The organism is Serratia sp. DD3 (assembly GCF_000496755.2).
Window position 1 is genome coordinate 115,343 of sequence record NZ_AYKS02000033.1, and the last position, 94,820, is coordinate 210,162.

Consider the following 94,820-nt stretch of genomic DNA (forward strand, 5'->3'; position numbering starts at 1 on the left):
GCTGGTCAGCAATCGCCACTGCCGTCATCACCTGATGTTGCCTACCTGATAATGCCGCCAGCATTTGCGCCGCATGTTGCTCATCCTGAGGTTTTTCCAGTATCTCGCCATCCAGCACCACAATGGTATCCGCCCCCAACACAGGCCGATCTGGTGGTGCCAGAAGCACACCGGCACGGGCCTTATCTTGCGCCAGACGGCAAACATAATTTTCCGCTGTTTCACTCTCCTGACGTTGCTCTTGCGTATGCGTCAAAATAACGTCAAACGAAATGCCAAGCAGAGTCAGTAACTCACGCCGACGCGGTGAAGCAGAAGCAAGATAAAGCGACGACATCAATATCACCTCATTGTACGGCAAACTGACGGCGAATCTTGCGCATCAGCAAGAATAGCCATGGCCACAGCACACCATTGACGACACTGCTCCAGAATATCTCCGGGCGGAAAGAAACGTTGATCACCATAAACTCAGCCCAGAAGACAATCACATCCATGGCCAATGATAACAGCACCACCACCAGCGCTTGTTGCCACAGGGCCATATTGCGGAACAATTGACATTTGAATGCTACCAGGTAGGCAATGACCCCGAGCGCCAACGCACGCACTCCGAGCGTTGACCCCAGGATCAGGTCCATGATAAACCCGAGAATAAACCCCGTCCCCACATTAACCCGATGTGGTAAAGCCATCACCCAATAAGTCAGGATCAGCAATAACCAAGAGGGGCGGAACATATAAATCTGCTCCGGCCATGGCATGATTTGCAGCACTAATGCGATTAAAAACGACAGCCAGATTATCCAGCGCCCATGGCTGCGATAACTGTTCATCTAGGCGCTCCAGCGCCCGTGGGCGTGCTGGAAGGAACACTTTGGGGCTGCGTGGTTTCGGCCGCTGGCGGCGGTGCCGGCGGCCCCATGGCATCCGCTGGGGGTAATACATGCGGCATCATTTGCATTAAACGGTCATTGGCAACACGATGTACTTCGTCGGGCGCTAATGGCATCACACCATTACGATCTGCCCCCCACAGCAACAATAAATAACGCAAACGTTGTAAGCCTGCCGTAGGTCGAGCCTGAATCACGGTATAAGCACGTTCATTATCCACCTTCACCGAAGAAACCACCGCGACCGGATACCCCTCGGGGAAACGACCACCTAAACCGGAAGTCACCAAAACATCGCCGACACGGATATCGGTATTACTCGGTAAATGTTCCAGTTGCAAGTCATCCGTACAACCGCTACCCGCAGCAATGACGCGGATATCGTTACGCAACACCTGGATAGGTAGAGCATGGGAAGCATCACAAATCAGCAGGACACGACTGGTCATTTTCGCCACGGCCACCACCTGCCCAACCACGCCTTTATCGCTGATAACCGGCTGACCGACATACACCCCGTTGTCGGAACCTTTGTCGATCACCACTTGGTCGGTATAAGGATCAGTGTCAGTAGATATCACCTGCGCGACCATTTTTTGTTCATCCTGACGTAAAGGAGAACCTAATAGTTCACGCAAACGGGCATTTTCCTGTGTGAATTGACCAAGAAGAAGGGTATCGCTGTTTTTCAGTAACAGTTCCTGCCGTAGAGCACGATTTTCCAGTTCCAACTGTTGGCGAGTAGCCAACGTTTCAGACATGCTGTCCAAAAGCTTACGCGGCCCATTGGCCAAAAAATAAAAAGGGCTGACAGCGGTATCCATGTAATTACGTATTTTACCGAAGGTACCGAGTCGGCGGTCAGCAACGATCAGGACCAGAGCCACGATCACTGCCAGAAAAAGGCGTAACTGCAGGGAAGGTCCCCTGCTAAAAATTGGCTTCATAAATTATGCGCGTTCCTCGACAACAGATAGAGGAGAGCACCAGATGCCGTTAACGCCATCTGTTACACTCCCTCCACTCTGGGCTGCAAGCTATTCTTCGCTGAACAAATCGCCGCCATGCATGTCGATCATTTCCAACGCCTTGCCACCACCGCGAGCCACGCAAGTCAATGGATCTTCTGCCACCACAACCGGAATGCCGGTCTCTTCCATCAGCAAACGATCCAGATTACGCAACAATGCACCACCACCGGTCAGCACCATACCACGCTCAGAAATGTCAGACGCCAATTCTGGCGGACACTGCTCCAGTGCAACCATGACCGCACTGACGATCCCCGTCAGCGGCTCTTGCAGTGCTTCAAGAATTTCATTGGAATTCATCGTAAAGCCACGCGGCACACCTTCTGCCAAGTTACGGCCACGCACCTCAATCTCACGCACTTCATCATCAGGGTAAGCCGAACCGATGCTGTGCTTGATGCGTTCTGCCGTTGCTTCACCGATCAATGAGCCGTAGTTGCGGCGCACATAATTAATGATGGCCTCATCAAAACGGTCACCGCCGATACGCACGGAAGAGGAATACACCACGCCATTGAGCGAGATCACCGCCACTTCGGTAGTACCACCACCAATATCCACCACCATGGAGCCAGTCGCTTCAGAGACAGGCAAGCCAGCACCGATAGCAGCAGCCATGGGTTCTTCAATCAGGAATACTTCCCGTGCACCGGCGCCTTGAGCAGACTCACGGATTGCCCGACGTTCAACCTGAGTGGCACCAACCGGTACACAAACCAGCACACGTGGGCTTGGGCGCATAAAACTGTTGCTATGAACCTGTTTAATAAAATGCTGCAACATTTTTTCCGTCACGAAGAAGTCGGCAATAACACCGTCTTTCATCGGGCGGATAGCCGCGATATTACCAGGGGTACGCCCCAGCATCTGCTTGGCTTCATGACCTACGGCTGCAACGCTCTTGGGTGAACCTGCACGATCCTGGCGTATCGCCACGACAGAGGGTTCATTCAATACAATGCCTTGTCCTTTAACATAAATCAGGGTATTGGCGGTACCCAAGTCGATGGACAAGTCATTAGAAAACATGCCACGAAATTTCTTAAACATAACGAAAGGATAATCCTGCAATCTGAGGGCGGAAAATAAGATCCGCCTACTTTACCAACCACTCGAAGCAGCGACAAGGCGCAAAAATGTTCTACTTCGGTGAAAAATAGTCTGCATTACTGACCTATGACTGCATGTACGAAAAGCAAACGAGTACTGAAACCCAACAACACAGGCCCAGCTCCCCACCCGATAAACGTACCCAACGGGGTAACACAGCGCATAAAATCTCACATTTCTCCTGATAACCAACGGTAAAAAAAGCAACCACTGACACTCACGGAAAAAGAGTCTCTATTCTACGTTAATTTTTACCCGATCATCAGGTTAAACACGATAATGACGTGAATATTTTTTACAACTCACGTCGATAGGTTCCGCCAGAGCAAAAAAATCACCCTGTCCACCGTGAACTCCACAGGCTTTCAACGTCTGCCACTCATTGCGCGAACGAACCCCCACAGCAAAAACCTTAGTCTGAGTACCTTCACAAGCCCCAGCCAAACTCTGCACAAAGAGTTGGTTCTCATCACGCCGATCAATACTCCTCACCAACCCCGGGTGAAGTTTAACAATCTCCACCGGTAACGACTTGATATAAGAGATACTGACCAGCGTTAATCCAGCCTGAGAAATAATCAAGCGACAACCCAAGCCCGTAATCAATCGTAACACCTGACGCAAACGGTCGATATGTTGACACACATCTGCCTCAGCAAGTTCAATCAGAATTCTCCTACGGTAACTTTTTTCACACTGTAACAGCATATCGCGCAAACAACGTTGAAAACTACGCTGCAATAATGAGCTAACACACAGGGGAAATGCCAGATCCTCTTCCGGCCATAACGCCAATAACGGAATGATGCGACTAACATGCTGGCGGTCATAACTCTCTGCCAAGCCAAACTGCTCGATCAGCGGTAGATACTCCGCAGGCAGTAACTCCTGTGTACCATCATAGATACGGCTCATCACCTTACGGTGATGCACATCTCCCTGGATGGTGATCGCCGGTTGCAAATAAAGACGCGGCCCACCACGGGCCAGTACCTGTTCGAGCAAAGTGCGCCATTTAACATTACCACGCCCTTTCTCAGGCACATCACTATCATAAACATACCAACCATTCTCTCCTTGCAGTACGGCATTTCGGCTGGCCTGTTCTGCCTGATCGATTATCTGCTCTGTGGTTTGCCCACTACGGTAAGCGACAATACCAATATGTAAGAAGGCTTCACGATCAACGATCTGCATCGTTGGTGGTAAACTATCGATAGCATTAATCAATTGGGCAGCGATCACATCCGCCTCTTTTAGCGTGCGATGCGGCAATAAAACAGCAAAGTCACTGTGAAAATAGCGGGCCAGCAGTGCGGCAGGGTAGCGCATGATAAAAGTAGAAAGCAGGTTCACCAACAAGTACATCAACTCCTGTACTGCGGCGCTGCCATGAGCTTCACGCAAGGTATCGAAATCAGGCAAGCGCACTATCATCACAATCCCGTGAGCCCCTTCCTCCTCCAACAGCGTCGTGAGCTGATTATCAAAAAACAAACGGTTATTCAGACCCGTCTTGGCATCTTGTGCGGCAAACGCGCGGATCAGGGTATCAACCCGGCTGCGTTCCTCGCGTGCTTCCGCCAAATCCGCTAGTAGGCGGTCTAGTGCACCACTCACACTGGCGGGCCATTCACGCACATCGCCCTTCAATACATCTTCCCGCTCACCGTTAAGAATACGTCGCGCTCGATGCTCAAGGCGCTCTTCACCCTCTGCCTGTTCACGTAACCAGCGCAAACTGAGCATCAGGATCATCAGCATGACAATAATAGACAGGGTTACCGCACCGGTGGATTGCAATGAGAATACGTTCACCGCGAATGGATCACGATAGGTGATCTTCAACTGGGTACCAGGATGATGCATCAACTCCAACGAAATTTGCCGATAGCCCATCAGTGTTCCCCATGGCGTTGTTGGCATAGGTACGTTGTAAGATAAAAGGGGGTGATTTTCGCTATCCGCTTCGATTGTTGCTAGGGGATGTTTTTCGCTATCCACTTCGATTGTTGCTATCCCTAGCGGCTTCATCACTTGCGGTACCCAGATGTTCAAGTCTGATATCTGGCCGAGCAACATAGCCTGATCAAAAGACGTTGCCAAGGCTTCAAAGCGACGTTCCATACGTTCTTGCGTGATAGAGAAGAAACTGTATGAACACCCAATCAACACTAAAAACATCGCCAATACCACCAGCAGAGTAATTAATGCAGAGAGTTTGGTGGTGAATCTCATCCTTGTACCTTGCCCGTGATGATTAAATAAAGAGTCAGCTTTTCTCGCCACCCTTCAAGATGAAGAGTTGCTGACTACCTGCGCCAATCGAACAAATAAAATTGTGCAAACTATTTTTTTTGCTCACCCGTGATTACCTACCGACCCTTTCAATCAACCTGAATGTAAAAAACCGGATCTTGCTCAAAGGCATTGCTGCCCCTTATCACCTGCAGTAACTTTAAGTATAGAGAATAAAAAACAAGGGGAATAATGACATGCGTGCATTGTTATTGGAACAACGAGACAATCAAGTCCTGGCGCAAGTGACAGAGATAGACAGCGCTCAATTACCAGAGGGTGAGGTGCTGGTCGATATCAACTGGTCAAGCCTTAACTATAAAGATGCGCTAGCCATTACCGGCAAAGGAAAGGTCATTCGTCATTTTCCCATGGTGCCGGGTATCGACTTTGCCGGAAAGGTTCACAGCAGTACAGACCCACGTTTTAAACCGGGTCAGCAGGTTATCCTCACTGGCTGGGGTGTCGGTGAAAATCACTGGGGGGGCTTGGCAGAACAGGCCCGTGTCTGCGCCGAATGGCTATCACTACTGCCATCAGGGCTGAGTGAACGCCAGGCGATGATCCTCGGCACTGCGGGTCTGACCGCCATGTTATGCGTGATGGCGCTGGAAGAGGGGGGAGTTACCCCCAACAATGGTGATGTTCTGGTCACCGGAGCCAGTGGTGGCGTAGGGAGTACCGCTGTCGCCCTGCTTGCTGCCCTGGGCTATAACGTCACCGCGATCAGTGGCCGCAGTAGCAATACCGACTATTTACACTCACTGGGAGCCAAAACCGTTTTGCCACGCAGCGACTATCTTGAATTACCACGTCCATTGGAGAAACAGCTCTGGGCGGGAGCCATTGATACGGTTGGCGACAAATTACTGGCTCGCGTATTGGCACAGATGAATTATAACGGCACCGTTGCTGCCTGTGGGCTAGCGGGGGGCTACCAACTGCCAACCACCGTGATGCCCTTTATTCTGCGCAATGTTCGTCTGCAAGGGGTGGATTCGGTACAAACCCCGTTACATCGCCGCCAAATGGCCTGGGAACGCCTGGCCACCCTCCTGCCGGAGAGTTTCTACCAACAGGCAACTCAGGAAATTCAACTGGAAGATGTCCCTGCTACCGCGGCCGCCCTGATCAATAACCAGGTGACAGGCCGTACCTTGGTAAAGGTCCGCTGACAGCTGCGAGTCGCTCTACACCCCCTTGTCATACAAGCTGCTGCAAAGTTTACTGCAGCTTGCATAACAAGGGGTATAAGCACCAAGTTCTTAGGCAAACAGCCAATCTTCACATTTTGTTTATATAATCATTATGCTTCTGACACGCCTGCTTTCCCCGCTTGATTTTATACTTAGCCATACATTGCGGGACAAGACAGGTGGGAAACCAAAAATGAAACCAAACATGAAACAACCACGAAAACTGACCGAAGCCGACGTCACGCCGGAAAGTGTATTTTATCAACGGCGAAAAATACTCCAGGCGTTAGGGCTCAGCGCCGCCTCACTGGCGTTACCCACCCCGAGTCGGGCCGACTTATTATCTTGGTTCAAAGGCAACGATCGACCTAAAGCGCCACCGGGAAAACCCCTGACGTTCAGCACCCCTGAAGTCTGGCAAGCCAAACTGGCCCTGACACCGGAAGACAAAGTGTCTGGTTACAATAACTTCTATGAATTCGGTCTGGATAAAGCCGATCCCGCGGCCAATGCCGGCTCGCTGAAAACTGACAACTGGCAGGTGAAGATCGATGGCGAAGTGGGTAAACCCATCACGCTAGATATTGATGACCTGATCAAGCGTTTTCCCTTGGAACAGCGTATTTACCGTATGCGCTGCGTCGAAGCCTGGTCGATGGTAATACCTTGGATCGGTTTTGAACTGGGTAAGCTACTCAAGCTGGCCGAACCCAACAGTCACGCCCGCTATGTCGCCTTTCAGACCCTGTATGACCCAGAGCAGATGCCCGGTCAGAAAGATCGTTTTATCGGTGGTGGCCTGCAGTATCCCTATGTTGAAGGTTTACGGCTTGATGAAGCGATGCATCCTCTTACCCTGTTAGCCGTCGGCGTTTATGGCAAGATGCTGCCACCACAAAATGGAGCCCCGCTGCGCCTGGTTACGCCCTGGAAGTATGGCTTTAAAGGCATCAAATCGATTGTGCAAATCAGCCTGACACGTGAACAGCCACCCACCACTTGGAATCTGTCTGCCCCCGATGAATATGGCTTTTACGCCAATGTGAATCCCCATGTCGACCACCCGCGCTGGTCACAAGCAACCGAACGTTTTATTGGTGCTGGAGGCGTTCTGGATGTACAGCGCCAACCCACGTTACTGTTTAATGGCTATGCAGACCAGGTAGCTTCGCTCTATCGCGGTCTCGATTTACGGGAGAATTTCTAAATGCGTTTAACCGCCAAACAGATTACCGGACTCAAGGTGCTGATCACGTTGGCGGCCTTACTGCCATTCCTTTGGCTGGTCCTGGCAGTGATGCACGGTGGGTTAAGCGCTGATCCAGCCAAAGACATTCAGCACTTTACTGGCAGGATGGCGTTAAAATTGCTGCTGGCCACGCTACTGGTGACCCCACTCGCACGCTACACCCGGCAACCGTTGTTAATGCGTACCCGCCGGCTGCTGGGTTTGTGGTGTTTTGCCTGGGCAACCCTGCATCTGGTGAGCTATTCGACACTGGAGTTGGGGCTAAGTAATATCAACCTGTTAGGGCATGAGTTAGTCACCCGCCCCTATCTGACCCTGGGGATGATCTGCTGGCTAATCCTGCTCGCGCTGGCCGCCACCTCAACATTATGGGCACAACGCCAATTAGCGGGGAAATGGCAAAAACTGCACAACCTGGTTTATCTGGTGGCGATTCTCGCTCCCATTCATTACTTATGGTCGGTGAAAACCGTCTCACCACCACCGGTGATCTATGCCACATTGGCACTACTGTTATTGGCGTTGCGCTATAAGAAATTTCGTTTATGGTGGCGCCCTAAGTCATAGAGAACGACAAGATTATTTGCCCCAATCCCCCGCTAAAATACGGAACTTTTCTGTGTTCTACCCCTCATAATCCAGTAGCAGTATGCATTGTTTGCTGATTTAGGGTTGAATATCTTCGCTGATAAGACCACTATTTAGCTGCGAATTGCTACGATATCATTATAATGCCTGACCTTGTCCCTGCCGTTGGCATAAAAACCCCCGGTAACAGGTGACAAATGGGTGACATCAGGTTATTTTTTACGATGATGGTTTTATTGCCGGAGATACCAGCACAATGGCGGATAAGTTTCACATTTTGCTTCTAAACGGCCCCAATCTGAATCTGCTGGGGACGCGTGAGCCGGAAAAGTACGGCAGCACGACACTGACAGAGATCGTTAATGGATTGGAAAACCAGGCACTCGCTTTAGATATCACCTTGGGTCATCTGCAATCCAATGCCGAGTTTGCATTAATTGATCGCATTCATCAGGCACAGGGTAATACTGATTTTATTTTGATTAACCCAGCGGCGTTCACGCATACCAGCGTAGCGCTGCGTGATGCACTGTTGGCGGTACAGATCCCGTTTATCGAGATCCATCTGTCCAATGTGCATGCCCGCGAGCCATTCCGTCATCACTCTTACCTGTCTGATATCGCGGTAGGGGTGATTTGCGGTCTCGGTGCCGAGGGCTATACGTTTGCGTTACAGGCAGCGGTTAACCGTTTGTTAAAAACCCATTAATTGTTATACCCAAGTCGATTCACTGGGTAGGTAGGCAGCAACAGAGCCCATTTTCTGTAACCGGGTCAATCCGGTAAGGGAGAGGCGTGAAGGACGTTGCCAGCTACCGCTTGAAGAAGCACGGGTAGACACCAAAAGAGTACGGAATCACACTCATGGATATTCGTAAAATCAAGAAACTGATCGAGCTGGTTGAAGAATCAGGCATTTCTGAACTGGAAATCTCTGAAGGCGAAGAGTCAGTTCGCATTAGCCGTGCTGCACCTGTGCAGGCTTTCCCGACAATGCAACAGTACGCCATGCCAGCCCCTCAACCTGCCCCGGCCACCATCAGTGCACCTGCTGCCGCAGAAACGCCTGCAGCACCAGCAGCCATGAGTGGTCACATCGTTCGTTCCCCGATGGTCGGCACGTTCTACCGTACACCTAGCCCTGATGCCAAAGCGTTTGTAGAAGTCGGTCAGACTGTCAACGCCGGGGATACACTGTGCATCGTTGAAGCCATGAAAATGATGAACCAGATCGAAGCGGATAAATCCGGTGTGGTCAAAGCTATCCTGGTAGAAAACGGCCAGCCGGTTGAATATGACGAGCCATTGGTCGTCATCGAATAACGAGGCGCACCATGCTTGATAAAATTGTTATCGCCAACCGTGGCGAGATTGCGCTTCGTATTCTGCGTGCTTGTAAAGAGCTTGGCATCAAAACCGTTGCCATTCACTCAAGTGCAGATCGCGATCTAAAACATGTCCTGCTGGCGGATGAAACCGTCTGTATTGGCCCGGCTCCATCGGTCAAAAGCTATCTGAATATTCCAGCAATCATCTCGGCTGCTGAAATTACCGGTGCTGTGGCTATCCACCCAGGCTATGGTTTTCTGTCTGAAAATGCCGACTTCGCTGAACAAGTTGAGCGCTCGGGCTTTATTTTCATCGGCCCTCGCGCTGAAACCATCCGTTTGATGGGGGATAAAGTTTCCGCCATCAATGCGATGAAAAAATCAGGTGTTCCATGCGTACCCGGCTCTGACGGCCCACTGACGGAGGACATGGATAAAAACCGCGCCTTCGCCAAGCGTATTGGTTACCCGGTGATCATCAAAGCCTCTGGTGGTGGTGGTGGTCGTGGTATGCGCGTTGTGCGCAGTGAAAAAGATCTTGAGCAGTCCATTTCCATGACGAAAGCGGAGGCCAAAGCGGCTTTCAATAACGACATGGTTTATATGGAAAAATACCTGGAAAACCCACGCCATATCGAAATTCAGATATTGGCTGACGGCCAGGGCAATGCTATCTATCTGGCTGAACGTGACTGCTCTATGCAACGCCGCCACCAGAAAGTGGTCGAAGAAGCACCAGCTCCCGGGATCACCCCGGAACTGCGCCGTTATATCGGTGAGCGCTGTGCAAAAGCCTGTATGGAGATCGGTTACCGTGGTGCAGGTACCTTTGAGTTCCTGTATGAAAACGGCGAGTTCTATTTTATTGAAATGAACACCCGTATTCAGGTGGAACACCCGGTGACTGAGATGATCACTGGCGTTGACCTGATCAAAGAGCAACTGCGTATCGCTGCCGGTCAGCCGCTTTCGATCAAGCAGAAAGAAGTGAAGGTTCATGGCCATGCGATAGAGTGTCGTATCAATGCCGAAGACCCGAATACCTTCCTGCCAAGTCCAGGTAAAATTACCCGTTTCCACGCCCCTGGTGGTTTTGGCGTTCGTTGGGAATCTCATATTTACGCCGGTTATACTGTACCGCCGTACTATGACTCAATGATCGGCAAACTGATCACCTACGGTGAGAGCCGAGATGTCGCTATTGCCCGGATGAAAAACGCCCTGGCTGAGTTGATCATTGATGGCATCAAGACCAATGTGGAACTGCAGCAAAAGATCATGAGTGACGAAAACTTCCAGCATGGTGGTACCAACATCCACTATCTGGAGAAGAAGCTCGGACTGCAATAAATCGACTAATCCGTTAGTCAGTCATTAAAAACACCGTCTCAAATTTGAGGCGGTGTTTTTTTATTTGTCGCTATGCCCCCGGTTTTCCCTTCAATCAGCCCGCCATTAACCGGTTTTTTTATCGCTCTTGATAAGATTACAGCTTGGCAAAAGCGCCCCTTGTCGTAAAATCCCCTCCTTTGCCAACCCATAACCGTAAACCCTTGGAGGCACGGATGGAACCCCGCTTTGTTCAAGCTCACCGTGAAGCACGCTGGGCCCTGGGCTTGACACTACTTTATCTGCTGGCCTGGTCGCTGGCGGCTTACCTGCCAGACAACGCCATTGGCATCACCGGTCTACCGCACTGGTTCGAGATGGCTTGTCTGTTATTGCCACTGCTGTTTATCGGCCTGTGTTGGCTGATGGTACGTGGCATCTTCCGCGATATCTCGCTGGAGGATAATCGTGCAGATTGAAGTCATTGTGCCGCTAATCGCCTATCTGTTACTGGTATTTGGCTTATCGTTTTATGCCTATCATCGCCGCCAGAAAGGTAACTTCCTCAGTGAGTATTTTCTCGGCAGCCGCTCGATGGGAGGCTTTGTTCTGGCAATGACATTGACCGCCACCTATATCAGCGCCAGTTCGTTTATCGGTGGACCCGGTGCTGCCTATAAATACGGTCTGGGCTGGGTGTTGCTGGCGATGATCCAACTCCCTGCGGTGTGGCTTTCACTCGGCGTACTCGGTAAAAAGTTTGCTATTCTGGCAAGGCGTTACCAGGCCATCACACTGAACGATATGCTGTTTGCCCGCTATCAAAGTCGCCTGCTGGTATGGCTAGCCAGCCTAAGCCTGCTAGTCGCCTTCCTGGGGGCCATGACTGTACAGTTTATTGGTGGTGCACGCCTGTTGGAAACTGCGGCGGGTATTCCTTACGATACCGGCTTGTTGATTTTTGGCGTCAGTATTGCGCTGTACACCTCGCTGGGCGGTTTCCGTGCCAGTGTGCTCAACGACGCCATGCAAGGGCTGGTGATGCTGTTAGGCACCATCTTGCTACTGGTTGCCGTGATCCATGCCGCTGGGGGTTTGCACAGTGCGGTAGATAAACTGCAACAGATCGATCCGGCGTTAGTCACCCCACAAGGGGCTGAGCAGATCCTCAGTCTGCCGTTTATGGCTTCATTCTGGATCCTGGTGTGCTTCGGGGTTATTGGCTTGCCACACACCGCCGTGCGTTGCATTTCTTATCGCGACAGTAAAGCCGTGCACCGTGGCATGATCCTCGGCACTATCGTGGTGGCGGTGCTGATGTTGGGTATGCATCTGGCGGGAGCGCTAGGGCGTGCCGTCCTTCCCGATCTGACCATCCCTGACCAGGTGATCCCCAAACTGATGATCACGGTGCTCCCTCCTTACGCCGCTGGCATCTTCCTGGCGGCACCGATGGCCGCCATCATGTCGACCATCAATGCGCAGTTATTGCAATCCTCCGCCACGATTGTCAAAGATCTCTATCTAGGGATCCGCCCACAGCAGATGCAAAATGAGACCAGGATCAAACGCTTCTCCAGTGTTACCACCTTAATCCTGGGATTGCTGGTGCTGCTGGCGGCCTGGCGACCACCTGAAATGATCATCTGGCTCAACCTGTTAGCCTTTGGTGGGCTAGAAGCGGTATTCCTGTGGCCACTGGTATTGGGATTGTACTGGGAACGGGCTAATGCACAGGGAGCACTTAGCTCAATGGTCGTTGGTGCGTTATGCTATACGCTATTAGCCAGCTTCAAGCTGCAACTGGCCGGGCTACACCCTATTGTGCCTTCGCTGCTGCTTAGCCTGTTAGCGTTTTATCTCGGTAACGCCTACGGTGAAAAGCGCCAGATGGCGTCATCCTTACCCTCTTAAAGAGAGATTGTTATGCCTTGGATCCAACTAAAACTAAACACCAGCGGCAGCCAGGCAGAAGACCTGAGCGATGCGCTGGTTGAAAGCGGTGCCGTATCCGTAACCTTTCAGGACACCCACGATAACCCGGTATTTGAGCCTTTACCCGGTGAAACCCTGCTGTGGGGAGATACAGATGTCATCGGTCTGTTTGATGCAGCAACCGATATGAGTGAAGTGGTAGCGATGCTCGAACAGCACCCGTTGTTGGGTAGCGGTTTCCTGCACAAAATCGAGCAATTGGAAGATAAAGATTGGGAGCGCGAATGGATGGATAACTTCCACCCGATGCGCTTCGGTGAACGCTTGTGGATTTGCCCCAGTTGGCGCGAAGTCCCTGACCCTAATGCGGTGAATGTGATGCTCGACCCTGGGCTGGCATTCGGTACCGGTACCCACCCCACGACAGCGCTGTGCCTGCAGTGGTTAGATGGCCTGGACCTGAACGGGAAAACCGTTATCGACTTCGGTTGCGGTTCTGGCATCCTGGCAATTGCGGCACTAAAACTGGGTGCCGCGCGCGCCATTGGCATTGATATCGACCCCCAAGCGATTCAAGCCAGTCGCGATAATGCCCAGCGTAATGGCGTCTCTGAACGTTTGGAGCTCTATTTACCCCAACAGCAGCCCAGCAATCTACAGGCTGATGTCGTCGTCGCCAACATTCTAGCAGGCCCACTGCGCGAATTGGCCCCCATTATCAGCGAACTGGTGAAACCGAACGGCCACCTTGGGCTCTCTGGTGTGCTGGCGACTCAAGCGGACAGTGTGGCACAAGCCTACCAACAGCAATTCAAGCTTGATCCGGTGAGTGAGCGTGAAGAGTGGTGCCGGATTACCGGCCAACGCAAATAGTTACACTTATTTCCATCAAAATAAACCATCGTAATTTCAATAAATTATGATGGTTTCACCTTATTTTAGGACAAACAGCCAATTTATTATTAAGCACGCTAAGCGTATTCTTCCTCACGAAATGATGATAGCGGCCCCACCGAGGCTATCTGACCAAAGTAATCGACATTTTCGTTAGAAAGGATAACGCAATGAAAGGAAAAGTATTGTTAGCTGCCCTATTGGCGGCCAGTTTCTCAATTTCTGCGGCAGAGCAGCATGCACATTGGAGTTATGAAGGGCAGGAAGACCCCGCTCATTGGGGTAAACTCTCGCCAGATTTTTCACTGTGTGAAACTGGTAAGAATCAATCTCCGGTCAATATTCAAGGTGCATTGAAAACTCATCACGGTAAGCTTGAACTGGCTTTTCAGCCGGGTAAACAGCAAATCGTCAATAATGGCCATACCATTCAAATCAATGTCAGTGAAGGGAACACGTTACGTTTAGATAACGACACCTTCACGCTACAGCAATTCCATTTCCACGCACCAAGCGAAAATGAAATCGATGGCAAGCAGTTCCCGCTGGAAGGTCACTTTGTTTACAAAAATAAAGCAGGCGCTCTGGCTGTATTGGCACTGATGTTCCAAGAAGGAAAAGCCAATCCGCAGTTGGCGCAAGCCTGGCAACAAATGCCAACGGCGGTTGACCAACCTGCTGTGTTAAACAAACCAGTCGATCTCAAGGCCCTATTGCCTAAAACCTTTAAATTCTATCGCTTCAGTGGTTCGCTGACCACGCCACCTTGTTCTGAAGGTGTTAGTTGGTTGGTGCTGGAACAGCCTGTAAGCGCTTCTGCCGAGCAAATCAGTCAGTTCCGTGGCGTTATCCACCATGCCAATAATCGCCCGGTACAACCACTGAATGGCCGTGTTATTGTCGATTGATAGTGGACTGAGATTAGCCCTGCCTTTACTCAGGCAGGGCCCAAGGATGGGCCACATGTACTCACGCTGCTAACATCCCTGCAACTTGTATAAACTTGGGCCCGCGTTACTGGATGCCAAGATAATATCTTGTTGAGTGGAGAATATTTTATTGTGCAAAAAACAAACAAAAATTCGTAATTCATTGTTAAATAAAAACAATATCCCTATCGTTCACTGTGTTGCGCATTTTTATTGATAAATTGCAGTAAATTGGTCAAAGTTTGGCCTTTCATCTCAGCGAAAAAATGCGTAATATACGCGCCCTTGCAGACACAGTATGGTTATTCTTTGTCAATGCGCATTGGACACCACCAGTTAACAAATTGCCTGATTGCGGCTCCGATGGCCGGTATCACAGATCGCCCATTCAGAACCTTGTGTCATGCAATGGGGGCTGGGATGACGGTATCTGAAATGCTCTCCTCCAATCCAGAGGTGTGGCGTACAGATAAGTCGCGTTTGCGTATGGTACATAGTGATGAACCCGGGATCCGCTCGGTACAGATAGCCGGATGTGATCCTGATGATATGGCGGCGGCGGCGCGCATTAATGTGGCCAGCGGTGCCCAAATCATCGACATCAATATGGGGTGCCCAGCCAAGAAAGTGAACCGTAAACTTGCCGGCTCTGCATTACTGCAGTACCCGGAACGGGTTAAACAGATCCTCCTCGCGGTAGTTAGCGCGGTGGATGTGCCGGTAACACTGAAGATTCGTACCGGCTGGGAGCCAGAACACCGTAACTGTGTAGAGATTGCCCAACTGGCCGAGGATTGTGGCATACAGGCCCTGACTATTCATGGCCGCACCCGTGCCTGTCTGTTTAACGGCAGCGCGGAGTATGACAGCATTCGAGCAGTTAAGCAGCGTGTCACCATTCCGATTATCGCGAATGGCGACATTACTGACCCGCATAAAGCCAGAGCAGTACTCGACTACACTGGGGCCGATGCCCTGATGATAGGCCGTGCTGCTCAGGGGAGACCTTGGATCTTCCGGGAAATCCAGCATTATCTGGACACAGGGGAGTTGCTACCACCGATGCCACTTGGCAACGTGAAGCACTTGTTGTTAGAGCATATTCGGGAATTGCACGGCTTTTATGGTCAAGGCAAGGGATTCCGGATTGCTCGAAAGCACGTCTCTTGGTACTTACAGGAGCATGCCCCGAATGACCAGTTTCGGCGCACATTCAACGCCATTGAGGATGCCAGCGAACAGCTGGAGGCGTTGGAGGCATATTTCGAAAATCTTAGCGTAACAAAGAGCTGACAGAACTATGTTCGAACAACGCGTAAATTCTGACGTACTGACCGTTTCAACTGTAAATTCACAGGATCAAGTGACTCAAAAGCCTCTGCGTGACTCGGTTAAGCAAGCACTGAAGAACTATTTTGCTCAATTAAATGGTCAAGATGTTAATGAGTTATATGAGCTGGTACTGGCTGAAGTGGAGCAGCCACTATTGGACATGGTGATGCAATACACCCGTGGCAACCAGACTCGTGCAGCTCTGATGATGGGTATCAACCGCGGTACACTGCGTAAGAAATTGAAAAAATATGGTATGAACTGATACTAGTCAGTTAACCTATTGATAAAAGGCGCTTTTCCTTATCGGGTTAAGCGCCTTTTTGTTTTTGCGTGAGACACAGCAATTTGCGTGCTCAAAATATCGCCCATTTCATAGGCTCTGGCGGTTCCGGCACCATAGAATATCCCCTACAACCATACCAAACACACCGGCAATCACCACAAACAGCGCCACCAAATCCGGTTGGCCACCCATCTGTTTTGCTGCTTTGCCCTCCCGCATTCTTCACGATCGAGTGATAGCTGGTGCATAGAAAATTATTGAAGAAGCTAAGGCGAGAAGGAAACGGGTTTGATGCTACCTGTCAAATAGACTGACGATCAAAAAACCTATGTCTGGTAGGATTTACAGTGCTCCGTAGAGCAGATAAGTGTTGTAGCCAAGATAACACAGTAAAAGCAAGACACCTTCGCCACGCTTGATGCTTTGTGATTTACCAGAACGCACTATTAACATCAAGAGCGCAGTGGCAAATAGCATTGATGTCCAATCACGCCAGAAAACTTCAGCACCAATATTGGTAATTGGTTCAATGGTGCCTGCGATCCCAATGACCGCTAATGAATTAAACATATTGGAGCCAACGATATTCCCGACTACGATGTCATGTTCACCTTTCCGAGCAGCCACAATTGATGTTGCCAACTCAGGAAGAGACGTCCCAAAAGCGACAATAGTTAATCCAATCAGCAGATCACTGACACCGAGTTGCTGGGCAATTTCAACCGCACCCCAAACCAGAATTCTGGAACTGACGATTAATAGTGCTAAACCCAAGATCAGCCAAAAAATAGCCGCCTTGAGCGTTGTCACATTTGTTGAGATCTCTTGCTCGACTTCTTGTTCTAAAGGGTCACCTTTTGAACGAAATGCGCACCAGATTGACCAACCTATCAGCAATACAAACCCGCCGATCAGTCCCCACGCTTCCGCAACGCCTATTTGTTGGTTCCATAACATAGCTCCCACCACTGCTGTGACTAGCAAGAGAATCGGCAACTCTTTACGAATGATGTTCGAATGAACCGCGATAGGGGCGATAATCGCTGTAATACCCAATATCAAGGTAATATTGGCAATATTTGAGCCAAGTGCATTACCAAGAGCAAGAGCAGGATTACCTTCCATTGCAGCCATGGCTGATACCACCATCTCGGGAGCCGATGTACCAAATCCCACAACGATCATACCAATCAATAACGGTGGCATTCCCGCATAGTTGGCACTGGCGGCTGCACCTTCGACAAATTTGTCAGCACTCCAAACCAGCACTGCAAAACCAACCATGATGGCAAACGTCGCTAGTAGCATATTTTTATCCACGAGTTTTAAGTACACCTAATTATAGAATGTTAAGCGAGAAATTTGATCGGATTGAAGATAGAGCACCGGTGTTGATCACCCGTCAGCATGGCGAATCTTGAGTGTTGATGTCACTGGAAGAAAAGGCTTATTTACTGAGTTCACCCAAGAATGCTCGCAGATTGATGGATTCCATCGAGAGTCTCAAAAGTGGTGAGGTGTAGAAAGTGAAATTATTGATATGGTGCCATGGCAACTATCTTTCCAACTGTGCTCAAGCCTGGGTTGCTTGCTACCGCGACTACTGGCCACCACCAAAGTAAAATATGGCCCCAACGCTGCCCTTTGTGCATGGCCCAATGCCGTAATGACACGACGAAACCTCTGCTATACTGGTGATAATTTTGATAAATATTCACCAGGACTTGATTAAAAATCGGCTGATTGCCCCTCAGGTATAGTCCGTCTGTGGAGTCAACAGCCTGAGAAAAACATTATTAACTATGTCAGATAGAGCATCTATGCGGTGGAAATCTCTGCAAAAAGTAGCCCCCGGGCTAGTGAACCTGTTCGCTTATGAGCGCACTTGGCTAAAACCTGATATCCAAGCAGGCCTCTCTGTTGCCGCCGTGGCGTTACCGGTAGCGATTGCCTACGCCGAATTAGCCGGTGTCGGCGCCATCGTTGGGCTTTACTCCTGTATTCTACCGATGATTGCCTACGCCATATTCGGTTCATCACGGCAATTGATCGTCGGGCCTGATGCGGCAACCTGTGCAGTCATTGCCGCCGTCGTCACCCCCCTGGCGGCAGGCAATAGCGAACTCCATTGGCAATTAACCATCATTATGACCTTGATGATGGGCACCTGGTGCCTTATCGCCAGCCGTTTCAAGCTGGGTGCTATTGCCGACCTTTTGTCACACCCGATATTGCATGGGCTACTCAATGGCGTAGCACTAACAATTATTGTAAATCAAATCAGTAAGATATTTGGGTTCCCCGCGCCATCCAGTGAACTGATTGAGCGCATTTACGCTCTACCAAACAATTTACTCAACAGTCACTGGCCCACCATTGGTGTCTCGCTACTGACACTGTTGATCCTGCTGGGGGTACACCGCGCCCGGCCTAATTGGCCAGCTCCGTTATTCGCCGTCATCCTGACCACCGGGCTGACCTGGCTGGTAAATTTGCCACGCTTTGGGGTGGAAACTGTATCAGCGGGCTTTAGCGGTGGGGGTTTGCCCATGGTAACCTGGCCTGACTTCAAACCAGGTTTACTGCGTGAACTGGTGCTACCGGCGTTAAACCTGGCGGTAGTCAGCTTTGTCAGTATGATGCTCACCGCACGCAGTTTCGCCGCCAAAAACGGGTACGAGGTTGATGCCGACAGTGAGTTCCGTGCGTTGGGGTTAGTTAATATCGTCTCCGGGCTATCACAAGGGTTCGCCATCAGCGGGGCAAACTCCCGTACCGCTGTGAATGATGCCAATGGTGGCAAAAGCCAATTGGTCTCCATTATTGCTGCACTGGCAATCGGCTTAGTGGTGATATTCTGTCGCCAACCTTTACAGTTTATCCCCACAGCAGTGCTGGGCGTGATACTGATTTACGCCTCCTGGTCGTTGCTGGATATGCGCAGCATTACTCGGCTACGTAAACGCAACCGTCCGGCGTTTTATCTGGCCCTGTTTACCTTCATCAGCGTACTGCTGATGGGGATTATCCCCGGTATTGGTCTTGCTGTTCTATTGGGGTTATTACAGTTTTTAAAAACCGTTTTCCGCCCTACCGAGCAGTTGCTCGGGGTTAATAATGACGGAATGATCCATTCGATTGGTAACAATAATGGTATTAAACCGGTGGATGGCGTCATCATGTACCGTTTTAACTCGCCACTGACCTATTTTAATGTGGCCTACTTTAAACGGCGAGTCACCAATCTGGTGGACGGCACGCCTTTCCAATCCCGTTGGGTGGTGATTGACGCCGTAGCCAGCTTCACCCATCCAGATATCAGCGTACTCGCCGCTATCGATGAGTTAAAACGGGAACTTAAATTGCGCGGTATAACTCTGGTGCTGGCTGGCCGACGTACCGAGCTGACACGTTGGTTCCGCATAAAACACTCTGACAATAAAGAGCAGGACCTGATTCTGGTGCCCGACCTGTATCTGGCATTGCGTTTGATTCAAAGTAAAGAGTACAAAGCGAAAGGGGATCATCACCCAACAACCAGCGCACCGATACCAGTGGCTAGCGAGTAATATCACGCCTTGGCAGAGGAAATATCAGTAGAGAAGAAAGAACAGCAGGGCCGAACAACGGCCCTGCAGCAAACCAGGTTTAAATCGCCCAACCACCCGCATAAAACGCCACCAATGCAATGGCAATCAATACAGTACCAATATTCAGTTTACGCCACTCGCCTGAGAATATGCGGCCAATCACCAGCGAGCTGAAGCCCAGCATAATGCCGGTAACGATATTACAGGTCAGCACAATAAATACTGCACACAACAGACCCGACATCGCATCAACAAAGTCGTTGAAATCCAGTTTGGTGACGTTACTCAGCATCAACAACCCCACATACATCAATGCGGGTGCTGTGGCATAGACCGGAACCAGGTAAGAGAGTGGCGACAAGAACAGGATCAACAAGAACAACAACCCAACCACGGTTGCCGTCAAACCAGTTTTACCGCCAGCGGCAGTACCTGCAGCAGATTCGATATAAACCGCTGCGGGTGAAGCACCCACCAACCCGGAAAAAATGCTGCTCAGGGAGTCAGTAGTTAATGCTTTACCCCCGTTGATAATCTGGCCATCTTTATCCAACAGATTAGCCTGCCCAGCTACCGCTCGGATAGTCCCAGTGGCATCAAACACCGCCGTCATCACCAACGCCAACACGCTTGGCAATACTATCGGTTGCAAAGCCCCTTTGATATCCAGGCTAAAAATCAGTGAATTGCCATCAGCATCTGCCAAACTTGGCATAGCGAACAGCCCCTGATATGTCACTGCCGGGTCGAAAATCAGGCCAACAACCGAGATAACCACGATCACCAGCAGGATCCCTCCTGGCACGCGCAATTTTTCCAAGCCAAAAATAACCGCCAAACCCACTAATGTCATCACCACCGGAAACGAGGTGAAAGCGCCTAATGTCACCGGCAAACCATCCAGTGGGTTCTTCACCACCAGACCGACACCGTTAGCGGCGATCAACAACAAGAACAGCCCGATACCAATCCCTGTACCGTGAGCCACCCCCATGGGTAAATTACGCAAAATCCAGGTGCGGATACCCGTTACCGAGATAAAGGTAAACAATACCCCCATCAAAAATACCGCCCCCAACGCGACAGGAATGGAGATCTGCTGACCCAACACTAAGCTAAAGGCGGTGAATGCGGTCAATGAAATCGCACAACCAATCGCCATTGGCAAATTAGCCCACAACCCCATCAGCAATGAGCCCAGCCCTGCAACCAGACAGGTCGCCACAAACACGGCCGTTGGTGGAAAACCCGCTTTACCGAGCATACTGGGGACCACGATCACTGAATAAACCATTGCCAAGAAGGTGGTCAGGCCTGCTACCACCTCTTGACGCACGTTGGTACCACGTGCTGAAAGCTGAAAATATCCGTCAAGCACGCCCTTTGGTTTCCCGGCGTTATTCGCTTGAGAATTCGACATGTTGTTATCCCCTGTGTTTTATTGTCCACCTCTCTACCCGTCGCCATTAAAACGGCGGCGGTTATCAAGAGGTACTTTTAAGGCAAACGATTATCCAACCTTAGATAGTGTCTAATCAACCCAAGATCGCGACAATTTATGCAGAAGGTATGAGATCAAGCATAGCCATAGGCAAGCAAAACTGGCCAGCGCGTTGTGAACACAGCAAAATTGTCGTTCTGACTCAAGAGAAGGGATGAGTCAGTCATTGTATTTAAGGGAGAGCAAATTTCGTTCACCACGGCAAACGGTATTAAATGCAATAAATTAGGGCTTAACATCGAATAATGGAAAAGACCTTACCATTTTGGTATATAGTTTTTCATTGTTATTAACCGCATACTGGATCTATATAAAACAGGAGGTTTATCGATGCGTAAAAATATTCCAAGCTTATGTCTTGTTAGTTCCGTTTTGTTTATTTGCAATAATGCAATTGCTAATAACGATTGTAATATTTCCAATTATCACGCTAACAATATAAGTGTTGCCATCAACTCAGCAATTAATAACTTCAACAATAAGAATGCTAATGATATTCATAAGTATATAAGTGAAAGTCGTTACATCCAACATGTTCCCAATGGTAAGGACGGGTCAAAGTCATTGGCTAACTTAATCGGTTATATGAAGAGTAATATGCCGACATTCGAAGTGAAGAATGTTCGCTCTATAGCTGAAAATGATCTTGTGTTGACCCAGTCAATCGATTACTTGAAAGGAAAACCTATTGAGATAAGTTATGACTGGTATCGTATAAATGATGGCAAGATCACCGAGCACTGGGATGTTGTAAACGAACTTCCCAAAGACGCTGACCCCTTAATTTATACATCGGGTCATAACTTGGATGTAACCAGTTGTCTTGATAAAGAAAAAATTCGCTCTATCGCTCTAGACTATTTCTATACAACTTGGTCTGACTTGGATTCCACTGCCATTAAAAAGCACCTATCCAGTGACTTTGTCCAGCATAATCCAGCGGCGATTGTTGGTGGAAAGTCAGATAAGGATGCATTAATAGACCTCGTTTCTGAGCTAAAGAAATCGGGGAGCAAGAACCATATCGACATATCAAAAGTTATTGTCATGGGGGATTTTGCAGCGATCCATGCCAAGTGGTCTGATGGCAAAGAGGTTTTATCCGTTACTGATGTACTCAGGTTTGATAATAACTATAAAATTGTTGAGCATTGGGATGGACTCAAGGCGATACCTAGAGATAATATAAACAACAGGGATGCTGTTTTTTGATACTGGTTGCTCTATGATCGACTTGAATGCAATAAAACTTTTTTGTGAGGTTGCCCGTATGGGCAACTTTAGTGCCACCTCACGAAAACTGTCTATACCTATCGTTACGATAATTCGCAAGATTAATGCCCTCGAAAAGGAATTGGGGGTTAATCTATTTTATCGAACCACAAGAAAAGTAACATTAACTAAAGATGGTGATCGTTTTTTAGAGCGCTTCGGTAGCCAGTTAGAAATTTTACAGCATGAATTTATCCAGCATAAAAAAGAACTGGGAAATTCACATCATGTCGTAAAAATAGCAACACTGCCTGAATTGGCTCAAGTTTATATATATCCAATATTACCAATGTTACTCGATAAACATCCATCGATCCAATTGGAGTTCGAGTTTTCAAGCGAACTTGTTGATGTTAATACTGAAAATATCGATTTCGCTTTGCGGGCTGGCATTCCTGATAATATTCAGCTACGTGTGTGTAAGGTAGGCACTGACAGGTTGTCAGCATATAGACATGCAAAAATTGATATCTCTGAGGCATTACCATTAGCTACCTATGATAAAACATTCATTTATGATGAAAGGGTTCCGCATTTGGTCGTTCCTTCCATGCAGTTATTAAAGTCATTAGCCGAAACATTACCCATTGAGGTCTACCTTTCGGAGCGATGGCTAGAAATAGAAAGGTCTGAAAATTTGCATGTAAATGCTAATCTGATTCCCTATGAGTATGATATATACCTTACTTATGGTCGAAACAGTAAATTAAGCAACGCAGCCCGAATAGTTTTGGATACTCTTAAAACCTATATTTTTGATAAAAATTAAGTTTTACACCTTAGCAAGGGGCACCCAGCGTATCACGACCTAAAGCTATTTACTCAGTAGCTGTCGGAATTGAGCCGTATTACTCCTAATAAATTGAAGAAATAGTTTTGACTTTTGCGGTAAATGAGCTCGGTTTGAATAGACTAATAATTGGCTGAGATCCTCGATTGGTTTGCTCAGGGGAATTACGATTATGTCACTCACGATGTAGAGAAAGTTTTGGGTAGACCAGCCAGAACCTTCAATCAATTTGCAGAAAAGTTTGCCACTCTTATATAACTGCGCCCAATAGCGAACCGCTTTATATTTCAGATGGGTGGCTATAATGCAGAAAACCGACATTACCTAATCTATACACAAAGTAATGCGAGCTGCTTGTATACACAACGGCTCCCTATGCAGGGAGCCGTTATATTGCCGCTAGCGCACTTAGAACGGAATATCGTCGTCAAAGTCCATCGGCGGTTCATTGCTGGTGGCTGGCGGGCTGCTTGGTGCAGGGCGCGCCGGAGCCGGAGCGGACTGACCACCGCTGAACTGGTTGCTGCCTTGTGGTTGCTGAGGCTGCCCCCAACTCCCTTGCTGCTGCCCACCCGCAGGTGCGGCACCACCACCACCTTGGCGGCCACCGAGCATTTGCATGGTGCCACCCACATTGACCACAATTTCAGTAGTGTACTTTTCTACACCGGCCTGATCGGTCCATTTACGGGTTTGCAGGGCACCTTCGATATAAACCTGAGAACCTTTACGCAGATATTCACCCGCTACTTCAGCCAGCTTGCCAAACAACACCACACGGTGCCATTCAGTTTTCTCTTTCTGCTCGCCAGTGGTTTTGTCACGCCAGCTTTCAGAGGTCGCCAAAGTGATGTTGGCCACTGCGCCACCATTAGGCATGTAACGAACCTCAGGGTCTTGGCCCAGATGCCCGACCAGAATTACTTTGTTTACGCCTCTGCTGGCCATGTTGAATCTCCTGATGAGTCATTAAGTGGCTCTAAACCACGTTTTGCTAAGTCTAAGCTACAAATTGTAGCATGCCATATGCTTAGATTATACCTGCGAAGTATGTTCCATTATTGTCTCTGTAACCAACTTTATTGCATTCACATACTGGATATTCATTCAGGCTTTTTTATGCCATAATTATGCGTTTCGTACTGGCCGTGCCGTTTTTTTGGCTCCCTGAACCACAAAATAGCGGGCAAAAAAACCTGATCGGGTGCGGTGTATTATCAAGCCGGGAAGTGTAAATGGACAATATCGAAGTTCGTGGTGCTCGTACTCATAATCTCAAAAATATCAATCTGATTATCCCGCGTGACAAGCTGATCGTCATTACCGGCCTGTCTGGTTCGGGCAAATCATCACTGGCCTTTGATACCCTGTATGCCGAAGGGCAACGGCGTTATGTCGAATCACTCTCTGCGTATGCACGCCAGTTCCTGTCGTTGATGGAAAAGCCGGATGTCGATCATATTGAAGGGCTTTCGCCCGCGATTTCGATCGAACAGAAGTCCACTTCACATAATCCGCGTTCTACCGTCGGCACCATCACCGAAATTCACGACTATCTGCGCCTGCTATTTGCCCGCGTTGGTGAGCCGCGCTGCCCACAGCATCAGGTTCCGCTGGCGGCACAAACCGTTAGCCAAATGGTGGATAACGTGCTCAGCCAGCCAGAAGGCAAACGCCTGATGTTGCTGGCACCGATAGTGAAAGATCGTAAAGGTGAGCATACCAAAACATTGGAAAACCTGGCGGCCCAAGGTTATATCCGGGCGCGTATTGACGGTGAGGTGTGCGACCTTTCTGATCCACCCAAGCTGGAATTGCAAAAAAAGCACACCATTGAAGTGGTGGTGGATCGTTTCAAGGTCCGTGACGATTTAGCGCAACGTCTGGCTGAATCCTTTGAGACGACCTTGGAGCTCTCTGGTGGTACGGCAGTGGTTGCCGATATGGACGATGAACAAGCCGAAGAGTTGCTGTTTTCCGCTAATTTTGCTTGCCCAATTTGCGGCTACAGTATGAGTGAGCTGGAACCCCGTCTGTTCTCATTTAACAACCCAGCAGGGGCTTGCCCCACTTGTGATGGGCTTGGGGTGCAACAGTTTTTCGACCCTGAACGTGTGGTGCAAAATCCAGAACTGTCACTGGCGGGTGGGGCGATTCGCGGATGGGATCGCCGCAATTTCTACTATTTCCAGATGCTACGCTCACTGGCGGATCATTATGATTTTGATGTGGAAGCACCATTCAACAGCCTGAGTCGCCAGGTTCAGCAAGCGGTACTGAATGGTTCTGGCAAAGAAACCATTGAATTCAAGTATATCAATGATCGCGGTGATACCACCGTGCGCCGCCATCCGTTTGAAGGTGTGCTGCACAATATGGAACGGCGCTACAAAGAAACCGAATCCAGTGCGGTGCGCGAAGAACTGTCCAAGTTTATCAGCAATCGCCCTTGTGTGACCTGCCACGGTACACGCCTACGTGAAGAAGCACGTAATGTGTTTGTGGAAGATACCACCTTGCCAGAGATCTCCGATCTCAGCATCGGCCATGCCATGACCTTCTTCCAGAATATGAAGCTGAGTGGTCAACGCGCCCAGATCGCCGAAAAAGTATTGAAAGAGATTGGTGACCGCCTGAAATTCCTGGTTAACGTCGGCTTGAATTATCTGTCCCTGTCCCGTTCTGCAGAAACCTTGTCCGGTGGCGAGGCGCAACGTATCCGTCTGGCCAGCCAAATTGGTGCGGGTCTGGTGGGCGTAATGTATGTGCTGGATGAGCCCTCCATTGGCCTGCACCAACGTGATAATGAACGCCTGTTGGAAACCTTAATCCATCTGCGTAATTTGGGTAACACGGTGATCGTGGTAGAACACGATGAAGATGCTATCCGTGCCGCAGACCATGTGATCGATATCGGCCCCGGTGCCGGTGTGCACGGCGGGCAGGTGGTCGCTCAGGGCAGCGTTGACGATATCATGGCACAAGCGGATTCATTAACTGGCCAGTTCCTGAGTGGCAAACGTGAAATCGCCATTCCAGCACAACGAGTACCTGCCGACCCTAGCAAAGTGTTGAAGCTGACCGGTGCTCGCGGCAATAACCTGAAAGATGTGACGCTAACCCTGCCGGTTGGGCTGTTTACCTGCATTACCGGGGTTTCCGGCTCAGGGAAATCCACGCTGATTAACGATACGCTGTTCCCTATTGCCCAACGCCAGCTCAATGGCGCGGTGATTGCCGAACCCGCCCCTTATCGTGAAGTCAGCGGGTTGGAACATTTCGATAAAGTGATTGATATCGACCAGAGCCCCATTGGCCGAACACCGCGTTCTAACCCAGCCACTTACACCGGTATCTTTACGCCAGTACGTGAACTGTTTGCCGGTGTGCCGGAATCACGCACCCGTGGCTATACGCCGGGCCGCTTCAGTTTTAACGTTAAAGGTGGCCGCTGTGAAGCTTGCCAGGGGGATGGGGTGATCAAGGTAGAAATGCATTTTCTGCCGGACATCTATGTTCCTTGTGACCAATGTAAAGGTAAGCGCTATAACCGCGAAACCTTGGAAGTGAAATACAAAGGCAAGAATATCCACGAAGTGCTGGAAATGACCATTGAAGAGGCACGCGATTTCTTCGATGCGGTGCCAGCACTGGCACGTAAGCTGCAAACACTGATGGAAGTGGGCCTGTCCTATATCCGCTTGGGTCAGTCGGCCACTACACTGTCTGGTGGTGAAGCCCAACGGGTGAAACTGGCGCGTGAATTGTCAAAACGCGGTACCGGGCAGACACTATACATCCTTGATGAACCGACCACTGGCCTACATTTTGCTGATATCCAGCAGTTACTGGCGGTGCTGCATCAGTTACGCGATCAAGGCAATACCATCGCGGTGATTGAGCATAATCTGGATGTGATTAAAACCGCAGACTGGATTGTCGATCTGGGCCCGGAAGGTGGCAGCGGCGGCGGTGAAATTCTGGTTGCTGGCACGCCAGAAACCGTGGCGAACTGCAAAGCATCCCATACGGCGCGCTTCCTGAAGCCGATACTGAATAAAAAGTGATGGTTACCGCTCCTGTATCAAGCAGGAGCGGTTTTCGTTATACCCGTAATACTTAAATACAACGCGAATTATTCAGGAGATACAGATTCCCAGTTCCTGGCGCTTCTTCTTCGATAACCCCGCCACCACCAGTTGATATGACATATCAATCAGTTGGTAAAACTGTAAGTCTGGCAAAGCGCCATCCAGGTAGATACTGTTCCAATGCGCTTTATTCAAATAGTAACCAGGGATAATTTCAGCATGTTGCTCACGCAGCTGTTCCGCCAGTTCTATGTCACACTTTAATGAGATCACGGGCCGCCCATAGGCTTCACCAATAAGTGCAAACATTTTCTCCGCGACTCTAACCCGATCGGCCTGCCAGTCGCTCTGATAATCCTGTTCACTGCCCGGTTTAGTCAGGCAGTAATCCAGCAATTGCTGTTTGTTCACAGTTATCTCCTTTGATAACGGCCCGGACCGCCTTTACTGCACCGCAGCAAAGGCCTCCGCCACCTGACGAACGTTATTATGATTCAGCCCTGCTACACACATGCGGCCACTGTGGATCAAGTAGACACCAAACTCTTCACGCAGGCGTTCAACCTGTGCCGCGCTAAAGCCGGTGTAACTGAACATGCCACGCTGCTCCAGCAGGTAATCAAAATTACGTTGTGGTAATGCGCTTTTGAGCGTAGTAACCAACACTTTACGCATTTCTAAAATACGCTGGCGCATAGACTCCACTTCTGCCAGCCACTCGCTGCTCAATTGCGGATCATTGAGCACTTTTGCCACCACTTGTGCACCAAAATTCGGCGGACTGGAGTAGTTACGGCGCACCGCCGCTTTCAGTTGCCCCAGCACGCGTTCAGCGGCCTCACTGCTTTCACACACCACAGAAAGCCCCCCTACCCGCTCACCGTAAAGCGAGAAGATTTTCGAGAACGAGTTACTCACCAGGCATGGCAAACCTGCAGCGGCAATCGCACGGATAGCATAAGCATCCTGCTCCATACCACCACCGAACCCTTGATAGGCGATATCGAGGAACGGTATTAATTCGCGTTCTTTAATCACATCAACCACTTGATCCCACTGCTGTGCCGTGAGGTCTGATCCCGTCGGGTTGTGGCAGCAAGGGTGTAGCAGTGTAATGCTCTTGGCAGGCAGTTGCTTCAGGGCATTCAGCATCGCCGTAAACTTCACAGTCAGGTTTTCGCTGTCGAAATAGGGGTAAGTATTCACCTCAAAACCCGCACCGGCAAAAATGGCTACGTGGTTTTCCCAAGTCGGGTCGCTTACCCAAACCTGCGAGTCCGGGAAATACTTTTTCAGGAAGTCGGCCCCCACCTTTAATGCACCTGAGCCGCCTACGGTTTGGATGGTAGCGATACGCCCTTGTTGCAGCATGGAATGCTCAGCACCGAATAGTAACTGCTGGATTGCGCTGCGGTAAGGTTGCAGACCTTCCATGGGTAAATAAACAGATGCCCCCTGCTCAACGCTGTTCAACTGGGCTTCCGCCTCAGCAACCGCCTTCATCTGCGGGATGATGCCCTGCTCGTTATAATAAAGACCGATACTCAGGTTCACCTTGTGCGCACGGGGATCTTTTTTAAATTTTTCCATCAGCGACAAGATCGGGTCACCGGCATAAGCATCAACATTCTGGAACACGGGTTGGTTCTCCTGATTTGGGTTAGTTGGCCGTTCAATAAAGTTCAGCCTGATTTCACTGGGGGGTATACTCGTCATCCTTCAAGTTGATTGGGTGTTGGCTTCCCTCAATCACCCCAGTCACTTACCAGTGTAAGCTCCTGGGGATTCTCTCCGTCGCCGCCTGCAAGCAACTCGAATTATTTAGAGTATAAATTTTCCGAGCTGTTTATCTCACGACTGGAAGTAAACCGCCTTCCTTGATCCGCTCAAGTACCACCGCTGTTTTTATATGGGCCACACTCTTGTGGCGGGAAAGCGTCTGGCTGATAAAGCCGCTCAATGCAGGCAAGTCAGCCACAGCTACTTTTAGCAAATAATCGGCATCACCGGCAATCTTGTAAGCATCAACAATCGCCTCCACTTCCCCCAACATTTGATGAAAACTGTCTATCTGTTCCTGGCTATGGGTGATCAGGCTGACCTCTATCATGCCGACTAATCCCAGGCCGACAGCTTCTGGTGCCAGCCGGGCATGGTAGCCCTTGATCAGTTCGGCCTGCTCCAGGCTGATACGCCGCCGCGAACACTGGGAGGCGGAAAGCCCGACTAAATCACTCAATTCCTGGTTTGTCAGACGGCCATTAGCCTGTAACAAAGTCAGGATTTTCATATCGAAATCGTCAATGTTGTACATAGCCACCTGTAAAGTGTGTTAATAAATATTGACGTTACAGCCTATCAGTTTTTTTGGCCTTGAAACCAGCTCCATTGCCATGTTGCGAGTCACTTAGCAGTAAAGTCAGTATCTCAACTCTGCTATGGCATAAAAAATGGGTAAATCACGCAAACCAACAACAATTGACGGCTAAGTAGCGCATAAAACCACGAATGTATTTGCCCTATGATTTTAAGCTGTCGGCTGTGTTTGCAGCGCCCCACTGCCATCAAGTACCGGAGTACCTAGGCAGATGGCAGTTTGAAAGAGGATGGGCTCCACAAGGATATGATATGAAGAAAAGACTCTGTTTACTCTTACTGCTTGCTGCTGGCGGAGCCAGTGCGCAATCCAATCTTGACAAGGTATTGCAGCAAAAAGTTCTGACGGTCTGCACCACTGGTGACTACAAACCTTATACCTTCCTGAAAGAGGATGGCAGCTATGAAGGTATTGATATCGCGATGGCGGAGTCGTTAGCCAACAGCTTGGGTGCCAAGGTGCAATGGGTAAAAACCACCTGGAAAACTCTGATGCCAGACTTTGTATCGGGGAAATGTGATATCGCCATGGGGGGCATTTCGGTGACGCTGAAACGCCAACAACAGGCGTTCTTCGCTGAACAGCTCGGTACAGATGGCAAGATCCCGCTGGTACGCTGTAGCGATGTAAAAAAATACCGCACTATCGCCCAAATTAATCAGCCAACCGTGCGATTGATCGAACCCGCTGGGGGCACCAACGAAGCCTTTGTCCACGCCTATCTGCCTGATGCCAAGCTGACACTTTCCCACGACAATATGGGCATATTCCAACAGTTGGTGGACCATAAAGCCGATGTGATGATCACCGACGCTTCCGAAGCGTTGTATCAGCAGAAACGCTATCCGCAACTCTGCGCTGTCGATCCAGACAAACCAATGCAATATGGAGAGAAGGCATACATGCTGCCACGTGATGATATGAGCTGGAAGTTGTATGTTGACCAGTGGCTACACCTGAGCAAAGCCACCGGGGAGTATCAGAAAATCCTCGACCACTGGCTGGCCGTTAATAAATAACCTGCGGTTATCCCCGCCGCTTTATTAGCGGCGGGCAATACTCACTCGCCAAGATATTCTATTGCCACACGCTGAGTCAGTTTGGTGATCAACTCATAGGCACTGACACCGCTGCAAGCCGCAACCCGCTCAACCGGCAGTTCGTTACCCCAAAACACCACTTCATCGCCTACTTTATCGCTGGCATCTGGCCCCAAATCGACCGAGATCATATCCATGGAGACCCGGCCAACGATCGGCACCTCGCGCCCATTAACCCATACTGGCGTACCTGAAGGCGCGCTACGCGGATAACCATCGCCATAGCCCATGGCCACCACCGCCAGGCGCGTATCGCGCGGACTTACCCAGGCGCCACCATAGCCTACCGGTTCACCGGCTTTATGTTCACGCACCGCAATCAAACTCGACTTCAGCGTCATCGCCGGTTGCAAGCCAAAACAGCTGGCATCCTGTGTCTCCAGTGGAGAAACGCCATACAGAATAATACCCGGACGCACCCAATCATGGTGAGCCTGCGGCCAGAGTAAGATCCCGCCGGAAGCAGCGATGGATTTTTGCCCCGGCTTAGCGTCAACAAACGCGTTAAAACTGGCGATTTGCTTTTCGGTCACCCCCGCCTGCGGTTCATCGGCGCGGCTGAAGTGACTCATGATATTCACCGGATGCACCACATTGTGGCAAGCACTCAACCGCTGATAAAACGCCTCGGCTTGCTCCGGACGCACCCCTAAGCGGTGCATGCCCGTATCCAGTTTCATCCATACCCGTACCGGCTGAGCCAGTTCACACTGCTCCAGTGCTTCCAGTTGTTCAATGCTGTGCACCGCCGTTTCGATATTGTTCACCACCAGCATCGGCAGGTCGCTGGCACAAAAAAAACCTTCCAGCAGCAGGATCGGCTTCACTATCCCCCCCGCTCGCAGCATCAGGGCTTCGTCAATGCGCGCCACACCATAACAATCAGCATCCTGCAACGTGTGGGCCGTTTCCAGCAGACCGTGCCCATAAGCGTTTGCTTTGACAACAGCAACCAAGCGACTTTGTGGTGCCAGACGACGCACCTGCTGCATATTATGTCGCAGAGCACGGCGGTCGATTACAGCGGTTGCCGCTTTCATTTCAGTTCCTTAGCTGATTACTCATCATCATATTGCGGCCCCGCATAGTTATCGAAGCGCGACCACTGTCCGTTAAAGGTAAGACGCACCGAACCGATAGGCCCATTACGCTGCTTACCCAAAATAATTTCTGCCACCCCTTTCAGGTCGCTGTTTTCGTGATAAACCTCATCACGGTAGATGAACATAATCAGGTCGGCATCCTGCTCGATAGAACCCGACTCACGCAGATCAGAGTTAACTGGGCGCTTATCCGCACGTTGTTCCAGGCTACGGTTCAACTGCGACAGCGCCACCACAGGCACCTGCAACTCTTTTGCCAACGCTTTCAGTGAGCGGGAAATTTCAGCAATTTCCAGCGTACGGTTGTCAGACAGTGAAGGTACACGCATCAACTGCAAATAGTCGATCATGATCAAGCTAAGCCCGTCATGTTCACGGAAAATACGCCGTGCACGAGAGCGCACTTCAGTGGGGGTCAGGCCAGAGGAGTCGTCAATATACATATTGCGCTTCTCCAGTAAGATCCCCATGGTGCTGGAGATACGTGCCCAATCCTCATCATCCAACTGACCGGTACGAATACGCGTCTGGTCCACCCGCGACAAAGAAGCCAGCATACGCATCATAATCTGGTTACCAGGCATCTCCAGGCTGAAGATCAGCACCGGTTTATCCTGCATCATGGCCGCATTTTCACACAGGTTCATGGCAAAAGTGGTTTTCCCCATCGAAGGACGGGCAGCCACAATAATCAGATCCGACTTCTGCAGGCCGGCGGTTTTCTTATCCAGGTCACCATAACCGGTGGACACCCCGGTAACGCCATCATGGGGGCGTTGGTAGAGCTGTTCGATGCGGGCAACTGTATCTTCCAAAATACGCTCGATACCTTTTGGCCCTTCATCTTTGCTGGCACGATTTTCAGCAATCTGGAAGACGCGGGATTCCGCCAGGTCGAGCAGATCTTCACTGCTACGCCCCTGGGGATCGTAACCAGCATCGGCAATTTCATTGGCGACAGAGATCATTTCACGCACTACCGCACGCTCACGCACAATATCCGCGTAAGCACCGATGTTCGCCGCACTAGGGGTGTTTTTCGACAACTCAGCCAGGTAGGCAAAGCCCCCTACTGAATCCAGATCGCCTTTCTGTTCTAATGATTCGGACAGCGTAATCAGATCGATGGGCCGCCCCATCTCCAGCAGACGCTGCATCTCGGTAAAGATCAACCGGTGTGGGCGGCTAAAGAAATCATTGGCAACGACCCGTTCGGCGACGTTATCCCAGCGCTCATTATCCAGCATCAACCCACCCAATACGGACTGCTCAGCCTCCAACGAATGTGGCGGCATCTTCAGCCCTTCCATCTGGCGATCTCTGGGTTCGTTGGTGTTGGTCTTAAAAGGGGGTTTTTTACCTGCCATGAAAGCTATTTTTTATCCCGTTGCCAATAATGGATCCTGATGCGAGAGTATACGTGATTTTTATCCACGATTCTTGCGCCATCACCTATGGCTATATCCTTAATGACATACTCACGGCACCACGGTGAATTAAACAATTAAGGCGCATCACCTGCAAGACGTGCCTAAAACAAAATCAGAGGATTAATCGAGGTAACAACATGGCAAAGCGCATTGAGTTCTCCACCATCGGTGGCCCGGAAGTGTTGCAGTTAGTTGATTTTACACCTGTCGATCCCGTTGCTGGCGAAGTTCAGATTGAGAACAAAGCCATTGGTATCAACTATATTGATACTTATATCCGTAGCGGTCTCTATCCTCCGGCACACTTACCCAGTGGGCTAGGTACCGAAGCTGCAGGTGTGGTGCTAAAAGTGGGACCGGGGGTGAGTGCCATCAAACCCGGCGATCGGGTGGTTTATGCCCAATCATCGCTGGGTGCCTACAGCGAAATTCACAACGTTCCACTGGAAAAGGTAGTGATCCTGCCCGATAACCTGAGTTTTGAGCAAGGTGCCGCTTGTTTTCTCAAAGGATTGACGGTGCATTATCTGTTACGTCAAACCTATGAAATTAAACCTGGGGAAATCTTTCTATTCCATGCCGCGGCGGGTGGCGTTGGGTTAATCGCCTGCCAATGGGCCAAGGCATTAGGCGCCAAACTGATCGGCAGTGTCGGTTCCGACGAAAAAGCCGAACTGGCAAAACATGCGGGAGCCTGGGCAACCATCAATTATCACCAGGAAGATATCGCTGAACGCGTTGCAGAGTTGACCCATGGCGAGAAGGTCAATGTCGTCTATGACTCTGTAGGCAAGAATACCTGGGAGGCTTCCCTCAACAGCCTGAAACGCCGTGGGTTGATGGTGAGTTTCGGCAATGCATCCGGGCCAGTGACTGGCGTCAATCTCGGTTTGCTTAATCAGAAAGGTTCACTGTATGTCACTCGGCCATCGCTCAATGGCTACATTACCAACCGCCAGGAATTACAGTTTGCCAGTAACGAGTTGTTCTCGTTGATTGGTAGCGGGGTGATCAAAGTTGACGTGAAACCAGAGCAGAAATTCGCGCTAGCTGATACCCAGCGGGCACACCAAGTGTTGGAAAGCCGCAAAACCAGTGGGTCCAGTCTGTTAATTCCCGGGCTTTAATGCGGCAAGGTTAGTCTGGTCAATTACCGGCAAATCGTCAGCAACCCATCATCACCAAGGGCAGATATCGAACTCTGCCCCGTGATGCACTGACGCATGACGAACCTTTACAGCAAAAGTGGTCAGGCGCTTGGCGCAATAGACGGTTTTGATGATATGGAAAGTATTAATAACCGCGCGGCTGAGGTTTCTTTATTGCACGATATATCCATACCACAATCACCGCCAGGATCAGCCAGGGCAACAGTTTAATCACCATGGCAACCATCCCCCCCAGCAGCATGAAAGCCATCGCCACAAACAGGGCAAGAATCACGCCTAACAATGAAACACCTGTCACCACCAGCATGACCACAAAGCCAATCAGAAAAAATAGTTCCAGCATAGGTTGCTCCTCAGGAAATCAGGTTGTGCTGTTTGTATGGTTATTAACAAATATATTGCTATTAGCATTGTTATTAATATTGTCATTAACTAAGCAAGAAACAGGCCAACTTGCCGAAAGTCACATGCTATGGCGGTAATACCCGCCATCTACAGGTTGCCAGATAAACACAGCCGGTCAAATTAAATGAATTAGGATTGGCTCATGGTCAAAAAAACCAACTTTTGGTTAAAAATATTGGCGAATTAGACGTTATTTGATACCGGCTCCCCACCCGCTAGCGACGCACCAAGGCTAATGCCTGTTCAACAGTGTTGACATCTGCACCCGGTTTATGGGCATTTTCACTCAGGTGACGACGCCACTGCCTGGCTCCGGGCACCCCTTGGAACAGGCCAAGAATATGGCGGGTAATATGGCCCAGATAAGTCCCGTTCGCCAGTTCACGCTCAATATAGGGGTAGAGTGCTTCAACAATCGCAATACTATCCTTCACTTCACTCTGGGAACCGAATATTTCACGGTCGACAGCGGCCAAAATCGAAGGGTTTTGATACGCCTCGCGCCCCATCATCACGCCATCCAGATGTTGCAGATGCTGTTTGGCTTCTTCCAGGGTTTTTACCCCACCATTAATCGCAATGCTCAGTGCCGGGAAATCACGCTTCAACTGATAAACGCGGGGATAATCCAGTGGTGGAACTTCACGGTTTTCTTTCGGGCTCAGGCCGGAAAGCCAGGCTTTACGGGCGTGAATGGTGAACGTCTCGCACTCGCCGCGCCCCGCCACCGTAGAAATAAAGTGGCACAAGAACTCATAACTATCCTGCTCGTCGATGCCAATACGGGTCTTTACCGTCACCGGGATCGAAACTGCATCGCGCATTGCCTTAACACAGTCAGCCACCAAGTCAGCCTGCCCCATCAAACAGGCACCAAACATCCCATTCTGCACCCGATCTGATGGGCAACCCACGTTAAGATTGATCTCATCATAGCCACGCTGTTGTGCCAGTTTGGCACAATGCGCCAGAGCGCTGGGATCACTCCCGCCTAGTTGCAACGCAACAGGATGCTCCTCCTGGTTGTAAGCCAGATAATCCCCTTTACCGTGGATAATCGCACCGGTGGTCACCATTTCGGTGTACAGCAAAGTTTGCTGAGTCAACAGACGGTGGAAGTAACGGCAATGGCGGTCAGTCCAATCGAGCATTGGCGCGATGGAGAAACGGTGAGAGGGAAATTGAGCTGATTTTTCAGCTATCACGCTAGATTGAAACGCGTTTGGTGCTTGTTTATCTTGATGCATGTTTAAGCTTTTTGCTGTGTTTGGCATTCTCGCCCCCTGACAGGCCACTTACCAATGACCAATGAGGACCGGCGGAAGAGAATGAAATAGGGCCTACTATAGCATAGTGAAATGCCAGCGCGCAGAGGGCGCATTGAAGTATCAGCCCTGCATTGTTGGTAACAAGGAACGCCGTTGATCATCACCAAAGCGGCTCAACAGTTGGTAAACGTCACTGCACTCAGTACACCGCAACCGCATCAGGAAAAACGCCTAGGCTTGATAGCTGATGACATCAACGCTTACTGTTGGGTCTTGGTTTTAGCCGTTATCTTGGGTACGCCCGAAAGTGATAATAACAGCGCCGTATTATGATGCCCGTTAAATCCATGGCTAAGACTACCGCTGACAGTCACGTGCCTACCAGCAAAATCCGCTAGATCGACAGCACGGGGAGGAATCAAGGTCACCTCAATCTGCTCTTTTTCAGCTTCATTAATATCGTCACCAACAGTACAAATTGGCTTATCCAAGAAAAGCAGCCCCTGAATATTTCGGCTGTCAGTTTCTGGCTCCTCACCAAAATTTGGTGGACCAAAGAACACACTTATTTCGACAATGCCGCTGAAGCTGACAGGTTGTTCATAATTCAGACAGCGATCAGTTGCGACTACCACATTGGTCTCGTAACCCGGTAGATTATTTAACGGTAACACCAGTGTCTTATTGATAAATTCAGCGGTGTCAGGATCTGAGGTGGTTTCTGTAATCCGGACAAATCCTGGTTTTGCCGGCTCGGGGGTCACGAGTGCCCCGGTAAACTGCTCTATGGCACTGACGTTGGAGCTCACACTGGGAATAGCCGGTGTCCACTGCGCGTATTGGATATCGTACAAATGAATTGCCAACCAGCTCCCTTGCCAACGCTGGTCAATCAGTTGCAGACGATCGCGCCCGCTGCTGTCGAGCCCCGGAACTACGACCAGCGATGCGTTAATGCACTGAGGTATGATTGTCGGTTTAACCTCTGCATTTGACGTCCAGAGATAGCAATGGCAATTGTCGCCATTATTACAATCGCCGCCGGTTTTAGCGTTGCGGCTATCTACCCAGGCATATTGTCGTTGGAGGCCATCGAACTTGCCCCTGACCACTTGGCGGCTATCATCATCAAAGCCAAGATTGGCATCGGTAATACCATCAGACTCAGCAATAATCTGCCATTTCCCCGCCGCATTCGGTTTTATATACAGGCTGGCGGGGTAGTTTTGCGTTTGCCCCGCCACATTCACCTGTTTTACAAACTCGGCACGCAAACGATCATCCAGACCGCCATCGTCAGTATCATTCCCATTGACGTTAACCGTGATCGTGCTGACGATGGCTTGTGACAAGAACTTCTTTTTCTCTGCATTGAAAAATGCGGCCTTATTAGCCATGACGGCTTCGCGCGTGACCATTTTATGGAAGTAATCCACTTGATCCGCATAAAGCGCCGCCAATTCTTTTAGATCTTTATTCTGATAGGCAAGCTGCCAACGCTCAACCACAAGAAGCGCCTGTTGCTTAGCGGCCGGGTTATCGAACATCTCCTCTTCAGCCGAGCACAGGGTGCTGGCGAGCAGCATGCTGAGGCTTAACAGCACTCTTGCTATCGTGTTCATTTGTTAACAATCCATCAAACAAAATCAATGATTGCATCATGAGGGAGTTGTTTGCAGGCGGCAAGTACTTCAGACAAGTACGTGGTTCTCACTGCGGTGACAATAATTAGCCCGAATGACGAACATCGTCAGTTCGGGCATGGTAACAGGTTAGCGGGCAAGATCGGCGTTAGCCCGGGAAGGGGTGTTCGGCCAGTAGCGCATCATCCATTGCCTTGGCGCGTAGATAAGCCGGGCGTTGCAGGATAGGCTCCATGTAACGCTCGAAGGCTGGGCGTTTTTCAATGGCACCGGAATACATTCCCCAATTAAGACAGGCCGCCAGATAGGCGTCTGCCACGCTGAACTGCTCACCACACAGGTAAGGCCGCCCCTGTTTGATGGCAAACTCCAAGGTGTTCATGGTTAATTCATAGCTGCCATACCCCACCATAAATGCTTTGTCTGATGGCGCTAACTGATCAAGCAACTTGCCCGTAAATGCCGCTTCCAGCGGGCCAGCAACAAAAAATAGCCAGCGATAGTATGCCGCTCTCTCCGGGCTACCGGGCGCAGGGGCCAATTGTTTTTCCGGGAACAGATCCGCCAAATAGGTACAGATGGCCGCGGTTTCAGTTACCACCGCGTCACCGTGGGTCAGCGCAGGCACCTTGCCCATGGGGTTAATCGCCAGATACTCGGCGCTTTTCATGCTGGTGCCATAATCAAATATTACGGTATCGTAACTGGCACCGCACTCTTCCAGTAACCAGCGCACTGTGCGGCCACGGGACATAGGGTGGGTATAGAGGGTAATTTTGCCATCATTCATTTTAAAGCGTCCTTAGGTTGCGGTGATTAACATGGGCAGTATCTGTTGCCCGAGTGTCAGAAACTGGCAGTAGTGTTCGGTGCGTACCAACAGGAATGCAACTTGACAGATAATGTAAACAACACGAATTCATAAGTAAAAATAATAAATACCACTAAAGCCATACTGAAAGAGATGCTAATTACTTGAGCATATTCCTATTTGGGTTATCAGAAAAATAAAAAAACCTGATGAGTACATATTGCAAAATAATAATCCCGCCACCTGCTTGTTTTATGAACAACTTTTTTAGATAATTATTTCACCATCATTGGGATGGTTAGGATGAAATATTAATAATTGGATTGTTACTTATGAAAAAATTAATTCTTGCTTGCAGCCTGTTAGCGATGTCCTCTTCCGTTTTTGCTGGTGAAATGACCGATACATGTAAAAAATATGTTGAGGAAGTTGATGCGTTAATTGCCAAAGCGTCTGAAACCAATGACGCGGCAAAACAGCAAATGGAAGCATTAAAAACCCAGATGGAACAGGCCAAGCAACAGATCTCTGCCATGCCTACAGAACAACAAGATCCAGCTTGCAAGCAAGGTCTTGATATGATGGCTCAAATGAAAACTTCAATGGGCATCAAATAATCCCGCATCAATATTGTTTCCGTGCCTATCTTCGGTGCGGAAATCAATCCCTCCCCGTTACCACTCAAGTTACCGCCCTGTTAATCATCATTTCATCATGATGGGATCTAATAATCTTACTAACCACTATGTTAGTCCGGCAAACGCGTCATGACACTTGTTATTCCCCTAGGCACCTCTCGGCGATTGCCGATGAATATGATAAAATCAGCGCCTATTCACCTACCGGGATATTGGCGATGAACTCAACCAATCAGGAAAAGCTACTCACGCAGGCTGAACTACTCTGTCAGCAGCGCAATGTAAGGCTGACCCCACAACGGCTTGAAGTGTTACGTCTGATGACTGAACAACCCGGAGCCATCAGTGCTTACGATCTACTGGATCTGTTACGTGTCGCTGAACCTCAGGCCAAACCGCCCACCGTCTATCGAGCGCTGGATTTCTTGCTGGAGCAGGGATTTATTCACCGCATAGAATCTGCTAACAGCTACGTACTGTGCCATCACTTCGAACAGCCGATGCACACCTCTGCGCTATTTATCTGCGATCGCTGCAGGCAAGTCACTGAAAGGACAACAGAGGGTGTGGAAGAAACGCTACAGAAACTCGCCCTGGAATCAGGTTTTGTCTTACGCCACAGTGTGGTTGAAGCACATGGGTTATGCTCCGCCTGTGTTGAAATAGAAGCCTGTAACCACCAACACAGTTGCCACCATGATCACAGCATAGTGATAAAGAAAAAATAGAGAGTTCACACTCCTTTCACACCACAGCAAAACAAGTGACATTATTCACCCTTGGCAGGGATTGAAAACCAGGTTCCGCGTACCTGATGACGGTGCCATATCCACCCCAGCGCAACACCACGTAATGCCAGGAATACAGCCAAAGCCAGCCATAGCGCATGATTACCTAATAGTGGCAGTGTAAATAAAGTCAGCCCATAACCCGCTGCTGCCACCACCATGCTGTTGCGCATTTCAGCGCCACGGGTGGCACCAATAAACATACCATCCAGTAAATAACACCAGACTCCCACCACAGGCAGCACGACTTGCCAGAGAAGATAGTGACTGGCCAAGGTACGCAACAGCGGTAATGAGGTTAAAGCCGCGACAATATAAGGCCCAGTAAACAGATAAACCGTGGCAAAGCCCAGTGCCAGCATACCTGCCTGACGACAAGCGGCATACCATATCGCATGCAATTGACGGTCGTCCCTTGCGCCATAGGCGTAACCGGAATGGACCTCAACGGCATAAGCAAAGCCATCCAAAGCATAGGCGGTAAATGTTAACAAACTCATCAATATCGCATTGACGGCCACCACATCACTCCCCATGCGCGCCGCAAAAATCGTTAACGAAGAAAAACACAATTGCAGCAGGAGTGAGCGCAGCATGATATCGCGGTTAAGTGCCAACAAGCGACGTAAGTTACCGCGCCAGGCATGCCGCAACATCGCTAATGAGATGCCACGTGAACATAATACCCGCCAAGCAAGCCATAACCCCAACAGCAGTGTGGCATACTCCGCCAGCACCGTTGCCGTAGCAGCCCCCGAGACACCCCAACCCAAGCCGATCACCAGCACGATATCCAACACGATATTCAGCAGATTACCCGCTATCAGCATCACCACCGGCGCACGCACATATTGAACACCGAGCAACCAGCCGAGCAATACCATATTCGCCAGTGCTGCCGGGGCACTCAGCCAGCGGATCTCCAGAAACCGTCTAGCCTGTACTAATACCGCTTGATCACCACCGACAATATGTAATGCCAGCGAGATCAGTGGGCCACGGAGTAACACTATGGTTAAGCCAATCAACAGCGCTAACAGCAACGGCTGCATAAAAGTACGCGCCAAGCGCTGTGGATCCCCTGCCCCTAACGCCTGTGCCGTTAACCCGGTGGTACTCATGCGCAAGAATAACAACAACATAAACAGGAAATTGGTCGCCATTGCACCAACCGCTACCCCACCAAGATAGATTGCGCTATCAAGATGGCCGATAACCGCTGTATCCACCAAACCAAGCAGAGGAACCGTGATATTGGAAAAGATCATTGGCAATGCCAGACGCCACAGTATTTTGTCAGCAGGGCTGGTGAAGGTAGCGAGTAAACGCATTGCGATCTATTCCGACGGCAGAAGTAGAGTTGTTGACATGGACAGAATATCGCCCCGCTATTGAGGAGGCGATATACCTATTTGATTAGATAACATGACAAAAAAGAGGTGTCAGAGCCAGTCACCGTTGCGGATCACGCCCACCGCCAAGCCTTCAATCGTGAAATTCTGATGCTTCAAATCCACCACTATCGGCTGAAACTCACTGTTTTCTGGCAATAACTCAACAATATTACCCTGTTTCTTCAGGCGCTTTACTGTCACTTCATCTTCAATACGAGCCACCACCACTTGGCCGTTACGCACATCCTGAGTTTTATGCACCGCCAGCAGATCGCCATCCAGAATACCGATATCGCGCATAGACATCCCACTGACGCGCAACAGGAAATCCGCACTAGGGTGAAATAAGCCCGGGTCAACTTTATAGTGCCCTTCAATATGTTGCTGAGCCAACAAGGGTTCACCCGCCGCCACCCGGCCAACCAAGGGTAACCCTTCTTCCTCTTCCATCAGCAAGCGGATACCGCGAGAAGCCCCGGAAACCACTTCAATAACACCTTTGCGGGCCAGAGCTTTCAGGTGCTCTTCTGCCGCATTTGGTGAGCGAAACCCCAGGCGCATTGCGATCTCGGCACGTGTTGGTGGCATGCCCGTTTGTGAAATATGATCGCGAATCAGATCATAGACCTCTTGCTGTCTGGTAGTTAGTGCTTTCATTCCGCCCCCTGTTTGTTTATACAGTCATGCTGTGAGTATATACAGGTAAACCAGGATTGGGAATCAATTCATAAATAAAAATCAGGGATTAGCGAGATTGATCGCACCCCATGACATCGGTTTACTCGTCAGGCAAAGTGATCCCAGAGCACCGAGATCCAGACAAACAGCGCCAACAAAATCGTCAGAAAAACCGCGGCTGAAGCCATGTCTTTCGATCGCCCGGAAAGCTCATGATATTCAGTTCCCACCCGATCAACGATCGCTTCAATCGCACTGTTGATAATTTCAATAATCACCACCAGCACCAGGGAGCCGATCAATAAAATGCGCGCTATCGCCCCCACATCAAGCCATATCGCCAGTACGATAGCCACCACGGCCACTACCAGTTCCTGGCGGAAAGCAGCCTCATTGCGCCAGGCTGCAATTAATCCTTTATATGAATAGCCAACAGCTTTAATAATACGTGTCATGCCAGTAATTTGATTTGCCATGTTTCATCTCACAAGGTAGGTCATCGTTTCAATACCACAGACCTGTTACACGGTTTCTGGTATGCTTTCAGCGCAATTGCTAACAAGAGGCTTCAGGTCGTTATGTCAGGTTGGCGTAAAATTTATTATAACCTATTGAATTTACCACTTAAATTTTTGGTAAAAAGTAAAATTATCCCTTCAGACCCCATTTCGGAGTTAGGGTTGGATCCGTCTAGGCCGATTTTGTATGTTTTGCCTTATAATTCCAAGTCAGATTTACTCACCCTGCGTACCCAGTGTCTGGCGCAGGATCTGCCCGACCCCCTTGAGCCACTTGAAATCGATGGCTCCGTGTTGCCCAGCCATGTGTTTATCCATGAAGGGCCACGCGTCTTTCGCTACTACACACCGAAAGAAGAGTCGGTCAAACTGTTCCATGATTATCTGGATCTTCACCGCAGTAATCCAGACCTTGATATCCAAATGTTACCGGTGTCAGTGATGTTTGGTCGTTCCCCTGGGCGTGAAGGGCAGGGAGCCCCCCACCTGCGCCTGCTAAACGGTGTGCAAAAATTCTTCGCCATACTCTGGTTGGGCCGCGATAGCTTTGTCCGCTTCTCCAACACCGTTTCTTTACGCCGTATGGCAACCGAACATGGTACAGATAAAACCATTGCACAAAAACTGGCGCGCGTGGCGCGGATGCATTTCTCTCGCCAACTCCTGGCCGCCGTTGGGCCAAGTCTGCCTGTTCGTCAGGATCTGTTCAATAAGCTGCTGGCCTCCAAGGCCATTGAGAAAGCAGTAGAAGATGAAGCTCGCAGCAAGAAGATCTCTTACGAAAAAGCCCAACAGAACGCTATTTCCTTAATGGAAGAGATCGCGGCTAATTTCTCTTATGAAGCGGTACGTCTCTCTGATCGCGTCCTGAGTTGGACCTGGAACCGCCTCTATCAGGGTATTAATGTCACCAAGGCCGAACGAGTCAGGCAATTGGCACAAGATGGTCATGAGATAGTCTATGTCCCCTGCCACCGCAGCCATATGGATTACCTCTTGCTTTCCTATGTGCTCTACCACCAAGGGCTGGTTCCCCCGCATATCGCCGCAGGGATTAACCTCAATTTCTGGCCTGCCGGGCCGATTTTCCGCCGTTTGGGGGCATTCTTTATCCGTCGTACCTTTAAAGGTAACAAACTTTATTCTACGGTTTTCCGTGAATACCTTGGTGAACTATTCACCCGTGGCTATTCGGTAGAATATTTTGTTGAGGGTGGGCGTTCTCGTACTGGCCGGTTACTGGAGCCGAAAACCGGCACTTTATCCATGACAATTCAAGCCATGTTACGGGGGGGTACCCGCCCGATTACCCTGGTCCCGGTTTATATCGGTTATGAGCATGTGATGGAGGTGGGTACCTACGCCAAAGAACTGCGTGGTGCCACCAAAGAAAAAGAGGGCCTGCTGCAGATGCTTCGTGGGCTGCGTAAGTTACGCAATCTAGGCCAAGGGTATGTAAACTTTGGCGAACCGATTCCATTGACCTCCTATCTCAATCAACAGGCGCCTCAATGGCGTGAATCCATCGATCCGATAGAGTCGCAGCGCCCAGTCTGGCTGACGCCGGTGGTAAACGGTCTGGCTAGCGAAATTATGGTAAGGATCAACAATGCCGCTGCGGCCAACGCCATGAACCTGTGTTGCACAGCGTTACTGGCTTCTCGCCAACGTTCGTTAGCCCGTGAACAGTTGCTTGAACAGTTGGAGTGCTATCTGCAATTGATGCGTAACGCGCCTTATGCGCCCGATGCCACCGCCCCTGCTCAAACTCCTGAGCAACTGCTGGACCACGCTTTAAGCATGAGCAAGTTTGAAGTAGAGCAGGACAATATTGGCGACATTATTATTCTGCCGCGTGAGCAAGCGGTGCTGATGACCTACTACCGCAATAACATTCATCATATGTTAGTGCTGCCTTCCCTGATTGCCACTATTGTGATGCATCACCGTCAAGTATCGCGTGTTGAGCTGTTACGCCAGGTGAGTCTGATCTACCCGATGTTAAAGGCGGAACTGTTCCTGCGTTACGACAAAGATCAACTGTCAGAGGTACTGCAACCGCTGATTGATGAGTTGACGCGTCAGCAATTGATTTGTGATAAAGGCGAGGAGCTGGTACTCAACCCTGCTCGAATCCGTCCATTGCAACTGTTAGCTGCCGGTGTCCGTGAAACACTGCAACGTTATGCCATCACCATGTCACTCCTTAGCGCCAACCCGAGTATCAACCGGGGTGCGTTGGAAAAAGAGAGCCGCATTATGGCCCAGCGTCTATCGGTTCTGCACGGTATCAATGCGCCGGAGTTCTTCGATAAAGCCGTATTCTCCACGTTAGTGGCGACATTACGTGAAGAGGGCTATATCAATGATAGTGGCGATGCTATTCGTGAGCACACACTAGAGGTCTACACCATACTGAGCGATTTGATTACTCCAGAAATCAAGTTGACCATCGAAAGCGTCAGTATGCTAGAAGAGACCAACACGCTAATGGCACCAGAAGAGCAAGAAGCAGCGCTAAAAGAAGAGTAATCAGCGCAGAAAGGCATCCCATGGATGCCTTTCTGCCTGCATCAGGTGGGCAAATTTATTAAACCACGACACCGATATAATTGAACACAATTCCGATAAACAACACCAAACCAACATAATTGTTATTCATAAATGCCCGGAAGCACGCCTCGCGGTTACGGTTAGCTATCTGTTGTTGTTGATAAATAAATAGCACCCCGGCCAATAACAGCGACCAGTAAAACACCCCGCTCAACTGCATCAAATAACCGACCCACAGCATCAGTAACAGCGTGGCGAACTGCAACAGACCAATAATCAACTTGTCATGGCGACCAAACAGTATTGCCGTGGATTTGATACCTATTTTTAAATCATCATCCCGATCAACCATGGCATACAAGGTATCGTAAGCCACCGTCCAGCAAATATTGGCCAAAAACAGCAACCAGCAGACCAATGGCAACGCTTCGCTCACTGCCGCATAGGCCATCGGAATTGACCAGCCAAACGCCGCACCGAGCACCACTTGCGGTAAACTGGTCACCCGCTTCATAAATGGGTAAATCCAAGCCAAAGCCAACGCGGCCAGCGACAACCAGATGGTCATGGCATTGAGTGTCAGTACCAGCAAAAAAGAGACCAACACCAGGGAGACAAACAGAATTTTGGCCTCCTTTTCACTGACTCGCCCACTGGGCAGCGGACGCCCTGCGGTACGTTTCACATGGCCATCAAACGCACGATCCGCATAATCATTCACCACACAACCAGCAGCACGCATCAAAAAGACACCAGAGACAAAAACCAGCAATATCGGCCATTGAGGAACACCCTCCCCAGCCAGCCACAGCGCCCAAAGCGTAGGCCACAACAGTAATAACGCGCCGATAGGTTTATCGATGCGCATCAGATGGCAATAAGCCTGCCATTTGTTTTGAATCACACTCACTTCCAACACTCATCTCCCCTTATTATGCTGGTGCACCCTGTTCCACTGCATACAATGGTGATGCGGGTAAAAAAAGCTCCGTCAGCAGCAACGGTTTTCCCGCCAAACACAGACGGGAACGCCGAGCCCACAGGTCCTGATACTGCCCAATATGGATATAATCACGGGTCAGGTTAGGGCTGTTGAACAGATAACGCCCCAGTGGCAACGTCCCCAAATCAACCAAAGCCTGATCCGGCCCAGTCAGAGTCTCTTGCGGGATCAGCGTTCGGCCCAGCAGCCAGGGCTGGTTGTCACCCAACAATAGGATTTCACGTAACCAGTAACGCTCACTGCAGGGTAAATGTGTTTTCTCTTCCGCCAATTGGTCAGCAGTGACAAAACATTCACGCTGAGGTTCAACCTGCACACGCGTGCAGTGACGTTCAAAACGGCGTGTCATGGACCCTAACTCCATCAACCAGTCATCAACCGCGGCAGGTATTGAAGAGGACTCAGGCAGCCACTCAATCGCCGGCAAGATAGAGTCCCTTGTGCCAAACATGATTATACTCCATGCCAGAAACTACATTAGGTGGCAGCGCTTTAGATGATAAGTATCGCTAATATTCCCGTCGTTATTCAAGTGACAGGAATTCAGGCATAAGTTGCCATTGTAACGCAGAAATTTGAAATCAACAGGCCGATTCGCCTGAGGCACGGTATCACTTGCCTACTTTCAATGTGAGATATCACCAAGAGAGTGCCTCGTCGCAATGGCCTGTTGTCGGGGAGGTGAAAATCGGTAGGGGAAAAGGATGGCAGACACAGCAGCCTACCATCCCCCTGGCATTACATTGTTTGGGTGAAAGTACGCGAAATGGCATCCTGCTGCTGATCGCTGAGTGTTCGAACAATGGCAAAAAACCTATGGACAGATTGCACGTTAGTCACCGTTGAATAAATTTAAAATTATTATAAAATTCAGTAATATAAAAAATTAAGGCAGGGCTTTTAGCGTATCGTTCAGCGTGGTAATCTTCATAGATGTCGTGGTCTTGAGTGGCCTTTTTCCTCAGAAAAATCTGCGTCACAACCACAGCGAAATTTTATTTTTTATTACTATCAATGCATTAAAAAAAGATCTCACCAATAAGGAAAGAGCACAAATGCCAAAAATGAAAAGCCAAGAAGCTCTGGTGCGCAAGCGTAAGCGCTGGGTGGTGCTAGCGATTCTGGTGATAATCATTGCTGGCTGTTACCAGTGGTGGAGGCAAGGGACACTGCGATACGAAGAGTGGAGCCCCAACCAGCAGTATGTGGTGCGCAATTATAAAATCTTCGAGTTTATTCCGCGCTTCACCATGCCTGGCGATGGCGGGCATTACTCCGGCTACATGCGGGTTTATGACCGCAACGGCAAGCTGCTCTACGAAGAGTATTCCAACCTGCTCGACTTTGTCGAAGGTCCATTCTGGGCAAAAGAAGGCGTCTATTGGATAGGTAACAACAATCAGGACATCGTTCCCCTACCCACCTCACCGCTAGGTTGAAGCTTGCGAAGAACGTAGCATGCCTTTGGCGTGAGCCCAGCAGCTCTGACGCATTGGCTTCTGTGCAGCGGTGTCAGTTTGGCAATAGAGGGTAGATAGCAGGATCTGAGGGATTGTCAGTGGCACTTAATATAAGTCGAAAATGGCATCAATACGAACCCAACTGTTAATTACAGATGATGAACCGGATCTTGTGCCTGATGGAGTACACCGATAACTTCTATGCCGTATGACGTTTCACGATAGTGAAGCATATGACTTTCACAGGGGAAGCTCTTAATTCCTGGCCCCAGTTCCTCGCGAGCAAAACCCGGAGAAGGATGGCGGTCAAGCGTTTGCGTCAAGATAGCGCGAATAGACCGTGCATACAGGTCGGCAACTTCTTTTCCCCATTGATGCTGTGAATAGGCGCGGATTTTACGAAACTGAACCTTGGCGTCGGTGGTAAACCTGACCGTCATCCCTGTCCCTCCGCCTGATTCAGTTCATCGGTTGTCAGGTCACTGAATACGTCATCAATGTCGTGTAATTGGCCGTTCTCCGCTTGGGCGATAGAGTTGGCCAGGACAATTTTCAGGTTATTCAGCTTCAGTTTCTCAATCGCATTAAAGTCTTCATAGGACATCACCACCACCTTCGGGCGACCATTCTTGGTAATGCAGACCGGTTCGCGTAGGGCTTTGCTGATGACCTCCCCAAACTGTATCTTGGCTTCACTGGCGGTAAAACTGTGCATATATCACCCCGAATATTGACTTTAATGGTACGAATCATACCGATTTATACCCATATTAGACTATGCAGAGAAGGAGCACCAACGAACCCCCATTATCAGCGGGAAAATGTCAGCGGAAAATTGTCAGGGAAAAGCGCCGCAACAGGATGATAAGAAATCCGGGGAGTAATAACGAAAAAAGGTGTGCCAGGGCACACCAATCATCAAGCCAACATCGGCAGTGTCGGGTATTACCCCTTGCCTTTCACACTACTGATAAACGTTTTACGTGCTGTGGTTGAGCCTAATTTTTCGGCTTCATTCATCAGTTTCAGTGCCTTATCTATATCCCCTGCCTTAACTGCCTGTTTGATACCATTATTGAAATAGGCTTCGGTATCGCTAAGCACTGGCTCTGCGGGTGCTTTGGTTACCGGGGCCGATGTGGTGGCAGCCGTTGGGGTATTAGAACCCACAACCACGGGTGCAGGGGCGTTAGAACTGGTCACCGGCAGCCCGATCATGACGCTCCCCATATTTTGCTCAGAGCGGACCTTCAGATGCAGTTCTCCAGTGGTGCCATGTTGAGCAATTGGGTCTGGAATATCAGGCACCGCATTACCTACCCCCATGGCATAAGCCTTGGCTGGATCAAGAAGCTTTGTGGTGGCGGCTAAATCCTGACGAGTGGTGTATACCAACAGGTAAATTTGCTTCTGCCCCAAAGAAGGGGTCAACTTGATGGTACCCTCCAAGCGGTCGCCCGACATCACACCAGCACGTTCATACGGAAAATAACTGCTGGGATAAAAAGCCGCAGGGCGCATTTGCTCATCCAAGACCAAAACGCTAGGTGCAAAAACGCTGCGATCATTAACCAAACTACTCAGCGTAATCTCAAGAGAACCACGGTCAGCAGGCAATGTAAATGCAGCCACCGAACCTTGTATATCCCCTTGGTTAATCTGTGGGTTTGCAGCAGTAATCTTAAAAGTTTCACTCGCGGGCGGCACAATCGGATGCCAAGGTAACTTTTGCAAAGCATCTTGGGAAATAGCAGGAGCAACAGACACATCAGCCGATGCATTAAACACGGCAGCTTGTGTCACAACTGGAAAAGTAGAACTGAAAAACAGTGACAGATAAAAAGCGAGTATCTTCTTTTTCATTATTATGGCCCTTTCAAAAAAGAGACAAAGAAGCTGACAGGCAACTGGCAAGAATAGCCATATCAGCTAAACAGACTTAATGACACTGGAGACAGCCGCCCTTCAGGGCGGCTGTTTAACCGATTACCACCAGGCTTCGAATTGCGCACCAAAGGTGACTTCATTATCTGTGCCACGGCCGCCATCATAAGTGGCTACGCCCTTGTCATAGCCCCACTTCTCATTCCAGTTGGCATAGGTCGCAAATACGCGCAATGCGGGACGCGACCAAATGCTGTCACCGGCCTGCCACTGTTGGGCTAAGGTCAACTTATACTGACCATTGCGATCATCTGTTCTCTGCGACTTAACGTTGTCATAGCCCGCTTCAAACAAGGTACTCATGATTGGGGTCCATTTGTACATCGGACGTACACCGACGCTATACCATGTCGTGCCATTGTTGTTGTCCAGATTAATGTTCTGGTACATGGCCACATACATCATTTCCCAATCTTCACCCATCTTAACGGCACCATGGTTCAACACGCGCAGCATATGGCCGTCGTTATTGACATTGCCACCTTGGCTGTGGCCGGTATTCCATGAAGTCATCGAGTCTGTGGCGTATTGCACCACAAACTTGTTAAAGCCACCGAACATACTCTGTGTATGCTGAGCCGTTGTCATCACACCGTTCTTCGACGCGCCAGGTTGCAAGTAAACACCGTCTCGGGTGCTGGCATTACCATAGTCAAAACCAAGCTCCAAGGTACCGCCTGGGTTGGTCTCCAGCCCCGCCAAACGCACATCATAGACATCGTTATATACATCAGCCCGATTTTCCACTTGGCGCGAAGCGATGTTACCACTGTCATTGATATACCACTGCGTGGTGCTGTTACCAAAAGCGGCTGACCCACCCGCTTCAGTATTACGCGTCACCGCAAACGACAACTTACCAAAACCGAGATCAACATTTTCCAGACCTGCACCTGGGCCCGAAATATCCCAGTAGTAGAAGTCGATCATATGGACATCGTGGCGCTGATAAAAACGCTTACCGGCCCAAATGTTGGCGCCAGGCAGTGCGGCAATCAGGTTTTTGCCTTGGACATTGATCTCACGGAAAGCAGGGTTAGTGGCTTCCCAATCATTGGCTTGGTCAACGCTATAAGCGACGTTTGAATCCAGATAAAAACTCTTATCGCCGTCTTTCCACAATTCCTGACCCAGCTTTAATTCCGCATAGGTATCACATTCGTTACCAAGACGGTACTTACTTTGTGCACCAGTTGCCTGGAAACACTGTTGCGTACCACCACTACCGGTCCAACCGATACCAGAACGTGCGTAACCGTGGAAATCCACCGCCATCGCCTGAGTGGATAAAATTCCGGTGGCGACAGCCAGTGCCAGAGGAAGTTTGCGCAGAGTAGTCATTATTGTTCTCCTGTTATTATTGCCTGTCGGCATCTGTGTCCCATCCCCGTCGCCATTCAAACTGCTGCGGTATTAGCGGTTGTCGTTCACCCCAGTCACATCGTTAGTTATGCTGCCAGGGCTTCACTCCATTGCCGCCTACCTGCAATTTGAATGACCTTGATTACATCCCCGAGGCTAAACGCCCAGCTCTTGATACAGGCGTCGACACGCAGTGCCGTCTTCACGGAACAGATGGCAGCGATAAAGTGGCAACCCAATTGCAAATGTTGCCCCCTCCTCCACCAATACGACGTCATTCTGGCGGTACACCAGGTTCTGACGGATTTCTGGAATTTGAATATGAATCTGGGTTTCGTTACCCAACTGCTCGACAACCTGCACCTCGCCCATCAGGGTACAGGCAGATTCTGAGCTTGGTAACAGATGTTCAGGACGGATGCCTAATGACAGGTTGGCCCCTACTTCAACGCCTTCGGATTCAACGGGTATCCACACCTGTTGACGATTGGGCATCGGCAGTTCAACCTGCACGTTATTGTGTTCAACTGCAGTGACTTTCACTGGCAGGAAATTCATTTTCGGTGAGCCAATAAAGCCCGCAACAAAGCGGTTAGCCGGGTAGTGATACAGTTCTAGTGGTTTGCCAATCTGGGCCACACGCCCGGCATCCAGCACCACAATTTTGTCCGCCAGCGTCATGGCCTCTACCTGATCATGGGTGACATAAATCATGGTGCGCTCTAGGCGTTTATGCAGGCGGGAGATCTCAATGCGCATCTGTACGCGCAATGCGGCATCCAGGTTGGACAGCGGTTCATCCAGCAGGAACACATCGGGCTCTGCCACCAAGGTTCGGCCAATCGCCACCCGCTGACGTTGTCCGCCAGAAAGAGCCTTTGGACGACGCTCCAGTAAATGGGCTAATTGCAACACTTCGGAAACCTGATTAACCCGCTGCGTGATTTCCGCTTTCTTGGTCCCGGCCAACTTCAGGCCAAATGACATGTTATCCGCCACCGACAGATGGGGGTACAGCGCATAAGACTGAAACACCATGCCGATACCACGTTCGGCAGGGGGCACATCGTTCATGCGCTTTTCGCCGATAAACAAGTCTCCTGAGCTAATATCTTCAAGCCCGGCGATCATACGTAGCAAGGTCGATTTGCCACAGCCAGATGGCCCAACAAACACGACAAACTCACCGTCATTAATCGTCAAATTGACATCTTTGGAAATTACAGCCTCGCCAAAGGCTTTATAAACGCTGCGCAGTGTGACGCTAGCCATGCGTTACTCCCCTGCTTTCGCAGTACATTGATCCTGATGGGTAATAGATAAAGGCAGTACCGCCATCATGTCTTGTACATCACCAACAGCATCATCCCTTCCGGCACAGAAACTAGCCGCTGGGTGCCGGTACAACATGAGGTGGGTAACGATCTGCATTAACGACATAAATCCAGCTTCCTGCTGCACTAGACGGAAAAAATTAATGTTGCTGATAGTGAGCTAACAACAAGAAAGGGTAATCATCCGTAACAGAATTTTTCATGGGGGAGGAGATAGGAGGATGAGAAAAACACATTGTATAACTTAAGTGGACGACACCCGAACACTATGTGATCTGCGTAGCAAAAATCATCGCTACTTTTTGTGCTGGTCACCACAGAACCCGCGACTTTGCTAGCGGGATCACACTACGTAAGCCAAGGGCGTAGAAGGGGGGAGGATGAGGAGTTGTCGCATTGTGTCTCACTATAAGCACCAAACCGCTCTCCTTAATTGCACATTGCAATCGTATTGCTCACAAAAGGATTGGACTATGAACTCAACCATGACAACAACGTTACGTACACTGACCCTTTCGGCCTTAACCACTCTGGTGCTCTCCGCCTCTGCGTTTGCCAAGATCGAAGAAGGCAAACTGGTTATCTGGATCAACGGCGATAAAGGCTATAACGGCCTGGCCGAGGTAGGTAAAAAGTTTGAGAAAGATACCGGCATCAAAGTCACCATTGAGCACCCGGACAAACTGGAAGAGAAATTCCCGCAGGTTGCCGCAACTGGTGACGGTCCAGACATTATCTTCTGGGCTCATGACCGTTTTGGTGGCTATGCGCAGTCAGGTTTATTGGCTGAGGTACACCCGTCCAAAGATTTCCAAGACAAGATCTATCCATTCACTTGGGATGCAGTTCGTTTTAACGGCAAGCTGATTGGTTATCCCATTGCAGTTGAAGCGCTGTCGTTAATCTATAACAAAGACCTGGTCAAAGAAGCCCCGAAAACCTGGGAAGAGATCCCGGCCTTGGACAAAGAGCTACGCACCAAAGGCAAGAGCGCCATCATGTGGAATCTGCAAGAACCCTACTTCACTTGGCCAATTATCTCTGCCAATGGCGGCTATGCCTTCAAATTTGCCGATGGCAAATTCGATATTAAAGATGTGGGCGTCGCTAATGCTGGCTCACAGGCAGGTTTGCAGTTTATCGTCGATCTGGTGAAGAATAAGCACATTAACGCCGACACTGATTACTCCATCGCCGAAGCCGCCTTCAACAAAGGCCAGACCGCCATGACCATTAATGGACCTTGGGCCTGGAACAACATTGAGCAGAGTAAAATCAATTATGGCGTCACTCTGTTACCAAGCTTCCAAGGTAAGCCATCTAAGCCATTCACCGGTGTGCTGACCGCAGGTATTAACAGCGCTAGTCCAAACAAAGAGTTGGCTACCGAGTTTTTGGAAAACTATCTGTTGACCGATGAAGGTCTGGCTAATGTTAACAAAGACAAACCGCTGGGTGCTGTAGCACTGAAATCCTTCCAGGAGCAATTAGCAAAAGACCCAAGGATCGCAGCAACCATGCAGAACGCGCAAAACGGCGAAATCATGCCAAACATCCCACAGATGAGCACCTTCTGGTATGCGATGCGTAGCGCCGTTATCAACGCCATTACTGGGCGCCAGACAGTGAAAGCCGCACTGGAAGACGCTCGCACCCGTATCATCAAGTAAGACTCTGGCAGCCGCGGGCCATGGTGCCCGCCGTTGCCTTGCTGTGTGGGGTGCCAGCGGTGCCCCGTCGTTATCTAGTTATCTAGTCATCTCCCTGACAAGGAACGCCCTATGCAATTCGCTCACGCTGGCTCGCCCGCGCGAAAAAAATCGAAGTGGTGGCAGAGTGAAAGTCTGAAATGGCTATTTGTTGGCCTGTTCAGTCTACTGACCTGTTATCTGATTGTGTTGATGTATGCGCAGGGGGAATACCTATTCGCTATTCTGACGCTGGTATTGATCAGTTCTGGGCTCTATGTCTTTGCCAATCGCCGAGCCTATGCCTGGCGTTACGTCTATCCGGGTGTCGCTGGTATGGGGTTGTTCGTCCTATTCCCGCTCATCTGTACCATCGCCATCGCGTTTACCAACTACAGCAGTAGCAACCAGTTAACCTTTGAGCGTGCACAATCGGTATTGCTACAGCGCCAATTCCAAACCGGTAAAACCTTTGGTTTTGAGCTCTACCCTGCTGCTGATCAACAGTGGCGACTGCGCCTCACGGCACCTGACAGTGAACAGCGGCTGATTTCCGACCCCTTCACTCTCGGTGGCAATCAACCGCAAACGCTCAAGCTGACCGTAGAAAACGAGCAACCCGCAGGTGAGCGTGCGACATTACGCATTATTACCCAAAACCGCGAAACACTCAGCCAGATTGTCGCCTCTCTACCGGATGGTGGCGAATTACGCATGAGTTCGCTACGCCAGTTCTCGGCGACCAGCCCGCTGTATACCTTGGGCAAAGATGGCGAGACACTGACGGATAATCAAACCCAGATTCAATATCGACCTAACTCGGAAATTGGCTTCTATCAGGCCATCGACGCCGATGGGCAGTGGGCCAGTGCCACCCTCAGCCCTGGTTATACCGTCACCATCGGTTGGAAAAATTTCCTACGCGTTCTCAACGATGAAGGGATCCAGAAACCGTTTGTCTCGATCTTTGTCTGGACCATTATTTTCTCGGTAATGACGGTCATCTTTACCGTTGCTGTTGGCATGGTGTTAGCCTGCGTGGTGCAGTGGGAAGCGCTGAAAGGCAAAGCTGCCTATCGAGTATTACTGATCCTGCCCTATGCGGTACCCTCATTTATTTCTATTTTGATTTTTAAGGGGTTGTTTAACCAGAGCTTCGGTGAAATCAACTTGATGCTCAATGCACTGTTTGGCATCAAACCTTCCTGGTTTACCGATCCCTTTACCGCTAAAAGCATGATTCTGATCGTCAATACCTGGCTGGGTTACCCCTATATGATGATCTTATGTATGGGGTTATTAAAAGCGATCCCCGATGACCTCTACGAGGCCTCGGCGATGGATGGTGCCACTCCCATGCAGAACTTTTTCCGCATCACCCTGCCATTGTTGATCAAGCCATTGACACCACTGATGATTGCTAGTTTTGCCTTCAACTTTAATAACTTTGTACTGATACAACTGTTGACTCGTGGCGGGCCAGATATGATCGGCACCACAACACCTGCTGGTTATACCGACCTGCTGGTAAGTTACACCTACCGTATCGCATTTGAAGGGGGAGGAGGACAGGACTTCGGTCTGGCGGCAGCCATCGCCACACTGATCTTCCTGTTAGTGGGTGCTCTGGCGCTGCTGAACTTGAAAGCCAGCAAAATGAACTTTGACTAAGGGAGAATAATCATGGCCATGGTACAACCCAAATCCCAGCGTGTACGCCTGTGGATCACCCATCTTCTGATGTTAAGTTTTATTGCTTTGATCATGTTCCCGTTGCTGATGGTGATAGCGATATCACTACGCTCTGGTAACTATGCAACGGGCAGCCTGATCCCGGATCAAATCTCTTGGGATCACTGGCGGCTGGCATTGGGCATGAGTGTCACCCAGGCCGATGGCAGCGTCACCCCACCGCCGTTCCCGGTGCTGCTGTGGCTATGGAACTCGGTGAAAATCGCCGTCATTACCGCCATAGGTATTGTGTCGCTCTCGACAACCTGCGCCTATGCCTTTGCTCGTATGCGTTTTCGCGGTAAGAGTACGCTGCTAAAAAGTATGCTCATTTTTCAGATGTTCCCGGCAGTTCTGTCGCTGGTGGCGTTATATGCTCTGTTTGATCGCTTGGGGCAATATCTGCCTTTTATCGGCCTCAATACCCATGGCGGGGTGATTTTTGCTTATATGGGGGGTATTGCACTCCACGTTTGGACCATTAAAGGCTACTTCGAAACCATTGATGGTTCATTGGAAGAGGCTGCCTCATTGGATGGCGCCACACCGTGGCAAGCGTTTCGCTTAGTGTTGCTACCGCTTTCGGTGCCGATTCTGGCGGTGGTGTTTATTCTGTCGTTTATCGCGGCGATAACTGAAGTGCCGGTTGCCTCGTTACTGTTGCGTGATGTGGACAGTTACACCCTGGCGGTAGGTATGCAGCAATATCTGAACCCACAAAACTACCTGTGGGGCGACTTCGCGGCGGCGGCGGTGTTATCAGCCATTCCTATTACTGCGGTATTCCTGTTAGCTCAGCGCTGGTTGGTGGGTGGCCTGACGGCTGGAGGGGTGAAAGGGTAATAACTGACGGGCTTGGCTAAGCCAAGCCTGATAGTTATTGTGTTTTGTGTCTACTGTAATTCGTTTGTTGTACTTTGCGGTTATACCAAAAGTAATTCGATTTGCTTGTAGCTTGTGGGTGGCAAAGACGAAAGTCCTCAGTCACATCATCTTTTATGTGACTGGTACGAGCGGATGTAGCCAGCAGCTAAGCAATTTGAAGTATGGCGGGTATATCTGATCCATACCTGTGTCTTGGGCGGCCAGCGCTGGGCCGCCATTTTTATGTTAACCATTTCAAACTGAACTCCCCCCAATAATTCAAGTTGCCTAAAACACTTGTTGAGGCTGAAATACCCGAGTATGCACACTCATCCTCATCGCATTGTACCCAAGCTCAATGAAGTTGCAGGACCACGCCTATTATTAGGGAAAGCGTATTGCACTGTTCCCCCACCTCTCTGCCTCCTTACCAAGGGAGGAGCTAAAGTGTGTGCTGAGCATAGACAGGGGTTATCTGATGCCTTTAAAGGGTCACGGGTAAATGCTCAAGTTCATTAGTGACAAGCATAGAGATTGGGGGATTAAACAATCCCCCAGTTTGGCAAGTAAACCGTAGTTAGCGGAAGCGAACATCCCGATCGGATGTCAGACCATACAATGAATATTTCCGATTCAACATCTGCCCACCATCGCGAGTAAGCGGAGTCCACCCAACCTTTGCACGGTTGCGGGAAGGTGATGTCGTCATCAACTCCAACGGAACAGAAATGTAGAAGCCCTTGGTAAATGAACCTTCACCATATTCTTCCCGTGTGGCGTCAGTGAACGTTGCATAAACGCCAGCCACAATACCGCTATCAAAACGTTTAGCCAGATCGAGGGTGACACCTTTATCTTTCGCCAGATACTGGCCCACACTCACCGACACCAATACATCATCTGCAAAAGGAGGTTTCCAGTAACCGGTGACATGCCCAGTAACAACATCATAATCAGTGAAACTCATCATATCGTCCCAATCACGCTGTTTCACCCAGTTGGCATTAACCCCTACGGCCCAATCCGTATCAAGTGGACGATATAATATTTCCGCACCGACACCGCCGAACATACTTTCCAAATAGCCGCCATAAACCTGACCATAGACCCCCTCCCCAAAGAATTGGAAATAATTGGCTTGGAGATCGTTAAGGTACACATCGTTTTGAACGTACTCGCGAATATGAGTACGAACTCGCGGTAGTAGGGAATCAGAAGGCGGTTCCGTGTAGTTGAATCTGCCGTAGTTGTTCGCCAAGTTAGCAAACACGCTGCCACTGGTTAATAGATGGTCTGTCGCCCACCAACTGGCACTACCCGTCACCCCAATCTGGTACAGATAGAATGATTCTGCACCGCCTATCGATTGAGTTAACGTCGGAGAAAGACCAAAACTTAGCCTTTCGTCATCAATACGATAGCCTTGCTCAGTATTTTCCGGTACTAACGGCTCAATACGTTTTTGTTGCAAGGTTTGTTCGTACCCCAGTGGATAACCTTCCAACTGTGCACGTAAACTGTTCACATCTGTCTTAGTTGTTACTTGGGGTAAATTATACCGGGTCTCAGTCACCGCCAGCGTATCAACACCTTCTGGCAGGTGATTCATCAGAATAATATTGGCGCGCTCAACCCCATCTTCGCTGTAACGATATTTGGACTGCGTCCCTGTCATATACAGCGTATGGTCTTTTAACTGAATATTCGGTGATGAAAAACCGGCATTATCTTCAAGTTCAGTTAACTGGTTCGACACCACATCCAGTTGCAACTCCCTGCCTTGAGGTTGAGGTTGATAGTCTGGTTTTGGCTGATCAAGGTGCGTAGGTTTTAATTCATTAAAGTTAGTACGTAAGGTAAACCCAGCCATAAAGGTATTACCACGTTCGTAACTGATATTCACATCAGCCCAGTCTGTAATGCGATAAACTGCGCCAAAATTGAATTTACTGTCCTGTCTGAGCCTACCGGCAAAATCGCCCTGATAATCGTTGCCTTCATATTCCAACTTTAGGCGCAGTGGTTGCCAAGGGGTTTGATATTCCACACCGCCAAAAATCGCAGCAGGCCCGCGGAAAGACTCACCGAGGTCGACTGTTCCCCCATTCGTCGTATGCACATCGTTACGCGTACAAAAACGGTCGCTAGCATCACAGAAGGGATTACGGACATTACCACTGTTACCCAAATAGCCCCATCCCATACCCAAAGTAAAATCCAGCGGTCCCCAGCCTTTACTACCTACTAGGTATTCACCATCAAACAACCCGGTGCCCCCAATATCACGTACGCCAACAGCCACCTCGGGTAACCAATATCCCTCTTCCCATAAACGTAATTTCACATCAAAAGACTTGTCTTTATAGGTTTGGTCGCCACTGAACGAAGGATCATTACTGTATTTGCGTGTACGTACATCGGTGTAACGAAGGGTGGTTTCTAACCAAGGCATCGGTTGAATGGAAATCGAATAAAAGCGGTATTGGTCATTATCACGGTAGTTAAAACTGAATTCCCCCTCTTTTGCCATGCGCGCAGTTGGGGTTTGCAACAAACCAGCACCACCGAAATCCGTCTGAGAGGGCCCCAAAGGGGCTGGATATGAAGCCGCCTGACACACGTTCGTGACAGAGAGCGCAACCAAGCTAAGTAAGTAACGTTTTTTCATCAGTCTGGGATCCGGTGCGTCAATAACGAAATGACTTGTTCGTTGATGTCTGTAAAATCGTCAGGCAATGCGGAAACAGCAATCCCTAAAAATAACAGACTGCCTGGCGTCAATTCATGATGTCGCTGGTTCCAGTACGCAATGGGGACAGACTGCACCTCACCCTGAGGAGTGATAATCCAGGCGATATTACGTTCAGCGCCGTCAAGAAGCTGAAAACCTGCCAAATACTCACTGACATCCTTTCCTGGTAAAAAATCACGTTTACCATGCGGAGCCAATGCGCCGAATAACCTTACTTTGTGTGGCTCTGCGACAATGTAAAGCTGATAGTCTCCCGACAAGCGGCGATCAAACTCTGGATTAAGCCGAATCACATCAGGATCGAGTGGAACCAACTGGCGGCCAACAACACTAAGCTCAGCAAGTTGTGAACGCACACTGTCCACTGTTGCCGCTAAGGAAGTATCATTCCTCTGCCGCAGAACTGAGCTCAGAGCCGCCAAACGAGCCAACAGTTGTTGTTGTTTTTGTTGTTGCCGTTGAGTCGCATTTTGTTCTGCGATCACTGCTCCTGGCCACCAAATGTTACCTTTCAGTGCTGGGTTATCGACCACCAAGCCATCTAGCGTGAGCACATTTTTGAGAATCACAGACTCCTTGTCAGGATAAAAAATGGTTATCCGACTTTCTGCATAAGCAGAGTTCAACAAGAGGATCATAATCCCCAAAAGCAGATTAAATTTTTTCATCATGCCTCTGCTTCAGTATTGTAATTTCAATCGGGAAATAATCCGCACCCATAAACTGCTCTGATTTCACAACCATGCCCGTTTGCGGATCCAGCCAAAAACGGTTCACCCAACTTTTCCCCAAATCATCAATACGTACCGTTTCTTCAATGAAATGGTAATGCTGGCGCTTACCGCCAATGACAAGAGGTTTATCTTCTAATCGATGAAATATGGACTCAGCATGACCAGAACGAACCTGATTTTCTTCAGTCCAAGTGAGCAGATATGACCAGCGAGCACCATCCACCAATCGCTGTGGGTCAGCCAAAGGGTCCAGATCCAAATTTGACACGCTGAGTAAATTATCCTTCCACCCTAGCGTTTTCACCACCCGCCCGTGCCTTAACACCATCAGTGTACGATCCTGACTCACCCATTTCTCTTCACCGTTTTCGAACGCTCCTAGTACCATCACAATCTGGAGTTCATTATCAATACGGACATAAGCACTGGGGGTGGTGAGGTTTTGAATTTCTTGGTCAGTTAATTCAACATCTGACGACTCAAACAATAAATGATAAATAGTATCATTAACGTCTTTTTGAGCTGACGAACAGCCCTGAAGGGATAGGAATAGGGGTATGATTAAAAAAGATAAATAGCGCAATTGAGCAATCTCAGCACGTAGATAAAAAAAGAATAACCGCACTATTCCACTGGTACCCGAAGCACCGGCAGATATATTGACTGATTTTAGGGGCTGCTCTTTAAAAAAGTACCATCAGAAAAATTGAAATCACTCTCTGAAGATTACTCCAAGCAAACCATGATATTAACCAACCCCTGGGACTCAACTGACTATCTGCCACAACAGGCACTGTGGCGATAGGCGGTTATTCTTTTACGATTTATTGAGTTCTGGTAGTAGTAGAAGTAGACGAACCCTCATTGTCATCATCGTCATGCAATGCAACTAGCTCAGCTGCTACCACGACGGCAACCACACCGGTCCCAACAGCAACCGCCTTACCCTTTGCCCCGAGGATAATAAAAGGAGCCCCCCAAGAATTAGAAGCCCCGAGCAAAGTAAGTGCGACTAATGCCGAACAGAAAATCTTTTTCATAAATAACCTCTTATAGTAAGTAATAAATCAAGTGATTAAACAACACTTTCTTAAACTTACAGTATCCCTTAGAACTTGTAACAATCATGACGAAGTAAAAACTCATCAATGAATCGCACAATTAATATCCTACAGCTTAAAAGGAAAAGCGTATAGCTGATAGACGCAAGTTTTCTATAGAAAAATAGACAATAAAATCAAATATCGCCAGGAAATCAAGAAAAAAGTAGAGTAATTGAGAATATTTTTTCTACCAAGATAGGGCTAATAAGCATAGGCACCCACACGGATTGGTCAAAAAACAGGCTAAAAATCCAGGTTAGCTCTTTGAGCTCATCCGCCGTGTAGGTGCTCATCACCTCCTGCATTTGCATAAACAGGTATAACCCAGCCAGCCGCGCCTTTGGCAGCTCGGCCGTCGTGTGCGCTTCCGATTTTCGTTGCTGAGCAAGCTGCGCTTCACCGACAAACAGAAACCCCTGCTTCCCCCTGATTGACACTAGGCCAATCAACCTCGTGGCCAGGCCGCGCGCGACTTGCCCCCCCCTTTTATGCTGTCCGTCGTACAGCAAAATACGTACAACTTGTGTAAATACCTATGCATATAGGTTACTTTTTCGCACGGAGTCATAGACTCGTCACCAATTAAGTTGTAGCACCATTGGCTACAGGTAGTGGCCTCTTCCCTGAGGCTCACTCTGCAGACCTGTAAAAGCGCTGTTACTGCAACTTCATTGAACCTGGGGCTACATCATGATCAACGCCACGCTTTAAAACGGTTGATCAGGCCATTGGTGGAACTATCGTGGCTGACAACCGCTTCGTTCCCGGCCAGTTCAGGCAGAATACGATTAGCCAGTTGTTTACCCAACTCCACACCCCATTGGTCAAAGGTAAAGATGTTGAGGATGATGCCTTGGGTGAAGATCTTGTGCTCATATAAAGCAATCAGACTACCCAGGCTGAATGGCGTGATCTCACGCAGCAGCAGGGAGTTGGTGGGGCGATTACCTTCAAAGACCTTGAATGGTGCAACATGCTTGACCTCTTCCGGCGTTTTACCCTGAGCGGCAAATTCTGCCTCAACCACTTCCAGAGACTTACCAAACGCCAGTGCTTCGGTTTGAGCAAAGAAGTTAGACAACAATTTAGCGTGGTGATCACTTAATGGATTATGGCTGATGGCCGGAGCGATAAAGTCACAAGGAACCAGTTTGGTGCCCTGATGGATCAACTGGTAGAAAGCATGCTGACCATTGGTGCCAGGCTCACCCCAAATAATCGGGCCAGTCTGGTAGCTGACCGGGTTACCGTTACGGTCAACATATTTGCCGTTCGACTCCATATTACCCTGTTGGAAATAGGCCGCAAAACGGTGCATATACTGGTCATAAGGCAGGATCGCTTCGGTTTCCGCACCAAAGAAGTTGTTGTACCAGATACCAATCAGTGCCAACAACACCGGCAGATTTGTCTCTGCGGGGGTTTGGGCAAAGTGTTGGTCCATTTCATGGGCACCCGTCAACAACTGTTCAAAATGGTCAAAACCCAGAGATAACGCGATAGGTAAACCGATCGCTGACCATAGAGAATAACGTCCGCCGACCCAGTCCCAAAATTCGAACATGTTATTGGTATCAATGCCAAACTCTGCGACCGCTTTACCGTTGGTGGACAGCGCCGCAAAGTGTTTAGCCACATGCTGCTGATCACCGGCACTATTCAGGAACCAGTCACGCGCACTATGGGCGTTGGTCATGGTTTCCTGGGTGGTGAAGGTTTTTGACGCCACCAGGAACAGCGTGGTTGCCGGGTCAAGGTGTTTAAGTGTTTCGGCAATATGGGTGCCATCCACATTGGAAACAAAATGCATATTCAGATGGTTTTTATACGGACGCAGCGCCTCCGTGACCATATAAGGGCCAAGGTCCGACCCACCAATACCGATGTTAACCACATCAGTTATCGGCTTACCGGTATAACCTTTCCAGTCACCGCCAATCACCCGCGCACAAAACTGCTTCATTTTGGCCAGCACCGCATTCACTTCTGGCATCACATCTTTGCCATCCACCAGAATTGGGGTATTGCTACGGTTGCGCAAGGCAATGTGCAACACGGCACGATTCTCGGTACGGTTGATTTTCTCACCCGCAAACATCGACTTGATCGCCCCTTGCAGGTCAGTTTCTTGCGCCAGTGCCTGCAGTTTTTCCAAGGTTTCGGCGGTGATGCGGTTCTTCGAGTAATCCACCAGCATCTGGTCCTTGAAGGTGGCAGAGAACTTGGCGAAACGCTCACTATCCTGAGCAAACAGGTCGCAGATCTGAACATCTTTCATTTGTTCAAAATGTTGCTGCAGGGCTTGCCAGGCAGCGGTTTGACTAGGATTGATATTTTTCATGGCAACGCTCTTATGCTTGAGAATAAATAGGAAATTATTGACCGATTGTAGCCTGTTCCCAAGGGATTATGATCTCTTTTCTTGCGATCAATGCCACTCTCCATTCCCCATGACTAACGTTTTTACCTTTCTGCAACATTCCTTGATATATGAACTAACCGGAACCAAAGCATTACTGGTTCAACTGTAGGGTTTGGGTTCTTTGGCGTTGCCACATCAAGCATTGAAGGACCAAGCTATCTGAAGGGACATTTGGCTGATCCGAGTATTATTCCCGGTGAAGGCTTTGGCCTTGAGGCATCGATTGTCGCGGCAACAATCTATCTGGCAGTTGGCATTTATTTGCTTTTTATGACAGAGAAATAATATATTGCTGACCTCTTGGCAGCTCACCCTGAGGAGACAAATTTTGGACTCAGATCTTCTAAAAATAATTCTGCCTGCAACAACGACTATTCTTACGCCGTTGATTATTTACATAATCTCAAGGTTTTCGAATCGCGAGAAAGACAAGATGAGCGCCTTCATCAGCCGTGCCGATTTTTTGAAAAAAATAATCGAGCTACAACAAAACTGTGAGGCTCTCGAAGAGACCATGGTGAAATCCATCATCCAGGCTGAGATCAATTTATTGTTCAGAGAAATTGATCCGGAGCTCCAAAGAATGGATGCAGAGTCGAATCTGATGGACGACGCCATCAATGCTTTTAAGCGAACACCTCGTTGGCGACGATTGATGTTTTTTTATAAACAAAATTCAGCCCTTGGCTGGGTCATAACGATAGTCCATAATTGCTTATTGCTGGTATTCCTTATGATTTTGACAGGGGGAACAGTCACCATGGACCCAGGCGAACAGTTTATTTTGATCGATTTGGTTGGCGTGGTGATGTTGATATTGAGCACCTTTCTTTTCCTGTTTTATATATTGCATTTTTTCTCCAGAAAGGTCTGGATTGCGACCTATATGAAAAACAACGAGCCCAGCGTTAATCAGGGTTCATAACATAAGTGCCGATAACTACAGCAGAAGAGATAACTGTCAACGCTGCTGTGGTTGTTTTTTATCTATTTCATAATTATTTTTATCAGGCTGCCTATCGTTACCGCCATTACTTTATGGGCAGTAATTTATATGTTTTTTATTGGTTCTCTATGTTGCCAGACAAAGAACTTTTAATGGCTATGTTAATTTAATTTTTATACTGTGATTTTTTAATAAACAGTTTAATGAGAAAATACACTTCAGGTTAAAACAGCGCTCACTATAAAAATGGCCGTGATGCAGATTGATTAATAATGGTAAATAGTGAGATACCAGCCGATGATTTTATCGTGATTAAGTCATCTTCGGTATGCTTCATTCGGTTGAACAGGGCCGTTACCGGCCCGGCTCGATTTTAAACACAAAATAGCAGTCAACCAGGTTGCCTCTACCCGTTGACAACAGCGCATAAACCCGTTATTCCTAATAGCCTACTTGCGCACCCGGTGTGCAAGCCAGAAGAGGCGCGTCGCCCAGGTAAAGTGTCTGAGGAGCCATCATCCGATGACGGCACTGGAGGGGGAGCGACGCCGAGGCGTGATGATATCCAGGTTTATCGGGTATAACGGCAACCATCACGTCGGCTACAGGGGCTGAATCCCCTGAGTTGTCACCGTGGGCCACCTTAATCAAGTGGTCAGCAAGGTGGAGCGCTTCTGGGTGTATCGTAGTTTTTACCTCTACGCCTGCTCCCTGTTTACCGCTCTTACCTTGTGCCAAGGCTATGGAAATAAGTTGCCAGCAATACCCATTCAGGAACCTGGGTATGAAATGGCATCCCTGACACGAGGTTTTAAATGAATCAACCTGTTTCGCAAAATGCAACTGTCGTAGCAAAATTCGGCGGTACCAGTGTGGCTGATTTCGACGCCATGAATCGCAGTGCCGACCTGGTATTGGCCAATCCTGATGTTCGTTTGGTGGTGCTTTCCGCCTCGGCTGGAATTACCAATCTGCTGGTAGCACTGGCGGAAGGCTGTGACACCGAAAAGCGTACCGGCAAACTCGATGAAATCCGCCGTATTCAGTACGCCATTCTTGAGCGTCTCGAAAACCCAGCGGTGATCCGCAGTGAAATTGATAACATGCTGGAAAACATCACCATGCTGTCAGAAGCCGCTGCGCTGGCAACCTCCCCGGCACTGACCGATGAATTGGTCAGTCACGGCGAATTGATGTCTACCCTGTTATTTGTTGAAATTCTGCGCAACCGCAAGGCCCAGGCTGAATGGTTTGATGTACGTAAAGTCATGCGTACCGATGACAATTTTGGTCGCGCGGCTCCCGATAGCACTGCACTGACCGAATTGGTACAAACCCAGTTAAGACCGCGTCTGCAACAAGCACTGGTAATCACCCAAGGTTTTATCGGCAGCGAAGCCAAAGGCCGAACCACTACCTTAGGCCGTGGCGGCAGTGACTACACGGCAGCCTTGTTGGGTGAAGCATTAAATGTTGCTCGGGTGGATATCTGGACCGATGTCCCCGGCATCTACACCACGGACCCTCGTGTGGTCCCCGCAGCCAAACGCATCGATAAAATCACCTTTGAAGAAGCGGCGGAAATGGCCACCTTCGGGGCAAAAATATTACATCCAGCGACTTTGCTCCCTGCGGTACGCAGCGATATTCCGGTATTTGTCGGCTCAAGCAAAGATCCCGCCGCCGGTGGTACTCTGGTCTGTAATACCACGGAAAACCCGCCGCTGTTTCGTGCGTTGGCATTACGCCGTAAGCAGACGCTACTGACACTCCACAGTCTGAATATGTTGCACGCCCGTGGGTTCCTGGCGGAGGTGTTCAATATTCTGGCCCGTCACAAAATCTCGGTCGACCTGATCACCACCTCTGAGGTGAGTGTGGCTTTAACCATGGATACCACCGGTTCCACCACCACCGGCGGCAGCCTGTTGACCACCTCTTTGCTCACTGAGCTTTCCTCGCTGTGCCGGGTGGAAGTCGAAGAGGATCTGGCACTGGTTGCCTTGATCGGCAACAAGCTTTCCCAAGCCTGTGGCGTGGGTAAAGAGGTATTCGGTGTACTGGAGCCGTTCAATATCCGTATGATCTGCTATGGTGCCAGCAGCTTTAACCTCTGTTTCCTGGTACCGGGTAACGATGCTGAACAGGTGGTCCGCACGCTGCATCATAATTTATTCGAGTAACAAACTAAGGATTTATTCGAGTAACAAACTAAGGGTTGATACCCGGTCTTATAGTCTCACTCATTCGAGTGGCAGGAAAACGCAGGGCATTTAGCCAGCGCTTCCTGCTACTTGAAGAGCGCGATACGCTGCCCCTTGCAGCTAGAAAGGCGATAGGTATATACCCTTCTTACTTCAAACTGCTTGGGTGTTAGCTGCGCTCTGTCACCCTAGTCACATAGTGGGCTATGCTCCTAGGGCTTCCATCGCTGGCTGCCTTCAAGCAATTCGAAGTATTTTGCGTATAGGCTGTTAATCCCTCGCTGAATATTAAGGACAATCCCAACCATGCTAACCAAGATCACTCGCCTATTCCCACTCTGGGCGGTACTGCTTTCGATTGCCGCCTACTACTCCCCGACAACCTTTACCGGTATCAGCCCCTATATCAGCCCGTTGCTGATGTTGATCATGTTTGCCATGGGGGTCACTTTGCGTCTGGACGATTTCAAACGTGTACTCTCTCGCCCTGGCCCGGTGGCGGCAGGGATCTTCCTGCACTATCTGATTATGCCGCTAGCCGCCTGGCTGCTGGCCATGCTGTTCCAGATGCCGCCAGACCTCTCTGCGGGCATGGTGCTGGTGGGTAGTGTCGCCAGTGGCACCGCCTCCAATGTGATGATCTATCTGTCCAAAGGTGATGTTGCCCTTTCTGTCACCATTTCGGCAGTGTCCACCCTGGTGGGTGTCTTTGCCACCCCATTGCTGACACGCTTGTATGTGGATGCCGCCATCACTGTCGATATTATGGGAATGCTGTTGAGTATCCTGCAAATTGTGGTGATCCCAATCGGATTGGGGCTGATTATTCACCATACTTGCGGCAAGATCGTCAAACGTGTTGAACCCTACCTCCCGGCTTTATCGATGGTCTGCATTGTGGCTATCATCAGCGCCGTTGTAGCGGGTAGCCAAAGCCATATCGCTTCTGTAGGGATGGTGGTGATTATCGCGGTGATCCTGCATAACGGCATCGGGCTATTGAGTGGTTATTGGGGTGGGAAATTGTTCGGATTCGACGAATCTACCTGCCGCACACTGGCCATTGAAGTGGGAATGCAAAACTCCGGCTTGGCGGCAACGCTGGGCAAGATATATTTCTCCCCACTGGCAGCACTGCCTGGCGCTCTCTTCTCGGTATGGCACAATCTTTCCGGTTCACTGCTGGCTGGCTACTGGTCAGGTCGCCCCATCAAGAAGAAAGATTAGTCATTCGGTAACCTCAGGCTGCCGCAGTCAGCAGCAGCCTTAACCCATCTGGCCGTCAGGCAACCAGCAACCGCGTAAAAACTGTGCAGAATCAATGAACGTCAGAGCGTTGATGTTATCCTCAGCGGTGCCCCTGTTCTGGAGAAAGCACATCCATGGAACATCCTGATTTTGATGTCATTATCGTTGGTGGTGGCATTGCTGGTTGCACCACCGCCCTGTGGCTGGCCCGCGCAGGCATTAATACCCTGTTGCTGGAACGTGGCACTCAAGCTGGCAGTAAAAACGTCAGCGGTGGCCGTTTGTATACCTATGCGTTAGCGCAGATGCTACCTGACTTTATTGCCACTGCACCATTAGAACGCTGCATCACCCAAGAAAAACTGTCCCTGCTGAATGGGGATAGCGCAGTAACGCTGGATTATCACCATAATTTACCTTGTTCTTACAGTGTATTACGCGCCCGCTTTGACCCTTGGTTGATGGCGCAAGCACAAGCGGCAGGCGCACAATGCCTGACCGGTACCCTGGTTGATCAACTGATTATGCAACAAAGCCAGGTGGTGGGCGTGATGGCCGCAGGTGAGGCACTTTATGCCAATACGGTGATCCTGGCGGAAGGGGCCAATACCCTACTCAGTGAACAGGCAGGGCTACAAGCCAAACCCGCCACCAGCACCCTAGCTATTGGGGTGAAAGAGGTACGGGCATTACCCCGTGCCCAGTTGGAAGAACGGTTTACGCTGGAAGATGACCAAGGTTGTGCCTGGTTATTCGCCGGGCAGCCGACGCAGGGCAAAGTGGGTGGCGGCTTTCTGTATACCAACCGCGACACGCTCTCTCTGGGGGTGGTATGTAATCTGTCCAGCCTGAGTAACAGCCGTATCGCTTTGCCGCACATGCTGCAGCAGTTCAAACAACACCCAGTAATACGCCCCTTGCTGAAAAATAGCGAACTATGCGAATACAGTGCTCACCTGATCCCCGAAGGGGGCCTGGACAGCATCCCGCCCCTGTGTGGCCCAGGCTATCTGGTGGTGGGTGATGCCGCACGCTTATGTATCAACACCGGTCATACTGTGCGTGGTATGGATCTGGCTATGCTATCAGCACAAGCCGCCGCAGAGACATTGATTGCCCACCAAGCCCTCCAGCATTACCCGCAGCGGTTACAGCAAAGTGCGCTTTGGGCATTAATTCGGCAATATCGCCGCCTGCCGGAACTGATGCTACGCTCCCCCCACTGGTTCAACCGCTATCCTCAGTTGGCTGCCGATGTGCTGCAAGAGATGTTTCAAGTCAATGGCCATGCCCCGACACCGTTGCACAAGTTATTGTGGCGTCATGCTCGCCGTATCGGCCTGAGGCAATTACTGAAAGATACCGTTAATGGGATGCGTAGTTTATGAATAAACCTGACTTAAGCCATAACTACTATCACCATAACTACAATCAAGTAGATAATGCAAATCCGCATATTGTTCTGGCGGATGCGCAACAGGGTGATATCTTGCGGCAGTTAGTGATCGCCTGCCCGGCTGGGTTGTACCAGCTCCAAGCGGACGGTAGCTTGTATTTCGACGTGCAGGGTTGCCTAGAGTGTGGAACCTGCCGCCTGCTGGGGGGTGCAGAGACCTTCGCCCATTGGCGCTATCCAACTGACGGTAAAGGCATCGAGTTCCGCTTCGGTTAAAGCTGCTTAGCCAATTCCTCCAACACCGCATTCATGTCGGCAACAATCCCCACATCAGCTTGGGCGAAAATCGCCGCCTGCGGATCCTGATTAATCGCCACGATCAACTTGCTGTGGCGAATGCCCATGGCAAATGCCGGTGCACCGGATACCCCTGCGGCAATGCAGACTTCTGGGGCGATAATGGCACCCGACATACCCAGCAATCGATCCATTTCGCACCAGGCATTCATCACCACCGGTCGGCTAGCCGCCAATTCAGCCCCCAAACGCGTCGCCAACTGCTGTAAATAAAGCACATTCTGAGCATTACCCACCCCCTCGCCGATCGCCAGGACATAACGAGCCTGGCTAAGCGGTGAAACTTCCGGAGCTGGGGAATCACTGGATGCCAATAGCCATGATGCATCACAGATGCCCGTAGGATGAAACTGTTCAGCCAATATTGGGGCTGGCACGCTCCCGATACTGACGTTAGCACCACGAGCCACGCTCAGGCACCAGGGTTGCTGCATCATCGCCAATTCAGCAGCAAGATGGTTGTTATAAACCGCTTTCATTACCCGACATTCAGTGTCAGTAATTTGTGCTTGCTCGATATTGCCACATGCCGCCCCCGTGGTTCGGTAAGCCAAGCGGGTTGCCAGTTCCTCCCCCTCATCACCGGCAAACAGCAATAATTGGGCGGTGAACGCCTGTTGCATCTGTTCCAGCACCATTAAACGTGCTTCCACCTGTCGCGGTGCCATGATCCAACGCACCTCTGTCACCTCCCCTGTCAGGCACGGTAAACTCTGTGGTGCCGTATGGCTAAATAACCACAATGCTACGGGTGAGGAGGACAGTTCGCTCAATTGCAGAAACTGATTGATTTGCGCCGCTTGCTGATAAAAATCAGGCGCGTCTGCATCTAACAGGATGGCGATTTTAATCATAATGACCACCGGTCAGTGAGATACTCCTGGCACAAGCGTTGTACCTTCTGCGCAACACTATCCCCCTCAATCACCACCCCGGCACGCCGATGTTCTATCGGTGTTAAACGGCATAGCTGCACATGACTTGTTGGTAATGCGGTTATCCCCAGTTCGCCTGGTGTTAAGCGACAAACCTGCCGTTTAGCCGCCGCCAGCTTCTGCTTCAGTGTCGGCACACGTAATGCGCTGGCCTGCTGCGCATTACCGACCACCAACACCATCGGTGGCATCACCGTCATCACTTCCATGCCATAGGCGGTTTGCCGGGTAACCTGTAACGCGCCAGCCTCAGTTGCCGGAGCCAAATGACAAACACCAGTGATACAAGGCCAGTTGAGGTGCTCAGCCAATAACAGCGGCGTTTGGCCATTTTGGCCTTCTATGCTTTGCTTCCCCATGACAATCACCGACTGCGTAGCAATCTGTTGCTGATAAGCGGCAATCAGTGCCGCCACCGCCATGGAATTGAAGCGTAGATCCCACTCTGCCGGGGGAGTAATACGTACAGCTTGCTGATATTCCAGCGCCAACAGTTGTTTCAGCACCGGGTCGACGGTGGCGTCGGCTATCGTCAAGACGCTCAAATTGAGCTCCATTACGTCACGCAGCATCAATACCATTTCGGCAGCACATTCGTCATAACCACTCAACAGCCGCCGGATAAAACGCGTGTCGATCTGTAACTGTTCATCAGGCAGCCAGTCATGAGGGGGCAACATGCCAAGGTCAGGGGCAATATTAATTGCCAACAGCAGGTTCATCCGCTTCTCCTGTTGTTCAGTGAGCATTTAACGTTTTGACCGAAGAGGCTCCTACCAAGGTCATATCTTTGGTTTCCGGTGCCCACAATATTGATACCACCGCCCCGAGTACCAATATCCCGGTTAGGATCAACATGGTCCCCTGTAACCCTAATGAGAGCATCGACATCGGCAACAACGCGGTGCCAATCGCTGAGCCAAGGCGACTCATTGAGGTAGCAAAACCGACGCCCAGTGAACGGATATCCGTCGGGAAGCTTTCTGCCGGGAACACGCCAACCAGGTTACTGACGGCCGAAATGGTCAAGGTAAACAAAGCAAACAGCAGTAACATGGCACTCTGCCCCTGCGGCATAAACGCCAATACCCCGAGGCTCAATGCCAGGAGCCAAAACGAACCAATCAGGAAGCGGCGACGTGGTAGCCATTGGGTGAGAGCGATCCCCAGCAATGCCCCCACCATTAGCAGACCATTCAGTAGCAGGTCGGTAGCGAAATTATGGCTCTGCCCTAACAGGGTGAGGATCGACGGTAAGAAGGTATAAATGGCAAAGTAAGGGATAACCAGGCAGACGAAGAACAGGCTGTTAAACGCCGTACGCCGCCAGTAGCGTGGCGAAAATAGCGTGTGGATATGGCGTGCCGTCTCTACTGGAATTTCATCATTCAGTATCACATGTGGGCCAAAACAGCGGAGCACCACTTGGTGGGCTTGCGTTATCCGCCCCTTGCGCATCAACCAGCGGGGGGATTCCGGTGTACCAATGCGTAACAGCATGATTAATAAAGCGGGAATCGCACTTGAGGCCAATAACCAACGCCAGGCATCTGGCCCCGGCTCAATCAAAAAATGGCTGACAAAGCCAGCAGCAACATAACCTAGCGTCCAGATCACACTAAATGACCCCAGCAAGATGCCGCGCTGTTTACGCGGAGCAAATTCCGCCAGCATGGTATGCCCCACGGCGTAATCCCCTCCCAGCCCCACCCCGACCAAGACTCGCAACCAGAACAGCTGTTCCGGCGTGGAGGCAAAAAACTGCATCACTGAAGCCAAGGTGATAATGACAAAGCTAAAGGTGAAAATCTTCTGGCGGCCAATATGATCAGAGATCCAGCCTAATATCAGGCTTCCCAGAAACAGACCTATCAGTGCCGAACTGCCAATCATACCTTCCCAAAACGGCGTTAAACCCATCTGCGGTTTAAGCTGGGCCAGCGCGAAGCCAATCACGCCCAGCACGTAGCCATCCGTAAGGTGAGCACCAAAAGTCAGCCCCGCTATTTTGCAATGAAAAGCGTTAAGCGGAATATCATCCATACGCACTTGTTGAGGTGGCCGTGGTGTCATCGTTCCCCCTATTCGAGCGCGAGAGGCCCGGCGAACCGGGCCCTAAAAGGATTTTTATTTTTCAATGGGATAGATAGTACCGGTATTCATAATACCATTAGGGTCGTACACCTCTTTCAGTGCCTTGAGGATGTAGTAAGCACTACCGTGTTCATCCTTGGTCCAGTGCACACGGTGTTTACCGATGCCATGGTGATGCACCATCGAACCGCCCAACTTGATAGTCTCTTCCACAATGATTTTATTCAGTGGATTATGGTACTTGTCGATCTCTTCTTCCGGCTTGCAGTCCACCACGTTGTAGTCATACACAAAGTACATATTGGTACCGTTGATATAACTGTGTGATGAGTGGCCCCCCAACATAGTGATATCGTCCGCATGCGGAAACTCTTCACGAATACGGCGGAGCACATTTTCATAAATAGTGTTAATGCTGCCCCAATCACCAGAGACCTCGGTGGTGAAGCCCATGTTATTGGTCTTCATGATCTGCACGCGTTCTGCAGCCACTTTATCCGGCCCCCAATTCAGGTTGTTAAACCAGGTTTCGATTAGCTTGCTGTCGACTTTTTTGCACTCAGGATAGCGTTTGACGATCTCTTCAATACCCGCCCCGGTGGCCTGCGCAATACCTTTTGCCCCTTCTGCCATAAAGATCAGAACACATTTGCCATCAGCAAAATGGGTAAAGTGCTGGGTACCATCTTCAGCGTCATACAGGCGAGCAATGGAAGGGCGATAACCTTCTACCATCACTTCACGTAATATATTGAAACCGGTCTGCATATTGTCGAGGACGTAACCGTAGAACAGGTTATTTTCTGGCATATATTTGAAGATTTTCACCGTGACTTCGGTGATAAAGCACAGCGCCCCTTCGTTACCGATAATCACATGGCGAATATCGGGCCCCGCCGCACGCCGTGGCACATTTTTAATCCGGGTAATGGTGCCATTCGGGAACACTGCTTCCAGCCCAACCACCATATCTTCAATTGCCCCATACAACGTGGAGAACTGACCAATACTGCGGGTCGCAACCAGCCCACCCATCTGAGCTAATGGCTTGGACTGTGGGGAGTGACCGGTGGTGTAACCCTGAGCTCGTAATTGATTTTCCAGCACTTCTAATGGAACACCACACTGCGCGGTGGCCTGCATATTACGGATATCAAGATTGATAACCTTATTCATCGCTGAGCCATCCAGCACTACCGTGTCTTTCACCACGGTTTCCAGCCCACCTTCGGTAGCCGAAGAACCGGTGCGAGGTATGCCGTTGATACCGTGTTTATTCATAAACGCCAGTACATCGGATACTTGCTGGGTATTGGCCAATTTAACCACGGCAGCAGGCAGTGGCTGGGTAAATACACCGTGAATATCGGCATATTTCCGGAAACGGTCCACGCTATTTTTCTGCAGTACCTTTTCATCCGTAATAACTCGATCCGGACCAACAATTTCTTTCAACTGGACAACAATTTCTTCGCGAGATAGAGACATAATTAACCCTTCCTAAATTAAGAATATAAACACCCAATTAAATAAGAACCACCCTTAAATTAACGTACCAAGTAACCACCATCGACAACCAATAAATGACCATTAACATAATCTGAAGCACGACTGGCTAAAAATACCATTGCCCCCATCAGGTCCTGCGTTTCCCCCCAACGATTGGCTGGAATATGATCAAGTACACGTTTATTGGTTTCAGGGTTTTTACGGGTTTCCGCTGTAATATCGGTTGCATAATATCCAGGTGCAATACCATTGACTTGAATATTATATTGACCTAATTCATCACAATAGGCCTTGGTGAAACCGGCTAGCGCATGTTTGGTCGCCGAATAGGCGGGTGACCACTGCCCCCCCAAGTAAGAGAACAGTGAGCAGATATTAATTATTTTCCCTTGTTTTCTTGGGATCATCACTTTTGCTGCTTCATAACTTAATTCAAATGCGGCAGTCAAGTTAATATCGATCATTGGATCCCAATCTTCACGGCCAAAATCCAATACTTTATTCAACTTACAGATACCTGCGTTATTTACCAGAATATCTACGGTGCCGAAGGTTTCCAGGCATTTGGCGATCACACGGGCAGGGGCACCTTTTTCCGTGATATCCACCTGCATGAACTCAACCTTAACACCTTGCTGTTCAATGAGTTCGCGGGTTTCGCCCTTATCCATGATAAAGCTGGGTATAAATAAATTGGCCCCGGCCTTGGCTAATGCCATGGCAAATGCCTGCCCCAAACCACTGTTGCCGCCAGTGACAATGGCGGTTTTACCTTTCAATGAAAAGAAATCTAATGAGAACTGATTTAAGGCGTTTAATGACATGATGTTGCCCCTTGGTCCGAAAAAAACGCAAAAAAAAGAGAAAAGCAAGCTCCCCTGCACTGGGCAGAGAAGTTACTTTTCTCATCGTCTCTAGTAACTGAGAAAAAATTAACACACCCTCTCACTATTATTCCGTGACACTAATCACAATTTCATTTTATTGCTAACATTACTTATATTAAGCAATAAGATACCTTGATTTTTTTGAGCGATGCGTCGATAAAAAAGCAAAAAAAATTAGATGAATAGATAATAGCCATGATCACATCCACTTCATCATAAACCTTGGCGGATAATGGGTATAACCACTGACTTTCATCAGATTAATCGGGTGGATTACTGAGCAGTAAGATTTAAATAAATTGGTCTCCTGTTGTTTTGTGATAATTCTCACAGATGAATGGAATGCCAATGTGCTATTTATGTCGGCAGTTACTGAAAGAGACGAAGAGAAAAGTAACTTCCTGCTTGGCGGGGAGCTTGCTTTTCTCTTTTTTTGTTTAATTCGATTTGCCCAGTGAATGTCAACATGCAGTATGAAGCGTATCAATGACAAAAATCAGGGTATATTGACGCGGAACTTTACGATGGAAAAATCTAATTCACACCGTTGGTTAACGCTGGCAATAATAAGTATCAGCGGTGGCGTAAGTTTCGGTCTGGCCTACTTGCGTTATATTTATCAAATCCCCATGGCTAAATTTATGGGGTTCTCCAGTAACGAAATGGGTCTCATCATGAGTACCTTTGGTATCACCGCGATTATTCTCTATGCCTCCAGCGGGGTGATTGCCGATAAATTCTCCCATCGAAAAATGATGACCTTTACCTGTTATGCCTCACGCGGGTTGTACTTTGCCTGTATCGGCGAGGCCAGAACACCGAAATACATTGTCGGTACCACCGTGGGTATCTGCTCGGTTATCGGCTTCCTGCCCGATGTGTTTGTTTACCCGGTCATCGGTCATTGGCAAGACACGCTGCCTGCCGCGGAGGCCTATCACAATATGTGGTTGATGGGATTGAGTACCACCTGTCTGGTGGTGGTGTTTACCTTCCTGCTGTTTAACAACATTAAGCGCGTCGATAACAAAAATACCGTGGAACAACCCGTGACCGAGTCGTTTTATCTATACCGGTCACCACAAGTTGCAGGCAGTCAGCCACCCCGTGATCCCCACAATGGGTGATTCACGCAGCTAACTCCTAACTTCATGCATCAAAGAATATCAAGGAGTTGTAACATGAAAAGCCAGTACCTAATGGGTGTAGACGTAGGCACCCAGAGTGCGAAAGTGGTTATTTTTGATCTGGATGGCAATGTCATCTGTGAAGGAAAGCAGCAACTACGCAAAATGGATATCCCCGCTCCCCTGTTAGCGGAGCACCCAGATGACGACTTGTGGGACTCGCTCAAGGTGGCATTCCGCCGCGCCATGCAGCGTTTTGGGGAACGGGGCGGCAAGCTGCAAGATATTCTGGCGATGGGGATCTGTATCGTCCGCTGTTGCCGCGTATTGCTGAAAGAAAACGGTGAATTGGCCTATCCGGTGATTAACTGGATGGATAAGCGCCTGAACAAACCTTATGAATATATTGATGCTTATCAGGGCGTGCGCTATGTGACCACCACTTCGGGTTATATTACCCATCGCCTGACCGGGGAGTTCAAAGATACCTGTGCCAACTACATTGGTTGGTGGCCGATGGATAACGATACGCTGGACTGGAGCACCGACCCTGCCGTCTGGCAAAGCTGTAATCTGGCCCGTGACCAGGTGCTGGATGTCGTGAAGCCCGGTGAAGTACTCGGTTATGTTACGGAACAAGTAGCACAACAGCTGGGTATCCCTGCGGGTATTCCGGTGGTTGCTACCGCCCATGATAAAGCGGTCGAAGCGCTTGGTGCCGGATCATTGGAGGAAGGGGTCGCGCTGATCTCCCTGGGTACCTATGTTGGTGCCATGGTACACGGCCACGCCAACGTGAAAGACGCACAGAACTTCTGGCCGTTCCAGGCATCAATCCCTGGCCGTTATCTGTATGAGTGTATGGGTGTACGGCGTGGCATGTGGACCATCAGTTGGTTCCGCGATCAGTTTGGCGCCGCCGCTCTGTCGGATGCTCATGATGCCGGGACCAGTATTGAGGAGTTGTTAAACCACGAAGCAGAACGGGTTCCCGCTGGTTGTGAAGGCTTAATCACCGTACATGACTGGGCTCCACCATCAGAAGCGGAATTCCGCAAAGGTGCCATGATTGGTTTTGATGGCCGTCATACCCGCGCCCATATGTACCGTTCCATGCTGGAAGGTATTGCCTTTACCATGAAAAATCATATGGATAAGATGGCACAAGAACTGAAAATACCATTCAAACGCCTGATTATTTCTGGCGGTGGTGCCAACAGTGATCTGTTTATGCAGATTTTTGCCGATGTGTTTGGCGTTCCCACCTGCCGGAATATCATGAAAGGGTCAGCCGCTGTGGGTTGCGCTATCAACGCCGGGATGGCGGTAAATGTGTTCGATGACTATCAACAAGCGGCCGAGAAATTGGTACGCATGGGGGACAGCTTTGAACCGAACAGGGATAACCACCAATTCTACAATCAGTTGAACCAGCAGGTATATCAGCAAGTGAACAAACATCTGGATCCCTTGCTACAGGCACTGAGTCCATTAGTGGATTAACAACTGAAATGAGGCTCATGGATGAGCCGTACAGCTCTTACGAGCTGCATAATAATGAACAGGGAAACGCCCATTATCAATAACACCTTACTTCCGTTATTTGAACTGCCCCTTTCACGGCAAATTTTTTCCATCATTAACGTCAACTCTATGGGGCCTTCGCCAGACGTCGCGCGGCCTCTACGACGGAAGCTCTCCGCCTGGCCTGTTCTTCCTTACTATCGGGCCCCGTTAACATACGCGCTACTTGTGGAACAGCAGACCACCATCCGGCCAGGGCTAACACCAAAAAAGCAAGATGATCAGCCTCAATGGCTTGGGTAACTCTTCCCGCACACTGCCCATCGGCCACAGCCTGAATCTTGTATCTGTAGTATTCACGTCGTTGTTCTTCGTCCGGCACCTCAGCATTGAAGGTCAAACCTTCCCAGCGCATGAGTCGACTCAGTTCCGGGTTCTCAAGGTGATAATCGTAGGCACGGCCAGCGTAATCGCCAATATCTTCGACCGCAAAGGACGTAATGGGCAACACCAATGCCACCTTAGCCAACTCACTACGTAACACGGCTGAGAACAGCGCCCGCTTGTCGCCAAAGTAATTATAAACACGCTCCTTGTTGACACCGGCCAACTTGGCAACCCGCTCAAGGGTGGTGCCATCGGGCCCGAGTCGGGCGAATTCGGTCATCGCCGCATCCAGAATTTTGCGTTTCGTCCCTTCGGTATCCCAAGCCATTTTTCTACTCTCTCATTTATGGGTTGTTGTTATCGCGTAATCATACTATATTAAATTCCAACTTAAACGTTGGAGTTGTAGTTTTACCTTATAATCGGAGTCTGAATTATGAAAAACACCATCGTCATCTGTGGCTATGGCCCAGGAATTTCCCAAGCAGTCGCTCGCCGTTTTGGTAAGGCGGGTCATCCCGTTGCCCTGATTGCGCGCAATGTTCAGCGTCTCACTGAGGCGGTAACGGAATTGAACGCCGAAGGTATCCAGGTTCAGGCTTTCCCGGCCGATCTGAGCGATGTTAAAGCGATTCGACATGTCTTTACGAACGTACATGGAATGATGGGACCTATAGGTATTCTGCACTGGAACGTCTTTCTCGATATCGAAGGTGACCTGCTCTCCACTCCCCCCGATGATCTGAGTAAGAGTTTCGATCTCCGCGTTGTTGGCTACATCACTGCGGTACAAGAGAGCAAGAACGACCTTATGGCATCAAAAGGTACCGTACTGGTGACCAGCGGCGTCATGGCACTTGATGACCCACAAATCAACGCATTCGCCGTCGATTATGCTGCGATTGCCATTGGCGTTGCTGCTCAACGTAAAACTACCCATATTTTGGCGCATACCTTCGCACCACATGGCATTCATGTCGGTGAGGTGATCGTCAACGGCTTCGTTGAGGGAACACCGGGCGCTATAGGTAAAAGTGATACCGTCGCACCGACAGACGTCGCTGACCAGTTCTGGGAACTACATACTACACGTCAGGTACATTCCGTCATCGTTGGGAAAGCCGTTCCCATAGAAGAAGCAGGGATCCATGGCTGAAAAAACGTAAGTCTCATGCTGGATCGATGCCACCGGACTTAAAGACAAAGAGGGGGTTAGATTCTGCGCGGCCATCAGGCAAAAGCGGAGCGCCAGATGGATGATTTGCACAGTTTTACGACAGAAATAACAGCAAACATCAAGCGGCCGGAGCAGCTTATGGAACGGGCCAGAAACGGCGAAACTCGGGAGTGTTTTTTTATCCAACAACACAGTACGGAGACAGCTATGCTGAAAAATAAAAATGCAGTGATAACCGGCGGCAGCGACGGCATTGGCCTGGGCATTGCCCGCGCCTTTGCGGCAAACGGGGCCAATGTATGCCTGATAGGCCGCACACAGGAAAAACTGGCAGGGGCGCAGGCATCTCTAGCGCACTATGGTGTGACGGTCACAACCATAGCCCACGACCTTGGCGTGCCTTCCAGCATGCAGTCCTTGGTCCGGCATATTACAGAGCAGCTTGGCACAGTGGATATTCTTGTCAACAATGCGGGCATAGGCAAATTTGTCCCCTTTGAGGCAACGGATGAAGCCCTGCTTGACAGGCACATCGACCTGAACATCAAAACTCCCTATCTGCTGACGCAGGCGCTGCTGTCTTTTATCGCGGCACAAAAGGGCAATGTGCTCAACATTTCCTCATATTTTGCCCAGCGGATGCTGCCTGGCAGAACAACAACCGCTTACTCCCTCACCAAAGGAGCGCTTAATTCCCTGACCCAGTCGCTGGCGTTTGAAGTGGGTAAACGGGGCGTGCGCGTCAACGCCATTGCCCCCGGCAGCGTGACTACCTCCCAACTGACAGACAACCTGGCCCTGCTGAGCGATGCCGAACAACAGCAGTTTGCGGACATGATACCCGTCCTTTACCCCCTGGGCGTGCTGGGCCATGTGGATGATGTGGGGGCTGCGGCAGTTTTTCTGGCTTCGGACAAGGCTAAATGGATCACCGGCACTGTCATGGCTGTTGACGGTGGCTTAACCACGAGCTGATAAGGAAAAAACATCATGGAAAGTAAAATGGCCCAATTAACTATGCCACTATCATGCCCCAGAAACTCACGAACCCGATGTAGAGCCCGCGTGCCCCTCAATGGTTTTATCCTGTTTATCGGTGCCAGCATCGGCCCGTTTATCGTGCCCTGGGTGCCCGATTTCGTCCCGGTATTGATGGGGCTTGCTGCGGCACTTTTACTGGCTACTGTCTGCGTTGCGAGCAGTGTATCGCTGGCTTTGTTCACGAGGAAACCATGAATTCTATCCATTCATCGATCTCTTCAGTCCTGACCACATGGTGGAACGCCCGCCGTTGGATCCTGGTGCTGCGCATCAGTCTTGGGTTTTCCGCTGCTCTGCCTGCATTCGTGTTGCAGGCGGCTGCCGGTGCGGTTGGAGATAACCCGATCGGCATCCCGGATACTCATCATCAAACCAGTCAGCGTTCAGTCACTCTGGATGGTCAGCCCGCAACCCTCAGCCGTTACGAGCGGCGCGATGGGCGCAATGCTTTCCTAGAGGGAGAACACTTTAGTACGGTGATCGCCACCGATGGCACACTTAAAGGTTTTGCCAACATCTCGCTCGACCTGGTGGGAAATCCTTTACCATCTCGTGAGCGCGCTGAGCAGATTGCGGCAGAGTTCCTGCGTAAGGCTACACCCGACTTGCTGACCAGCCTGAGGAGAGCATCTGTTACCCTTCATGATGAACCTATTCTCCTGTCACGCGCAGGCCATAACGAGACCGTTCAACTTACCGGTTTAAAATTCAAGGCACGCAGTCTGGCTGATGGGCGCTGGTTCTGGGTCATCGTCGGTAGCGATGAGAAACCGATGCTGTTCGAGCGCGATCTGGAATGGGCCACCCTACTCGCTCGCCGCAAAACGGAACAATGGCTGCATGACCGATGGATAAAGCTCCAGGATATCCCACAGGTCGATAAACCAAGCCGTTGGAGTCTACCATGGACTCATTAACTCAGATTGTTCTTGGCAGTAGTGTTGCTGCACTTGTTGTGCCCCCGAGTCATCGACGCCGGGCAATACTGGCGGGTGGAGTACTCGGTACCTTGCCCGATCTGGACGTGCTCTGGTTCAACGTCTTCGGCAGTGATGCGGTTACAGAAGTAACCTGGCACCGCGGCCCATCGCATTCACTTTTGGTGCTAACGGTGTTGGGATTATTGCTTTGGCGGTTACTCAAATCTCGCAGTAGCCTGATCCAGTCCTCCCCGTTGCAGTGGCTGTTGGCGATCTGGCTAGCCTTGATAACGCATCCGTTGCTGGACGCCTTTACCGTCTACGGCACTCAGCTGTTATGGCCCATGAAGATCCCACCCGTCATGTGGGCGACAATCTTCGTCATTGATCCGTTATATACCATGCCCTTGTTGATAGGGGTTGTTGCTACCTGCCGGCTTTCACCACACAAAACCGCGCAGCAAACGAGTGGCTCTGGCAGAGACAGAGCGGCACGCAATTGGTTGGTAGCAGGCTTGCTCGTGAGCTCGTCCTACCTGGTTTGGAGTGTTGCCGCCAAATCTCTGGTCGACCAAGTAGCATCGCAAAGTCTGGCCTTCCTGAACTTGCAGAATGCCCCGCGTTTTTCTACACCGCTTCCTTTCAACACGCTGGCTTGGCGGGTGATTGTGATGGTACCGAATGGTTACTGGTTCGGTGACCGGTCCCTTGTCGCGGATCGAGGAGCAATGCAATTTACTTATCACGCAAGCGACAACCAAGCGTTGTCGCAGTTGACCTCTGTACCATCGTTACAGCGTCTATTGTGGTTCACTCATGGGTTTGTTGGCGTTAACGTGCATCGCCGAGATAATGGCGAGCATCGGCTGATTCTTGCCGATCTGCGAATGGGGTTAGAGCCCGATTATTTTTTCCGCTATGACATTGCGGGCATAGATGAACGTGGTAGTTGGATTGCCGCCCCCGAAATAATCCAAATGTCTGAATCAGGCGACATCGTCAAGACACTAAGCTGGGTGTGGAAACGTATTTATACCCCTAACCAATGAAACTATAGGGCTATTGATTATGTTCATTTGCCTTGGTCACCGCGTTATCTATCCCCTTCATCAATCTTCGGGCCAGCACCTATACTGTTCAAATCGGTTGTTAACCGATTTGTCTCTCACTTTCTACCTGCAACTTAATCAAACTTGGGTACATCTCACCATTTTAGGTTGGACAACCCGACAGCAAAGATTAAGATAACTGCAACTTCCACACATCATGATTGGTCGTCGCGACCGCAATGGCCCCGGCAGTTAATGCCGTTCGTGCATCATCTTCATCACAGACCAGACCACCGGCAATAATCGGCAAATCAACTTTCTCGGCCACCCATCCCAACACTTTGGGCATACAACCTGGCAGGATCTCAATGCAATCCGGCGTCGATTGCGTCACCTGTTTATCGATATTGTGGAAAGAGATGGAGTCCATGATAAAGAGCCGATGAATGGTATAAAAACCGTGCTGACGCGCCGCTTTCACCATCGACGCTTTGGTACTGATAATGCCATCTGCGGCAGTGACAATTTTCAGGAAATTGATCACTATCTCCTTATTGGAACTCCCTTCCAGCAAATCGACATGCACAAAAGCATATTTACCGGCCTCTTTAATCTGCTGCACGATACGGCCAATATTACAGATATTGCCGTACAGTACCGAGATAATCTGGCAGTCCGACTTCACCGCAATCTGCAGACTTTCATTATCTTTTACCGCTGCAATCACTGGGTGCAGCGTTAACAGCTCAACAATAGACACAGTAGGCGTTCCCTTGGATAAAATCTGCTTTAGCATCTGCGTTACAGGCTTCCCTATCTTGCGGGAAAAGCAATAATCATACGCTCAAAAAGCCTGCAGCTTGAATGATGCCGGGTAAATACCCAAACTGATTCAAGTTGCAGGACAAGGTAAATCAGTTATCCGTATCATAACCCAAATTCGGGGCTAACCAGCGTTCAACCTCACTGAGCGTCATGCCTTTACGCTGCGCATAGTCCTCCACCTGGTCACGCTGAATTTGTGCCACCGCAAAATATTTACTCTGCGGATGGCTGAAATACCAGCCGGAAACCGCTGCCCCTGGCCACATGGCAAAGGATTCAGTTAACTTCATACCCGCATGATGATCCACATCCAGCAGTTGCCAGATCGCTGCCTTTTCGGTGTGTTCCGGGCAAGCAGGATAACCCGGCGCTGGGCGGATACCTTGATAGTTCTCACGAATTAACTCTTCGTTTGTTAAATTTTCATCCGCCGCAAAGCCCCAGTGCAGTTTACGCACTTGTTGATGCAAATACTCAGCAAAGGCTTCTGCCAAACGATCAGCCAAGGCTTTTACCATAATTTTGTTATAGTCATCATGTTGAGCCTCATAGGCCGCGGCCAGATCATCTTCCTCTAGCCCCCCCGTCACGGCAAAGGCACCGATATAGTCAGCCTTACCGCTACTTTTCGGCGCAACAAAATCCGCCAGACAGTAGTTCGGGAAATCGGTTTTCTCCGTTTGCTGACGTAGATGACGGCTGACCACCAGCACCTCTTCACGACTTTCATCACGGTAGACTTCCACATCATCACCCACGCGGTTAGCAGGGAACAGGCCAAAAACACCACGCGGATTGAGGCTGCCTTGAGCCGCCAGGCTATCCAGCAGTTGGTTGGCATCCTGATATAAGCGCTTGGCCTCCTCCCCGACAACATCATCTTGCAGAATACGCGGATATTTACCGGCCAGTGACCAAGTCATAAAGAATGGCGTCCAATCAATATAATCACGTAACGTATGAATATCCGCTTCTACAGGGAATACACCCAATTGATTGGGTACCGGTGGCTGGTAATTTTGCCAATCGAGCACCATGGCGTTATCGCGCGCATGCTGTAGGCTGACCGGTGGCGTATGCGATTTTTTACGCCCATGCTGGATACGAACCGTTTCATACTCTTTACGCGTACGGGCAACAAACTCCTCACGCTGGTTATCCGACAGCAACGCCGCTACCACCCCAACGGTACGTGAAGCATTCTGCACATAAGTTGTCGGGCCACTGTAGTTTTTTTCGATCTTCACCGCGGTATGGGCTTTAGAGGTGGTAGCCCCACCAATCAGCAATGGCAAGGTAAAACCCTGGCGTTCCATCTCTTTCGCCACATTGACCATCTCATCCAACGAGGGGGTAATCAGGCCGGACAGGCCAATAATATCCACCTGTTGTTCTCGGGCAGTTTTCAGGATTTTGTCCGTTGGTACCATCACACCCAGGTCGATAATTTCGTAGTTGTTGCATTGCAGCACCACACCAACGATGTTCTTGCCAATGTCGTGGACATCCCCCTTCACGGTTGCCAGCAGGATTTTCCCCGCTGTGGTCCCCTTCTGTTTGCTGGCCTCAATATAAGGTTCAAGGTATGCCACCGCTTGTTTCATCACACGGGCAGATTTAACCACCTGCGGCAGGAACATTTTCCCCTCACCAAACAGATCGCCCACCACGTTCATCCCAGCCATCAGTGGCCCTTCGATCACCTCAATCGGACGATCTGCTTGCTGACGTGCCTCTTCCGTGTCTGATTCAATAAATTCAGTGATTCCCTTGACCAAGGAGTACTCCAGCCTTTTACCCACCGGCCAGCCACGCCATTCCGCCTGCTGTATGGCGACTTCCTGGTCTTTTCCACCACGGTATTTTTCTGCCAGATTCAGTAAACGTTCAGTGCCATCTTGCCGACGGTTAAGCACCACATCTTCTACTGCGTCGCGCAGTTCTGCACTCAGATCGTCGTAAATCGCCAACTGGCCTGCGTTAACAATCCCCATATCCATGCCATTACGGATGGCGTGGTACAAGAACACCGCGTGGATCGCCTCACGCACCGGATCGTTGCCACGGAAAGAGAATGAGACGTTGGAGACACCACCGGAGATCATCGCGTGGGGCAGATGGGTTTTAATGTCGGCACAGGCTTCAATAAAATCGACGGCATAATTGTTATGCTCTTCAATCCCGGTGGCGACAGCAAAAATATTGGGGTCAAAAATAATATCTTCCGGCGGGAAGCCCACACGCTCGGTCAGGATCTGGTAAGCGCGGCGGCAAATCTCAAACTTGCGTTGACGGGTATCCGCTTGACCGACTTCGTCAAACGCCATCACCACCACCGCTGCCCCATAGCGACGCACCAACTTGGCGTGCTGGATAAAGGCATCCTCACCTTCTTTCATTGAGATCGAGTTAACAATCCCTTTGCCCTGAATACATTTCAGGCCTTTTTCGATCACACTCCATTTGGAAGAGTCGATCATAATCGGCACCCGAGCGATATCAGGTTCGCCGGCAATCAGGTTAAGGAAGCGCTGCATCGCCATTTCAGCATCGAGCATCCCTTCATCCATATTGATATCGATGATCTGAGCGCCGCTTTCCACCTGCTGGCGCGCCACATCCAGTGCCTCGTTGTATTTCTCTTCTTTAATCAAGCGTTTGAAACGTGCTGAACCGGTCACATTGGTCCGCTCCCCCACATTAACAAACAGCGAGTTAGCATCAATATTCAGCGGTTCCAGCCCAGACAAACGGCAAGCCACCGGTAATACAGGCAGTTGCCGTGGTGGCACATTTTCCACCGCTTTTACCATCGCCGCGATATGCGCAGGCGTGGTGCCGCAACAACCACCGATCATATTCAAAAAACCGGACTGAGCCCATTCACCAACCTGCTGAGCCATGGCGTCAGGATCAAGGTCGTATTCGCCAAAAGCATTGGGTAAACCCGCGTTTGGATGGGCTGTCACATAGCTTTCGCAGATACGCGCCAACTCCGCCACATACTGGCGCAGTTCATCGGGGCCGAGGGCACAGTTAAGGCCAAAGCTCAATGGGCGGACATGACGTAGCGAATTATAGAACGCCTCCGTCGTCTGGCCGGAAAGGGTGCGGCCAGACGCATCGGTGATAGTGCCGGAAATCATGATGGGTAAAGTCACCCCCAATGCTTCAAGCTCGGTTTCTACCGCAAAGGCCGCAGCTTTCGCATTCAGGGTATCGAAGATGGTTTCGATCATGATCAGATCGACGCCACCTTCCACCAGTGCGCGGGTTGACTCACGATAAGCCGCTACCAGTTGATCAAAAGAAACATTGCGATATGCCGGGTCATTCACATCGGGTGAAATAGACGCAGTGCGATTGGTCGGCCCCAATACACCGGCAACATAGCGCGGCTTCTCTGGGGTACGTGCACTCCATTCATCGGCACAAGCACGGGCCAACAACGCCGCTTGATAGTTAATCTCGGCAGACAGTGACGCCATGTGGTAGTCCGCCATGGCAATACTGGTGGCATTGAAGGTATTGGTTTCCAGGATGTCAGCCCCGGCGGCCAGATAATCATGGTGTATCGCCGCAATCAATTGCGGTTTGGTTAACACCAGCAGATCGTTATTGCCTTTCAAATCCGATTGCCAGTCAATAAAACGCTCGCCACGATAATCCTGCTCTTCCAGCCGATAACTCTGGATCATGGTCCCCATACCGCCATCCAACACTAAAATGCGCTGTGCTAACTGCTCACGCAGTTGTTCCACTCGATTTATCACTGTAGCCCCTTGATACCCGGTGATTCACCCAACTATTTATTCCCTTCATCAATCAAACTGCAAAGGCAGGGTTTGCCCCATTACAGCTTAAAAATGAAGGGTCTGACATCCTAGCACAGGTTTTGTTGGCAAAGATGCCAACAGATATTGAGAGTTTTTCAGGTTGGTCAGTCAACTGGACAAATAAGGGAATAAGAAGATTGCGGCTGAGGCATAAAATTTCATACTTCAAGAGGCGGTGGTGTTAGCTCCGCCCTGATACTCTGCTCTTCCTGAGCCCCCTTTGCGAACAACGGTCAAAACGCATAGGGTTTTGTCTAGTAACCCGAATTATTTTAACTATGCCCCTCACATCCCTCTAAGTAATCCCACCTGTTAGCGGTTTTCCTACTTTATCGGCAGGTAACCGCTGGCTGAATCGCCGCTTTTTACGATAGGCAAACACATCTTCAACATGGCCTTCCCTGATACGTTGCTGCAGCCTACGCCAGTAATCCGCAGTGAACAGATCACTATGCAGCTCCTCAAACACTTGGCGAATACCTGGGTCACCACAGAGGAAATAGCGGAACTCTTCAGGGAAAACATCGTTTGGGGCGATGCTATACCAGGGTTCACTCGCCAGCTCATCTTCCGGGTAGCGTGGTGGGGGGATATCACGGAAATTCACCTCAGTCATGTAACAAATTTCGTCATAGTCATAAAATACCACCCGTCCATGACGCGTCACACCAAAGTTCTTGAACAGCATATCCCCGGGGAAGATATTGGCCGCTGCCAGTTGTTTGATGGCATTGCCGTACTCTTCGATGGCATCATGCATCTGCTGCGCGTTGGCCTGCTCTAGATAGAGGTTCAGGGGCATCATCTTGCGTTCCATATATAAATGGTTAATCACCAAACGATCACCCAGATCTTGCAGTTTTTCTGGCACCTCACGCTGTAACTCCGCCAACAATTCTGGGCTGATACGGCGCTTATCGACCACAAAATTTTCATATTCCTGTGTATCAGCCATACGACCGACACGATCATGCTCCTTAACCAATTGGTAGCAGTCGCGGACACGCGCTTGTGTCACCTCTTTCTGTGGTGCAAATTGGTCTTTGATTACCTTGAATACCCGATCAAAGGTGGGCAATGTAAACACCAGCATCACCATGCCTTTCACCCCAGGGGCAATAATAAACGGCTCCTGAGACTGTGCCATAAACGTCAGATATTCACGATAGCATTCCGTTTTGCCATGCTTCTGGCAGCCAATCGCCATGTACAGTTCAGCGGTGGTTTTGCCCGGCAGAATTTCCCGTAACCACTCAACCATCGCCGCTGGCAACGGGGCATAAACCATAAAGTAGGAGCGAGCAAAACCAAATACGATACTGGCTTCCGTTTTGCTGGTCAGGCAGGTGTCAATAAACAGCGCACCAGAATCACTATGATGAATAGGTAACAGAAATGGATAGACCTCATCAGCCAATCGCAACTTACCCACCAGCCAGGCCGCTTTATTGCGATAAAAGAGTTCATTCGCTACCTGAAACGTCGCCCCAGCCAATTGCCGTGAATCGAAGGTTTGTAATAACGCTTGCGTAATAGCATGAATATCCCGAGGCAAGTCCTCCCAGGGTAAGCGCAGCGGCAAGTCAGTCAGTAGACTGTGCAGCATAGTGGGCAGATCGCCGTTGGGAATAAAATCGCGGGCAAGTGGCCTGGGGATATCGCGAAAACGCCTCTCAGGCTGTGAGCTGAAAATAAACAGTTTATCCGGTGTTAAATCCCGGTGTTTGAACAAGCGGCAGTAAACCGAGTTAAAAAAGCTCTCTGCAATCTCAAAACGTGGGTAATCGGGCAACAACTCGGTATAGACGGCTTTGATCCGGTGGAGTAAACCGACATCCTGCTGGTAATCACTTTTGCTCACCATGCATTGCAGTTGCTCCACCACCAGACCCACATGGTGATCATAAAGATGGATGCGTTGCTTCATGGCCTGTTGGATGGCGGGCCAGTCAGCCTGTTCAAAACGCTGCTGTGCGCCCGCGGTGACTTCAAGGAAGCGACCATATTGTGCATCAAAGCCCTGCAGGATAGTCTGTGCAATCAATCGTTCCGGTTTTGCTGCCATCTTGACCTCTGCCATCAACCCGTGGAACCGGGCCTGAGATACCAGGCCGTTGATCTAGCCAAATTCATTCAAGTTGCAGCCAATAGCGCCGCAACTCGAATTATTTTGGGCATAAACCGTCAGATAAATTAGAACTGCTGCTCCTCAGTAGAACCGGTCAATGCCGTCACCGAAGAAGCCCCGCCTTGAATAATGGTGGTCACTTTGTCGAAGTAGCCTGTCCCGACTTCCTGCTGATGTGAAGCAAACGTATAGCCACGCGCCACCGCCGCAAACTCTGGCTGTTGCACCTTCTCGACATAGTGTTTCATGCCTTCACCCTGTGCGTAGGCATGTGCCAAATCGAACATGTTGAACCACATGCTGTGAATACCAGCCAGCGTAATAAACTGATACTTATACCCCATCGCTGACAACTCATCCTGGAAGCGGGCAATCGTCTGGTCGTCGAGATTTTTCTGCCAGTTAAAGGATGGCGAACAGTTGTACGCCAACAATTTGCCAGGGAATTTGGCATGAATAGCATCAGCAAAACGTTTGGCAGCAACCAGGTCCGGCGTTGAGGTTTCGCACCACACCAGATCAGCATAAGGGGAATAAGCCAAACCACGGCTGATAGCCTGTTCAATCCCAGCGTGAGTCCGGAAGAAACCTTCCGCAGTACGCTCACCGGAGACAAAGGCGCGGTCATAGGGATCGCAATCTGAAGTCAGCAAATCTGCGGCATCAGCATCAGTACGCGCAATTAACAGTGTGGGTACACCGAGAACGTCAGCCGCCAGGCGCGCTGCAACCAGCTTTTGCACCGCTTCCTGTGTCGGAACCAGCACTTTGCCACCCATATGACCACACTTCTTCACAGCTGCCAGTTGGTCTTCAAAGTGTACACCTGCCGCCCCGGCCTCAATCATCGCCTTCATTAACTCAAAGGCATTCAGTACCCCACCAAACCCAGCTTCCGCATCCGCCACAATCGGCAGGAAATAATCGATATAGCCTTGGCTACCTGGCTCGATTTTATTCGACCACTGGATCTGATCAGCACGGCGGAAAGTATTATTGATACGCTCAACCACTGCCGGAACAGAATCCACCGGATACAGAGATTGATCCGGGTACATGGCAGAAGCGGTATTAGCATCTGCCGCTACTTGCCAGCCAGACAGATAAACCGCTTCCACGCCGGCTTTTGCCTGTTGTAACGCCTGACCACCGGTCAACGCCCCCAGGCTATTGACGTACCCTTTACGGGATTTGCCATGTAACAGCTCCCAGAGCTTAGCCGCGCCGTTTTGCGCCAAGGTATAGACCGGATTAACCGAACCGCGCAGATTAACCACATCTTCCGCGCTATAAGGGCGAGTAATGCCTTCCCAGCGTGCCGATTTCCATTCCTGTTCCAGTTGTTGAATCTGTTGGGTACGAGAAAGCGTCATAGGTTCATCCTCTAATTGTGCGGTGGGGTTCAACAAAGCAATTTACCGGTCACCATTCAAGCTATTGGAACTTCACTTCCCCCCTTTCAATGGTGACTTGAATGAGCCGGCATTATCAGCAGCATCAGTTTGCAGGATTGAGTACTGGAGAACATCGCACTCAACCCTCTCCAAAATGGCAGGCCGAATGACCGGTTTCAGGCCAGTAATTCGTAACCGGGTAGCGTCAAGAAATCGATCAATTCATCTTGTGTCGTAATTCGTTCCATTAAGCGGGCCGCCTCTTCAAAACGACCGGCGCTATAACGTGCTTCACCCACTTCCTGACGGACAACTAGCATCTCTTCTTCCAGCATTTGGCGGAACAGTGCCTTGGTCACCTGTTGGCCATTGCTGAGACTCTTCTGGTGGTGGATCCACTGCCAGATAGAAGTCCGAGAGATCTCGGCAGTCGCCGCATCCTCCATCAAACCATAAATCGGTACACAACCATTACCGGAGATCCAGGCTTCAATATATTGCACCGCGACACGAATATTGGCGCGCATCCCCGCTTCAGTACGTTCACCATCACAAGGTTGCAATAATTCAGCGGCGGTAATCGGGGCATCATTCTCACGCAGCACGTCCAATTGATTCTGACGTTCGCCCAGGATACGGTTAAAGACCTCCATCACCGTATCGGCCAACCCGGGATGAGCCACCCAGGTGCCATCATGGCCATTGTTGGCTTCCAGTTCTTTATCTGCTCGGACTTTACTTAAGATCATTTCATTTTGTGCTGGGTCTTTACTGGGGATAAACGCTGCCATCCCCCCCATCGCAAAAGCGCCGCGTTTATGGCAGGTCTTAATCAGCAAACGTGAATAAGCACTGAGGAAAGGTTTGTTCATGGTAACAGACTGCCGATCGGGCAAAACGCGATCACCATGATTCTTCAATGTTTTTATATAGCTAAATATATAATCCCAACGGCCGCAATTTAGCCCGACGATATGGTCACGTAAGTGATACAAGATCTCATCCATTTGAAATACCGCAGGCAGGGTTTCGATCAACACCGTGGCCTTGATGGTGCCGCGTGGTAACTTGAAACGATCTTCAGTAAAGCAGAAGATGTCACTCCACCAGGCAGCCTCTTGCCAGGTCTGGGTTTTCGGCAGGTAGAAATAGGGGCCACTCCCTTTGGCTAATAGCTGACGATAGTTATGGAAGAAATAGAGAGCAAAATCGAATATCCCCCCCGGAATTGCCTCCCCCTGCCACAACACATGTTTCTCTGGCAAATGTAAGCCACGCACACGGGCAATCAGTACCGCTGGGTTGGGTTTGAGTTGGTAACGTTTACCGTTTTCATTGGTATAGGAGATGGTGCCATTCACGGCATCACGCAAATTGATTTGCCCATCAATGACTTTTTCCCAGCTTGGGGCCAGAGAATCTTCAAAGTCGGCCATAAATACTTTGACGTTGGCGTTCAGGGCATTGATCACCATTTTACGTTCAACGGGGCCAGTAATTTCTACACGGCGATCAAGCAAATCACTGGGGACACCGCGGATTTTCCAGTCGCCATCACCATGAGCACTCATGTCTGGCATAAAATCTGGCAGCTCACCCTGATCAATCTTTTCCTGCCAACTGGCGCGCGCAGCCAACAATGGGTTACGTTGGGGAGTAAATTTCCTCACGAGCTCAGCCAAAAATTCAACGGCTTCATCGGTTAATATTTGTTGTTCTGCTGTCTTGAAGGGCTGGGTAAAAGTTAACTCTGAACCTACCATCTGTTGCGTCATTATATTTTCCTTACCTTCATTACACCCATCACTACTGGGCAGGTGAAGTTGGCGAAGTTAATGTTGTCGGAAATAGCGGCAATTTAAGGTGAAGAAATGGGCTTTTATTGGTTAGATATCATGCTAAGCATGTCAAGAATAACCAATAATGTTAAAAAAACAAAACTGATTTCATCTTTTTGTTAAGAATTTTATTAATCATTTGTTATTAAATGATTAAATTACCCATCGTGCGTAACATCTATAGACAGCGATAGTTTTATCGACAAATACTACTTATCAAATTGTTTTTTAATAATTTTTGTTAAGAATATTCGTATTGATGAACTGAGTAGAACAAGGTAGGCAAGCGCAGGAGTCCCCTCCTGCAACGTTAATGATAGCGGATATTGCAGAAAACAGGATTACTCAAGGGTAGGATTCATGTGACGCAGATCAAACGGTGTGATCTGGTAGACGCAATAGTTCAACCAGTTGCAAAACAGTAAATGACCATGGCTACGCCATGAGGCGATTGGGGGCAGTTGCGGGTTATCTTCAGGAAAATAGTTCCATGGTACCACTGGGTTGAGGCCAGCATTGAGATCTCGCAAATACTCGTCTGCCAGCGTTAATGGATCATATTCTGGGTGCCCGGTAACAAATGCCAGGCGCTTATCGGGGCTTGCAAACAGATAGGCACCAGCGAGCTCTGACTCAGCCAGAATATCCAGATCAGTATACTGGCGGATAATATGGGTAGGGAAATCAGCGTAGCGTGAATGCGGGGCTAGAAAAGTCTGATCAAATCCCCGGGTCAATAAGGCATGCGGTTGCAGCGTTTGGTGCTGATAAACACCAGAAAGCTTAACTTCTCGCGTTAGCTTCGGAATACCGTAGAGAATGTTCAATGCTGCTTGTACTGCCCAACAGACGAAAAGCGTAGAAGTGACGTGATCCTTAGCCCAGGCAATAATACGCGCAATCTGTGGCCAATAGGCAACATCACAGAAATCCACTAACCCTAAAGGCGCGCCTGTAACGATCAGGCCATCAAAGTTATCTTCCTGAATATCTTCAAAATTACAGTAAAAATTATTTAAATGCTCTGCCGGCGTATTCTTCGATTCGCGGCTATCAATGCGCAGCAGTTGAATATCGATTTGTAATGGGGAATTAGAGAGTAAACGCAGAAACTGATTTTCCGTTTCAATCTTTTTTGGCATCAAATTAAGGATTAACACCTTGAGTGGCCTGATTTCCTGTGTTCTTGCACGAGAAGATGTCATCACAAACACATTCTCATTACGCAAAAAATTAACTGCAGGTAGTTCATCAGGAACACGAATCGGCATTGCTTAATCTCCAGGCTCATCCGTTTATACGTTTAGACTTCTAGATGCCTGAAGATAGCGTTTTTTCTGCATCATGTCGAGTGTTCAACAGAAAGGTGAAAATGTTTCATCACCAGAGACGGGGTCACATCCCTATGCTCGGGTAGAAAAGCTATAACAAATAAAGCAAAAAACCCCATGCTTACGCACGGGGTTCTTTGCTTTATTTGATGCTTGGCAGTGTCCTACTCTCACATGGGGAGACCCCACACTACCATCGGCGCTACGGCGTTTCACTTCTGAGTTCGGCATGGGATCAGGTGGTACCACCGCGCTATTGCCGCCAAGCAAATTCTTTTAATTCTTGTTTGCCGAACTAACTTTACTAATAAAGTGGTGCTGATACCCAGAGTCGAACTGGGGACCTCACCCTTACCAAGGGTGCGCTCTACCAACTGAGCCATATCAGCACACAAATTGGATGCCTGGCAGTGTCCTACTCTCACATGGGGAGACCCCACACTACCATCGGCGCTACGGCGTTTCACTTCTGAGTTCGGCATGGGATCAGGTGGGACCACCGCGCTAAGGCCGCCAGGCAAATCAGGTTTCAGGTCACAGGAAACAGGTTTCAGTTAATCCACCTCACCCCTATGCACCTCAAAATCTTTGTTGCTCTCATCTTCAATCTGTAGAACAAGCTGATTATCGCTATCTCTCTACCCGATATCCTGGTATCAGGTCAAAACACCTTCGGTGTTGTAAGGTTAAGCCTCACGGTTCATTAGTACTGGTTAGCTCAATACATCGCTGCACTTACACACCCAGCCT

The 94,820-nt window shown here is 49.7% G+C and carries 82 protein-coding genes, 1 tRNA gene, 2 rRNA genes, 2 pseudogenes and 1 riboswitch (1 of these 88 cut by a window edge); of the genes and pseudogenes, 37 read left to right on the forward strand and 50 right to left on the reverse strand.

Annotation, left to right across the window (positions count from 1 at the left end):
• The 5 genes from IO95_RS05445 to csrD all read right to left on the reverse strand — a co-directional run.
• Positions 1 to 337, reverse strand: partial view of a nucleoside triphosphate pyrophosphatase gene (locus tag IO95_RS05445; protein ID WP_023490118.1) — the 5' portion only. Its footprint begins 248 nt before the window's first position; the window shows 337 of its 585 coding nt (coding positions 1-337); its start codon is at positions 335 to 337; the stop codon falls past the left edge of the window.
• Between the two features lie 10 nt (positions 338 to 347).
• Positions 348 to 836 carry a rod shape-determining protein MreD gene (gene mreD, locus IO95_RS05450; protein WP_023490119.1) on the reverse strand — a complete coding sequence of 163 codons (489 nt, stop codon included), beginning with the start codon at positions 834 to 836 and terminating at the stop codon, positions 348 to 350.
• Positions 833 to 1,843 carry a rod shape-determining protein MreC gene (gene mreC, locus IO95_RS05455; RefSeq protein ID WP_023490120.1) on the reverse strand — a complete coding sequence of 337 codons (1,011 nt, stop codon included), beginning with the start codon at positions 1,841 to 1,843 and terminating at the stop codon, positions 833 to 835. Before mreC ends, mreD begins: the two co-directional genes overlap by 4 nt.
• A 90-nt stretch (positions 1,844 to 1,933) precedes the next feature.
• Positions 1,934 to 2,977 (reverse strand): rod shape-determining protein MreB, encoded by a 1,044-nt coding sequence (gene mreB, locus IO95_RS05460; protein ID WP_023490121.1) that lies wholly within the window; start codon positions 2,975 to 2,977, stop codon positions 1,934 to 1,936.
• A gap of 327 nt (positions 2,978 to 3,304) precedes the next feature.
• Positions 3,305 to 5,275 carry an RNase E specificity factor CsrD gene (gene csrD, locus IO95_RS05465; RefSeq protein ID WP_037384181.1) on the reverse strand — a complete coding sequence of 657 codons (1,971 nt, stop codon included), beginning with the start codon at positions 5,273 to 5,275 and terminating at the stop codon, positions 3,305 to 3,307.
• Between the two features lie 257 nt (positions 5,276 to 5,532).
• Here csrD and IO95_RS05470 point away from each other — a divergent pair, with 257 nt between their 5' ends.
• The 12 genes from IO95_RS05470 to fis all read left to right on the forward strand — a co-directional run bounded on the left by IO95_RS05470 (position 5,533) and on the right by fis (position 16,380).
• Positions 5,533 to 6,510, forward strand: a complete 978-nt coding sequence (locus IO95_RS05470; RefSeq protein WP_023491466.1) for an MDR family oxidoreductase — start codon at positions 5,533 to 5,535, stop codon at positions 6,508 to 6,510.
• Between the two features lie 226 nt (positions 6,511 to 6,736).
• Positions 6,737 to 7,738, forward strand: a complete 1,002-nt coding sequence (gene msrP / locus IO95_RS05475; protein WP_037384185.1) for a protein-methionine-sulfoxide reductase catalytic subunit MsrP — start codon at positions 6,737 to 6,739, stop codon at positions 7,736 to 7,738.
• A complete protein-coding gene (gene msrQ / locus IO95_RS05480; RefSeq protein ID WP_023491471.1) occupies positions 7,739 to 8,347 on the forward strand; it encodes a protein-methionine-sulfoxide reductase heme-binding subunit MsrQ in 609 nt (202 codons plus the stop codon).
• Between the two features lie 277 nt (positions 8,348 to 8,624).
• Positions 8,625 to 9,077 (forward strand): type II 3-dehydroquinate dehydratase, encoded by a 453-nt coding sequence (aroQ, locus tag IO95_RS05485; protein ID WP_023491472.1) that lies wholly within the window; start codon positions 8,625 to 8,627, stop codon positions 9,075 to 9,077.
• A gap of 155 nt (positions 9,078 to 9,232) precedes the next feature.
• Positions 9,233 to 9,691: an acetyl-CoA carboxylase biotin carboxyl carrier protein gene (gene accB, locus IO95_RS05490; RefSeq protein ID WP_023491473.1), complete on the forward strand. Its 459-nt coding sequence runs from the start codon at positions 9,233 to 9,235 to the stop codon at positions 9,689 to 9,691.
• A gap of 11 nt (positions 9,692 to 9,702) precedes the next feature.
• On the forward strand, positions 9,703 to 11,046 hold the full coding sequence (accC, locus tag IO95_RS05495; protein ID WP_023491475.1) for an acetyl-CoA carboxylase biotin carboxylase subunit: 1,344 nt from the start codon (positions 9,703 to 9,705) through the stop codon (positions 11,044 to 11,046).
• Between the two features lie 215 nt (positions 11,047 to 11,261).
• Positions 11,262 to 11,504, forward strand: a complete 243-nt coding sequence (locus tag IO95_RS05500) for a YhdT family protein (protein WP_023491476.1) — start codon at positions 11,262 to 11,264, stop codon at positions 11,502 to 11,504.
• Positions 11,494 to 12,939 (forward strand): sodium/pantothenate symporter, encoded by a 1,446-nt coding sequence (panF, locus tag IO95_RS05505; RefSeq protein WP_023491477.1) that lies wholly within the window; start codon positions 11,494 to 11,496, stop codon positions 12,937 to 12,939. The genes IO95_RS05500 and panF overlap by 11 nt, the downstream gene beginning before the upstream one ends.
• Before the next feature lie 12 nt (positions 12,940 to 12,951).
• Positions 12,952 to 13,833, forward strand: a complete 882-nt coding sequence (gene prmA, locus IO95_RS05510; RefSeq protein WP_023491478.1) for a 50S ribosomal protein L11 methyltransferase — start codon at positions 12,952 to 12,954, stop codon at positions 13,831 to 13,833.
• A 191-nt stretch (positions 13,834 to 14,024) separates the two neighbouring features.
• Entirely contained in the window at positions 14,025 to 14,762 is a 738-nt protein-coding gene (locus IO95_RS05515; RefSeq protein WP_023491479.1) for a carbonic anhydrase, read from the forward strand.
• A 336-nt stretch (positions 14,763 to 15,098) separates the two neighbouring features.
• On the forward strand, positions 15,099 to 16,076 hold the full coding sequence (gene dusB / locus IO95_RS05520; protein WP_037384187.1) for a tRNA dihydrouridine synthase DusB: 978 nt from the start codon (positions 15,099 to 15,101) through the stop codon (positions 16,074 to 16,076).
• Positions 16,077 to 16,083: 7 nt separating this feature from the next.
• The gene (gene fis, locus IO95_RS05525; protein ID WP_023491481.1) at positions 16,084 to 16,380 is read left to right on the forward strand and encodes a DNA-binding transcriptional regulator Fis; all 297 of its coding nucleotides are present in this window, start codon (positions 16,084 to 16,086) and stop codon (positions 16,378 to 16,380) included.
• Between the two features lie 126 nt (positions 16,381 to 16,506).
• Here fis and IO95_RS25055 read toward each other — a convergent pair.
• Together IO95_RS25055 and IO95_RS05530 are read right to left on the reverse strand one after the other, a co-directional pair.
• Positions 16,507 to 16,608: pseudogene (locus tag IO95_RS25055) on the reverse strand (LrgB family protein); the annotation flags it as partial.
• 135 nt (positions 16,609 to 16,743) lie between these two features.
• Positions 16,744 to 17,721 carry a calcium/sodium antiporter gene (locus tag IO95_RS05530; protein ID WP_235186733.1) on the reverse strand — a complete coding sequence of 326 codons (978 nt, stop codon included), beginning with the start codon at positions 17,719 to 17,721 and terminating at the stop codon, positions 16,744 to 16,746.
• Positions 17,722 to 17,771: 50 nt separating this feature from the next.
• Between IO95_RS05530 and IO95_RS25975 the strand changes: the two are divergent.
• Positions 17,772 to 17,924 (forward strand): annotated as a pseudogene (locus IO95_RS25975) (type II toxin-antitoxin system prevent-host-death family antitoxin); the annotation flags it as partial.
• A 297-nt stretch (positions 17,925 to 18,221) separates the two neighbouring features.
• Positions 18,222 to 19,970, forward strand: coding sequence for a SulP family inorganic anion transporter (locus tag IO95_RS05535; RefSeq protein ID WP_023491483.1), 1,749 nt, complete (start codon positions 18,222 to 18,224; stop codon positions 19,968 to 19,970).
• A gap of 79 nt (positions 19,971 to 20,049) precedes the next feature.
• Here the strand turns inward: IO95_RS05535 and IO95_RS05540 are convergent, their stop codons facing one another.
• Entirely contained in the window at positions 20,050 to 21,411 is a 1,362-nt protein-coding gene (locus IO95_RS05540; RefSeq protein ID WP_023491484.1) for an NCS2 family permease, read from the reverse strand.
• 411 nt (positions 21,412 to 21,822) lie between these two features.
• On the opposite strand from IO95_RS05540, the gene IO95_RS05545 reads away from it, so the two are divergent.
• Together IO95_RS05545 and IO95_RS05550 are read left to right on the forward strand one after the other, a co-directional pair.
• Positions 21,823 to 22,704, forward strand: a complete 882-nt coding sequence (locus IO95_RS05545) for a nuclear transport factor 2 family protein (RefSeq protein WP_037384189.1) — start codon at positions 21,823 to 21,825, stop codon at positions 22,702 to 22,704.
• Positions 22,705 to 22,717: 13 nt separating this feature from the next.
• A complete protein-coding gene (locus IO95_RS05550; RefSeq protein ID WP_160165608.1) occupies positions 22,718 to 23,533 on the forward strand; it encodes a LysR family transcriptional regulator in 816 nt (271 codons plus the stop codon).
• A gap of 429 nt (positions 23,534 to 23,962) precedes the next feature.
• On the opposite strand, the gene ssb1 is transcribed toward IO95_RS05550, so the two are convergent.
• Positions 23,963 to 24,502, reverse strand: coding sequence for a single-stranded DNA-binding protein SSB1 (ssb1, locus tag IO95_RS05560; RefSeq protein WP_037384195.1), 540 nt, complete (start codon positions 24,500 to 24,502; stop codon positions 23,963 to 23,965).
• A gap of 287 nt (positions 24,503 to 24,789) precedes the next feature.
• Between ssb1 and uvrA the strand changes: the two genes are divergently transcribed.
• On the forward strand, positions 24,790 to 27,621 hold the full coding sequence (gene uvrA, locus IO95_RS05565) for an excinuclease ABC subunit UvrA (RefSeq protein WP_023490536.1): 2,832 nt from the start codon (positions 24,790 to 24,792) through the stop codon (positions 27,619 to 27,621).
• 72 nt (positions 27,622 to 27,693) lie between these two features.
• Here uvrA and IO95_RS05570 read toward each other — a convergent pair whose 3' ends face one another.
• The 3 genes from IO95_RS05570 to IO95_RS05580 all read right to left on the reverse strand — a co-directional run bounded on the left by IO95_RS05570 (position 27,694) and on the right by IO95_RS05580 (position 29,959).
• Positions 27,694 to 28,056 (reverse strand): MmcQ/YjbR family DNA-binding protein, encoded by a 363-nt coding sequence (locus IO95_RS05570; protein ID WP_023490535.1) that lies wholly within the window; start codon positions 28,054 to 28,056, stop codon positions 27,694 to 27,696.
• A gap of 33 nt (positions 28,057 to 28,089) precedes the next feature.
• Positions 28,090 to 29,283, reverse strand: a complete 1,194-nt coding sequence (locus IO95_RS05575) for an amino acid aminotransferase (RefSeq protein WP_023490534.1) — start codon at positions 29,281 to 29,283, stop codon at positions 28,090 to 28,092.
• Positions 29,284 to 29,491: 208 nt separating this feature from the next.
• Entirely contained in the window at positions 29,492 to 29,959 is a 468-nt protein-coding gene (locus IO95_RS05580; RefSeq protein ID WP_023490533.1) for an Lrp/AsnC family transcriptional regulator, read from the reverse strand.
• A 314-nt stretch (positions 29,960 to 30,273) separates the two neighbouring features.
• Between IO95_RS05580 and IO95_RS05585 the strand changes: the two genes are divergently transcribed.
• The gene (locus tag IO95_RS05585) at positions 30,274 to 31,041 is read left to right on the forward strand and encodes a transporter substrate-binding domain-containing protein (protein ID WP_023490532.1); all 768 of its coding nucleotides are present in this window, start codon (positions 30,274 to 30,276) and stop codon (positions 31,039 to 31,041) included.
• Between the two features lie 41 nt (positions 31,042 to 31,082).
• On the opposite strand, the gene alr is transcribed toward IO95_RS05585, so the two are convergent.
• Both alr and dnaB read right to left on the reverse strand, forming a co-directional pair.
• Positions 31,083 to 32,162 carry an alanine racemase gene (gene alr, locus IO95_RS05590; protein ID WP_023490531.1) on the reverse strand — a complete coding sequence of 360 codons (1,080 nt, stop codon included), beginning with the start codon at positions 32,160 to 32,162 and terminating at the stop codon, positions 31,083 to 31,085.
• Between the two features lie 17 nt (positions 32,163 to 32,179).
• Positions 32,180 to 33,592, reverse strand: coding sequence for a replicative DNA helicase (gene dnaB / locus IO95_RS05595; protein WP_037384198.1), 1,413 nt, complete (start codon positions 33,590 to 33,592; stop codon positions 32,180 to 32,182).
• Between the two features lie 200 nt (positions 33,593 to 33,792).
• Here dnaB and IO95_RS05600 point away from each other — a divergent pair, with 200 nt between their 5' ends.
• Positions 33,793 to 34,782, forward strand: coding sequence for a quinone oxidoreductase (locus IO95_RS05600; protein ID WP_023490529.1), 990 nt, complete (start codon positions 33,793 to 33,795; stop codon positions 34,780 to 34,782).
• 166 nt (positions 34,783 to 34,948) lie between these two features.
• On the opposite strand, the gene pspG is transcribed toward IO95_RS05600, so the two are convergent.
• The 4 genes from pspG to IO95_RS05620 all read right to left on the reverse strand — a co-directional run bounded on the left by pspG (position 34,949) and on the right by IO95_RS05620 (position 38,930).
• Positions 34,949 to 35,167 carry an envelope stress response protein PspG gene (pspG, locus tag IO95_RS05605; RefSeq protein WP_023490528.1) on the reverse strand — a complete coding sequence of 73 codons (219 nt, stop codon included), beginning with the start codon at positions 35,165 to 35,167 and terminating at the stop codon, positions 34,949 to 34,951.
• A 277-nt stretch (positions 35,168 to 35,444) separates the two neighbouring features.
• Entirely contained in the window at positions 35,445 to 36,476 is a 1,032-nt protein-coding gene (gene dusA, locus IO95_RS05610) for a tRNA dihydrouridine(20/20a) synthase DusA (RefSeq protein ID WP_072011650.1), read from the reverse strand.
• A gap of 281 nt (positions 36,477 to 36,757) precedes the next feature.
• Positions 36,758 to 38,119, reverse strand: coding sequence for a DUF4431 domain-containing protein (locus IO95_RS23430; RefSeq protein ID WP_023490526.1), 1,362 nt, complete (start codon positions 38,117 to 38,119; stop codon positions 36,758 to 36,760).
• A 169-nt stretch (positions 38,120 to 38,288) separates the two neighbouring features.
• Positions 38,289 to 38,930, reverse strand: a complete 642-nt coding sequence (locus IO95_RS05620; RefSeq protein ID WP_023490525.1) for a glutathione S-transferase family protein — start codon at positions 38,928 to 38,930, stop codon at positions 38,289 to 38,291.
• A 353-nt stretch (positions 38,931 to 39,283) separates the two neighbouring features.
• Between IO95_RS05620 and IO95_RS05625 the strand changes: the two genes are divergently transcribed.
• Both IO95_RS05625 and zur read left to right on the forward strand, forming a co-directional pair.
• Positions 39,284 to 39,568, forward strand: coding sequence for a DUF5339 domain-containing protein (locus IO95_RS05625; protein WP_023490524.1), 285 nt, complete (start codon positions 39,284 to 39,286; stop codon positions 39,566 to 39,568).
• Between the two features lie 239 nt (positions 39,569 to 39,807).
• Positions 39,808 to 40,317: a zinc uptake transcriptional repressor Zur gene (gene zur, locus IO95_RS05630; protein WP_037384201.1), complete on the forward strand. Its 510-nt coding sequence runs from the start codon at positions 39,808 to 39,810 to the stop codon at positions 40,315 to 40,317.
• A 41-nt stretch (positions 40,318 to 40,358) separates the two neighbouring features.
• Here the strand turns inward: zur and dinF are convergent, their stop codons facing one another.
• The 3 genes from dinF to IO95_RS05645 all read right to left on the reverse strand — a co-directional run bounded on the left by dinF (position 40,359) and on the right by IO95_RS05645 (position 42,925).
• On the reverse strand, positions 40,359 to 41,708 hold the full coding sequence (dinF, locus tag IO95_RS05635; RefSeq protein ID WP_023490522.1) for an MATE family efflux transporter DinF: 1,350 nt from the start codon (positions 41,706 to 41,708) through the stop codon (positions 40,359 to 40,361).
• A gap of 111 nt (positions 41,709 to 41,819) precedes the next feature.
• Positions 41,820 to 42,428 (reverse strand): transcriptional repressor LexA, encoded by a 609-nt coding sequence (gene lexA, locus IO95_RS05640; RefSeq protein WP_023490521.1) that lies wholly within the window; start codon positions 42,426 to 42,428, stop codon positions 41,820 to 41,822.
• 128 nt (positions 42,429 to 42,556) lie between these two features.
• Entirely contained in the window at positions 42,557 to 42,925 is a 369-nt protein-coding gene (locus IO95_RS05645) for a diacylglycerol kinase (protein WP_023490520.1), read from the reverse strand.
• Between the two features lie 102 nt (positions 42,926 to 43,027).
• On the opposite strand from IO95_RS05645, the gene plsB reads away from it, so the two are divergent.
• On the forward strand, positions 43,028 to 45,499 hold the full coding sequence (plsB, locus tag IO95_RS05650) for a glycerol-3-phosphate 1-O-acyltransferase PlsB (protein ID WP_023490519.1): 2,472 nt from the start codon (positions 43,028 to 43,030) through the stop codon (positions 45,497 to 45,499).
• Between the two features lie 58 nt (positions 45,500 to 45,557).
• On the opposite strand, the gene ubiA is transcribed toward plsB, so the two are convergent.
• Complete coding sequence (gene ubiA, locus IO95_RS05655; protein WP_023490518.1) at positions 45,558 to 46,436, reverse strand: 4-hydroxybenzoate octaprenyltransferase; 879 nt, start codon at positions 46,434 to 46,436, stop codon at positions 45,558 to 45,560.
• Positions 46,437 to 46,452: 16 nt separating this feature from the next.
• The gene (ubiC, locus tag IO95_RS05660; protein WP_023490517.1) at positions 46,453 to 46,974 is read right to left on the reverse strand and encodes a chorismate lyase; all 522 of its coding nucleotides are present in this window, start codon (positions 46,972 to 46,974) and stop codon (positions 46,453 to 46,455) included.
• Positions 46,975 to 47,578: 604 nt separating this feature from the next.
• Here ubiC and IO95_RS05665 point away from each other — a divergent pair.
• Entirely contained in the window at positions 47,579 to 47,962 is a 384-nt protein-coding gene (locus IO95_RS05665; RefSeq protein WP_023490516.1) for a hypothetical protein, read from the forward strand.
• A gap of 170 nt (positions 47,963 to 48,132) precedes the next feature.
• On the opposite strand, the gene IO95_RS05670 is transcribed toward IO95_RS05665, so the two are convergent.
• From IO95_RS05670 to IO95_RS25515, 6 genes are all read right to left on the reverse strand, one after another.
• The gene (locus tag IO95_RS05670) at positions 48,133 to 48,423 is read right to left on the reverse strand and encodes a type II toxin-antitoxin system RelE/ParE family toxin (RefSeq protein ID WP_023490515.1); all 291 of its coding nucleotides are present in this window, start codon (positions 48,421 to 48,423) and stop codon (positions 48,133 to 48,135) included.
• Positions 48,420 to 48,698 carry a type II toxin-antitoxin system Phd/YefM family antitoxin gene (locus tag IO95_RS05675; protein ID WP_023490514.1) on the reverse strand — a complete coding sequence of 93 codons (279 nt, stop codon included), beginning with the start codon at positions 48,696 to 48,698 and terminating at the stop codon, positions 48,420 to 48,422. The genes IO95_RS05670 and IO95_RS05675 overlap by 4 nt, the downstream gene beginning before the upstream one ends.
• A gap of 230 nt (positions 48,699 to 48,928) precedes the next feature.
• Positions 48,929 to 49,846 (reverse strand): maltose operon protein MalM, encoded by a 918-nt coding sequence (gene malM / locus IO95_RS05680; RefSeq protein ID WP_023490513.1) that lies wholly within the window; start codon positions 49,844 to 49,846, stop codon positions 48,929 to 48,931.
• 123 nt (positions 49,847 to 49,969) lie between these two features.
• A complete protein-coding gene (locus tag IO95_RS05685; protein WP_369794333.1) occupies positions 49,970 to 51,301 on the reverse strand; it encodes a maltoporin in 1,332 nt (443 codons plus the stop codon).
• A 144-nt stretch (positions 51,302 to 51,445) separates the two neighbouring features.
• Positions 51,446 to 52,561 carry a maltose/maltodextrin ABC transporter ATP-binding protein MalK gene (malK, locus tag IO95_RS05690; RefSeq protein ID WP_023490244.1) on the reverse strand — a complete coding sequence of 372 codons (1,116 nt, stop codon included), beginning with the start codon at positions 52,559 to 52,561 and terminating at the stop codon, positions 51,446 to 51,448.
• Between the two features lie 3 nt (positions 52,562 to 52,564).
• Complete coding sequence (locus IO95_RS25515) at positions 52,565 to 52,729, reverse strand: hypothetical protein (protein ID WP_023490243.1); 165 nt, start codon at positions 52,727 to 52,729, stop codon at positions 52,565 to 52,567.
• Between the two features lie 367 nt (positions 52,730 to 53,096).
• Here IO95_RS25515 and malE point away from each other — a divergent pair, with 367 nt between their 5' ends.
• From malE to malG, 3 genes are all read left to right on the forward strand, one after another.
• Entirely contained in the window at positions 53,097 to 54,293 is a 1,197-nt protein-coding gene (gene malE / locus IO95_RS05695; protein WP_023491086.1) for a maltose/maltodextrin ABC transporter substrate-binding protein MalE, read from the forward strand.
• A 111-nt stretch (positions 54,294 to 54,404) separates the two neighbouring features.
• Complete coding sequence (gene malF / locus IO95_RS05700) at positions 54,405 to 55,982, forward strand: maltose ABC transporter permease MalF (protein WP_037384207.1); 1,578 nt, start codon at positions 54,405 to 54,407, stop codon at positions 55,980 to 55,982.
• 12 nt (positions 55,983 to 55,994) lie between these two features.
• The gene (gene malG, locus IO95_RS05705) at positions 55,995 to 56,885 is read left to right on the forward strand and encodes a maltose ABC transporter permease MalG (RefSeq protein ID WP_023491084.1); all 891 of its coding nucleotides are present in this window, start codon (positions 55,995 to 55,997) and stop codon (positions 56,883 to 56,885) included.
• 598 nt (positions 56,886 to 57,483) lie between these two features.
• Here the strand turns inward: malG and IO95_RS05710 are convergent.
• The 6 genes from IO95_RS05710 to pgi form a co-directional block, all read right to left on the reverse strand.
• A complete protein-coding gene (locus tag IO95_RS05710) occupies positions 57,484 to 59,574 on the reverse strand; it encodes a YjbH domain-containing protein (RefSeq protein WP_023491083.1) in 2,091 nt (696 codons plus the stop codon).
• Positions 59,574 to 60,329: a capsule biosynthesis GfcC D2 domain-containing protein gene (locus IO95_RS05715; protein ID WP_051791115.1), complete on the reverse strand. Its 756-nt coding sequence runs from the start codon at positions 60,327 to 60,329 to the stop codon at positions 59,574 to 59,576. Before IO95_RS05715 ends, IO95_RS05710 begins: the two co-directional genes overlap by 1 nt.
• The gene (locus IO95_RS05720) at positions 60,313 to 61,017 is read right to left on the reverse strand and encodes a YjbF family lipoprotein (RefSeq protein ID WP_051791117.1); all 705 of its coding nucleotides are present in this window, start codon (positions 61,015 to 61,017) and stop codon (positions 60,313 to 60,315) included. The genes IO95_RS05715 and IO95_RS05720 overlap by 17 nt, the downstream gene beginning before the upstream one ends.
• Before the next feature lie 199 nt (positions 61,018 to 61,216).
• Positions 61,217 to 61,432 carry a hypothetical protein gene (locus tag IO95_RS05725; RefSeq protein ID WP_023490215.1) on the reverse strand — a complete coding sequence of 72 codons (216 nt, stop codon included), beginning with the start codon at positions 61,430 to 61,432 and terminating at the stop codon, positions 61,217 to 61,219.
• A 215-nt stretch (positions 61,433 to 61,647) separates the two neighbouring features.
• Positions 61,648 to 61,932 carry a hypothetical protein gene (locus IO95_RS25520; RefSeq protein WP_023490214.1) on the reverse strand — a complete coding sequence of 95 codons (285 nt, stop codon included), beginning with the start codon at positions 61,930 to 61,932 and terminating at the stop codon, positions 61,648 to 61,650.
• Positions 61,933 to 62,189: 257 nt separating this feature from the next.
• On the reverse strand, positions 62,190 to 63,836 hold the full coding sequence (gene pgi, locus IO95_RS05735; protein WP_023490213.1) for a glucose-6-phosphate isomerase: 1,647 nt from the start codon (positions 63,834 to 63,836) through the stop codon (positions 62,190 to 62,192).
• Between the two features lie 514 nt (positions 63,837 to 64,350).
• On the opposite strand from pgi, the gene IO95_RS05740 reads away from it, so the two are divergent.
• The 5 genes from IO95_RS05740 (at position 64,351) to IO95_RS05765 (ending at position 69,987) form a co-directional block, all read left to right on the forward strand.
• A complete protein-coding gene (locus IO95_RS05740) occupies positions 64,351 to 64,842 on the forward strand; it encodes a hypothetical protein (protein WP_023490212.1) in 492 nt (163 codons plus the stop codon).
• Positions 64,843 to 65,332: 490 nt separating this feature from the next.
• Positions 65,333 to 65,545, forward strand: a riboswitch (Lysine riboswitch).
• A 133-nt stretch (positions 65,546 to 65,678) separates the two neighbouring features.
• On the forward strand, positions 65,679 to 67,046 hold the full coding sequence (gene lysC, locus IO95_RS05750; protein WP_023490211.1) for a lysine-sensitive aspartokinase 3: 1,368 nt from the start codon (positions 65,679 to 65,681) through the stop codon (positions 67,044 to 67,046).
• Positions 67,047 to 67,373: 327 nt separating this feature from the next.
• Positions 67,374 to 68,294 (forward strand): ketopantoate/pantoate/pantothenate transporter PanS, encoded by a 921-nt coding sequence (gene panS, locus IO95_RS05755; protein ID WP_023490210.1) that lies wholly within the window; start codon positions 67,374 to 67,376, stop codon positions 68,292 to 68,294.
• A 155-nt stretch (positions 68,295 to 68,449) separates the two neighbouring features.
• Positions 68,450 to 69,703, forward strand: a complete 1,254-nt coding sequence (locus IO95_RS05760) for an FAD-dependent oxidoreductase (RefSeq protein WP_023490209.1) — start codon at positions 68,450 to 68,452, stop codon at positions 69,701 to 69,703.
• Positions 69,700 to 69,987: a ferredoxin-like protein gene (locus IO95_RS05765; protein WP_023490208.1), complete on the forward strand. Its 288-nt coding sequence runs from the start codon at positions 69,700 to 69,702 to the stop codon at positions 69,985 to 69,987. Before IO95_RS05760 ends, IO95_RS05765 begins: the two co-directional genes overlap by 4 nt.
• Here IO95_RS05765 and IO95_RS05770 read toward each other — a convergent pair.
• The 5 genes from IO95_RS05770 to IO95_RS05790 are packed head-to-tail and all read right to left on the reverse strand — an operon-like array spanning position 69,984 to position 75,430.
• Positions 69,984 to 70,922, reverse strand: coding sequence for an electron transfer flavoprotein subunit alpha/FixB family protein (locus tag IO95_RS05770; protein ID WP_023490207.1), 939 nt, complete (start codon positions 70,920 to 70,922; stop codon positions 69,984 to 69,986). The genes IO95_RS05765 and IO95_RS05770 overlap by 4 nt on opposite strands.
• A complete protein-coding gene (locus tag IO95_RS05775; RefSeq protein ID WP_023490206.1) occupies positions 70,919 to 71,725 on the reverse strand; it encodes a hypothetical protein in 807 nt (268 codons plus the stop codon). Before IO95_RS05775 ends, IO95_RS05770 begins: the two co-directional genes overlap by 4 nt.
• A gap of 16 nt (positions 71,726 to 71,741) precedes the next feature.
• Positions 71,742 to 73,076 carry an MFS transporter gene (locus IO95_RS05780; RefSeq protein ID WP_023490205.1) on the reverse strand — a complete coding sequence of 445 codons (1,335 nt, stop codon included), beginning with the start codon at positions 73,074 to 73,076 and terminating at the stop codon, positions 71,742 to 71,744.
• Positions 73,077 to 73,130: 54 nt separating this feature from the next.
• Positions 73,131 to 74,585: an FAD-binding oxidoreductase gene (locus IO95_RS05785; RefSeq protein ID WP_023490204.1), complete on the reverse strand. Its 1,455-nt coding sequence runs from the start codon at positions 74,583 to 74,585 to the stop codon at positions 73,131 to 73,133.
• Between the two features lie 59 nt (positions 74,586 to 74,644).
• On the reverse strand, positions 74,645 to 75,430 hold the full coding sequence (locus IO95_RS05790) for an SDR family oxidoreductase (RefSeq protein ID WP_023492864.1): 786 nt from the start codon (positions 75,428 to 75,430) through the stop codon (positions 74,645 to 74,647).
• Positions 75,431 to 76,017: 587 nt separating this feature from the next.
• Between IO95_RS05790 and IO95_RS05795 the strand changes: the two genes are divergently transcribed.
• A complete protein-coding gene (locus tag IO95_RS05795) occupies positions 76,018 to 76,620 on the forward strand; it encodes an MFS transporter (RefSeq protein WP_023490341.1) in 603 nt (200 codons plus the stop codon).
• Positions 76,621 to 76,674: 54 nt separating this feature from the next.
• Positions 76,675 to 78,123, forward strand: coding sequence for an FGGY-family carbohydrate kinase (locus IO95_RS05800; RefSeq protein WP_023490340.1), 1,449 nt, complete (start codon positions 76,675 to 76,677; stop codon positions 78,121 to 78,123).
• Positions 78,124 to 78,271: 148 nt separating this feature from the next.
• Here the strand turns inward: IO95_RS05800 and IO95_RS05805 are convergent, their stop codons facing one another.
• Positions 78,272 to 78,859 carry a TetR family transcriptional regulator gene (locus tag IO95_RS05805; protein ID WP_023490339.1) on the reverse strand — a complete coding sequence of 196 codons (588 nt, stop codon included), beginning with the start codon at positions 78,857 to 78,859 and terminating at the stop codon, positions 78,272 to 78,274.
• Between the two features lie 108 nt (positions 78,860 to 78,967).
• Between IO95_RS05805 and IO95_RS05810 the strand changes: the two genes are divergently transcribed.
• The 4 genes from IO95_RS05810 (at position 78,968) to IO95_RS05825 (ending at position 82,718) form a co-directional block, all read left to right on the forward strand.
• The gene (locus tag IO95_RS05810) at positions 78,968 to 79,687 is read left to right on the forward strand and encodes an SDR family NAD(P)-dependent oxidoreductase (protein WP_023490338.1); all 720 of its coding nucleotides are present in this window, start codon (positions 78,968 to 78,970) and stop codon (positions 79,685 to 79,687) included.
• Positions 79,688 to 79,783: 96 nt separating this feature from the next.
• The gene (locus IO95_RS05815) at positions 79,784 to 80,683 is read left to right on the forward strand and encodes an SDR family NAD(P)-dependent oxidoreductase (RefSeq protein ID WP_023490337.1); all 900 of its coding nucleotides are present in this window, start codon (positions 79,784 to 79,786) and stop codon (positions 80,681 to 80,683) included.
• 257 nt (positions 80,684 to 80,940) lie between these two features.
• Positions 80,941 to 81,666 carry a hypothetical protein gene (locus IO95_RS25780; protein ID WP_023490335.1) on the forward strand — a complete coding sequence of 242 codons (726 nt, stop codon included), beginning with the start codon at positions 80,941 to 80,943 and terminating at the stop codon, positions 81,664 to 81,666.
• On the forward strand, positions 81,654 to 82,718 hold the full coding sequence (locus tag IO95_RS05825; RefSeq protein WP_023490334.1) for a metal-dependent hydrolase: 1,065 nt from the start codon (positions 81,654 to 81,656) through the stop codon (positions 82,716 to 82,718). The genes IO95_RS25780 and IO95_RS05825 overlap by 13 nt, the downstream gene beginning before the upstream one ends.
• A 190-nt stretch (positions 82,719 to 82,908) precedes the next feature.
• Here the strand turns inward: IO95_RS05825 and IO95_RS05830 are convergent, their stop codons facing one another.
• From IO95_RS05830 to rrf (IO95_RS05870), 9 genes are all read right to left on the reverse strand, one after another.
• Positions 82,909 to 83,478 (reverse strand): glycerol-3-phosphate responsive antiterminator, encoded by a 570-nt coding sequence (locus tag IO95_RS05830; protein WP_037384225.1) that lies wholly within the window; start codon positions 83,476 to 83,478, stop codon positions 82,909 to 82,911.
• A gap of 154 nt (positions 83,479 to 83,632) precedes the next feature.
• Positions 83,633 to 87,316, reverse strand: a complete 3,684-nt coding sequence (metH, locus tag IO95_RS05835) for a methionine synthase (protein ID WP_023490332.1) — start codon at positions 87,314 to 87,316, stop codon at positions 83,633 to 83,635.
• Between the two features lie 358 nt (positions 87,317 to 87,674).
• Positions 87,675 to 89,444: a bifunctional isocitrate dehydrogenase kinase/phosphatase gene (gene aceK / locus IO95_RS05840; protein ID WP_023490331.1), complete on the reverse strand. Its 1,770-nt coding sequence runs from the start codon at positions 89,442 to 89,444 to the stop codon at positions 87,675 to 87,677.
• A 128-nt stretch (positions 89,445 to 89,572) separates the two neighbouring features.
• Complete coding sequence (gene aceA, locus IO95_RS05845) at positions 89,573 to 90,880, reverse strand: isocitrate lyase (protein ID WP_023490330.1); 1,308 nt, start codon at positions 90,878 to 90,880, stop codon at positions 89,573 to 89,575.
• Positions 90,881 to 91,077: 197 nt separating this feature from the next.
• Positions 91,078 to 92,676, reverse strand: a complete 1,599-nt coding sequence (aceB, locus tag IO95_RS05850; RefSeq protein WP_023490329.1) for a malate synthase A — start codon at positions 92,674 to 92,676, stop codon at positions 91,078 to 91,080.
• Positions 92,677 to 93,080: 404 nt separating this feature from the next.
• The gene (metA, locus tag IO95_RS05855; protein ID WP_023490328.1) at positions 93,081 to 94,010 is read right to left on the reverse strand and encodes a homoserine O-succinyltransferase; all 930 of its coding nucleotides are present in this window, start codon (positions 94,008 to 94,010) and stop codon (positions 93,081 to 93,083) included.
• Between the two features lie 211 nt (positions 94,011 to 94,221).
• A 5S ribosomal RNA gene (rrf, locus tag IO95_RS05860) occupies positions 94,222 to 94,337 on the reverse strand.
• A gap of 46 nt (positions 94,338 to 94,383) precedes the next feature.
• Positions 94,384 to 94,459: transfer RNA gene (locus IO95_RS05865), tRNA-Thr, on the reverse strand.
• Between the two features lie 13 nt (positions 94,460 to 94,472).
• Positions 94,473 to 94,588, reverse strand: a 5S ribosomal RNA gene (gene rrf / locus IO95_RS05870).
• Positions 94,589 to 94,820: the final 232 nt, after the last annotated feature.

Coding starts and splice junctions, on each gene's coding strand:
- IO95_RS05600 (WP_023490529.1), top strand. CDS start 33,793: ATGGCAAAGCGCATTGAGTTCTCCACCATCGGTGGCCCGGAAGTGTTG.
- IO95_RS05620 (WP_023490525.1), bottom strand. CDS start 38,930: ATGAATGATGGCAAAATTACCCTCTATACCCACCCTATGTCCCGTGGC.
- aceB (WP_023490329.1), bottom strand. CDS start 92,676: ATGACGCAACAGATGGTAGGTTCAGAGTTAACTTTTACCCAGCCCTTC.
- IO95_RS05770 (WP_023490207.1), bottom strand. CDS start 70,922: ATGATTAAAATCGCCATCCTGTTAGATGCAGACGCGCCTGATTTTTAT.
- IO95_RS05645 (WP_023490520.1), bottom strand. CDS start 42,925: ATGGCAAATCAAATTACTGGCATGACACGTATTATTAAAGCTGTTGGC.
- pgi (WP_023490213.1), bottom strand. CDS start 63,836: ATGAAAAATATCAATCCTAGTCAAACCGCTGCCTGGCAAGCCCTGCAG.
- malM (WP_023490513.1), bottom strand. CDS start 49,846: ATGAAAAAGAAGATACTCGCTTTTTATCTGTCACTGTTTTTCAGTTCT.
- lysC (WP_023490211.1), top strand. CDS start 65,679: ATGAATCAACCTGTTTCGCAAAATGCAACTGTCGTAGCAAAATTCGGC.
- dusA (WP_072011650.1), bottom strand. CDS start 36,476: ATGCATCAAGATAAACAAGCACCAAACGCGTTTCAATCTAGCGTGATA.
- lexA (WP_023490521.1), bottom strand. CDS start 42,428: ATGAAAGCACTAACTACCAGACAGCAAGAGGTCTATGATCTGATTCGC.
- mreD (WP_023490119.1), bottom strand. CDS start 836: ATGAACAGTTATCGCAGCCATGGGCGCTGGATAATCTGGCTGTCGTTT.
- IO95_RS05815 (WP_023490337.1), top strand. CDS start 79,784: ATGGATGATTTGCACAGTTTTACGACAGAAATAACAGCAAACATCAAG.
- dusB (WP_037384187.1), top strand. CDS start 15,099: ATGCGCATTGGACACCACCAGTTAACAAATTGCCTGATTGCGGCTCCG.
- IO95_RS05540 (WP_023491484.1), bottom strand. CDS start 21,411: ATGTCGAATTCTCAAGCGAATAACGCCGGGAAACCAAAGGGCGTGCTT.
- IO95_RS05725 (WP_023490215.1), bottom strand. CDS start 61,432: ATGAAAAAGATTTTCTGTTCGGCATTAGTCGCACTTACTTTGCTCGGG.
- IO95_RS05580 (WP_023490533.1), bottom strand. CDS start 29,959: ATGTACAACATTGACGATTTCGATATGAAAATCCTGACTTTGTTACAG.
- IO95_RS05675 (WP_023490514.1), bottom strand. CDS start 48,698: ATGCACAGTTTTACCGCCAGTGAAGCCAAGATACAGTTTGGGGAGGTC.
- IO95_RS05785 (WP_023490204.1), bottom strand. CDS start 74,585: ATGTCTCTATCTCGCGAAGAAATTGTTGTCCAGTTGAAAGAAATTGTT.
- pspG (WP_023490528.1), bottom strand. CDS start 35,167: ATGCTGGAACTATTTTTTCTGATTGGCTTTGTGGTCATGCTGGTGGTG.
- aceA (WP_023490330.1), bottom strand. CDS start 90,880: ATGACGCTTTCTCGTACCCAACAGATTCAACAACTGGAACAGGAATGG.
- IO95_RS25780 (WP_023490335.1), top strand. CDS start 80,941: ATGAATTCTATCCATTCATCGATCTCTTCAGTCCTGACCACATGGTGG.
- IO95_RS05685 (WP_369794333.1), bottom strand. CDS start 51,301: ATGCCGACAGGCAATAATAACAGGAGAACAATAATGACTACTCTGCGC.
- IO95_RS05515 (WP_023491479.1), top strand. CDS start 14,025: ATGAAAGGAAAAGTATTGTTAGCTGCCCTATTGGCGGCCAGTTTCTCA.
- IO95_RS05665 (WP_023490516.1), top strand. CDS start 47,579: ATGCCAAAAATGAAAAGCCAAGAAGCTCTGGTGCGCAAGCGTAAGCGC.
- msrQ (WP_023491471.1), top strand. CDS start 7,739: ATGCGTTTAACCGCCAAACAGATTACCGGACTCAAGGTGCTGATCACG.
- IO95_RS05790 (WP_023492864.1), bottom strand. CDS start 75,430: ATGTCATTAAACGCCTTAAATCAGTTCTCATTAGATTTCTTTTCATTG.
- IO95_RS05670 (WP_023490515.1), bottom strand. CDS start 48,423: ATGACGGTCAGGTTTACCACCGACGCCAAGGTTCAGTTTCGTAAAATC.
- IO95_RS05795 (WP_023490341.1), top strand. CDS start 76,018: ATGGAAAAATCTAATTCACACCGTTGGTTAACGCTGGCAATAATAAGT.
- IO95_RS25515 (WP_023490243.1), bottom strand. CDS start 52,729: ATGTCGTTAATGCAGATCGTTACCCACCTCATGTTGTACCGGCACCCA.
- csrD (WP_037384181.1), bottom strand. CDS start 5,275: ATGAGATTCACCACCAAACTCTCTGCATTAATTACTCTGCTGGTGGTA.
- IO95_RS05825 (WP_023490334.1), top strand. CDS start 81,654: ATGGACTCATTAACTCAGATTGTTCTTGGCAGTAGTGTTGCTGCACTT.
- IO95_RS23430 (WP_023490526.1), bottom strand. CDS start 38,119: ATGAACACGATAGCAAGAGTGCTGTTAAGCCTCAGCATGCTGCTCGCC.
- IO95_RS05810 (WP_023490338.1), top strand. CDS start 78,968: ATGAAAAACACCATCGTCATCTGTGGCTATGGCCCAGGAATTTCCCAA.
- mreC (WP_023490120.1), bottom strand. CDS start 1,843: ATGAAGCCAATTTTTAGCAGGGGACCTTCCCTGCAGTTACGCCTTTTT.
- IO95_RS05550 (WP_160165608.1), top strand. CDS start 22,718: ATGATCGACTTGAATGCAATAAAACTTTTTTGTGAGGTTGCCCGTATG.
- IO95_RS05765 (WP_023490208.1), top strand. CDS start 69,700: ATGAATAAACCTGACTTAAGCCATAACTACTATCACCATAACTACAAT.
- IO95_RS05500 (WP_023491476.1), top strand. CDS start 11,262: ATGGAACCCCGCTTTGTTCAAGCTCACCGTGAAGCACGCTGGGCCCTG.
- IO95_RS05780 (WP_023490205.1), bottom strand. CDS start 73,076: ATGACACCACGGCCACCTCAACAAGTGCGTATGGATGATATTCCGCTT.
- uvrA (WP_023490536.1), top strand. CDS start 24,790: ATGGACAATATCGAAGTTCGTGGTGCTCGTACTCATAATCTCAAAAAT.
- accB (WP_023491473.1), top strand. CDS start 9,233: ATGGATATTCGTAAAATCAAGAAACTGATCGAGCTGGTTGAAGAATCA.
- alr (WP_023490531.1), bottom strand. CDS start 32,162: ATGAAAGCGGCAACCGCTGTAATCGACCGCCGTGCTCTGCGACATAAT.
- metA (WP_023490328.1), bottom strand. CDS start 94,010: ATGCCGATTCGTGTTCCTGATGAACTACCTGCAGTTAATTTTTTGCGT.
- zur (WP_037384201.1), top strand. CDS start 39,808: ATGAACTCAACCAATCAGGAAAAGCTACTCACGCAGGCTGAACTACTC.
- IO95_RS05760 (WP_023490209.1), top strand. CDS start 68,450: ATGGAACATCCTGATTTTGATGTCATTATCGTTGGTGGTGGCATTGCT.
- IO95_RS05710 (WP_023491083.1), bottom strand. CDS start 59,574: ATGAAAAAACGTTACTTACTTAGCTTGGTTGCGCTCTCTGTCACGAAC.
- IO95_RS05585 (WP_023490532.1), top strand. CDS start 30,274: ATGAAGAAAAGACTCTGTTTACTCTTACTGCTTGCTGCTGGCGGAGCC.
- IO95_RS05775 (WP_023490206.1), bottom strand. CDS start 71,725: ATGAACCTGCTGTTGGCAATTAATATTGCCCCTGACCTTGGCATGTTG.
- IO95_RS05470 (WP_023491466.1), top strand. CDS start 5,533: ATGCGTGCATTGTTATTGGAACAACGAGACAATCAAGTCCTGGCGCAA.
- mreB (WP_023490121.1), bottom strand. CDS start 2,977: ATGTTTAAGAAATTTCGTGGCATGTTTTCTAATGACTTGTCCATCGAC.
- dnaB (WP_037384198.1), bottom strand. CDS start 33,592: ATGGCAGGTAAAAAACCCCCTTTTAAGACCAACACCAACGAACCCAGA.
- IO95_RS05535 (WP_023491483.1), top strand. CDS start 18,222: ATGCGGTGGAAATCTCTGCAAAAAGTAGCCCCCGGGCTAGTGAACCTG.
- prmA (WP_023491478.1), top strand. CDS start 12,952: ATGCCTTGGATCCAACTAAAACTAAACACCAGCGGCAGCCAGGCAGAA.
- IO95_RS05625 (WP_023490524.1), top strand. CDS start 39,284: ATGAAAAAATTAATTCTTGCTTGCAGCCTGTTAGCGATGTCCTCTTCC.
- fis (WP_023491481.1), top strand. CDS start 16,084: ATGTTCGAACAACGCGTAAATTCTGACGTACTGACCGTTTCAACTGTA.
- IO95_RS05715 (WP_051791115.1), bottom strand. CDS start 60,329: ATGATGAAAAAATTTAATCTGCTTTTGGGGATTATGATCCTCTTGTTG.
- aroQ (WP_023491472.1), top strand. CDS start 8,625: ATGGCGGATAAGTTTCACATTTTGCTTCTAAACGGCCCCAATCTGAAT.
- panS (WP_023490210.1), top strand. CDS start 67,374: ATGCTAACCAAGATCACTCGCCTATTCCCACTCTGGGCGGTACTGCTT.
- aceK (WP_023490331.1), bottom strand. CDS start 89,444: ATGGCAGCAAAACCGGAACGATTGATTGCACAGACTATCCTGCAGGGC.
- msrP (WP_037384185.1), top strand. CDS start 6,737: ATGAAACAACCACGAAAACTGACCGAAGCCGACGTCACGCCGGAAAGT.
- plsB (WP_023490519.1), top strand. CDS start 43,028: ATGTCAGGTTGGCGTAAAATTTATTATAACCTATTGAATTTACCACTT.
- malE (WP_023491086.1), top strand. CDS start 53,097: ATGAACTCAACCATGACAACAACGTTACGTACACTGACCCTTTCGGCC.
- malF (WP_037384207.1), top strand. CDS start 54,405: ATGCAATTCGCTCACGCTGGCTCGCCCGCGCGAAAAAAATCGAAGTGG.
- dinF (WP_023490522.1), bottom strand. CDS start 41,708: ATGCGTTTACTCGCTACCTTCACCAGCCCTGCTGACAAAATACTGTGG.
- ubiC (WP_023490517.1), bottom strand. CDS start 46,974: ATGTTTGGCACAAGGGACTCTATCTTGCCGGCGATTGAGTGGCTGCCT.
- accC (WP_023491475.1), top strand. CDS start 9,703: ATGCTTGATAAAATTGTTATCGCCAACCGTGGCGAGATTGCGCTTCGT.
- malK (WP_023490244.1), bottom strand. CDS start 52,561: ATGGCTAGCGTCACACTGCGCAGCGTTTATAAAGCCTTTGGCGAGGCT.
- IO95_RS05805 (WP_023490339.1), bottom strand. CDS start 78,859: ATGGCTTGGGATACCGAAGGGACGAAACGCAAAATTCTGGATGCGGCG.
- IO95_RS05545 (WP_037384189.1), top strand. CDS start 21,823: ATGCGTAAAAATATTCCAAGCTTATGTCTTGTTAGTTCCGTTTTGTTT.
- IO95_RS05800 (WP_023490340.1), top strand. CDS start 76,675: ATGAAAAGCCAGTACCTAATGGGTGTAGACGTAGGCACCCAGAGTGCG.
- IO95_RS05740 (WP_023490212.1), top strand. CDS start 64,351: ATGAGCGCCTTCATCAGCCGTGCCGATTTTTTGAAAAAAATAATCGAG.
- ssb1 (WP_037384195.1), bottom strand. CDS start 24,502: ATGGCCAGCAGAGGCGTAAACAAAGTAATTCTGGTCGGGCATCTGGGC.
- malG (WP_023491084.1), top strand. CDS start 55,995: ATGGCCATGGTACAACCCAAATCCCAGCGTGTACGCCTGTGGATCACC.